Source organism: Belliella pelovolcani, assembly GCF_900156785.1.
GTDB classification, from domain to species: Bacteria; Bacteroidota; Bacteroidia; order Cytophagales; family Cyclobacteriaceae; genus Belliella; species Belliella pelovolcani.
Window position 1 is genome coordinate 173,015 of sequence record NZ_FTOP01000005.1, and the last position, 86,807, is coordinate 259,821.

General features: G+C 40.2%; 76 protein-coding genes. 42 read left to right on the plus strand and 34 right to left on the minus strand.

Annotation, left to right across the window (positions count from 1 at the left end):
• Positions 1–297 precede the first annotated feature (297 nt).
• From BW935_RS07795 to BW935_RS07805, 3 genes are all read right to left on the minus strand, one after another.
• Entirely contained in the window at positions 298–1,707 is a 1,410-nt protein-coding gene (locus tag BW935_RS07795; RefSeq protein ID WP_076500260.1) for an aminopeptidase P N-terminal domain-containing protein, read from the minus strand.
• A gap of 67 nt (positions 1,708–1,774) precedes the next feature.
• Positions 1,775–3,520, minus strand: a complete 1,746-nt coding sequence (locus BW935_RS07800) for a M56 family metallopeptidase (protein WP_076500263.1) — start codon at positions 3,518–3,520, stop codon at positions 1,775–1,777.
• Positions 3,517–3,888, minus strand: a complete 372-nt coding sequence (locus BW935_RS07805) for a BlaI/MecI/CopY family transcriptional regulator (protein ID WP_076500266.1) — start codon at positions 3,886–3,888, stop codon at positions 3,517–3,519. Before BW935_RS07805 ends, BW935_RS07800 begins: the two co-directional genes overlap by 4 nt.
• 241 nt (positions 3,889–4,129) lie before the next feature.
• Here BW935_RS07805 and pafA point away from each other — a divergent pair, with 241 nt between their 5' ends.
• On the plus strand, positions 4,130–5,719 hold the full coding sequence (gene pafA, locus BW935_RS07810) for an alkaline phosphatase PafA (protein WP_245802666.1): 1,590 nt from the start codon (positions 4,130–4,132) through the stop codon (positions 5,717–5,719).
• Between the two features lie 508 nt (positions 5,720–6,227).
• On the opposite strand, the gene BW935_RS07815 is transcribed toward pafA, so the two are convergent.
• Together BW935_RS07815 and BW935_RS07820 are read right to left on the minus strand one after the other, a co-directional pair.
• A complete protein-coding gene (locus BW935_RS07815; protein ID WP_076500271.1) occupies positions 6,228–7,391 on the minus strand; it encodes a homogentisate 1,2-dioxygenase in 1,164 nt (387 codons plus the stop codon).
• A 237-nt stretch (positions 7,392–7,628) separates the two neighbouring features.
• Entirely contained in the window at positions 7,629–7,856 is a 228-nt protein-coding gene (locus tag BW935_RS07820) for a CsbD family protein (protein ID WP_076500273.1), read from the minus strand.
• Between the two features lie 157 nt (positions 7,857–8,013).
• On the opposite strand from BW935_RS07820, the gene recQ reads away from it, so the two are divergent.
• Positions 8,014–10,146 carry a DNA helicase RecQ gene (gene recQ, locus BW935_RS07825; RefSeq protein ID WP_076500275.1) on the plus strand — a complete coding sequence of 711 codons (2,133 nt, stop codon included), beginning with the start codon at positions 8,014–8,016 and terminating at the stop codon, positions 10,144–10,146.
• 458 nt (positions 10,147–10,604) lie between these two features.
• Positions 10,605–11,462 carry a geranylgeranylglycerol-phosphate geranylgeranyltransferase gene (locus BW935_RS07830; RefSeq protein WP_076500276.1) on the plus strand — a complete coding sequence of 286 codons (858 nt, stop codon included), beginning with the start codon at positions 10,605–10,607 and terminating at the stop codon, positions 11,460–11,462.
• 137 nt (positions 11,463–11,599) lie between these two features.
• Here the strand turns inward: BW935_RS07830 and BW935_RS07835 are convergent, their stop codons facing one another.
• The gene (locus BW935_RS07835; protein ID WP_076500278.1) at positions 11,600–11,779 is read right to left on the minus strand and encodes a hypothetical protein; all 180 of its coding nucleotides are present in this window, start codon (positions 11,777–11,779) and stop codon (positions 11,600–11,602) included.
• 256 nt (positions 11,780–12,035) lie between these two features.
• A complete protein-coding gene (locus BW935_RS07840; RefSeq protein WP_076500280.1) occupies positions 12,036–12,812 on the minus strand; it encodes a prohibitin family protein in 777 nt (258 codons plus the stop codon).
• 131 nt (positions 12,813–12,943) lie between these two features.
• On the opposite strand from BW935_RS07840, the gene purN reads away from it, so the two are divergent.
• The 7 genes from purN to BW935_RS07875 all read left to right on the plus strand — a co-directional run bounded on the left by purN (position 12,944) and on the right by BW935_RS07875 (position 21,277).
• Positions 12,944–13,501, plus strand: coding sequence for a phosphoribosylglycinamide formyltransferase (purN, locus tag BW935_RS07845; RefSeq protein ID WP_076500282.1), 558 nt, complete (start codon positions 12,944–12,946; stop codon positions 13,499–13,501).
• A 113-nt stretch (positions 13,502–13,614) separates the two neighbouring features.
• The gene (gene purH, locus BW935_RS07850; RefSeq protein ID WP_076500284.1) at positions 13,615–15,141 is read left to right on the plus strand and encodes a bifunctional phosphoribosylaminoimidazolecarboxamide formyltransferase/IMP cyclohydrolase; all 1,527 of its coding nucleotides are present in this window, start codon (positions 13,615–13,617) and stop codon (positions 15,139–15,141) included.
• A 292-nt stretch (positions 15,142–15,433) separates the two neighbouring features.
• On the plus strand, positions 15,434–16,930 hold the full coding sequence (gene cysS, locus BW935_RS07855) for a cysteine--tRNA ligase (protein WP_076500286.1): 1,497 nt from the start codon (positions 15,434–15,436) through the stop codon (positions 16,928–16,930).
• Positions 16,920–17,897, plus strand: a complete 978-nt coding sequence (locus BW935_RS07860; protein ID WP_076500288.1) for a M28 family peptidase — start codon at positions 16,920–16,922, stop codon at positions 17,895–17,897. The genes cysS and BW935_RS07860 overlap by 11 nt, the downstream gene beginning before the upstream one ends.
• Before the next feature lie 18 nt (positions 17,898–17,915).
• Positions 17,916–18,941, plus strand: a complete 1,026-nt coding sequence (locus tag BW935_RS07865; RefSeq protein WP_076500300.1) for a LacI family DNA-binding transcriptional regulator — start codon at positions 17,916–17,918, stop codon at positions 18,939–18,941.
• A 117-nt stretch (positions 18,942–19,058) separates the two neighbouring features.
• Entirely contained in the window at positions 19,059–20,132 is a 1,074-nt protein-coding gene (locus BW935_RS07870; RefSeq protein ID WP_076500302.1) for an aldose epimerase family protein, read from the plus strand.
• 2 nt (positions 20,133–20,134) lie between these two features.
• Positions 20,135–21,277 (plus strand): galactokinase, encoded by a 1,143-nt coding sequence (locus tag BW935_RS07875; protein WP_076500304.1) that lies wholly within the window; start codon positions 20,135–20,137, stop codon positions 21,275–21,277.
• Positions 21,278–21,284: 7 nt separating this feature from the next.
• Here BW935_RS07875 and BW935_RS07880 read toward each other — a convergent pair whose 3' ends face one another.
• From BW935_RS07880 to BW935_RS07930, 11 genes are all read right to left on the minus strand, one after another.
• Positions 21,285–21,869 carry a porin family protein gene (locus BW935_RS07880; protein WP_076500306.1) on the minus strand — a complete coding sequence of 195 codons (585 nt, stop codon included), beginning with the start codon at positions 21,867–21,869 and terminating at the stop codon, positions 21,285–21,287.
• A 93-nt stretch (positions 21,870–21,962) separates the two neighbouring features.
• Positions 21,963–22,334: a response regulator gene (locus tag BW935_RS07885; protein ID WP_076500309.1), complete on the minus strand. Its 372-nt coding sequence runs from the start codon at positions 22,332–22,334 to the stop codon at positions 21,963–21,965.
• Between the two features lie 133 nt (positions 22,335–22,467).
• Positions 22,468–23,868, minus strand: coding sequence for a sodium-dependent transporter (locus tag BW935_RS07890; RefSeq protein WP_076500312.1), 1,401 nt, complete (start codon positions 23,866–23,868; stop codon positions 22,468–22,470).
• Positions 23,869–23,907: 39 nt separating this feature from the next.
• Complete coding sequence (locus BW935_RS07895) at positions 23,908–24,837, minus strand: SDR family oxidoreductase (RefSeq protein WP_076500314.1); 930 nt, start codon at positions 24,835–24,837, stop codon at positions 23,908–23,910.
• Positions 24,830–25,660, minus strand: a complete 831-nt coding sequence (locus BW935_RS07900) for a peptidylprolyl isomerase (RefSeq protein ID WP_076500316.1) — start codon at positions 25,658–25,660, stop codon at positions 24,830–24,832. The genes BW935_RS07895 and BW935_RS07900 overlap by 8 nt, the downstream gene beginning before the upstream one ends.
• Positions 25,657–26,592 (minus strand): hydroxymethylbilane synthase, encoded by a 936-nt coding sequence (hemC, locus tag BW935_RS07905; protein WP_076500318.1) that lies wholly within the window; start codon positions 26,590–26,592, stop codon positions 25,657–25,659. Before hemC ends, BW935_RS07900 begins: the two co-directional genes overlap by 4 nt.
• On the minus strand, positions 26,592–27,500 hold the full coding sequence (gene rimK, locus BW935_RS07910; protein ID WP_076500320.1) for a 30S ribosomal protein S6--L-glutamate ligase: 909 nt from the start codon (positions 27,498–27,500) through the stop codon (positions 26,592–26,594). The genes hemC and rimK overlap by 1 nt, the downstream gene beginning before the upstream one ends.
• Positions 27,497–27,931 (minus strand): ATP-dependent zinc protease family protein, encoded by a 435-nt coding sequence (locus BW935_RS07915; RefSeq protein WP_076500322.1) that lies wholly within the window; start codon positions 27,929–27,931, stop codon positions 27,497–27,499. Before BW935_RS07915 ends, rimK begins: the two co-directional genes overlap by 4 nt.
• Positions 27,932–27,933: 2 nt before the next feature.
• Positions 27,934–29,070, minus strand: a complete 1,137-nt coding sequence (locus tag BW935_RS07920; RefSeq protein WP_076500324.1) for a DNA polymerase III subunit — start codon at positions 29,068–29,070, stop codon at positions 27,934–27,936.
• 9 nt (positions 29,071–29,079) lie between these two features.
• Positions 29,080–30,279 carry a GlmU family protein gene (locus tag BW935_RS07925; protein WP_076500326.1) on the minus strand — a complete coding sequence of 400 codons (1,200 nt, stop codon included), beginning with the start codon at positions 30,277–30,279 and terminating at the stop codon, positions 29,080–29,082.
• Positions 30,280–30,353: 74 nt separating this feature from the next.
• On the minus strand, positions 30,354–30,599 hold the full coding sequence (locus BW935_RS07930) for a type B 50S ribosomal protein L31 (RefSeq protein ID WP_076500327.1): 246 nt from the start codon (positions 30,597–30,599) through the stop codon (positions 30,354–30,356).
• A 213-nt stretch (positions 30,600–30,812) separates the two neighbouring features.
• On the opposite strand from BW935_RS07930, the gene BW935_RS07935 reads away from it, so the two are divergent.
• The 4 genes from BW935_RS07935 (at position 30,813) to BW935_RS07950 (ending at position 36,416) form a co-directional block, all read left to right on the plus strand.
• A complete protein-coding gene (locus BW935_RS07935; RefSeq protein WP_076500329.1) occupies positions 30,813–32,498 on the plus strand; it encodes a hypothetical protein in 1,686 nt (561 codons plus the stop codon).
• Positions 32,499–32,556: 58 nt separating this feature from the next.
• Positions 32,557–34,389, plus strand: a complete 1,833-nt coding sequence (locus BW935_RS07940) for an ABC transporter ATP-binding protein (protein ID WP_076500331.1) — start codon at positions 32,557–32,559, stop codon at positions 34,387–34,389.
• Between the two features lie 35 nt (positions 34,390–34,424).
• Entirely contained in the window at positions 34,425–34,796 is a 372-nt protein-coding gene (locus tag BW935_RS07945; protein WP_076500333.1) for a hypothetical protein, read from the plus strand.
• A gap of 81 nt (positions 34,797–34,877) precedes the next feature.
• Positions 34,878–36,416: a YifB family Mg chelatase-like AAA ATPase gene (locus BW935_RS07950; RefSeq protein ID WP_076500335.1), complete on the plus strand. Its 1,539-nt coding sequence runs from the start codon at positions 34,878–34,880 to the stop codon at positions 36,414–36,416.
• A gap of 207 nt (positions 36,417–36,623) precedes the next feature.
• Here the strand turns inward: BW935_RS07950 and BW935_RS07955 are convergent, their stop codons facing one another.
• Both BW935_RS07955 and BW935_RS07960 read right to left on the minus strand, forming a co-directional pair.
• Positions 36,624–37,727 (minus strand): trans-sulfuration enzyme family protein, encoded by a 1,104-nt coding sequence (locus tag BW935_RS07955; protein ID WP_076500336.1) that lies wholly within the window; start codon positions 37,725–37,727, stop codon positions 36,624–36,626.
• 132 nt (positions 37,728–37,859) lie between these two features.
• Positions 37,860–38,339, minus strand: a complete 480-nt coding sequence (locus tag BW935_RS07960; protein ID WP_076500338.1) for a DUF4293 domain-containing protein — start codon at positions 38,337–38,339, stop codon at positions 37,860–37,862.
• Between the two features lie 103 nt (positions 38,340–38,442).
• Here BW935_RS07960 and truA point away from each other — a divergent pair, with 103 nt between their 5' ends.
• The 7 genes from truA (at position 38,443) to BW935_RS07995 (ending at position 45,099) form a co-directional block, all read left to right on the plus strand.
• Positions 38,443–39,201, plus strand: a complete 759-nt coding sequence (gene truA, locus BW935_RS07965) for a tRNA pseudouridine(38-40) synthase TruA (RefSeq protein WP_076500339.1) — start codon at positions 38,443–38,445, stop codon at positions 39,199–39,201.
• 13 nt (positions 39,202–39,214) lie between these two features.
• A complete protein-coding gene (locus tag BW935_RS07970) occupies positions 39,215–40,987 on the plus strand; it encodes an ABC transporter ATP-binding protein (RefSeq protein WP_076500341.1) in 1,773 nt (590 codons plus the stop codon).
• A 147-nt stretch (positions 40,988–41,134) separates the two neighbouring features.
• Positions 41,135–41,722, plus strand: a complete 588-nt coding sequence (locus BW935_RS07975) for a hypothetical protein (protein WP_076500343.1) — start codon at positions 41,135–41,137, stop codon at positions 41,720–41,722.
• Position 41,723: 1 nt separating this feature from the next.
• Positions 41,724–42,236: a hypothetical protein gene (locus BW935_RS07980; RefSeq protein WP_076500345.1), complete on the plus strand. Its 513-nt coding sequence runs from the start codon at positions 41,724–41,726 to the stop codon at positions 42,234–42,236.
• 120 nt (positions 42,237–42,356) lie between these two features.
• Positions 42,357–42,887: a hypothetical protein gene (locus BW935_RS07985; RefSeq protein ID WP_076500347.1), complete on the plus strand. Its 531-nt coding sequence runs from the start codon at positions 42,357–42,359 to the stop codon at positions 42,885–42,887.
• 98 nt (positions 42,888–42,985) lie between these two features.
• Positions 42,986–44,011, plus strand: a complete 1,026-nt coding sequence (gene hemE, locus BW935_RS07990) for a uroporphyrinogen decarboxylase (protein ID WP_076500349.1) — start codon at positions 42,986–42,988, stop codon at positions 44,009–44,011.
• Between the two features lie 329 nt (positions 44,012–44,340).
• Positions 44,341–45,099 carry a DUF6733 family protein gene (locus BW935_RS07995; RefSeq protein ID WP_076500351.1) on the plus strand — a complete coding sequence of 253 codons (759 nt, stop codon included), beginning with the start codon at positions 44,341–44,343 and terminating at the stop codon, positions 45,097–45,099.
• Between the two features lie 201 nt (positions 45,100–45,300).
• Here the strand turns inward: BW935_RS07995 and BW935_RS08000 are convergent, their stop codons facing one another.
• A complete protein-coding gene (locus BW935_RS08000; RefSeq protein WP_076500353.1) occupies positions 45,301–46,098 on the minus strand; it encodes an MOSC domain-containing protein in 798 nt (265 codons plus the stop codon).
• 23 nt (positions 46,099–46,121) lie between these two features.
• Positions 46,122–46,355, minus strand: a complete 234-nt coding sequence (locus tag BW935_RS08005) for a hypothetical protein (RefSeq protein ID WP_076500354.1) — start codon at positions 46,353–46,355, stop codon at positions 46,122–46,124.
• Positions 46,356–47,130: 775 nt separating this feature from the next.
• Between BW935_RS08005 and dnaK the strand changes: the two genes are divergently transcribed.
• Both dnaK and BW935_RS08020 read left to right on the plus strand, forming a co-directional pair.
• Positions 47,131–49,047 (plus strand): molecular chaperone DnaK, encoded by a 1,917-nt coding sequence (dnaK, locus tag BW935_RS08015; RefSeq protein ID WP_076500356.1) that lies wholly within the window; start codon positions 47,131–47,133, stop codon positions 49,045–49,047.
• Positions 49,048–49,419: 372 nt separating this feature from the next.
• Positions 49,420–49,794, plus strand: a complete 375-nt coding sequence (locus BW935_RS08020) for a co-chaperone GroES (protein ID WP_076500358.1) — start codon at positions 49,420–49,422, stop codon at positions 49,792–49,794.
• Between the two features lie 130 nt (positions 49,795–49,924).
• Here BW935_RS08020 and hemB read toward each other — a convergent pair whose 3' ends face one another.
• The 5 genes from hemB to rocD all read right to left on the minus strand — a co-directional run bounded on the left by hemB (position 49,925) and on the right by rocD (position 55,355).
• A complete protein-coding gene (hemB, locus tag BW935_RS08025) occupies positions 49,925–50,896 on the minus strand; it encodes a porphobilinogen synthase (RefSeq protein WP_076500360.1) in 972 nt (323 codons plus the stop codon).
• A gap of 29 nt (positions 50,897–50,925) precedes the next feature.
• Complete coding sequence (locus BW935_RS08030) at positions 50,926–51,432, minus strand: TlpA family protein disulfide reductase (protein WP_076500362.1); 507 nt, start codon at positions 51,430–51,432, stop codon at positions 50,926–50,928.
• Positions 51,433–51,538: 106 nt separating this feature from the next.
• On the minus strand, positions 51,539–52,744 hold the full coding sequence (locus BW935_RS08035) for a porin (protein WP_076500364.1): 1,206 nt from the start codon (positions 52,742–52,744) through the stop codon (positions 51,539–51,541).
• A gap of 392 nt (positions 52,745–53,136) precedes the next feature.
• Positions 53,137–53,787 (minus strand): HAD family hydrolase, encoded by a 651-nt coding sequence (locus tag BW935_RS08040; protein ID WP_076500366.1) that lies wholly within the window; start codon positions 53,785–53,787, stop codon positions 53,137–53,139.
• 293 nt (positions 53,788–54,080) lie between these two features.
• The gene (gene rocD, locus BW935_RS08045; protein WP_076500463.1) at positions 54,081–55,355 is read right to left on the minus strand and encodes an ornithine--oxo-acid transaminase; all 1,275 of its coding nucleotides are present in this window, start codon (positions 55,353–55,355) and stop codon (positions 54,081–54,083) included.
• Between the two features lie 241 nt (positions 55,356–55,596).
• On the opposite strand from rocD, the gene BW935_RS08050 reads away from it, so the two are divergent.
• From BW935_RS08050 to ftsY, 6 genes are all read left to right on the plus strand, one after another.
• On the plus strand, positions 55,597–55,857 hold the full coding sequence (locus tag BW935_RS08050; RefSeq protein WP_084565868.1) for a hypothetical protein: 261 nt from the start codon (positions 55,597–55,599) through the stop codon (positions 55,855–55,857).
• A 356-nt stretch (positions 55,858–56,213) separates the two neighbouring features.
• The gene (locus BW935_RS18335; RefSeq protein ID WP_245802663.1) at positions 56,214–56,348 is read left to right on the plus strand and encodes a C1orf53 family protein; all 135 of its coding nucleotides are present in this window, start codon (positions 56,214–56,216) and stop codon (positions 56,346–56,348) included.
• 366 nt (positions 56,349–56,714) lie between these two features.
• Positions 56,715–56,957, plus strand: coding sequence for a 50S ribosomal protein L28 (gene rpmB / locus BW935_RS08055; RefSeq protein WP_076500370.1), 243 nt, complete (start codon positions 56,715–56,717; stop codon positions 56,955–56,957).
• A gap of 32 nt (positions 56,958–56,989) precedes the next feature.
• Entirely contained in the window at positions 56,990–57,172 is a 183-nt protein-coding gene (gene rpmG / locus BW935_RS08060) for a 50S ribosomal protein L33 (RefSeq protein ID WP_076500372.1), read from the plus strand.
• A 44-nt stretch (positions 57,173–57,216) separates the two neighbouring features.
• Positions 57,217–57,369, plus strand: coding sequence for a DUF4295 domain-containing protein (locus BW935_RS08065; RefSeq protein ID WP_014770900.1), 153 nt, complete (start codon positions 57,217–57,219; stop codon positions 57,367–57,369).
• A 93-nt stretch (positions 57,370–57,462) separates the two neighbouring features.
• Positions 57,463–58,419 carry a signal recognition particle-docking protein FtsY gene (gene ftsY, locus BW935_RS08070; RefSeq protein WP_076500374.1) on the plus strand — a complete coding sequence of 319 codons (957 nt, stop codon included), beginning with the start codon at positions 57,463–57,465 and terminating at the stop codon, positions 58,417–58,419.
• Positions 58,420–58,521: 102 nt separating this feature from the next.
• Here ftsY and BW935_RS08075 read toward each other — a convergent pair whose 3' ends face one another.
• Together BW935_RS08075 and BW935_RS08080 are read right to left on the minus strand one after the other, a co-directional pair.
• Positions 58,522–59,754, minus strand: a complete 1,233-nt coding sequence (locus BW935_RS08075; protein ID WP_076500376.1) for a M48 family metallopeptidase — start codon at positions 59,752–59,754, stop codon at positions 58,522–58,524.
• Positions 59,755–59,766: 12 nt separating this feature from the next.
• Complete coding sequence (locus BW935_RS08080) at positions 59,767–60,819, minus strand: PorP/SprF family type IX secretion system membrane protein (RefSeq protein WP_076500378.1); 1,053 nt, start codon at positions 60,817–60,819, stop codon at positions 59,767–59,769.
• Between the two features lie 83 nt (positions 60,820–60,902).
• Here BW935_RS08080 and BW935_RS08085 point away from each other — a divergent pair, with 83 nt between their 5' ends.
• Positions 60,903–66,443, plus strand: coding sequence for a T9SS type B sorting domain-containing protein (locus tag BW935_RS08085; protein WP_076500389.1), 5,541 nt, complete (start codon positions 60,903–60,905; stop codon positions 66,441–66,443).
• A 7-nt stretch (positions 66,444–66,450) separates the two neighbouring features.
• The gene (gene yaaA, locus BW935_RS08090; protein ID WP_076500391.1) at positions 66,451–67,194 is read left to right on the plus strand and encodes a peroxide stress protein YaaA; all 744 of its coding nucleotides are present in this window, start codon (positions 66,451–66,453) and stop codon (positions 67,192–67,194) included.
• A 201-nt stretch (positions 67,195–67,395) separates the two neighbouring features.
• On the opposite strand, the gene BW935_RS08095 is transcribed toward yaaA, so the two are convergent.
• Positions 67,396–70,167 carry a VPS10 domain-containing protein gene (locus tag BW935_RS08095; protein ID WP_076500393.1) on the minus strand — a complete coding sequence of 924 codons (2,772 nt, stop codon included), beginning with the start codon at positions 70,165–70,167 and terminating at the stop codon, positions 67,396–67,398.
• A gap of 198 nt (positions 70,168–70,365) precedes the next feature.
• Here BW935_RS08095 and BW935_RS08100 point away from each other — a divergent pair, with 198 nt between their 5' ends.
• From BW935_RS08100 to cysM, 4 genes are read left to right on the plus strand one after another with little or no spacing between them, the layout of a single operon-like run.
• Positions 70,366–70,653 (plus strand): FtsB family cell division protein, encoded by a 288-nt coding sequence (locus BW935_RS08100; RefSeq protein WP_076500395.1) that lies wholly within the window; start codon positions 70,366–70,368, stop codon positions 70,651–70,653.
• Complete coding sequence (locus BW935_RS08105) at positions 70,634–71,203, plus strand: hypothetical protein (RefSeq protein ID WP_394333608.1); 570 nt, start codon at positions 70,634–70,636, stop codon at positions 71,201–71,203. Before BW935_RS08100 ends, BW935_RS08105 begins: the two co-directional genes overlap by 20 nt.
• 20 nt (positions 71,204–71,223) lie before the next feature.
• Positions 71,224–72,060: a serine O-acetyltransferase gene (locus BW935_RS08110; protein ID WP_076500399.1), complete on the plus strand. Its 837-nt coding sequence runs from the start codon at positions 71,224–71,226 to the stop codon at positions 72,058–72,060.
• A 32-nt stretch (positions 72,061–72,092) separates the two neighbouring features.
• Positions 72,093–72,971 (plus strand): cysteine synthase CysM, encoded by an 879-nt coding sequence (gene cysM, locus BW935_RS08115; RefSeq protein ID WP_076500401.1) that lies wholly within the window; start codon positions 72,093–72,095, stop codon positions 72,969–72,971.
• A 51-nt stretch (positions 72,972–73,022) separates the two neighbouring features.
• Here the strand turns inward: cysM and BW935_RS08120 are convergent, their stop codons facing one another.
• From BW935_RS08120 to BW935_RS08135, 4 genes are all read right to left on the minus strand, one after another.
• On the minus strand, positions 73,023–73,733 hold the full coding sequence (locus BW935_RS08120; protein WP_076500403.1) for a DUF4397 domain-containing protein: 711 nt from the start codon (positions 73,731–73,733) through the stop codon (positions 73,023–73,025).
• Positions 73,734–73,872: 139 nt separating this feature from the next.
• The gene (locus BW935_RS08125) at positions 73,873–75,237 is read right to left on the minus strand and encodes a Gfo/Idh/MocA family protein (RefSeq protein ID WP_076500465.1); all 1,365 of its coding nucleotides are present in this window, start codon (positions 75,235–75,237) and stop codon (positions 73,873–73,875) included.
• Between the two features lie 141 nt (positions 75,238–75,378).
• Complete coding sequence (locus tag BW935_RS08130) at positions 75,379–76,452, minus strand: Ldh family oxidoreductase (RefSeq protein ID WP_076500405.1); 1,074 nt, start codon at positions 76,450–76,452, stop codon at positions 75,379–75,381.
• A 25-nt stretch (positions 76,453–76,477) separates the two neighbouring features.
• Complete coding sequence (locus BW935_RS08135; protein WP_076500407.1) at positions 76,478–77,437, minus strand: Ppx/GppA phosphatase family protein; 960 nt, start codon at positions 77,435–77,437, stop codon at positions 76,478–76,480.
• A 211-nt stretch (positions 77,438–77,648) separates the two neighbouring features.
• Here BW935_RS08135 and BW935_RS08140 point away from each other — a divergent pair, with 211 nt between their 5' ends.
• From BW935_RS08140 to BW935_RS08170, 7 genes are all read left to right on the plus strand, one after another.
• Positions 77,649–79,232, plus strand: coding sequence for an acyl-CoA carboxylase subunit beta (locus tag BW935_RS08140; RefSeq protein ID WP_076500409.1), 1,584 nt, complete (start codon positions 77,649–77,651; stop codon positions 79,230–79,232).
• A gap of 231 nt (positions 79,233–79,463) precedes the next feature.
• Complete coding sequence (locus BW935_RS08145; RefSeq protein WP_076500411.1) at positions 79,464–79,835, plus strand: four helix bundle protein; 372 nt, start codon at positions 79,464–79,466, stop codon at positions 79,833–79,835.
• A gap of 219 nt (positions 79,836–80,054) precedes the next feature.
• Entirely contained in the window at positions 80,055–81,122 is a 1,068-nt protein-coding gene (locus tag BW935_RS08150; protein WP_076500413.1) for a M42 family metallopeptidase, read from the plus strand.
• Between the two features lie 192 nt (positions 81,123–81,314).
• Complete coding sequence (locus tag BW935_RS08155) at positions 81,315–82,094, plus strand: ABC transporter substrate-binding protein (protein WP_076500415.1); 780 nt, start codon at positions 81,315–81,317, stop codon at positions 82,092–82,094.
• A 386-nt stretch (positions 82,095–82,480) separates the two neighbouring features.
• Positions 82,481–83,812, plus strand: coding sequence for a M16 family metallopeptidase (locus BW935_RS08160; RefSeq protein ID WP_076500417.1), 1,332 nt, complete (start codon positions 82,481–82,483; stop codon positions 83,810–83,812).
• A gap of 23 nt (positions 83,813–83,835) precedes the next feature.
• Complete coding sequence (locus BW935_RS08165) at positions 83,836–85,875, plus strand: M16 family metallopeptidase (RefSeq protein ID WP_076500419.1); 2,040 nt, start codon at positions 83,836–83,838, stop codon at positions 85,873–85,875.
• 48 nt (positions 85,876–85,923) lie between these two features.
• A complete protein-coding gene (locus tag BW935_RS08170) occupies positions 85,924–86,658 on the plus strand; it encodes a peptidase, M16 family protein (RefSeq protein WP_245802664.1) in 735 nt (244 codons plus the stop codon).
• Positions 86,659–86,807: the final 149 nt, after the last annotated feature.

Sequence of the window (86,807 nt, forward strand, 5' to 3'; positions counted from 1 at the left end):
GCCGTGGCGGAGCCCCGTATGAAATGCGGGGAATAAAGATAGTAGGTGTAAATACAACAACCCCGAAGGGGTTGAACTTCTTAATTTCAAAAAGAAAAGTATTAACTATTATTAGGTGACAAGGATGAAGGAGGGTGATTGAGCTTTTTGAATATCATTAATATTAGATTAAAAAAACCGCTGAATGATTAAGATTCAGCGGTTTTTGTTTTTATGCAGGGTAGCAACTAGCACTTGACTCAGATGGAAGATTTTATCCAAACTAAATCTGGGTAATCTGCGAAATCTGTGAGCTATTTACTCCATTGACTTCATTAGCTTCTGCAAAATCCCTTCTTCTTGCATGACCTTCTCAATATCAGCTACGCTGCGAGGAACAAATTCACTTAAGTTTTCATGGCCATTCTCGGTGATCAGGATATTGTCTTCGATTCGAATACCTATTCCCCACCATTTCGGATCGCAATCGGAGCCTTCGGGGATGTAGATGCCTGGCTCAATTGTGAATACCATGCCAGGTTCTAGTGGGCCATAGCCACCACGGTCATGCACATCTAGCCCCAAATGATGACTTACTCCATGCGGGAGATATCTGTGGTTTTGTCCTTTTTTGATAATGCCTAGGTCAGCAAGTCCTGCATCGATGATTTCCTTTGATATCTGACCTAAAGTCCTGAAATCAGCACCGGGCTTGCTGGCTTTGGTGGATTCTTCTAGTGCCTTGAGGACGATTTCATATATGGCTTTTTCTTCAGGAGAGAATTTGCCTTTTACTGGGACTGTTCGGGTGATATCACCGGAGTAGCCTCTGTACTCTGCCCCAATGTCCATCAGGATTACACCTTCTTGCAAGTCTCTTACGCTATTGTACACATAATGGAGGATAGTAGAATTATTGCCAGCTCCAGCGATGGAACCATAGCCAACGTATTCTGCTCCCATGGCTTTGTGTACAAATTCATGCACACCTTGGATAGCTCTTTCGGAAACTCCCGGTTTGATGGATTTAAAGGATTCGATGTGGCCATGGCCTGAAATGGCTACTGCTTTCCTTAAGATTTCAATTTCTTCGGCAGTTTTGATGCCGCGCATTTGATTCATGATTTGACTCAAAATCTGGTCTGCAGGTCTAGCAGGGCTTGGGTTTACTGCTTTGAAAGCATCCACCATTGCCCTGAGCGTGGCATTGTGTCTACCACCTTCTATCTCAGGTAGATTGAAAGAAAGTGTCTGTGAAAACTTGTCAAAATCTACCGCTGGTTTTTTCAAAAAGTCTGTATTCAAATAGGTGTGTTTGATTTTGAGTTTGTCTTTTACACCTTCGATACCCAAGCGCTCTCCGTCCCATTGCTCTCTACTGGGATCTCTTGGTTGTACAAAGATCATTTCAGAAACCATTTCCCCAGCGATATTTTGAGGGGTTTTGAAAATAATCAAAGCAGCATTTGGCTCTCTGAAACCTGTCAAGTAATAGAAGTCAGAATTGGGTCTGTATTCAAATTCAGTGTCGTTTGACCTGTTCTTGACAGGATTGTTGAAAAATACTGCTACAGCATTTTCAGGCATCTTTTCGCGAAGCAAGTCTCTTCGACCTTGATGGAATTCAGGGCTCAGTCCATCATCAAACCAAGATTGTGCGAAGCTTGGTATAGAGAAAGCCAGAGAAATCAGGATGCAAAATGATAAATAAAGCGTATTTCGTTTCATTTTTTGGTTTTTAGCTATAATGGAAATGAAATATACGCTTGATTTATCAAAAAGAGGAAGCCACTGGTCAAAAATTGAGTTTAGGCTCCGAATTCTTGAAAATATTCACACTTATTTTTTCTTCATTTCTAGTTAATGTAGTAGGTACAAAAGGACCTTCTATATGATGAGGGCCAGACTTGTACTCTTTTTTTTCATGAAGTAAAAGTCCTTGTAAGATTAGTTCACTGAATAATTCTGTTTCATTCGGGAAATGTTTTACTTCTTTTGAGTTAACTGAAAATGAGGCTTTTCTCATAAAATAAAAGATATTCAAATTGTCTCCAGATGGATAATCCGCTTGTATGGTATTTAATTCTTTTTTCACCTCAATATATTTTTTCTGGTAATAATCGTGTGTGGTAAGTTTTACGAGGTACTCTGGCTTTTTCAATAATCCTTTAGATTCGATCTCTATGACTTGATAGAGAGCAAAGTCCTCTTTTGAATAGTTTCCTATCTCAGAGCCGATTTCAACATCATCAATTTCATAATCTATTTTTTTGCTTTCTTGCCAATAGTCCCAAACTTCTGCTTTGATGGATTTCTTAGTGATAGGTCTACTATAGTGAAAGGTAACATTAATTTTATCCGATGCCTGATATAGTTCCATAAGCTTTGGAAATGTTTCGGGACTTAGAAATGGAAATTCACTGACATTTTCTCTTTCTTCCTCACTCATTTGATCATAAGCTGATTTCAAGTTTTGAATATCTAGGTTTTTCAATTCCAGTACATAAGGGTCATTATATTTCAAAGCCTCTTTTATTGTGCGCTCGTATTTTTCAGAAGAGGGGTCAAACGTCAGCATATGGGACATTTGAAAACTTGGCACTGAAGAGGTAAAGCAAAGAAGCACAATCATGCTCAAGGCAGCAGTGCAGGATCTGAGAAAAATGGATTTTACTTTATCTGTTTTGATAGTCATCATTTTCAATCTGTTTTTGGTGATGGAATAATTGATATAACTGCTCAAACTGAATGCAGTTGACTGCTGGGCTATTTTGGAGAGCAGAAGCAATTGATAGGAATTTTCATTGTTTAATTGATCATTCACTGCTTTGTCAGCAAGGTATTCATGATTCAGTTGTATGACCTTTTTGTAAAGCCAAATGGCAGGATTAAACCAAAAGACGATTTTTAGCGCCTCAACAAACAGTATATCAAGACTGTGTTTTTGTTTGATATGAGCCATTTCATGGATATAGATTTCCTTTTCCAAAGTCTTTTCTTGAAAAGTCTTTTTAGGAACAAAGAAATAGTTTAAAAAGACAAAGGGAAGTGTATCCTTTTCTAGTAAAACATAATTTAAGCCTTTTTCTTTGATGTGTTCATTGGATTGGATAAGCCGTGATAAGCTTAAGATTTTGATCAGAAAAATTAAGAAGAAAATGGAGGCGCCTGTGAAATAGCTAAGCTTTAAAATGCTTGTTAAGCTGAAATAGGATTTTTTATTAAGTTGAGTGGGGGCGCTTTGCTTGGTTGTATTTGGCGCGGCTTTATCGAGGGTTAATGATTCGGTTTTGGCTGAGACTATGGCTTCATCCAAAAGGCCCTGTTCTGATTGAAATATTTTCTCGAGGTTCTTATTGATATCTGGAAGCTTGAGGATATTTATTGGCAGTATGATAATTGATGCAGTCAAAGAGAAAACAAGACTCAACAATAAATAAAACCTATTGAACTGGAAAGTATTAATCTTGGCAAGGAACAGCTGGTATATCATTAGGAAAAGCGTCATCAATACCGCTGCTTTGATGAGGTAGAGCATCATGATTTCTTGGATTTAATTTGTTCATCAATGATTGATTTGAGCGACTCCAATTGTTTCTCCGAAAGATTAGTTTCTGTGGTAAAAAACGATGCAAATTGCGATGGGGAGTCATTGAAAAAGTTTTTTATTAACAAGTTTAATTTGGAGCCAAAATAATCTGATTTGGCAATCAAAGGATAATATTCCCTAGAATTGCCAAACACTTTGAATGCGATAGCTTGTTTTTCTTGCAACCTTTTGAGCAGGGTGGCAATGGTCGTATTGGCCGGCTTCGGTTCATCATAAGCTTCTAAAATATCCTTCATAAATACTTTTTCTTTTTGCCAGATGATATTCATAAGCTGTTCTTCTGCATTTGATAGGTTCATATTCTGTATGTGTAGAGGTTATTCTACAAATATAGAAGCATTATTTGAATATCAAAAGATTAGGTGATTATATTATTTAGTTTAAGACTTTTATTAATACCAATAATCCAGTATTTCCTTTATTTAATAAAATGGTGACTTTGACTTCATATTGAATCCTTATCTTTGCATCTGGAATAATCAAAATCAAATCATCATGTTAAAAAATTTGCTCGTAGCGATCCTAAGTTTTCTGTTTTTAATGCCTGTACAGGCTCAAGTATCCTCCAAAGAGAATAAGCCAAAGCTGGTTGTAGGTATTGTAGTGGATCAGATGCGTCAGGAGTATTTTTATAAATTCCAAGAAAGGTACACTGAGGGAGGATTTAAGCGCTTGATGAATGATGGTTTCATGATGACCAATGGTCATTATAATTATATTCCTACTTACACTGGCCCAGGGCATGCGTCTGTTTATACAGGAGCAACTCCAGCGACACATGGCATCATCGCAAACAATTGGTATGTGAGGAGTTTGGGGAGAAGTATCTATTGTGCGGAGGACAGCACTGTGACTGCGGTAGGCGGTACAGCAGGTAATGGCAAGATCTCCCCTAGAAACATGTACTCCACTACCATTACAGATGAGCTCAGATTTGCCACCAATAAAAGATCCAAGGTAGTGGGTATTGCAATCAAGGATAGAGGTGCTTCGCTTCCAGCGGGACATTTGGGCGATGCTTATTGGTTTGATAGTAAGGTTGGGGAGTTTATGACATCGAGTTATTATTATGAAGAACTCCCAGCTTGGGTCAAGGCTTTCAATGCTAAAAAATTGGCGGAGAAGTATCTTTCAGGTACATGGGAGCCACTTTTCCCAATAGAGACGTATGTGCAAAGTATTGCAGATGACAATGATTTTGAAGGGCCTTTTATAGGAAAGGATAATACGGCTTTTCCTTATGACCTGAAGGCATTGATGGAAAATAATGGGGAGTATGGCCTGATTTCTACTACTCCATTTGGCAACACGCTCACATTAGACATGGCTTATGCGGCCATTGAGGGAGAACAGTTGGGCAAAAGAGGGGAGACAGACTTCCTGGCCGTGAGTTTTTCATCTCCAGATTACATTGGTCATAGATTTGGCCCTACAGCAGTAGAGTTGGAAGATAACTACCTCAGGTTGGATAGAGAGTTGGAGGCTTTTTTTAAGTATTTAGATGAGGAATATGGAATTGGTGAATATTTGGTGTTTTTGACAGCAGACCATGCGGTGGCAGATATTGTGGATTATATGAAATCTGAGCAAGTACCTGCTGGAAATTTCAACAACAGATTTATCCTGACGCAGATGCGAGGTTTTACTTCACAGAAGTTTGGAGAGGGCAATTGGATCTCCAGCTTTTCCAACGAGCAAGTATTTATCAACCATGAATTGGCCAAGGAGAAAGGAGTAAGTGTAGAAGTGATCCAAAGAGCATTGGCTGACTTCTTACTTGGTTTTGAAGGAATCAAGGAAGTGTATACCGCTACAGATATGAGGATTCATGAATACACCCAAGGCAAAAAGTCACTTCTCCAGATGGGCTACAATCATAAGGCTTCCGGAGACTTGCTTTTGATCTTGGAACCAGCTTGGTTGAGCAGTTCCTACAAAGGAACCACCCATGGTACAGGCTACACATATGATACCCACGTGCCGATTGTGTTTATGGGCTGGAATATCAAGCCAGGCAAAAGTTCAAGATATGCGACCGTCACAGATATCGCGCCTACACTTTCCATCATGCTCGGCACTCGACTTCCAAATGGCGCCACAGGTCAGCCGATAGGGGAGATTTTGGATTAAGAGGTTAGTTATTTGTTGATTGAGTTAATTGGGGGATAAGAGAGAGAAGAGTTTATGATTGGCTATTGTGGTAAATGAGAAGAGCGTAAGAATCAAGAGAAAAGAGTCAAGAACAAAGTGAAGAAAATAATCAGAAACCGTTTTTCCTTAGGGATGAGCGGTTTTTTGTTGGAGATGATTTTTGCAATTGTAATGCGATACCATTAGGCTTTATAGCTTGTATGGGATCTTTAGGGAATACTTGAAGTATTACACTAGTCTTAAGTCTTTTAGTACTCATATTTTTACTAGATTAAGTATGGATTTGACATGTATCTGATATGGATTAGATACGGAGTTGATGTTTGTTTATTATCAATAATAACCAGTCCAACCTGTTTTATTCGATCTAATTAGATACTCTCCTAAAATTCAAGATAATTCGAACAACTTATCTAATCCTTTCAAATACCCATAAAAAATTGAGCCGATTAAAAGAATTAATCGGCTCAAATGCATTGTTGAAATTTTACTCTGTCCAGCTCATTGGGTAATTTGGATCGACGAATTCTAGACCTTGGGTGGTGACAAACATGGGTTTAAAGGTATCTAGCATGACGGCTAATTCTTCAGTAGCTTTTGCTCCGATTGATTTTTCGACGGTGCCCGGATGTGGCCCATGTGGTAATCCTCCCATGTGAAGTGTAAATGAACCTCTATCGATTCCTTTTCTACTCATAAATTCACCTTCTGCATAATACAAGATCTCGTCAGAGTCTATATTGCTATGATTGTATGGGGCTGGAATGGCCAATGGATGGTAGTCAAACAACCTAGGAACAAAAGAACAAATCACAAATCCCCAAGCTTGGAAGGTCTGATGTACTGGCGGTGGCTGATGAATCCTTCCCGTAATCGGTTCGAAGTCATGTATCGAAAGGGCATAAGGATAAAGGTATCCATCCCATCCTACGATGTCCAATGGGCTGTGGCCATAAGTATAGGGATGCAACATGCCCTGTTTTTTGATCTGAACGAGGTATTCTCCCTTCTCACTCTCCGTATACATTTCGTGGGGAGGGCGGATATCTCGCTCGCAATATGGAGAATGCTCTAGCAGCTGTCCCACTTCATTTCTGTATCTTTTGACAGTCTCGATCGGGCCTTTGGACTCTATGACCAAGAGTCTTATTGGGCCTTCTTCTTTGAATTCAAATCTATAAATAGTAGTTCTCGGAATCACAATGTAGTCTCCCTGCCTCACTTCCAGTTTTCCAAATTGGGAATACATCACACCTTCTCCATCGTGGATGTAAAGCAACTCATCTCCATCAGCATTTTTGAAAAAGTAATCCATCTTTCTTTGTTCTGGAGAGCAAATGCCCATCATGACATCATTGTTCATCATCAGCATTTTTCTGGCGCTCAGATAGTCTTTGCCAGTAGTGCTTACACCTGCTGTCTTGAGATGGGTTTGGTTGAGCCCATGTTCTTTGGCGATTTTCCAGTCATAAGGAGTGGGTTTGCCGATCTTCTGAACATTATTGGGATTGTGGATATGGTATAAATTGGAGTAGATGCCTGAAAAACCCTTCGAGCTGACCAATTCTTCTTTGTAGAGGCTACCGTCTGGCTGCCTGAATTGTGTGTGCCTTTTTGGAGGGATATTTCCAAGTCTATGATAATATGCCATTTTTTCTTGGGTTTATATTTGTATCCAAATTTAAGGAAATATGCTTAGGAGAGGTTATGGTGTTGGTTGAAATTTTGATTTGGGGGTGTAGTTATAAGGTCGTGAAGGTTGAAAAGTTTTAAAGTTGTTGGACACAGAGGCTTTTTTGATTTTCGATTTGATTTTCCTTTGTTGCTTTGTGAATTGAAATTGATGCATCAGTCGGAAAAAAATAGGCCCAGTTTTACTGGGCTTATTTTATTGTTTTATCTGATCCTTTTCGGATTCTTCTTCTTTTTCTTTGCCAAAGAGCATTTTGGTTAGTTCTTCTTTGGCTGCACCAGTTTTTTGCTGGATTTTACCGAGTAATTGATCTTCTTGCCCTTCTGCATAAGCCAAATCATCATCGGTCAATTCCCCATATCTTTCCTTCAATTTACCTTTCAACTCATTCCAGTTTCCTTTGATTTTCAATTCTAAAGACATAACAATTTATTGGTTTTAGTTTAAAATATATTTCGGCTTAATAGGAGCAAGGACCATTCCAAAGACCCGGTAGTTAGAATTTAATTGCTTAAAAAGTCGATTAACTGTGTTTGGGGAGCATCATTTATTAAATTTGTTTTCATTTTTATCATAAGTCATGAACAATACCACTTTCATCAACCCTTCTGAGGTTTTAACGCAGTTTTTCGGCTACTCAGCCTTTAGGGGCAATCAGCAGGCTATCATTGACTCGGTACTCAATAAGAAAGATACCATCGTCTTGATGCCAACAGGTGGAGGAAAATCTGTATGTTATCAGGTGCCTGCGATGATGTACGAGGGCTTGACTTTGGTGATTTCTCCATTGATTTCCCTGATGAAGGATCAAGTGGATGCCTTGAATGCGAATGGTATTCCTGCTGCATTTCTCAATTCATCCCAAAGTCAGAGTGAACAGCGATTTATTTCTTCCCAAATTGAATCGGGGAAAATCAAGCTATTATACATTGCCCCTGAGCGCTTGTATAGAGGGGATTATCCTTTGATCGATTTTTTGAAGACGGTGAACTTATCCTTAGTTGCCATCGATGAAGCCCACTGCGTTTCCCAGTGGGGTCATGATTTCCGGCCTGAGTATTTGAAAATTGGCGAATTGAGAAAATCATTTCCTCAGATACCCTTTATCGCCTTGACAGCTACAGCAGACAAGTTGACGAGAAAGGATATCGCTGATAAATTGGGTTTGAAATCGTATCAGTGGTTTATTTCATCTTTTGATAGGAGTAATATTACTTATCGGGTTACCGCGAAGCGAGATGCGATGGGCAAATTACTGGAGTTTCTTGATTTTCATAAGAAAGACTCAGGAGTGATCTATTGTCTTTCTAGGAAAAATGTAGAGGAAACTGCTGCCGAATTGCAAGCAAGAGGTTTGTCTGCATTGCCTTATCATGCTGGATTGCCCAGGGAAGAGCGGGAGAAAAATCAAGAGCTTTTTATCAAAGATGAAGTCAAGATCATGGTGGCTACCATAGCTTTTGGAATGGGGATAGATAAGTCCAATGTTCGCTTTGTGGTTCACATGAATATGCCTCAGAATATCGAAGGCTATTACCAAGAGACTGGCAGGGCAGGTCGTGATGGATTGCCCAGTGATGCATTGTTGTTTTATTCGGCACAGGATGCCATCACATTGGGAAGAATGCTCGATCAAGCCGAAAATCAGCAGTTTGTCGATGTGATGCAAGACAAGTTGGAGAAAATGAAAGCTTTCTGTCAGACCAGAGTCTGTAGAAGGAAGTATTTGCTCAACTATTTTGGGGAAAACCATTCCGGGGATTGTGGCAATTGTGATATTTGCTTCCAGAAAGGCAAGCGTCAGGATATGACGATTCCAGCGCAGATGTTGCTCTCGGCTATTGTGAGACTCAAAGAGAATTATGGTATTGGCCATGTACTATTGGTACTCCGTGGCTCAAAGTCTAGTAAGCTGACTGAAGAGCATCAGGCACTCAGTGTATATGGGATAGGCAAGGATAGACCAGAGGCGTTTTGGAAAAACCTTTGCGATAAATTGATTCAAGAAGGATACTTGGCTGAGGCTGGTACACAGTTTCCTACGCTCAAGTTGACAGAATTTGCTTGGCAAAAGCTCAAATCCAAAGAGAAGATTCTGCTACCTATGGAAGAGTCTCTATCCGAGGTGTCCAATAAGCCACAAGCACATCATGAAGGCTTGCTGGATGAGTTGAAAGCCTTGCGGTTTGCCATAGCACAGAAGAGCGGAGTGCCTCCTTACGTGGTTTTTGCAGATAATGCCCTGCTAGAAATGGCTACCTATCTTCCAATGGACGAGCCATCATTCTTGACCATATCAGGGGTGGGTCATGTCAAGGCGCAGAGTTATGGAGATGACTTTATGAAGGTCATCAAAGCATATACTGCTGAGCATAAGTTGACACCTCAGAGAAAAATTCAAACCAGCAGGGTCAAGCCAGCGAGGAGTTCGGCCTCGGAATCCATTACACTGAAACTGTTCAAGGAAGGAAGAAACATCTTTCAAATCGCCAATGAAAGAGGGATGACCCCTCAGACCGTGGAGGAGCACTTGGTCAATATGGTGAAGAAAAAGCAAGTAGAGGCAGAAGCATTTTTGTCCAAGGATGATGTCCTTAATATACGACTGGCCTATAGGCGCCAAGATTCACATTTTCTCAAGCCTCTGAAAGAACATTTTGGTGAGCGATACTCTTATTTCCAATTGAAGGTAGCCTTGGCAGAGGAGAGGTAGGGGGATTATAATATTGAAAAATTTAAGAGTGGAAGATTAGTAATTGCAAAGCTCAAGATTTTAGATTTTTATTTGAGATGGAATTATAGCATTCTTCCGAAGTACCCTTAAGCTTACGGTTTATTAGAGCTGTTTCTTTTTCTGAAAGCTTATGATTCAAAGCCAAAATCTATAATTCTACGATGCTACCTAAAGTAATCTAAAGTCTAAATTCTATGTCTCGTCCTGAAAATACTTGACACTTTTCCTATTGATTAAAGAAGTTCAACCCACTTCGGGGTTGTTGTCTCCTGTATCATCATTAATCCCCGGGTTGCGACCCGGGGCTATTTAAAGTTTAACCCCATTGGGGTTAATGCATTTAAATTCTACAATCTGAAATCTGAAATCTAAAATCACCTTCCTTCTTCCAATGCCAAATTCTTGTCTTATTTTTACGTTGTAATCCAACCACATACATGGCGCAATCATTTTCTTTTTGGAGTTTGTTCAAAATCAGCCGTCCGGCTAATTTGATCATTGTTGCTTTTGCGCAACTCATGACCGCGTATTTTTTGGTAGAGACAAGTAGGCAGGGTTTGCCTGTGCTTCAGGATATCAATTTATATTTATTGGTTTTGTCTACGGTGATCATTACCGCCTCTGGCTATATGATCAATGATTACTATGATGTAAAAATTGATTATATCAATAAGCCAAATGAAGTGATTATCGGAAAGGGTATGAAGCGACGGATGGTGATTTTTTTTCACACGGTATTGAATTTCACTGGTATTGGGATTGCTTGGTATGTAAGTCCTCGGGTAGGAGTGATTACTTTTGTTTCGGCTTTCCTACTTTGGCTTTATAGCAATCAGCTGAAGCGTTTGCCATTTATAGGCAATTTTGTGGTGGCATTATTGACAGGTGTAGCGATTTGGATTGTGGGGTATTACTATCAGCAATCAGAATTGCTTGTGTTGACCTATGCGATTTTTGCTTTTTTTATCAACTTGATTCGTGAGATTATCAAGGATATAGAAGATAGGCAAGGAGATAGGAAGCATGGTTGTAAGACATTACCTATTGTGCTTGGGTTTCGGAATACCAAAAGGGTGATTTTTGTGATCGCTGTAGCTTTTGTTTGTGCTATTCTTACGGTCACTTTCAAGATCAACAATGCTTCCCTATTCTATTATTTTGGAGGGCTAAGTTTCTTATTCTTTTTGTTTATGTATAAGATTTACATTGCTGATCGCAAGGAGCACTTTACACAGTTGAGTATTTTGTCAAAGCTGCTGATGCTGACGGGGATTATCAGCATGGGGCTTTTATAGTACGCTTTTTCAGTTGATGGAACGATGTTAGAACGCGGATGACGCGGATTGGGCGGATGGTCGCGGATGTTTTGGGGTAAAAGGAAGGAGATTAATTAGCTAAGTGCTTACATTTTTGACTTTGTTAGGATAGTTGATTAAAACCATTTTTCAATTTCCTTGTCTAAATCATTTTCAGAAATGACATTTTCATTTTTTGAGTCATCAATCCCTGCTTCAATTTTTTGGATGATTATTAATTGACCGACTAGGTCATCTAAAGTAAATTCTTCTGGAAGGTTCTCTAGTTGTTTTTTTACCTGAGTTTTAGTGAGCATGATGAGTTTTTTTGTTTCAATTTACAACTATTTTAAAAAGAAAGGGACTCTCACTCTTTTTAATTTTATTGATAAGTAGTGCTGAATTGAGATTAATTGGTTTGTTGCAATAAAACGCTGAAGCTGTCCCAAGCATCGGAATTACGTGGATGGAACACGGATGACGCGTATTTGGCGGATGGTCGCGGATAGAGATTGATTTTAAATCTGTGGCTATCCGTCAGACCTGCGACATCCGCGTTCTATCAGAAATGTCCTAATCCTTTTGAGAATTGATCAGATAAGGGGTCTTTCCATCTGTGATGATAATTTTGGTATTGGGTGAGTTGGCTAGTTCACGGAAAGCCTCTATACTTCTGAGTTCGATGATTTCTCTCACTAGTCCTTCGGCCAAGATCATCTGGGCGTTACGTGTTCCTTCTGCTTCTATGCGTCTTCTTTCAGCCTCCTGTCTTTCCCTGTCTAATACATATTGCATTTGTTGTGCCTCTTGCTCAGCTTGTAGCTTTCGCTCAATGGCACGACTCAATTCCAGCGGGAGTTGGATGCTTTTCATCAGTACCCTTTCGATCACAAAACCTCTTTCTAGTAGAGATTCGTCCATACGTTCTTTGATTTCATTTTCGATCTTACTTCGCATACCAGAGTGCATGTCTTTGGCCATGTATTGGGCGGTGACATCTGCTGCGGCAGATCGGAATACATTCATGATCAACACTCGCTCGTAGTTTTCTCCTATGTCTTCGAGGATGAATGGTACTTTATTTTTCTGTATGTTATAAAGAATGGAAATTTCAGATTCGATGGTCAATCCCTCTTTGCTCGGGAGATTGAGTTTGACTTCTTGATTGACTGTTTGAATAGGAACTTTTATTACCCTTGTTGTAAATGGGTTGAAGCCAACTAGACCTGCATCGGCGATATTTTCGTTGAGTTTACCAAATTTTCGTTTGACACCTACTTCACCTTGGCGAACGACGGTACAAGAGCTGATTAGAATCGCTAGAATGGATAAAAACAGAATATTTCTCATATATTTTTGGATTAGTTTCAGCTAACTTAACGAGAGAATACTTACCTAAGGTTGTCTATTCAAGGGCTTATCATTGAAATTCTTTTTAATAAATCAGTATTTTTGGATTCTCAAATAAACAGCCCCCTCAATTGAAGAATATAGCCATACTTGCATCAGGAAGCGGTAGCAATGCCGAGAAAATCATGGAGTACTTCAAAGGATCTGCCAAAGCCCGAGTGGTCTTGGTAGCCTCAAACAAAACGGATGCTTTTGTACTACGAAGAGCCAGCAAGTTTGGTGTTCCTACTTTTACTTTTTCTAAATCTGACTTGACAGCAGGAGTTTTGACTGAAAAACTTAAAGTGCTGCATGTCGATTTGGTAGTGCTTGCTGGATTTTTGTTGAAGATTCCAGACAATTTGATCCAAGCTTTTCCCGAGCGGATTGTAAATATTCATCCTGCTTTGCTTCCTAAATATGGGGGTAAGGGGATGTATGGCATGCATGTGCATCAGGCCGTGAAAGATGCGGGAGATCAAGAAACTGGCATCACCATCCACTTAGTCAACGAGAATTATGACGAGGGCAAGATTATTTTTCAAGCCGCAGTAGCAGTAGCTTCGACGGATAGTCCTGAAGCAATTGCGCAAAAAGTCCATTCACTAGAGCATAAATACTTCCCAAATGTGATAGAAAGCCTGCTTTAATCCCTTGGTTTTCCTACCTTTGCAACTTGAAAAATTATTCACCAAAATATAGCCACAGAAAGACAGCTAGTTCCTTGGTGTATTAGCTTCTCTCGTGGCAGTCACAAAAAAACATGGCTACCAAAAAAATCCAATCAGCTTTAATTTCAGTCTTTTACAAGGACAATCTCGAATCGATCATTGCTCAGCTCAAAGCGCAAGGCGTAACAATCTACTCTACAGGTGGAACCCAACAGTTTATTGAAGAGCAAGGAGCCGCAGTTGTTCCCGTGGAGGAATTGACTGGTTATCCTTCTATCTTTGGAGGGAGAGTAAAGACTTTACATCCAAAAATTTTTGGTGGAATTCTTCATAGAAGAGACCATGAAGGGGATATTTCACAAGCTAGAGAATTTGATATCCCTGCGATTGATTTAGTGATTGTTGATTTGTATCCATTTGAAGAGACTGTGGCATCTGGCGCTTCAGAGGCTGATGTGATTGAGAAAATTGATATTGGGGGCATTTCCTTGATCAGGGCAGCAGCCAAGAACTTCAAGGATGTAGTGATCATCGCATCCAAGGATCAATATGGAGAGTTGGAGGAGAGGTTGAAATCACAAGATGGCGCGACTACCCTGGAAGATAGAAGATATTTTGCTGCACAGGCCTTCCAAGTATCTTCCAATTATGATACCCATATTTTCAATTACTTCAATCAGACAGCAAATATCCCAGCATTGAAGGTGTCTGAAAACAAAGCCAAGGCCTTGAGGTATGGTGAAAACCCTCATCAGGCGGCTCATTTCTACGGAGATCTTGAGGCGCTTTTTGATCAATTGAATGGGAAAGAGCTTTCGTACAATAATTTGGTGGATGTAGATGCAGCAGTAGCCCTAATTGCTGAATTCAAAGGAGAGACAGCATTTGCGATCTTGAAGCATACCAATGCTTGTGGAGTAGCGATCGCTTCAAGTGTAAAGGAGGCATACCAAAAGGCCTTTGAAGCAGATACGACTTCTGCATTTGGAGGTGTATTGGTCACCAATCAAAACGTAGATTTGGCTGCTGCTGAGGAGATGAACAGTCTGTTCTTTGAAGTATTGATAGCGCCATCTTTTGATGCCGATGCGCTAGATTTATTGAAGGGAAAGAAAAACAGGATCCTCTTGAAGCAAAAAATGGATCTTCCTGGTACCAAGCAGATCAAAACTTTGCTCAATGGCATCATTGAGCAAGACAAGGATTTGCAAACCGAATCAAAAGCGGACTTTAAGGTAGCCACCAAAGTTGCACCTTCTGAGATGGAAATGGATGCTTTGGTTTTTGCAGCCAAGGTGTGCAAGCATACCAAATCTAATACGATCATATTGAGTAATAGCAATCAATTGTTTGCTTCGGGTGTGGGACAGACTTCAAGGGTTGATGCTTTGAGACAAGCGATAGAAAAAGCAAAGTCTTTTGGTTTTGACTTAAAAGGAGCTGTAATGGCTTCGGATGCGTTTTTCCCTTTTCCTGACTGTGTAGAGATTGCTTCAAAAGAGGGCATTACCGCGGTGGTTCAGCCTGGAGGATCTATCAAGGATCAAGATTCTATAGACTTCTGTGATGCAAATGGGATGAGTATGGTGATGACAGGTGTGAGGCACTTCAAGCATTGATTGAGTAGAAATGAAATGTAAAAAAAGAGGCCTGACAAATTGATGTACAGGCCTCTTTTTTGCTCAAATTCTTATACTTTAGGCTTGCTACGCACATTTATTACAAAAGTGAACTTGATAATATTACGAAAGATGAAATAACTAATTTACTTATTGAGTTATGCTTAAAATAAATCTACATTATTGCGCCTTAATTTTTTCACTTCATAAATTCTAAAAGCTAATTTGCAAACTTATCCTTTACTTTGTGATGTTAAGTGCTTAAATCTGCACAATGACTAATATTTAAACTATGGCACATCATTCTAAATTGAAAATATATAATACCCTTTCCAGACAGAAAGAAATTTTTGAACCGATCAATGCGCCCTTTGTAGGGATGTATGTATGTGGTCCTACTGTGTATGGAGATGCACATTTGGGTCATGGAAGGCCTGCGATTACATTTGATACAGTTTATCGCTACTTGAGTCACTTAGGTTATAAAGTACGATATGTCAGGAATATCACTGATGTGGGGCACTTGCAAGGTGACGCAGATGAAGGGGAAGACAAAATCGCCAAAAAAGCCAAGCTTGAGCAGCTTGAGCCCATGGAAGTAGCTCAGCAATACACGGATACTTACCACAGAGATATGCAGGCCTTGAATACCATCAAGCCGAGCATCGAGCCAAGAGCTACGGGACATATTCCAGAGCAGATAGCATTAGTGCAGGGGATTCTGGAAGAAGGTTTGGCTTACGAAGTCAATGGTTCAGTTTATTTTGATGTGTTGAAATACAACGAGACTCAGCAGTATGGGAAACTATCGGGCAGGGTATTAGAAGAGTTAGTGTCTGGGAGCAGAGAATTAGACGGACAGTCTGAGAAAAGGAATGCCGTAGATTTTGCACTTTGGAAAAATGCTGCTCCAGAGCATCTGATGAAGTGGGAATCTCCTTGGGGTATGGGCTTTCCTGGATGGCACCTTGAATGTACCGCGATGAGTTCTAAGTACCTTGGAAAGCATTTTGATATTCACGGTGGAGGGATGGACTTGATGTTTCCTCACCATGAATGTGAAATTGCCCAAGGAAATGCTTGCAACCATCAGGATCCAGCCAAATACTGGATGCACAACAATATGATCACGATCAATGGCCAGAAGATGGGGAAGTCGCTGGGTAATTTCATAACACTTCAGGAGTTATTCACAGGGAAGCACAGCTTGTTAGAGCAGGCTTACAGTCCGATGACCATCAGGTATTTTATCCTGACAGCACATTACAGATCCACTTTGGACTTCTCCAATGATGCCTTGAAAGCTGCTCAGAAGGGCTACAAGAAAATCATCAATGGACTCAAGATTGCCAAAAAACTAGAATTTGTATCAGATGTGACTGAAGTACTTGATGAAAAGCAAATTCAACAGGTGGAGCAGATCATTACCAATGCATACCGAGCTATGGATGATGATTTCAATACGGCACAAGCGATAGGGCATTTATTCAACCTCTTGAAAAAAATAAACTCAATTTATACGGGACAACTCAAAGCTGCTCAGTTTGGTCAAGAAGTGTTTGAAAAGATGATCGAGACCTTTGTTACTTTCGTGGAGGAAATCCTAGGCTTGGAAGAAGAGAAACCAGATCACCAGGAAGGACTTTTGGATGTATTGTTGAAGCTTTATGCTGAAGCAAAGTTGGCGCGAGATTACAATAAAGTGGATGAGATTAGGAATTCACTCAAAGGACTAGGAATAATTGTCAAGGATATGAAAGACAAAATTGATTGGGCTTATGAAGAATAAATTATTGATCATAGTTTTTTTGATCTGCGCTGCCGCATCTTGTGACTCTGGGAATTCCTCTGAGCAAGTAACTGATATTACTTATAAGTCTGTGCCTGAATTCAATGCGGACTCTGCTTATGCATTTATCCAGCAGCAAGTTGATTTTGGTCCTCGTGTTCCGATGACGGAGGGTCATAGCTTGACTAGAGATTGGATTATTGACAAGTTTGAGGAGTTTGGTTTGACTGTGCAGAGACAGGATTTTCAAGCGAAGACCTACGACGGCTTGACTTGGGATCTGACTAACATCATAGCCTCCTACAAGCCAGAAGCAAAGAAAAGAATTATGATTTCTGCGCATTGGGATACGAGGAGAATAGCTGACAAGGATACTGAGCGCATAGACGAGCCAATAGATGGGGCTAATGACGGAGGCTCTGGTGTAGGGGTAGCTTTAGAATTGGCTAGAATTATTGCTACTTCTGAATTGAAGCCTGATGTAGGTGTGGATTTTATTCTTTTCGATGGAGAAGATGATGGTGAACCAGAGACTGCATACAGTAGAAATAATACTCAAGTTTGGTGGTGTCATGGATCACAGTACTGGTCCAAAAACCCACACGAAAAAGGCTATAATGCTTATTTTGGTATTTTGTTGGATATGGTGGGAGCCAAAGGAGCCAGATTTTACCGAGAGGGATATTCGATGTATTATGCCAAAAACATTGTCAATAAGGTATGGAACTATGGGATTGAGTTGGGCTTTTCTGATCATTTTATTTTGAAAGATGCTGGAGAAATCACAGATGATCACTACTTTGTGAATAGAGATGCAAAGATTCCTATGATTGACATCATTGAATTTTCACCTCAGACAGGTTTTGGGCGCTATCATCATACCCATGATGATAATATGGATATCATTGACCCACGTACATTGAAGGCTGTGGGACAGACAGTACTTTTCACAATTTATCAAGAATAGAGCACTAACAACAAGTTTATGAAAAGAGGCCATCAAGTGACCATGAAGGAGATTGCAAAGAAGCTGGGATTGTCAGTTTCTACAGTTTCCCGTGCTTTGAAAGATTCACCAGAGCTACATCCTGAGACCAAGCTCAAAGTGGTAGAAATGGCCAAAAGCATGAACTATCAACCCAATCTATTGGCTCAGTCCCTGCGGATCAGTAGAAGTAAAGTGCTTGGAGTGATTGTACCGGAGTTGACTTCACATTTTTTCTCTAGCAATATCTCAGGCATTCAAGACACAGCTTACAAGCGTGGGTATAATGTCATGATTTGTCAATCAAACGAGTCTTATGTACAGGAAATTTCCAACATCAAAATCTTGGTTGCCTCACAGGTGGATGGTCTTTTGATTTCATTGAGCAGGGAGACAAAAAATTACCAGCATTTACAAGACCTATATGATAGAGGTATTCCTTTTATCATGTTTGATCGTGTGACTGAAGAAATCCCTGTTTCTAGAGTCACTGTAGATGATGCCAATGGAGCCTATCAAGTGACCAAGCATTTATTGGAGCAAGGTTGTAAGAAAGTAGCCTTCATTTCAGGTCCTCAAGATCTATATATTAGCAAAAAAAGAAAAGAAGGTTATCTCAAAGCTTTGGTGGAGTTTGGGATAACTGAGGCGGAGAGTAGGGTTTACATATCCGATCTCAAGGAAGAGACAAATAAACAAATAGCCAAGCAAATATTAGAAGAAGCCGATAGAGCAGATGCCATATTTGCTATGATTGATCCATTGGCCATAGACGTGATGCTGGTGCTCAAGGAGCATGGGGTCAGAATTCCAGAAGATATCGCATTGGCTGGTTTTACTAATAATCCGACGTCTTCCGTCGTAGAGCCCTCGCTGACCACGGTTGTACAACCGGGCTATGAAATGGGTAAAATAGCAGCCAACCATCTTTTAGATCAGTTGGATGAAATTGCCTCTGATGATCCTCAATCCTTCATTTTGGATACCACTTTGATCGCAAGGAATTCAACTCTTAAGAAGAAGTAGAAATCAATTGCTAGGGCAAATCGACTGAAAATCAAACTTTTTCCCTCTTATCTTTACAATTAATGGGTTATTTGGCTTTCAAGTTTTATTTTTAGCGCTCAAACCTATACCATTTGTATGATTTCAGAATGCCAGATGCATATTGCTTCTTTTGGTCAGACACCAGAGGGACAAGTGATTCAGATTTTTACTTTAGAAATACCAGGAGTGATTAAAGCCTCAATCATGACCCTAGGGGCAACTTTGACTGAACTGCATGTTCCGGACAGGTTTGGAAAGATGGAAGATGTAGTATTGGGCTTTGATTCACTTGAGGGTTATTTACAAGATGCCTATCAGCAAGAATACTGCTACTTGGGAGCTACCATTGGAAGAGTAGCTGGTCGGACTAATGGCAATCGATTTGAAATCGAAGGCAGACTTTATCAGCTACCAGAAAATCAAGGAGACGTTCATCTTCATGGGGGAGTGTCAGGATGGGACAGGAAGCTTTGGGTTGGGAAACCATTTCAATCGGAAAATGAAATTGGAGTTGATTTTTCTCTATTTAGTCCAAATGGCGAAGAGGGGTATCCTGGCAATATCCATGTCTCTGTGAGATATGCGGTCAATTTGGAAGGAGAGTTAAAAATCAGTTATGAAGCCACTACTGATCATGCTACCATCATCAATCCTACCAATCATAGTTATTTCAATCTCAGTGGAGATCACAGTGAGACCATTTTCGACCATGAATTGACTATCCCGGCTGAGCATTATTTGCCCATTGATGGTAGTTGCTTTCCTTTGGAAGAGCTAAAAAATGTAAGTGGTAGCCCTTTTGATTTCAGAAAATCAAGAAAAATAGGAGTTGCACTAGCAGAAAATCATCCACAGTTGAAAAATGGAAATGGTATTGACCACGCCTTTAAGCTCAATACAAGTAATCCTGAAATAATATTGTATCATCCCAAGTCTGGGAGAAGAATGACTTGTATAACCACAGCACCAGCAGTTCAAGTATATACTTCTAATCACTTTAAAGGGACTTACCCAGGGAAATCCAATTCATACTACAAGCAGCATGCAGCAATTTGCCTAGAAACTCAAGGATTCCCTAATGCAGCGAATCGTCCTGATTTCCCAACAATCAGATTGAATCCTAATGAAACTTTTGAATCACAAACCATTTTCAAGTTTACCATACAATAGTCATGTACCAAGAGATTAAAAATATATTTCAAGCCCATTTTGCTCAAGAACCCCTTCTTGTATATTCTCCAGGTAGAATCAATCTAATAGGGGAGCATACTGATTATAATGGAGGATTTGTACTTCCGGCTGCTATTGATAAGAAGATGGTTGTCGCTATAGCAGAAAATGGATTAAAAACCTGTAGGCTATACTCAGTAGATTTCAAGGAAGAGTTTGCTTTTGAAATTGATTCATTTTCTCCCAAGCCAAGTCATTGGGCTACTTATATCATGGGTGTAGTAGCCCAATTGCAGGAGGCAGGCTATCCTGTGAGGGGTTTTGATATGGTTTTTGGTGGAGATATACCTGTAGGAGCCGGCTTATCATCTTCTGCGGCTTTAGAGTGTGCGGTTGGTTATGGCTTGTCCGCACTTTTTGACTTTGAAATACCTAGAATTTCATTGGTTCATTATGCACAAAAAGCCGAGCATACCTTTGCTGGTGTTCAATGTGGGATCATGGATCAGTTTGCCTCTGTCATGGGTAAGAAGGATTATGCTATCAGGTTGGATTGTAGGACGTTGAAGTTTGAGTATTTCCCGATTGATCTTGGAGACTATCAATTGATGCTAATCGATACGAAGGTGAAGCATAGTCTTTCGGAAAGTGCCTACAACACCCGTAGAGAAGAATGCGAGGCAGGAGTAAAAGCCGCCCAAAAGATCGATTCAGCCGTGAGAGATTTAAGAGATGTTTCTTTAGAGCTTTTAGAGCGCTTAGAAGTAAGTGATGTCGTCAAAACCAGATGTAAGTACGTGATCGAAGAAAATCAACGGGTATTAGATGCTTGCGAGGCACTTTCTAAAGGAGATCTAGAAACTTTTGGAAAAAGTGTATTTGCATCCCATCAAGGGTTGAGTCAAGAATATGAAGTGAGTTGTAAGGAACTTGATTTTTTGGTGGACTATGCCAAAAATGAATCGGAGATTTTAGGAGCAAGGATGATGGGCGGGGGATTTGGTGGATGTACCATCAATATTGTCAATAAGGCTCATGTAGATAGAATCAAAAAAGAGGTAAGACAACAGTACCAAGCCTTATTCGGTAGAAATCCTGAATTCTATTTGGTTTCACCAGAGGAAGGGTCTGGAAGAATAGGGTAGGAGAAGGTTAGAATAATCTAAACCCTGCAGAGAGGACCAATTGAGTTTGCCTTTGATCTGTCTGGAATCCTGCGACGCTACCAGCTATTCTATTGAGAGAGCTTTCGTACTTGGCATCTAAGATTAGATTGCCAAGATCTAGGCCAATACCTGCTTGATAACCTATCGTTGAGTTTCTATATTCTATGTTTTGGGTTGCAGCAATAGGGTTTTCTCCAAAAGACTGATCTAGCAAAATGCTTGCGATTGGACCTGCTTGTACTCTGAAAAACTTAGCCAATTTAAAGCCAACCATCATCGGGATGTCCAGTCTGTTGAAATTTGTTTCTATGGTTGCGTTGTTGTTTTCGTCCACAATAAAACCTCCTGTATTGGTATAAAGAAATTCTGGTTGCACGAAAATAGATGCTCCACCCATTCGGACAAATGCTCCAATGTGGTAGCCCATTTTGTCCTCGCCTGATGCAAAACCATCACCGTTGACTTTGATATTGGCTTGAGATACGCCAAATTTTGGTCCAATAGAAAAATCTTGTGCCTTCAAGGTGGAAATCATCAGGAAAGAGAAAAGCAGAAGCAGGATATTTTTCATTTCAATTTGGGTTTGGGTGTGTGAATTAACAAAAACCTCAAGTTATCTCAAAGTTTCCAAGATACTAACGAAAGAAAAAGCCTCAATTGTTTTTCAATTGAGGCTTTTGTTTACAAATCTATGGGCTATATCATATAATTCATAGAAATCCATTGGCTTTGGCAATAGTCTGTCAAATGCTACAGTGCTTATTCCTCGAAAATAATCAATGTCGCCAGCTGTAAAACCTATGATTGGGATCCTAGAGGTTTTATCATTCAGTTTGATTTCAGCGAGCAATTGAATTCCGTCCATTTCAGGCATCATGATATCAGTAATCACGATATTGAAATCACTCTCATCATTGAGTAGTTGCATGGCTTCACAGCCATTTTGAGCAGTTTTGACGGTATTATTTTCTTTCTCGAAAAGCTTCTGAAGTATCAGTCTATTGATAGCATCATCATCTACTACAAGAACTTTCATATGTTAGGTCAGGGTGAACGCTACCAATATCAGAAAAAATAATTTAAAAAACATAAAAGTATATATAAAAATAAAAAAAAGGTTTTCGGTCTGATGACCAAAAACCTTTTTTAAAGATTTAAAACCTTAATTATCAACCTCCTGCTTCTGGTTCTCCGAAGACACCAAATAGATTGAGTAATACCAGCCCGATAACCAATGGACACACAAATCTGATGAAGAATATCCAAACCTGTCCTGGGCTAATTCCGAATAAGATTTTCTTTTTGAATGTAGGAGCACCTAATGCGATCTCATCAACAAGTTTGCTGCTCTTGAAACCCCATCCTGAAAATAATGCAAACAAAAGACAAAGCACCGTCACAGACAAAGTACCAAAAGTCCAATCCATGATATCGAACCAGCCAGTTTTCTGAATCGATCCAATTTTCATGGTAACTTTACTAAATACACTTTCTTCGATAGAACTTAGGATTGCAGGGATAGAGACAACCATGGCTGTGATTCCAACTCCCCAGGCTGCTTTCTTTCTCGAGATTTTCTTTTCATCAATCAAATAGCCTACTGGTACTTCTAGCATGGAAATAGTAGAAGTCAAAGCCGCTACCATCAAAAGCAAGAAGAAAGAAGCACCTATGATTGATCCACCTGGAATTTGATCGAATACTTGAGGGAGAATTTTAAATACCAATGAAGGTCCTTCATCTGGCTTCAACCCTAAAGCAAAAACTGCTGGGAAAATCATCAGACCACCCAAAAGTGCTACAAAGCTATCCAATGCACCAATCCAAAGACCACTTGTTACTAAGTTTGAACTCTTTGGAAGATAAGAACCATAAGTCACCATTAGACCCCAGCCTACACTCATTGAGAAAAATGCTTGACCTAAGGCGGCTAATATTACCCCTCCATTAATTTTAGAGAAATCAGGGTTCAAGTAGTAATTGATACCCTCTGAAGCACCTGGTAAAGTTACACTTCGTCCTGCTATCAAAATGATCAGGATGAATAACACAGGCATCAACAGCTTGGAAGCTTTTTCAATACCCCCAGATACACCTCCTAAGATCACCAAGATAGTGATGACCATAAATAAGAAAGTGAGCGGAACTATATACTTTGGAGTCTCTATGAATACATCAAAATCAACTGGGATATTGATCAGTTCTGTGATGATATAGCCAACCGTCCATCCTGCAATCACAGAATAGTAAGTCAAAACCATGAAACAGATGACAACACTCATGATCCCAGGGATCATCCAGAATTTATTGTCAGAAGCTTTTTTCATCGCTCCGATTGGGTTTTTACCAGTCAATCTACCGATGGCGAGCTCGTTGAAGAGCAAAGGTATACCGATGAGCAATACACATAATATGTAGACGAACACGAAGGCTCCACCTCCATTTTCACCAGTGATATATGGGAATCTCCAAATGTTACCTAATCCGACTGCAGACCCAGCAGCAGCCATGATAAACCCTAGGCTAGAGCCCCATTGCCCCCTGCCTTCAGTTTCCGTATTTAATGCCATGCTTTATTGATTGAATTTTGTTGATTGATTATTGAAATGTTAAGAATCGGCTAATTTAAGTTGTTTTGACAAAATACCAATTCCATCCATAAAACTTTTGGGCCTGTAGTCAAGCTCTTGAAAAGCCTTATTGATGATAAATCCTGTCCTCATGGGTCGTTGAGCAATTTGCTTGAAATGTTGAGAGTCGGTTTCGCTGATCAAGCTTTTATCCAAGTCAAAGTATTCCGCTGTTGCTATGGCCATATCATATGGTGTCAGCAGGTCTTTGCCTGATATGTTAAACTTCCCTACAGCATTTTTTTTGATTATTTGAAGGCAGCCTTTTGCTAAATCCTCTGCCAGTGTTGGAGTGCGAACCTGGTCGTTTACAACTTGTATTTTCTTTCCTTGCTCTAGGGATTCCTTGACCCAAAGGATAATGTTAGACCGGCTCATGTCATTGGCGACACCATACACTAAAACTGTTCTGACGATAGCAGATTTAATATTTGATCTCTCAATGATTCTTTCTGCTTCTAGCTTTGTCCACCCATAGAAATTCACAGGATTAGGAGCTGCTTCTTCATCATAAGGGCCAGCTTCTCCGTCAAATATAAAATCAGTAGAAAGGTGAATCATGTGCGTGTGGTGCTTTTCACATGCCGAAACTAGATGGTGTACGGCATTGATATTGAGATCCTTGCAGGCCTCAAGTTCTTGTTCGCATTGATCTACATTGGTCATTGCAGCAGTATGGATCAAGTAATCAGGCTGAAATTGGTCAAAAACGTTCTGAACCTGTTGTGGATCTCGGATATCCATACTGATCCAGTTTTCTACTTGCCAGTCTTCAGGAAATCTACTGTCTCCCAGTCCAGATGGCAGCAATTCATATTCGCCTTCCTGAAGAATCAACTGAACCAATTTTTGACCGAGTAGCCCGTTGGCACCAGTAATAAGTATTTTTGCTTTGTGCAGCTTATTCATAGCTGTAGCCAAAGTCCTTCGTTATTTTCTTTTTAGGGAGTTGGTTGACTGTTACCTTCATATAGACAGTCTCGATGGGCTTATCCTGTGGGCTGGTTTTTTCCTTTGCGATTTCTTCCATGACTTCAAGCCCCTTGATCACTTGACCGAATACGGTGTACTCATTGTCCAAATGTGGTGTGCCACCGATAGTCGTATATGCTTCCACTTGTTGTGGAGTCATTTTTTTACCCAGACTTGTGCTGTAAAAATCCTCAAGCTTTTCTTTATGATCAAGCATCAGTTTGTTCATGGCATCAAACTCCCTATTTTCATACAGGTTTGTATAGGTTTCCCTCAACTCAGCATTGCTTTCTAATCTCAGGTACTGGTTAAACTTCTCACTCAACTGGCGCATGTCTGTGGTCAATTCCAATTTGTCATACACTTTACCCTGCACGATATAAAACTGAGAACCACTAGATGCGCGCTCCGGGTTTACATTATTGCCCATTCTGGCAGCAGCGATCATCCCTTTAGCGTGAATCAAGTCTGGCTTGATTTCAGCAGGTACAGTGTACCATTCCTCTCTTGGGAGTTTTTCTTTGGCAAATACGTCACCACCTTGAATCATAAAGTTTTCGATCACGCGATGAAATTCCGTTGAGTCGAAACGTCCTTTTTCAGCTAGTTCAATAAAATTCTTTTTGTGCTTTGGTGTCTCGTCAAATAGGATGGCATACATGTCTCCATGTCGCGTTTCGATTTTTACCAGGTAGTCTTTTTCAACAGCACAACCGAAAGCTAGGAAGGCTAATAAGATGATGAATATGTTCGTTTTCATTTGTTTAGGGCGGATTTTATTTCTTTTAATATTTTGTCACCTCCAGCCGAAAGGACCTGGTCTGCAAGGATTTTACCTAGATTTTCAGCTTCATTGTTGCTGCCAGATACTTCTTTGATGATTCTTTCAGAGCCATCTAAGCTTACAATACCACCTTTGAGCTTAACTCTTTCTCCATCATATTCGGCCAATGCAAAAACTGGTATGCTACAACCCCCCTCTAAAACCCTGAGATAGGCACGCTCGGCTAATAATCTGTAGCCAGTTTCTTCATGGTGAGTTGCCTCTATGATTTTCGCTTTCAGATCTTGGTCCATATTGGTAGATGCTTCGATGGCAACAGAACCTTGACCTACGGCAGGTGTGAATTCATCCAGAGAAAGTTCATGCATGATCATGTCATCATAGCCCATTCTGTGTGCACCTGCATAAGCTAACAAGAGCGCATCACATATACCTGATTCCATTTTAGCGATCCTCGTTTGTAAATTTCCTCGGACTTCTGCAGTTTTGATATGGGGATAATAATATTTTAAAGTGGCTACTCTCCTTGTGGAGGAAGTGCCTAATACTAGCTGCTGATTTGGATTTTTATAGTCTAAGTCCTTCTTGTGACTTAAAATGATGTCATTTACTTTTTCTCGCTCAGTAAATGCAATCAACTCAAATCCCTCTGGTAAAGAGGACTGCATGTCTTTGGCGCTGTGAACTGCAATATCAATACTTCCTTTGGCTAGTTGTTCTTCCAGTTCCTCCGTAAACACACCTTTACTGCCGATTTTAGCAATAGACACATCCAATATTTTATCACCCTTAGTTTCAATGATTACAATTTCTGAAGGGATTCCTTTTGCTTTGAGTAAGTCTGCTACATGGTAGGCCTGCCATAGGGCTAATTTGCTCCCACGGGTACCTATTTTGACTGTATGCATTATTCTTTGATTTTTCGTTTAGTTCCTTTTTTATTGACAGACTCTTCGATGAACTTGATGATTTCGCCAGCGATATCTATTCCCGTAGCTTTCTCTATACCTTCTAGTCCAGGTGAGCTATTGACTTCTAAGATGAGTGGTCCTCTTGCTGATTGGAGCATGTCTACTCCTGCAATATCAAGTCCTAATGCTTTTGCAGCACCTAGGGCTGCTTGTTTTTCAGCACGAGAAAGTTTGATGACTGTGGCTTTTCCACCTCTGTGGAGATTGGACCTGAACTCACCTTCTGCACCTTGCCTTTTCATCGCTCCTACTACTTTACCATTGACGATAAATGCCCTGATGTCTGCCCCCTTTGCTTCTTTGATAAATTCTTGGACAATAATTCTTGCTTTGAGTCCATGAAAAGCCTCGATTACCGATTGTCCCGCCTTTTTGGTTTCAGCAAGAACGACACCTAGTCCTTGTGTTCCTTCCAATAATTTGATGATCAATGGAGCTCCACCTACATGTTCAATAAGGGTTTTTTCACCTCCTTTGGAAAAATTCGTAAATGCTGTTTTGGGCATACCTAGTCCAGCTTTGGAAAGAATTTGCAAGGATCTGAGTTTGTCTCTACTCCTGACAATCGCCTGAGATTCTACGGCTGAAAACGTCCCCATCAACTCAAACTGCCTTACTACGGCAGTGCCATAAAAAGTAACAGAAGCGCCAATTCTCGGGATAATCGCATCTACACCAATGACTTTTTCTCCCTTGTAAATGATGGAGGGACCCTCTTGCTCGATGATGATATCACATAAGGAGTGGTCAATGATCACTGCTTCATGCCCCGCTGCTATGATCGCTTCGTGAAGTCTCTTGGTAGAGTAAAGGTGTGAATTTCTGGAAAGGATAGCGATTTTCATTTTTTTGATTTTAGGGACAAGTTTACTTCGGCGACATCTACTAAAAATTTACCTTGAATCATCTTCCTTCCGATCAAGATAGCATTTCTCATTTTTGACCTGTCAGTCAAAGTGAATTCAGCGTCAAATTCTTCTTCAAACATAATAACTTTTGTACTCACTTTGTATCTCACCTCCGCTTGCCCAAAGGAATTCTTCACCTTTTTCTGTGTATAGTTTGAGGTAGCTATGATTTTATCTTTGTACTTTTTATTATCTGGACTCAATACTCTATAGAAAAGCGTCATCACTCCGTCTACCTCTCGCTCTTCGGTGTAGGTACAATGAATGGAACTGGTATATGCACCAGTATCTACTTTGGCAGTGACCATTTTGAGCCCCCATTCAGGTAGGGTGATTCTCTCTCTTCTTCCGATTACTTTTTTTTCCATATTTAGGCGGTTTTTCTTCTCAGAATTCTAGCAAGCTGAAAGGAAAGGTCTGTGAATAGAATCTTGGCACTGGCATTTCTTTCTAGGTGGTAATGAGCCCCATTGATCTGACTATACATGTCGGAGATTTTATCTTCATCCAACACATGAATTCCTAGTTTTTCAATGAAATCTCTTTCTTCAGCTCCACTACGCATGAGTGTGTCAAGTTGGGATTTACTCAGCATCACTTCTCTGAGTACATTGAGCCCAGTCAGGAGAAATGACTTCTGTCCTTCTTTGTCTTTTTTTGCAAAGTCTTCCGACCTACTCAATAGTGCTCCAATTTTCAATGAAAAACAGTCTCTGTACCAATCTCGGATTTGTAGCGTATTTTCATCCTGAACCTGATCTATCATGCGGTAAGCCTCTCGCATATTCCCGTCTGCAAGCGGTGCAATTTGTTCTGCAGCTTCTTTGGAACACATTCCTTCTTCCACCAAGTGATTTTTTATCTCTTCGTCAGCGAAAGCACGAACCATTACCTTTTGAGTTCTAGAAAGAATGGTAGTCAGCAATTGCTCTGGTTGAGAAGTTAATAGCAGGAAAAGGGTTTTTTCAGGCGGTTCTTCCAAAACCTTGAGCAGGGAGTTGGCCGCGGAGCTATTCATGTATTCTACGCCCCATATCATCATGATTTTATAGCCTCCTTCAAAAGACTTGAGAGATATAGTCCGCATGATATTCCTTGCAGCTCCTTTGGAGATATTGAGCTGTTTTTTATCTATTTCATTGAAATATATCCAGTCTGAAATATTCCCGTAGGGTTGATTGATGGCAAAGCTTCTAAAGGAAGCGATGAAGTCTACTTTTTTCTTTTTGTCATCATCATCCACACCCTCGCCAGGTGCCGGCACGGCGAAATTCATATCTGGGTGCACCAGCTTAGCCATTTTTTGACAAGAAGGACAGATTCCACATGCGTCGGTATCTCCTGGGTTTTCACAATGAAGATAAGTGGATAGCGCCAGCGCCATTTTTAAATTGGCAGAGCCCTCAGGACCATGAAAAAGCAAGGCGTGAGCAAGATGATTGTTCTTGACCGCGTTGATAATTTTGATTTTGACTTCTTCGAGTCCGGGGATAGATGAAAATAGCATAGCTTCAGCTTAAACTGTTTTGTCCCAAATACGGTAATGCTTGGTCAATTCAAAAACTTTTTGGATAATTTCTTTTTCAGTTTCATCATATGCCAGCCCTCTTCTTTTCATCACTGCGATAGCTACTTCCTCAAATTTTCTAACTTGAAAAGTTGTAAACCCAGAAGCACCACCCCAGGAAAAGGAAGGGATAAAATTACGAGGATAGCCATCTCCAAAAATATTTGCGCCAACACCTACCACGGTGCCAGTGTTGAACATGGTATTGATGCCAGATTTGGAGTGGTCTCCCATCATCAAGCCACAAAATTGTAGTCCAGTATTTGAGAAACCGCCTTTGATATAATCCCAAACTTTCACTGGAGCATAGTTATTTTTAAGGTTCGATGTATTGGTGTCCGCTCCTAAGTTGCACCATTCTCCTAATACAGAATTGCCCATGAATCCTTCATGACCCTTGTTGCTATATCCGAAAATCACCGAATTTGAAACTTCACCCCCAACTTTGGAGTGTGGGCCGATGGTCGTATCGCCACGCATTTTAGCACCCATGTTTACAGTAGAACCCTCACAAAGTGCAAACGGTCCTCTGATTAAAGCGCCTTCTTGGATTTCTGCATTTTTACCAATATAAATTGGTCCATTTTCAGCATTGAGTACAGCTGCCTTTATTCTCGCTCCCTCTTCTATGAATATATTCTCAGGCGCGTACATGATGGTATGAGGATCCTCAATTCTCTCAGAAAAACGTCCAGAGGTGATTAATTCAAAGTCCTTTTTGATTTCAGTGGCATTAAACTCGAAAATATTCCATGTTTTCTGGATCAAAGTAAATGATGCTGTGAACTGTACCGCTTCCTTTTCTTTTGCCTGATCAGTTGTGAAAGCCCCAGGCTGCTCGGTAAAGCAAGCTAATAGGATATTTTCTGACCATAGTGCTTGATTTGGATTGAGTTTTGAGATTGCTTCCCATAGTGCGGGGTCTGGGCATAGCGAACCATTGATCATCAGAGCACTGGTATTTTGGAAGGTGAATTTTTGACTGAGATAGTCTTGAGTGAGGTAGCCAGGAATGAGTTTGCTATAGATTTCCCACTTTTGGGAAATCTTCAAGATCCCAATTCTGATGTCAGCTACTGGTCTGGTAAAAGTAAAAGGTAATAAAGAGCCTCTGATAGCAGAGTCGTCAAATAAAATCAAATTGTCCATGTCACAAAAATAAAAAAGTCTCTCGGAATATAGCTTCCGAGAGACTTTTAAAAATGCTTTGATGAAGACTTCGCTTACTTCTTAGCGTATCTTCTGTTGAATTTCTCAACTCTACCAGCGGTATCCAACAACATTTTCTTACCAGTGTAGAACGGGTGTGAGTTGGAGCTTACTTCGATTTTGTAAACTGGATATTCTTGTCCGTCTTCCCAAGTGATAGTTTCACTTGTTTCAATAGTAGACTTAGTCAAGAATTTATATTCGCTGGAGGTGTCATAGAATACAACATCTCTGTAGTTTGGATGAATATCTTTTTTCATTTTATTGTTATTTATCTTGAATCCCTTTTTTCAAATGAGGCACAAAGTTATTCTTTTTTAAAAATTCTTCCAAATCAATTTGTTGAATTTCTTGAATTCTTTCCACCTTTCTTTCAAAACATCAGCTGATTGTGTATCTAAATTGAAATGGTAGCCCTTTTTATTTCTCTACTTTTTAATAGATTTACGAAACTACTGCCAAAATTCTAACCAATGAAAAAATTTTTACTCCTCGCTACTATTTCATTCCTGATTTTTGAGTATGCCTGGTCGCAAGGTGCTTATGTGCCATTTAATAGAGATTACTATCATTTAATAGAAAGATACGAGATTCTTGGTGGGGATATGAATCCAGTATTTCATACGGGATTTAAACCCTTCAGAAGAGATCAGTTGGGGACTTATCTGAGTCAATATCAATCTGATTCGATAGCTTTGGTACAATCTGCAGCAGACAGGTTTAACATTGAATATTTGTCAAATGACAATTGGGAGTTTATGCCTGAAGATACGCAAGACTCGAAGCGGACATTTCTCGGAAAATTATATAGGAAGCCATCAGATTTTTTTCATTACAGAGACGAGTTATTTGATATTCATGTGAATCCTGTACTTTATTTATCAGGAGGAATAGAGCAAGGTGAAGATAATTTCAGGTTTAGAAACTCTAGAGGTTTGGAGTTGAGGGGATCTATAGATAGGAAGATTGGTTTTTATACTTACTTGACTACTACGCAGACGGTTTTCCCTTCTTGGATAAGAAATTACACAGAAGCTAATGGGGCAGTTCCAGGTGAGGGCTTTTGGAAAGATTATGGTGTAGATGGATATGGGTATTTTTCTGCGATGGGCCATATTAGTTTTGATATCAGTAAGAGTATTCAAGCTCAGTTTGGGCATGACAGGAATTTTGTGGGAGAGGGCTATCGATCCATGATCTTGTCTGATTTCTCCAATCCTTATGTTTTTTTTAAGTTGAATACCAAGATTTGGAGATTCAATTTTACCAATCTTTTCTCTCAGATGACTGCTGATGTAATTTACAATGGACGAAGACCTACGGATGGGCACTATCCTCAGAAATGGTTCTCACATCATAGATTAGGGATAAATTTGGGGAAGAAACTTAATATAGGTGTATTTGAATCTGTCATGGCCAATCAGTTTGATTGGAATTACATGAATCCTGTGATTTTTTATCGCTGGGTAGAGCATCAACTGGGCACTCCAGACAAAGTCATGTTGGGTTTTGATGGGAAGTGGAATTTCACCAGAGGGATGCAACTCTATGGGCAGTTTGCATTGGACGAATTTGTTTTCAATGAGTTTTTTGGCATAGATGGGAAAAACTCTAGCCGAAATAAACACGCGATTCAAGCTGGATATAAATATGTCAATGCATTCAAAATCAGTAATCTAGACCTTCAATTAGAGTTCAACCAAGCAAGGCCATACACGTATCAGGAAAAGTTTGAATATCAGGCTTTCAATAATTATAGAACTCCGCTAGCCCATCCCCTCGGGGCAAACTTCAGGGAAGTAATAGGGATATTGAGGTATCAGCCGATTCCTAGGCTTCAAGTCAATGCAACTGGATTTTATCAGTTTTTTGGAGCAGACCCAAGTGCAGACGTGAACTTTGGCGGAGATTTGCTCAAAAATAGACTCGTGACCAACACCGGATTGGGTCTTTTTGGGCATAGGATTGGGCAAGGGGTTGAGAATAGAGTTGTAATGGGCAACCTGAACTTGAGCTACATGCTTAAGCAGAATCTTTTCATTGATTTGAGTCAGAGTTACAGAAGGCGGACTGCCCAAGATTTGGATAGCCCAGAGACGAATCTTTTTACTCAGGTTTCGCTGCGTATGAATATGATCAGGCAGGAATTCAACTATTGATCTGCTTGGGTGGGCATAAAAATAACTAACTTGCGCCTTCAATATTTACAAGTATTCCATGCATACCTATTTTAGGATTCTCTCTTATGCCAAGCCTTTTAGGAGATTTATCCCTATTTATATCATTTACACACTTTTGGCGATCATTTTCGGATTGCTGAATTTCACTTTGCTTAAGCCTCTTTTTGATGTGATTTTTGAGCAGGCTGGACCTGTTCAGGATTTTTCATCATTGACCAAGCCTGAGTTTGCTTTGACTATAGATTACTTCCTGAGCCTTTTTAACTATTATTTCCTGCAGGTAGCTGATACCTATGGGAAATTTGGGACCTTGGTATATGTCTGCATCATTATCGTGATTTCAGTTTTTTTAGCCAATCTCTTTACCTACTTATCCGGGGTAGTTTTGGCAAAGGTCAGGGCTGAGGTGATTAAGAAAATGCGTATGGATATTTTCGGTCATGTGACCGATATGCATATCGGTTATTTTTCTAATGAGCGCAAAGGTGACCTAATGTCTAAGATGACCAATGATATTCAGGAAGTAGAAAATAGCATAGTTCAATCGCTCAGGGTTGTGTTTAGAGAGCCTGCTACGATCATTCTATATTTTGCAGTTTTATTTTTCATGTCCGTTAAGCTGACCATTTTCACCATTTTGGTGATACCGATCTCAGGGGCAATCATCGGTGGAATTACAAAGAGGTTGAAGAAAAAGGCGGTGGAGAGCCAAGAATCTCTAGGGAGAATTGTCAATATCCTGGACGAAACTATAGGGGGGATGCGGGTGATCAAGGCATTTGGTGCAAAGAAGTATATCAATGCAAAATTTGATCAAGAGACAGATTATTATTCCAATGTGAATTTTTCTATGGCTAAGAAAAATGAATTGGCTTCTCCGATTTCTCAATTTATGGGGGTTTCTGTGGTTGCTGGTATCTTAGTTTATGGTGGAAGTTTAGTATTGACAAACAACTCTGATTTGAGTGCCAGTGATTTCATTACTTATATTATCATTTTTACTCAAGTATTGAATCCAGCCAAGGAAATTTCCCGTGCGGCGAGTGTAATTCAGCGTGGTTTGGCTTCGGCAGAGCGGATATTCAAGGTAGTGGATACTCCAAGTGATATTCAAAATATAAATGAACCCATCCACGTTTCACAATTCGAAAATGGCATTGCTTTTCAAGATGTGTCTTTTGGCTATGAAAAGGAAATGGTATTGAAGGGTATAAATTTCAAGTTGGAAAAAGGGAAGACCATAGCACTTGTGGGGCAGTCGGGAGGTGGTAAGTCCACTATTGCAGATTTAGTGCCTAGGTTTTATGATCCTTCGGAAGGCAAAATTTTATTAGATGGAATTGATATCAAGTCCATAGAGTTGGGAAGTTTGAGGAATTTCATGGGAATCGTAACGCAGGAATCGATTTTATTCAATGATACTGTTTACAACAACATCGCTTTTGGCATGGAAGATGTTTCTGAGGATAAGGTCGTAGAAGCAGCCAAGATCGCTAATGCGCATGAATTTATCGTTCAGTTGGAGCAAGGTTATCAAACCTCGATAGGGGAACGTGGTTCCAAATTGTCTGGAGGGCAGCGACAGCGGCTGAGCATTGCTAGGGCAGTTTTGAAAAACCCTCCCATATTGATCTTGGACGAAGCTACTTCGGCTTTGGACTCAGAGTCTGAATTGCTGGTGCAGGAAGCCTTGACCAAGCTGATGACGAACCGAACGACATTGGTCATCGCACATAGATTGAGTACCATTCAGCATGCAGACCAAATTTTGGTCATTCAAAAAGGTGAAATCGTACAGCGTGGAACGCATCAAGAGTTGATGGATCAGGAAGGGATCTACAAGAAACTTTCCACAATGCAGTCTGTTTAGTATATTTAGATGCTTAACCCATAATTATAGAGATAATGAAAAAATTTAATAGTATCATGCAGCTCTTGGTAGCGCTGTTTTTTGCAGTCAGTTTGGTGTTCTTCATGACATTTGAGGGAGTGAAAAATCTGTTTGGAGTTGCAGAGCTTCACTCAGGAACTGTTGTTTCTTTTCTTCTTGTTGGGCTTCTACTTTTTCTGGGAGCTTGGGGCACTAGTGCAATCGTCAAGAGAAATTATGAAAGTGATTTGGCTAAAAAGGAATTGGAGAAAAAAGAGTTGAAAGCTAAATTATATGATTTAGAGCAAGGAGTGAAGTTGAAAAACATGGATCAAAGAATTGATTCTAGAGATAAAGACGAAGAAAAAGAAAGTTCAGTCATCAGACCTAGGCAGAATTTTAAGTAAAGCTTTATCATTTCATCTTGAATATGATTATATTAGGAAATCTTTTAGGTTTCCTTTTTTATTGGTTTTCAAAGAAATATCATGGTAGCAAAAACTTTTGGAAGTGCTGTTTCCGGTGTAGATGCCAAGCTCATTACCATAGAGGTCAATGTAGGGCAAGGTACGAGTTTCTTTATGGTAGGTCTGCCTGACAGTGCAGTCAAAGAAAGTCAACAGCGTGTAGAGTCCGCTTTAAAATACTTTGGTTATCGTATGCCTCGACAAAAAGTTGTGGTCAACTTGGCACCAGCTGATATTCGTAAAGAGGGATCTGCTTACGATTTGCCCATAGCAATGGGAATCCTCAAAGCTTCTGAGCAAGTGCTTTTCACAGACCTAGAGGAGTATGTCATCATGGGAGAATTGTCTCTTGATGGGCAGCTTCGACCAGTCAAAGGTGTTTTGCCGATAGCCATTGAAGCGCGCAAAAAGGGATTCAAAGGGTTTATTCTACCGCTTGAAAATGCAGCAGAGGCTTCTATTGTAAACAACTTAGATATCATAGGGGTATCCACAGTCGATGAAGCCATTCGTTTTCTGGAAGGGGAGTTGGCTATAGAACCGACTGTTACCGATACCAGAGATATTTTTTATAATTCTTTGGAGCATTATGAGTTTGATTTTGCGGATGTTCAGGGACAGGAGAATATTAAGCGGGCCATGGAAATAGCCGCTGCTGGAGGCCATAATGTCATCATGATAGGCCCACCGGGTGCTGGGAAGACAATGTTGGCAAAGCGCCTACCTTCCATTTTACCACCGCTTTCTTTGCAAGAAGCTTTAGAGACTACCAAAATTCATTCGGTGGCAGGGAAACTTGGGAAAAATGCCTCGCTTATCGCACAGAGACCATTTAGATCCCCACATCATACAATTTCGGATGTAGCACTTGTTGGCGGAGGAGGTAACCCCCAACCAGGAGAGATTTCATTGTCACACCATGGAGTTCTATTTTTGGATGAGTTACCGGAGTTCAAAAGAACTGTACTTGAAGTAATGCGCCAGCCTTTGGAGGAGCGGAAAGTGACGATCTCTAGGGCAAAAGTTTCTGTGGACTACCCAGCCAACTTTATGCTGATCGCCAGCATGAATCCATGTCCATGTGGCTATTACAATCATCCAGAGAAGGAGTGTGTTTGTGGACCTGGTGTGGTGCAGCGCTATTTGAATAAAATCTCAGGACCTCTTTTGGATAGGATTGATCTGCATGTGGAGGTCACTCCAGTGAAATTTGACGAGATGACTTCAACTAGGAAAGCAGAGTCTAGCGGCTCTATTCGAGAAAGGGTGATATTAGGTAGGGAGCAGCAGGTCAATCGATTCAAAGAATACCCCGAAATTTATTGCAATGCAATGATGCCTTCCCATATGGTCAAAGAAGTCTGTCAAATTAATGAAGCTGGGAAGGCACTATTGAAAACAGCAATGGAAAGGTTGGGCCTATCAGCAAGGGCTTATGATAGAATACTCAAAGTAGCGCGAACCATTGCTGATCTTGCGGCAAGTGATACGATCAAAGTAGAACACCTAGCTGAAGCAATTCAATATAGGAGTTTGGATAGAGAGGGCTGGGCTGGCTAATAACAAGTGGATACTTCTTCTTTGAGAAAACACTGATGATAATTAGCTGAAAGCATAAAAAATATTAATGAATGTTTTGTTATCTCAAGAATACTGCCCATTTTTATTCCAAGAACAAATCAGGAGAAAGTTGTTTTCATCACCCAAATGTTAAGATATATCCCTGATCTTGACCTTTTCATTTAAATGGCTGCCTTCGGTAGCCATTTATTGTTTTAGCGCCTGATCCAAATCTTCTAAAAGATCATCTAAGTGCTCCAAACCTACGGAGACCCTGATTAAGTTTTGAGGTGTTTTGGAATCAGGTCCTTCTGAAGCCGCCCTTCTTTCGATAAGGCTTTCTACTCCTCCTAGACTTGTCGCATTGGTGAAGTATTGTAATTTGGAAATGACTGTATCAGCTTCATTTGCTCCACCTTTCACTAGAAAAGAAAGCATTCCACCAAACCCTGTCATTTGAGTAGCGGCGATAGTATGACCAGGATGATCCAAGAGTCCTGGGTAGTAGACTTTTTCTACTTGAGGATGATTTTGTAAAAATGTGGCAATTATTCCTGCATGTTCAGCATGTCCTTTCATACGATAAGGTAGGGTTTTGATACTTCTGCTCAGCATGTAGCAGTCAAATGGCGATGGTACAGCCCCACCTGTAGTCTGAACGAGCTTGATTTTATCCCAGAGTTCGTTTTCTTCTTTTGTAATCAAGGCACCTCCCAAAATATCACTATGCCCTCCGAGATATTTTGTGGTGCTATGCATGACTATTGAAGCCCCTAGTAGCAATGGATTCTGAAATACGGGTGTAGCAAAGGTGTTGTCGCATACTACTGGGATTTGCTTTTCTTGAGCAATGGTACAAATGGCTCTGATATCAGAGATTTTGAGTAAAGGATTGGAAGGTGTTTCTACCCAGATCAATGCCGTTTTTGTGTTGATGGCTTTTGCGACATTTTCAGATTGGGTCATATCCACAAAATCTACTTCTAAGATCCCTTTGAAAACAGTGGTTAGAAGGTGCCGCAATCCATGGTACATGTCATCAGGTGCAACCAAATGTGAGCTTGGTGGCAAGGCTTGAAATACGCTCATCCCTGCCGCATTACCAGAAGAAAAAGCTGCTGCCGCTTGCCCATGTTCTAATTTGGCCAAGACATTTTCCAGTGCAATTCGATTCGGATTGGCAGCTCTAGAGTAGATCACTGAATCTTCATGATGCTCAAAAGTAGTCGCCAAGGTGATGGGCTGAACTGCCGGTCTATAAGAATCCGTAATTTGAGTACCTGCATGGATGGCAATGGTTTCAAGTTTCATGGTTAGTGATGTTTCTATTGATGTAAAATTAAAGGTAGCTGAAATATAGAACTCACTCAAAGAAAAAAGCCGAAAAGAATGAATCAATTCTTTTCGGCTTTGGATGGTGGTTCATTTGTTTTTTTCTCTGGATTATCTGATTCGGTCTACCGATCTTACTAGCATTTCGTCTTTTCTAATGAACCTATTGGCTAACAAATTCATGATCATTCCTCCAAAAATCGCCCAAAATCCTAGTACAAATGCACCATTCACATCTGGATTGATCTCAGCATTGGCCTGATGGCTGGTGTAGATGATCAGCGCTAGGGTTACTACCATTACCAGTGAGTTGATCATATTGAGAAACATCTGCTTGGTTCTATTTTTATACTGGGTGAGGCTAAATGACGCTAAGCCCGCTGCAATAATGGCTAAAATACCCAAGTAAATATTGCCTTCAGATTTGATGACTTCTTGCGAAGCATTATCTGTAGTGGTCAAGCTCCAAGCGTTTAAGGTAACCATTTGGGTTTGTTCTGGGTTAACTTGTTGCCAAATTGGAAAGCTGATGACTATAATCATTGAGACGGCCACCAAAAAGAGAAATACGGTTTGAATTCTTTGTATCATGTCTTGATTAGAAATTTTGACAAAGAAACAGGGTAATTTGATGAATCGCAAGGAATAGGGTTTTTGGCGTTTAAATTTACCGTGGAATAGTATCTTTGCAATCGTGAGTAAGACTAGCTACAGATATTTCCTTGAACTTGCCTATAAAGGCACACACTATCATGGTTGGCAATCCCAAAAAAATGCAAAATCTGTCCAAGAGACACTTGAACAAGCGCTAGCTATGATATTGAGAGTGAGTGTTCCAGTCACAGGCTCGGGTAGAACAGATACAGGCGTGCACGCATCTCAACAATTTGTTCATTTTGATGTTGAGGAGGTGCTTGATAGTGTAGTTTTTCTAAAAAAACTAAATGCAGTACTTCCCAAAGATATTTCTGCATATCAACTGAGGCTCGTCAAAAGAGATGCGCATGTACGATTTGATGCCATATGGCGCAGTTATATCTATAAAATCACCTATCGTAAAAATCCATTTGAGCAGGAACTTTTATGGCATTACTTTAGACCTTTGGATTTGGAGAAAATGAATGAAGCGGCAGCATTACTGATAGCTCATGAAGACTTCGAATGCTTCAGTAAGGTAAAGACAGAAGTGAATCATTTTGGCTGTAAAATAAAAGCAGCCTATTGGGAACAAAAGGGACATGAATTGCACTTTCATATAACTGCAAACAGGTTTCTACGAGGTATGGTCAGGGCAATTGTTGGTACATTGGTAGATGTAGGGGAAGGTAAGTTGAGTACTGAGCAATTTCAGGAGATTTTGGAAAGTAGGGATAGGAGTCAAGCTGGATCATCTGCTCCCGCATCAGGACTTTTCCTCTGTGAGGTAACTTACCCTGAAGATATCTTCATTTAAATTTTAAGAGATTTTGAGTTTGGAAAAGGAAAATGTAAAAAGTGGTGATATCATAGACACCACCGTGCTGAAAAAACTGTATCAGTTTGTCAAGCCATATCAGGGTAAATTCTACCTGTTGATTTTCCTTACTTTAGCACTAGCTATTCTTGCGCCAACAAGGCCTTATTTCATCCAAGTTGCCATCGATGATTATGTGGCACTAGGAGAAAGGCCTGGATTGGTTCAGATTATTTATTTGTTGGTGGGGTTGATGGTTTTGCAAGCTTTTGTACAGTTTGCCCATACTTACCTCTCGGGCTGGATAGGTCAGGTCATTATCAAGGATATCAGAATCAGGCTATATAGGCATCTCTTGAAGATGCGCTTGAAGTTTTTTGACAATACACCTATTGGAAGATTGGTTACAAGAAATGTGTCTGATATCGAGACTTTGGCTGATGTTTTTAGCGAAGGTCTGGCCGCTATTATAGGTGACTTATTGCAGTTGGTGACGATTCTGGCAGTGATGTTTTACATTGATTGGAAACTTACTTTGGTGAGTCTGTGTACACTGCCGCTTTTGATTATTTCAACTTATATATTCAAGGAGAAAATCAAAGTTGCTTTTAATGATGTCAGAAATGCGGTATCTAATCTCAATTCATTCCTACAAGAGCACATCACAGGGATGAATATCGTGCAGATCTTTAATCGTGAAAAGAGAGAATACGAAAAATTCAAGGAGATCAACAGAGACCATCGAAAAGCTCACATCAAGTCAGTACTCTACTACTCTATTTATTTCCCAGTTGCAGAGATTATCCAAGCGATTGGGATAGGTTTAGTCGTGTGGTACGGTGCGACTGGCGTGTTTGATTTGGATATCAAAGTTGGGGTTTTGATTTCCTTCATCATGTATTTGCAACTTTTCTTTAGGCCAATACGCATGATCGCTGATAGATACAATACCCTTCAGATGGGAGTGGTAAGTTCAAGTAGGATTTTTAAGTTATTGGAAAGTGACGAGCAGATTCCAAATGAAGGGACTTTCAAGCCAGAGAAAATCAAAGGGAATATCCATTTAGAAAATGTATGGTTTGCATACAATGATGAAGAATATGTGCTGAGGGATATCAATTTTGAGGTCAAGCATGGGGAGACAGTTGCTTTGGTAGGTGCTACAGGAGCGGGCAAGTCATCCATTATCAATTTGATCAGTCGATTTTATGAAATTAACAAGGGAGCAATCAAGATAGATGGTACAGATATCAAGGAATTTGAACTGAGTACCCTGCGTAAGCATATAGGAGTTGTGTTGCAAGATGTGTTTTTGTTTTCGGATACGATCTATTACAATATCACATTGGGTAATCCTAATATCAGCAGAGAAGAAGTCATGCAAGCGGCCAAGTTGGTGGGGGCAAAGAAATTTATCGAAAAGCTACCAGGAGGCTTGGATTACGATGTCAAAGAGCGTGGCGCGACACTCTCTGTAGGGCAGCGACAGCTTATCTCTTTTGTGAGAGCTATTGTGTATAATCCAGAGATTATTATTTTGGATGAGGCGACCTCTTCTGTGGATACAGAAACAGAAGAATTGATTCAAAAGGCCATTGAAAAAATGATGAAAGGACGTACTTCTATCGTGATTGCACACAGGCTATCTACAATCCAAAAGGCTGATAAGATCATTGTATTGCATCAAGGGGAAATCAAAGAAATGGGTACGCATGAGTCTCTTTTGGCACTTGGTGGTTATTATACCAACTTGCACAAGATGCAGATGAAATCCATGGCGATCTAAGGCAAATTGGCTGGATTTCGTAAGGTTATTTCAAAGCATTTTTGGAACAAGTGTTTTAAAAAGTTCGATATAATTCAAAATTTTAGGTAACTGGACTTATTTTTGCGCCGTTGGAAGCTAATAAACTAAACCAAAAAGAAGATAATTGTGAAGAGAATTTTGATTGCGATGATTTGCATGCTGCCATTTTTTGCGCATGCACAGGAAGATGGTGTGGGCTTGAGGTTAGGAGAGCCACTATCGATTACTTACAAAAAGTTTTTGGATGGCAATATTGCCATCGAGGGGATGTTTGGTAGGGCAGGTGTGAATAGTGCTCAATACTACCAGAGGGCATTTGACAATAATAGACCTACGCCCAATGCTTTTTATGCAGGGCACAGCACAGGGAGCTCGTTTTCATTTAACCTAAGAGGTGCATATCATGAAGATATCACAGATGATCTGAATATTGATCAAGGATACTTTCTAGCATATGCAGGTGCAGGGGTACAATTGAGATCAACAAGGGTAGATTATTCTTACACAGATCCAGCGTCTTCGCCTCCTGGGGTTTTCTTCAGAGAGTCGAGAAGAAATATTGATTTAGGCCCAGAGATTTTTGGAGGAGGAGAGTATTACTTTGACGATCTTCCGATCAGTATATTTGCGGAGATAGGGTTGTTTATGGAGCTATTGGATAGATTTGGGCATCTCAAGCTACAGGGTGGTATTGGTGTGAGGTATTTGTTTTAGGATGAAAAAGTGGCTAATTATTTCCTTGATTCTACTGGTACTAGTTGGGGCTGGTCTGTTTCAATTTCATAGGTTAGGTGGCTTCAATGAAGTTGAGATAGCATTAAAATCTGTGGATGGTTTGGCACTCCAAGGGATTTCCTTTCGGGGAACTCCCCAAGATGATGCTATTGCTAGGGTGTTTCAGAAAATGGAACAAATAGCTTTGGGTGCAGATTTGCCCTTACATACCATATATTATGTAGAGCCGGCAGGCAAGCTGGATACCATGGAGGTTTTTGTAGGTGTCCAGACCCAGGTTCCAATGGAAGACTTTGAGCAATTGAGCTTTGATGCCGATCAGGCTGTAGTGGCAACCATCAAAGCGCATCGCTTAGTGATGCCCAGTCCCAATAAAGTGAAGAAGAAGATCAATCAGTTTGCAAAAGGTCAAGGATTGGCTGTTCCATATCTTTATATTGATAAAATCATTGGTCCTGAGGAAGTTCAAGTTTTGGGATTGATTCGGAAATAAGATTTTTCTGTTTGTTGATTTTATTGGTATAATTTTGGTGAATGGCTATTTGAGCAAATGAAAATAACTGAATATTTGTTTTTACGTTAGGAAATATTAATCACTATAAACTATATCCATATGAAAAATTTATTCAAGGCAGTAATGATGCTAGGCATCTTCGCCTTCTTCGCTTGTGAAGGCCCTCCAGGCCCTCCAGGTATTCCAGGACAAGACGGGATCGTCATTGTCGGAGAAGTATTTGAGATTGGGAATGTGAATTTTACGTCAGCAAATAATTTTCAATCAGACTATTACGAGTTTACAGTACCGATTGAGCCAGGTGATAAGTTGCTAGCTTATATTTTATGGGATGTAGTTGATGACACTGATGTGTGGAGGGCGCTTCCGCAAACTAATTTTGAGTTTCCACAATTTGGGATCTTTATGTACAATTATGATTTTACGAGGTTTGATTTCAGTTTCTTTATGGATGGGAATTTTGATCTGAGTGCACTTCCTTCGGAGTTTACTCGAAATCAAGTTTTCAGAGTAGTGGTGTTTCCTGCTGATTTGGCAAATGCAAGAATGGATTTCTCTGATTTCAATAATGTAATGGAATATATGGGCAAGACAGAAAAGGATATCGTCCAACTTCAGCCCAGACAATAATAACCAAAAGCCTCCTCGTGAGGCTTTTTTCTTTTTAGTCTATTTTGAATTTTTTCCCGTATATCACAAAATAAAATTTCCTATCTTATCTTTGCCCCATGCAATTGAAAAACGACTTATTGATAAGAGCTGCTAAAGGTGAGGCAGTAGAGCGAACCCCAGTTTGGTTGATGCGTCAAGCAGGTAGAATCCTTCCTGAATACAGAGCAGTGAGAGAGAGTGTCAGTGGCTTTATTGAATTAGCCCAAACTCCTGAGCTTGCTGCAGAAGTGACGATTCAGCCTGTAGATATTTTAGGGGTAGATGCTGCGATTATTTTTTCTGACATTCTAGTGATTCCAGAAGCTATGGGTTTGCCATACGAAATGGTAGAAAAGCGAGGTCCATGGTTCCCAAATACTGTGCAGTCTGCTGGAGATTTAAAAAAGTTGCGTGTGGCTGACGGCGTAGATGACCTGAGTTATGTGATAGAGGCTATCAAAATCACTAAGAAGGCTTTGAATGGAAGGGTGCCTTTGATCGGTTTTGCTGGAGCGCCTTGGACGATCTTTGCCTACATGATAGAAGGTTCGGGTAGTAAGACTTTTTCAAAAGCTAGAGCCATGCTGTATACAGAGCCGACTTTATCTCATCAGTTGCTACAGATGATTACTGATAGTACGATCAATTATCTGAAAGCCCAAATAGCAGCAGGTGTCAATTTGATTCAGCTGTTTGACAGCTGGGCGGGGATATTGCCTCCTGATCATTATGATGAATTTTCTCTTCGCTATATCGCACAGATCTGTGATGCTATCAACGAGGTGCCGAAGACGGTTTTTGCCAAAGGAGCATTTTTCGCTAGAGAGGCGATGGGTCAGTTGAATTGTGAAACTATTGGTTTGGATTGGAATATGGGTATCGCTGAATCCAGAAAAATGATTGGTGATCATAAGACGCTTCAGGGCAACTTAGATCCCGCGGCGCTTTATGGCTCGGATGAAGAAGTAAGGACTGCTACCATTCGCATGATGGATCAGTTCAAAGGAGGTAGGCATATTGCTAACCTTGGGCATGGCGTCTATCCTGATATCGATCCAGCAAAAGTGAAGGTGTTTATTGAGACCGTTAAGCAATACAAGTGAAATATATTTTAGCCAATCAGGATTGCTTAGAGTAGGAATGAAATCCTAATAGTAGCGTAATTATAAATCATTAGCCTCAGGTTTATCTGAGGCTAATTTTTTTTCTTAAAATTTTCCCGGAGTTAAGCGTCGTCGCAATTATTAACTGATTTTTTTGAAAATAATGTAAAACGCAATCGATTTGGTTGTTTTTTTAATTGAAAAAATGCTTTTATGTTGTATTTTATTTAATTACAGTTAAATTTAGAACCTGTTAAGACTAAAATAATGTTGAAAGGCATTTATAAGGGTCTATTTCAAACCTGTTTCTAACAAAACCTATTAAACAAATGAAAAACAGATTTACAAAAACGGTAACAAAAGGATTTTCTTTGATCGCGCTTTGTGTAGCTTTATTGGCTACACCTGCCTATGCTCAAGAGGAAAGTAGATTTAGCATGGATGTCACCTTGAATTCAGACATCTTTTTTGGCTTCTATCCATTTTTTGCGGGGTCTTATAGCCTTAGCCAAAATACTGCCTTTACTTTTTATGGGATTTTATGGTCAGGTGGTGCAGCTGGCGGAAGCTGGGGTAATTGGACTGAGTTTGGTGTAGGGATGAACTTCGATGTAGCTGATGGGATCAACATCAATCCTCAAATCGGTATTTTGAGTGGGAGCCTGACTTCTGGGTTAGGGACACCTGTATTGGGTGAGGGGATTGTTCCAAACCTGACTATAGGTCTAGATAAAGTCAAAACAGAAGGTGAGTTCTATGCTGGATATTATGCTGGGTTCAATCACGGAAACCCTTCGACAAATAACTATCTGCATTACTGGTTAAACGGAGGTTATAAATTTTCTCCCTTTTTCTCTGCCGGGCTACATTTGGAACAGTTGAGATACACTGGCGGGAGTAATGCACCAGAAGATCCTGCTTTTGATTTTTACTTGGCTTTGGGTCCATACGTTCAATTTGCAGATCCTAATGGAGGTGCTTTTGCTAGATTTACTTCAGGAGCTGACTTAAGAAGTGACGCGCAGTTGGAAAAAAGTGGTTATAGACAACCTTCTTTTTTCAAATTGACTGTTGGCTATAGCTTCTAAAAATTGATGAATAGAATAAAAGGGCTGTCATTTTTGATGGCTCTTTTGTTTTTTTACTTCTAAAATTTGCGATCTGCTTAATTAGCTTTCTTTTTGGTTTATTCGAATCTTTTGTTTGAACTATCTTTGGATGCTTTGTGATTCATGTTGCGCTTTGTAAGCTAAAAAATATTTCAGGGCTACTTCCCTGAGATTTGAGTTTTATTTTTCTCCAACGACCAGATCACCGATCTTGATTGAATTCCCTGTTAGTACTAACATGTTCTGACCAAACATGACATTGTTATCTACTGTTCTGTAGCTAGCAAGGGTCTTAAGTGGCTCTTTATTTTTTTGTGCGGTATCTTGATCTACTGTAGTCATGACGCATCTTGCGCATGGTTTGGTGATTTTAAAAGTAGCTTCTCCAATTTTTACTTTTTTCCACTCGTCCTCGATGAAGGCAGTTCCTCCGCTAAAAACCAAATTTGGTCTAAAACGATCCATGGGGACAGGTTTTTCTAGTCGTGCATTGAGATTGTTGAGCGATTCTTGCCCAATGATCAGGTATGGCATTCCATCGGCATAACTTACGGATTCACCATTGACTGCATACTTGGCTTTTAGTTTTCTTTGTGTACTTGCTGGCATTTTGACTAGTTTACAAGGCATCGCCATAAATTCTGAAAACCATTCATTGACAGCTTCTGAGACCACTTGGCCTTCTACAGTATCTTCCCAGATAGTCACTGGCGTTACTTTTTCAGTCTCAGGCTTCATCGGGATCTCGATATGCAAGTCAGGATTATTCTTGTGGGTGACAAGTAATGCGTCCTTTTTGAGCTGTACTTGTAGTAAGGCCATCTGAGGATGCGTTCGCTGGGATAGGAACATGCCTGACCTGTCCACCAGCATCCACCTTCTGTCATGCTGCAGGCCTCTTTCTTCTAGTTTTGCAGTGTTTAGCTGGATACCGCTGAGGGATTTGATGGGGTAGATGTAGATGTCTTGTAGGATCATGGCGAGAATTTTATGTCGCCAAGTTACAATCTTTTGAACTTATCTGGGATTTCGGGATTGAAGAATTTGGTGATGATATGGTGGAATTGATTTTCTTGTTCCATTTTCAAAAAGCTGATTGGATTGCTTATTCTGTCAAAAAGTGATTTTTCTGTAGGTTCGTATGAAAATAGTGCAGCTGTCAGCATACAGATCAAAAAAGCCAAGCCCCACTTGAGCCTTTCACTTCGCTGTATTTGCTTTTGCCTGCTGTTCATACCACTAAGATACGGATTTAGGTAAAATGGTTGCATCGAAGAGAATTAAAATTGGTTAATTATGTATATCTCCAATTAGGTCAGCAACCGATTTATAGTATATATTGGAAAGTCGTTTAGATAGGGCGTGCTGAAAAACGCCAATTGGAGAATAAATTCTTTAAGTTTTGAAGAATATCCCGTTTAACAAGTGTTTTCTTTTTAAGCAAGTGCAAGTTTATTCAATGATATTGCTTGATTTGCGTGCTCTTGAAAATTTCAAAACTCGAAATTTTCAGGCTAGTCTCAGGCATACCATCTTCTTCATTGGGCTCAATCGAAGTATAAGCATACATCTTCATTCGCCCGCTTTGAATCTGGCATGCCTGAGACTTTTTCAGCAAGCCCTAGATAAGACTACAAGTTGAATTTAAACTTTTCCAAAGTTGGGTTAAAAGTAAATACAAACATTGTTTACAAATCTGAACTTTGGAAAAGTTATTCTAAACTAAACGACATTGAATCATATTATGATACTTTAATTGGCTGTCTCCGAAAAATATTGATATATACTTTCCTAGCGTATAGTCACATTCACTTTTTGTCTTGAAAGGAGAATAATTTTGTCATGTATGGATTTTGGTTTAGGCTTGACATGTCAGGAATCCAATTGAATTCTGTCACGCTAGTCTGACAATCTGACGTGATTCGGGCTTGAGTTATGCTTGGCACAAGCCTTGTCTATTGGGATTATGTAATTTCAAAAAACGTAATCAATTAAGAAAATAACTATATCATGGGAAAAATCATAGGTATTGACTTGGGTACGACCAACTCCTGTGTTGCTGTAATGGAAGGTAACGAGCCGGTGGTGATCCAAAACTCAGAAGGTAGAAGAACAACTCCTTCTATAGTAGCATTCTTGGACAATGGAAATGGAGAGAGAAAAGTAGGGGATCCTGCCAAGCGTCAGGCCATCACTAACCCTGCCAATACCATTTCTTCTGTTAAGAGATTTATGGGTAAGAAGTTCTCTGAAGTTTCTGAGGAGAAAAAACATGCTTCTTACAAAGTAGAACAAGGTCCTAATGACACTGTAGCTGTAAAAATCGGTGACAGATCATATACTCCACAAGAACTTTCTGCAATGATCCTTCAGAAAATGAAGAGCACTGCAGAGGATTTCTTGGGTCAGGAAGTGACTGAAGCGGTTATCACTGTGCCAGCTTACTTCAATGATGCAGAGCGTCAGGCTACCAAAGAAGCTGGACAGATTGCAGGTCTTGAAGTAAAAAGAATTATCAACGAGCCTACGGCAGCAGCTTTGGCTTATGGTATGGATAAGAAAAACCAAGATATGAAGATCGCAGTGTATGACCTTGGTGGTGGTACATTTGATGTGTCTATCTTAGAGTTGGGTGATGGCGTATTCGAAGTGAAATCTACCAATGGTGATGTCCACCTCGGTGGTGATGACTTTGACCAAGTGATCATCAACTGGCTTGCCGACGAGTTCAAGTCAGAAGAACAAATCGATCTTAGACAAGACCCGATGGCACTTCAAAGATTGAAAGAAGCTGCTGAAAAAGCTAAAATCGAATTATCAAGCTCTTCTTCAACAGAAATCAACTTGCCATACATCACTGCAACACAGTCTGGTCCTAAGCACTTGGTGAGGACCTTGAGCAGGGCAAAATTTGAGCAGCTTTCAGAGGATTTGGTAAGAAGGTCTATGGAGCCTTGTAAAAAAGCACTTCAGGATGCGGGACTTTCTGCCTCTGATATCGATGAAGTTATCTTGGTAGGTGGTTCTACAAGGATTCCTAAGATTCAAGAGGAAGTGGAGAAGTTCTTCGGCAAGAAGCCATCCAAAGGCGTAAACCCAGATGAAGTAGTGGCAATCGGTGCAGCGATCCAAGGTGGTGTTTTGACTGGTGAGGTGAAAGATGTACTTCTTTTGGATGTGACGCCTCTTTCATTGGGTATAGAGACCATGGGCGGTGTGTTTACCAAATTGATCGAAGCTAACACAACCATTCCTTCCAAGAAGTCTGAGGTGTTCTCTACCGCTGCTGACAATCAGCCGGCTGTTGATATCCATGTATTGCAAGGAGAAAGACCTTTGGCTAAGGATAATAGAACGATTGGTAGATTCCAATTGACAGATATTCCACCAGCTCCAAGAGGCGTTCCTCAGATCGAAGTGACATTTGACATCGATGCCAATGGTATCTTGAATGTGTCAGCAAAAGATAAAGGAACTGGTAAAGAGCAAAAAATCAAGATCGAAGCTTCTTCAGGTTTGTCTCAAGACGATATCGAAAGAATGAAGAGAGAAGCAGAAGCAAATGCTGCTACTGACAAAGCTGAGAAAGAAAAAATCGAGAAACTCAACGGCGCTGATAGCTTGATCTTCCAGACAGAGAAGCAATTGAAGGAATATGGTGAGAAGTTGTCAGAAGGCAATAAATCCAATATCTCTGCAGCTCTGGAAACCTTGAAAACTGCACATCAGTCTCAAGACTTGGCAGGAATCGATGCTGCTATGGAAGGTTTGAACAAGGCTTGGGAAGCTGCTTCTCAAGAAATCTACAATGCTACGCAAGGTGCAGGAGCTCAAGCAGGCCCTGATGCTAGCGCTGGTGGATCTGCCGAAGCTGGGGACGGTGTGTCAGATGTAGATTACGAAGAAGTATCTGAAGATAAAAAGTAATTCAGAACTAAACCAACAAAAAACGGCATCTGTAGCGAGACTATGGATGCCGTTTTTTTGAGAGTCAAGATGCAAGATATTTAGGTCGAGAAATCTTGGAGGCTAGAGACTGATATTTGCTGGCGCGATATATATGGATATATGTCTTGAGGCGATATATTAGAGGCATGTGAATAAGAGAATTATTCTTAAAAAAGGGCAAGTAATTTCAGGACAGGATAAGGAATCCAACGTTACGTGAATCCGTTGCGCCAGTAGCGTGAAAAAAAACAAATTCAACCCTTCCATTTCATCCTTCATCCCTCCTATTTCATCCTTTTCGACGCTCTTGTTTCTTTTTTCTAAATAAGCGGATCGTTAACAACACTACCAATGCAACTAACTGCTGACAATAAATTAAAAAAGATCATCATCGTCGGTGACCGAGTATTGATCAAATTGAGGAAGGCTGACGAAAAGACTTCTTCGGGTCTATATCTGCCACCTGGGGTACAAGAAAAAGAAAAGGTACAGCAAGGCTATATCATCAAAACTGGCCCTGGTTACCCTATTCCTTCCCCTGTAGAGGATGATGAACCATGGAGAGACAGAGATGAAAGTATCAAATATATTCCTCTTCAAGCCAAAGAAGGTGACTTGGCTATCTTCTTGGTCAATGGGAGCTACGAGGTGATCTATGAAGGTGAAAAATACTTCATCGTCCCGCAACATTCAATCTTGATGTTGGAGAGGGAAGAGGAATTGTGAAAATTACAATAAGAGAAATGATTTTCTGCAAAGACAACAGATAAATTCGATGAATTGATATACAGGTAAAAAAGCTTGTGATGTTAAATCAAAAAAGCCATTTGACTCTGTTGATGTCAAATGGCTTTTTTTACTTTTTCTCAAGCAATGCATATTCCTTTGCGAAGTAGCTCAAGATTACATTGGCCCCGGCTCGTTTGATGCTGAGGAGGGACTCTAGCATGGCTCTTTCTCCGTCTAGCCATCCTCTTTCTGCAGAGGCTTTGATCATGGCATATTCTCCGCTGACATTGTACGCTGCGATGGGCAGATTCGAATTGTCTTTCAATAAGCGGATGACATCCAAGTAGGCCAAAGCTGGCTTGACCATCAAGAAGTCAGCGCCTTCTTCAGTGTCCAAATCGGCCTCAATCAGAGCTTCGTGGTAGTTGGCGGAATCCATTTGGTATGTTTTCTTATCGCCAGATTTCGGTGCAGAATCCAATGCATCACGGAAAGGGCCATAGAAAGCCGATGCGTACTTAGCTGTATAAGACATGATGGATACATTTGTGTAGCCATTTTCATCTAGTACATTTCTGATGTATCCGACTCTTCCGTCCATCATGTCAGATGGGCCAAGGATGTCAGCTCCAGCTTGTGCTTGTGCTAGTGACATTTTTCCTAAGATCTCTAAGGTTTCGTCGTTGAGGATTTGTCCATTTTCGACCAAGCCATCATGGCCATCTGAACTATAAGGATCCATAGCCACATCAGTCATCACCACGATCTCAGGAAAAGTAGTCTTGATTTTATGGATGGCTTTGAGGTAAAAGGTCTCAGGGTTGTAGCTTTCTGTAGCATACTTGTCTTTTTTGCTTTCAGGGTATGCAGGGAAAATGTCAAAAGCCATGATCCCCAAATTGACACAGTCTTCGATCTCTTTCAGCATGAGGTCCAAAGAGTATCTGTAGATGCCTGGCATGGAAGCTACTTCTACCTTTTGATTGACACCATCGATCAAAAACATGGGAAATATGAAATCTTTGACAGAAAGTCTGGTTTCTTCCACCATGTTTCTGATGGCTTGAGACTTTCTATTCCTTCTAGGTCTTCTTTGCATAACTGAACTTGTTTCCTGCAAAGTTAACACTATTCGGCGGAAGCCTGTTTGTCCAAGAAGGTCTTAATTTTTTGAATATTTGCTGGTGAAGCACCAATGAAGACCTCTTCTACTTCTCCGTCTTTGTTGATTAAGATGTGTAGTGGAATGGCAGTACCCCCTCTTTGCTTGTCTAGTGCTTTGAGTAAACTGATACTACGAGCATCTCCAAAACTTAATTCATAATCAAATTTAAAATCTGGTCTCTTTTTGAGGAAGGATTTGTAGGTGCTCATTGGTTCGTTGGAAAAAGCCAAGAATCTCACATTCTTGTTACTGTATTCTTGAACCAGCTCATTCATCTCAGGTATTTCTCTGATGCATGGGCCACACCAAGTTGCCCAAATATTGATCACCGCAGCTTCGCCTTGTGCCAATTCGGAAATGTCAGCATTCTTTTTTAATGCATTGTTGAATTCAGCTTTGAAATTGTTGTTGTCGTTTGCTCCAGTGTTGATCAGAAGCAGACAGGTCAAAATTGTTAAAATGATTTTCATAGTAGTGAATTTTATAGATCACTAAATATATAATTTTAGTTTGAAAAATAAAAAAAGCAGGAAACATAGTTGCCTGCTCTTGATCGTATATAGACTAAACTTTATTTTAGAAGTTGATTTGTGCTTGGAGTCTGAGTAGAGATCCTTTTTGTCTGTTTTCAGGATTGAGGGAATTTTCAAATGTCCTGTCAGAGATGGTGTACATGGCTACCAATTCAAAATTTCTGTGGGGCTGCCATTCTACACCTATTTCCAATTCTTTTACGCGATGCTTGGTAGCATCTAATTCGTGTTTTTTGCCTCCTTTGTAGTAGTGATATCTGGTAAAAGGGATGAAGATATCATTGCCTTTTTTCAAGAAGTAGGAAGCCAATACATAACCTCCTTCAAGTGGTGCATCTTGCACAGAATTAGTCTCTGGATCATACTCTGGGCCTCTACCCCAATTGAATTCAGCTTGGATACCAAATGGCTGTGGATAGAGGATAAAGCTTGGCCCGTACCTGAACTCCTCAAATTCTGTCTGATCAAAATCCGTTTGAGGATTGCGGTTTATGACAAATTTGCCTGTGTAACCTTGGAAGGAAGTCTCGATGATCTGTCCAGATTCTAACTCAAAAGGGTATGTGACTCTTGATACTATATGGAGGCTATTGTTTTTGTCAGGTTGATTGGCTGTCTGTCCATTATATAGACCAAGTCCGAACACTCCATAATCTCCCGAGCCTTTCAGACCAGAAGAGACCAATTCGCTGAAACGTCTCCTGATTTTGGTTGGTGCGTAATAGAACATCACACCAATGTCCCTTTCGTTTGCTACCGCTGAATTGAGTCCATCATGTCTATCAAGTGGGATTCTATTTTGACTGGATTGAAGGTTTTCAAAGCCAAAAGGGACTTTGCTTTGTCCGATTCTAAGTCTGAATTCTTGCTTTTGATCTAAGCCTAGGTCGAAGTATGCATCCCTGATTTGAGCGAAGTTTCCACCTCCAGACGCAAAATCAGGTTGGATGTAGAAATAGACTTTTTCGTGAATTTGACCATAGAAGATCATCCTAATTCGTCTGAAGAAAAAGCCACCATTCTCTCCCCAAGAGCGATCACACTGCTCGCATTGCAGGTCAGGGTTGGTTTCAAATAGTCTATTGTACCTCAGCTGAGCATAACCACGCAGCTGAATGGTTTCATACCAGGGTTTCCTGAGTATTTGTTTGACTTCCTCTGTTGCTACAGAGTCTCTATCGATGTTCCTTGCAAAAACATCCACAGAGCAGATCATCATAGAGATGATCAGAGCGATTTTGATTCGCATGCTAGGAAGATTTTTAAATAAGAAGTATTGTACAGCGTGACAAAGGTGAGAAGCCAATATTTCTTTATGATGATGTAGAAATTAAGTATTTGTTATCCTCTCGATGCTTTATAAACATGATGTAGGGGTTTTAAAAATGTATGAATGTGAAAAATGTGTCAATAGGATGTAAATAGCGGTATTTGGTGTGTTAAGGGAATGTTAAGTCAATGGAACGCAGATGACGCTGATTGGGTGGATTTACGCAGATGAATTTTTGATCTGTGATCATCTGCTAGATCTGTGTCATCAGTGTGCTATTTTAATGGAACGCGGATGATTCGGATACTCTCTGATTGGTTTTTTATCTGTGACTATCAGTTGCATCTGCGTCATCCGCGTTCTATTTCAAGTTAAAATAAAGCTAAGACGGTTTGCAATTTTAGGTTTTGGTAGTCTGTGATATACAAATTACATGGCGGGAGCTCTTCTTTGGTATGTGAGGACAATACGCCGACTACTTTCATGCCAGCATTCAGAGCTGCTGATACTCCAGAGAAGGAGTCTTCAAATACAAGGCAGTTGTCTGGTGAGACATTGAGGTTGTTGGCAGATTTGAGATAGACTTCTGGATCAGGCTTGTGCTTGCTTACATGCTCACTGGCTAGTACGGATTCCATTTTGTCTAATAATGATAGCTTTCCAGCAATCAATTCAAGGTTGGCCATGGGTGCCGAAGTAGCCACTCCTGTAAGGAGTTTGTTGGATTTTAATTGATCTAGAAACTCCAAGTAGCCAGTGATTGGATTGACTTGATCTTCATAGATTTCTCTGAATAGGCTTTCTTTTTCATCCTCTAGCTGAAGCAATTCTTCGCCTGCTATTTTTCTGCCAAAAAAATGACTCATGATATATGAATTACTCTTGCCATACATGTGGTCTGCAAATTCTGCTTCTGTTGGGTACATATTTCTTCTGGCAAAAAATGACTTAAAGGCTTGTGAGTGAAAAGGATTGGTATGGCAGATGACTCCGTCCATATCGAAAATAATTGCTTTGTTCATGGTTAAATAGGCTCTTTGAATTGGTAAAGCTAACAAAAAAAGAAAAGAAGACTTAATATTACAGAAAGCTATAGTTATGCCATAATATGTATATTTAAATATTGTTCAGTAATTATGGAAATCCCTCCAAGGTCTCAAATATCTTGGAGGGATCTTTTTCAGAAATATTCACATTCCAATCTTAGAAAATATCTAAGAATAACTTGTCCGCAGCGACGGATCCAATATCCCTAAATAGCTGTTGCCAATATTTCAACTTTATTTCAATCGTATTTCTACGATATTTCGAGTTATCACCTGTCAAACTCCTTCACCACCTTCTCTATAATATCACAGCACTCATGCAATTGCTCTTCGGTCATCACCAAAGGTGGGGCAAAGCGAATAATATTACCATGGGTTGGTTTGGCTAATAGCCCATTGTCTTTCAAGGCTACACACATGTCCCAAGCTGTAGCGCTGTCTTCGGAGTCATTGACAACTACTGCATTGAGTAAGCCTTTTCCTCTTACCAGCTTCAAGATGCTGTATTGATCTACGAGCACTTGCATTCTCTCTCGGAAGATTTTTCCAAGTTTACGTGCATTCACTGCTAGCTTTTCGTCTCTCACTACTTCTAAGGCAGTCATGGCAACTTTAGCACCTAGAGGGTTTCCACCAAAAGTAGAACCATGTTGCCCTGGTTTGATGACATTCATGATGTCATTGTTTGCAAGAACGGCTGACACGGGGTAGAATCCACCAGAAATAGCTTTTCCCAAGATCAACATGTCAGGTTGCGTGTAGCTAGCTTGCTTTTCACAATGTGCTTCGCAGTTACAGTTGCCACATACAGCTAACAGTGAACCTGTTCTTGCGATACCCGTTTGGATTTCATCAGCGATGAACAGGACATTTTTGGCTTTGCAGGCTTCAGAAGCTTTTCGGATAAAATCCTCAGCTGGTGTATATACACCTGCTTCGCCTTGAATCGGTTCTACGAGGAAGGCGACTACGTTTTTATCTTCCAATGCTTTTTCCAAAGCTGGGATGTCATCATAAGGTATTTTGACAAATCCGGGGGTGTATGGGCCAAAGTTTTTTCTAGCATTTTCATCATTAGAAAATGAAATAACGGTGGTCGTTCTGCCATGAAAGTTGTTTTCAGCGACAATGATTACAGCCTCATTCTCGGCAACTCCTTTTTTCTCATATCCCCATTTTCTTGCGATTTTGAGGGCAGTTTCCACGCCTTCTGCGCCAGTATTCATAGGAAGCACTTTGTCAAATCCAAAGTATTCCGTGATGTATTTTTCAAAAGGACCAAGTACATCATTGAAAAATGCACGAGAAGTTAAAGTCAATGTTCCAGCCTGCTCGATCAGGGCATCTTTGATCCTAGGGTGGCAATGACCTTGATTGACTGCTGAATAAGCGGAAAGAAAATCGTAATACTTTTTGCCTTCTACATCCCATAGAAACACGCCTTCTCCCTTGCTCAATACTACCGGTAGTGGGTGGTAATTGTGCGCTCCATACTTGTCTTCCAGCTCGATAGCTTGTTTACTTGAGTTTATTGTTTCCATCATAAAATTATTTTTCTTGTCAATTCGACCTTCCTGAGAAGATTTTTCCAAATCCACACTACAGGTGTAAAGGTAATATTTTGTTTTCAAAGTAAAATTCTAAAGGGGATTTTTGAAAGGGGGGTGGAGGAGTTGATTATGTATTCGGAAAATTGAACAAAAAATCGGTGCTGGTAATGGCACAATTTCTAAGGCAGTAGGGAAGGATAAGGATATTCAAACCAAGTGGATAGAACTTTTTGTGATGCATTTTCCTGAGGTCAATCCTGTTTGGTTATTAACTGGAGAAGGTGAAATGCTTATAATGAAAACCGAAAATGATGTAATCGATCCTATATTCAAAGAAAGCGATCCTGTTTATGGTCATTTGAGTAAGGAGCAACATTTGGAGATTGTGAATTCTTTAAAGCAAGTAATTTCAGCTCTTGAGGGGCAGTTAGAGCAAAAGGAAAGGATTATTCAACTGAAAGATAGGATTATAAAAGATTTGGAGGCGAAAAGCTAAGTTGTCAATTCTGTTTTATTATAAATCTTAAAGGTTTATTTTGAATAACAGAATTCGGACTTTTTATTATATGTGTATCCGCAATTAGACAACTAACTAATTCAAATTAGATCTTGGATCAGCTCGATACTAATTGATATTGGATCCGCCGTAGCGGACAAGTTATTCATTGATATTTGCTTGAAATAATAGGTTCATTCCAGTTTTTAGGTTCTACTGGCAAGAAAGCGGATAATCATGTTTTATTTTTTATTCCACTTAAACTTCAAAAATCTCTTAGGTTTATCTAAGCCTGATAGGATCAAAAAAATCCATTAAATTTGGACATGAATTCCAAAAAGAAACCCTCCGCCCCGATGAAGTTGATACCAGGAGATTATTACCTCAATGAAAATGGGTTGATGGTCTTTACTGCGCAGTATCACTTAAGGAGAGGATATTGCTGTGGGAATGGCTGCAGGCATTGTCCGTATGGAAGCGCGAAGCCTTAGTGAGGGATTGATGATTTTGAAATTTCAAGATTGAGGAAACATATTGTTTAATTGGTTAACTGGTTGGGGGGATGAGAGAGGTTTTCCGTACTGGGTTGAGGAGAAGTTTAATCGATATTTGCATAACGGGCTAGGGGGTAAGGATTGAGCGTAGTGGGAAGTGATTGTAATCCGAGGTATTGTCTATTCTTTTCAAACTTTGCTACTTGGAGTGCTTTGCGAGAATTAGAGGGCCTTCTAAACCTCACATCCACATTTTTAAAACTTTACGGAATTATTTTGAAGTTCGCTTTTGGTAATTCATTAAAAACTCCGATATTTGCAGACTCAATTAGAAAAACGCAATAAATATTACGATCATATATCATGGCAAAAGTTTGTGACATCACCGGTAAAAGACCTCGAGTAGGTAATAATGTATCGCATGCGAACAACAAGACCAAGCGTAGATTCTACCCTAACTTGCACAAGAAGTCTTTCTACGTGCCTGAGGAAGATGCTTGGATCACTTTGAAAGTTTGTTCGAAGGCATTGAGAACCATCAATAAGAATGGTATCTCTTCTGTTTTGAAAAAAGCTCAGAACGAAGGTTACATTATCATTAAATAATTAGATTGACTCTCTATAAATAGTTCAAGGAAATGGCTAAGAAAGGTAACAGAGTACAAGTGATTTTGGAATGCACGGAGCATAAAGCTTCTGGCCAACCAGGTACTTCAAGATATATCACTACCAAAAACCGTAAGAACACTACTGAGAGATTGGAATTGAAAAAATTCAATCCTATCTTGAAAAAAGTGACGGTTCACAAAGAAATTAAATAATCAAGGACTGTTTGCCGCAAGGTAAATTTTAAAACCTCAAAGATATGGCTAAGAAAGTAGTAGCAACGCTAAAGAAAGAAGGTGGTGTAACTTACGCTAAGGTGATCAAGGCTGTAAAGTCTGAAAAAACTGGTGCTTACACCTTCAGAGAAGAGATGGTCCCTACCACTATGGTTCAGGATACATTGAAAAAATAATTGCCATTTGCATCGTAATGCAAATATAAAGTCCCTCTGAGTTCGACTCAGGAGGGACTTTTTCATTATATTCGGGCTCAAATTGTATAAACTATGGGAATTTTCGGGTTCTTTTCGAAAGAAAAAAAAGAAAGTCTAGATCAAGGACTTCAAAAATCCAGTGAAAATATTTTTTCTAAACTCAGCAAGGCGGTAGTTGGTAAGTCCAAGGTGGACGAGGAGATCCTCGATGAGCTGGAAGAAATTTTGATAACCTCTGATGTAGGTGTAGATACTACCATCAAAATCATCAGAAGAATAGAGGAGCGAGTAGCAAAAGATAAATACCTCAATACAGATGAGCTGGATAAGATTCTTAGGGAAGAAGTCGTAGGCCTGCTCGAAGAAAATAAAAGCGCAGATCAGGGTGATTTTGATCTACCTGCTGACAAAAAGCCCTATGTCATCATGGTAGTAGGCGTCAATGGTGTAGGCAAAACGACGACCATTGGCAAGCTTGCCCATCAATTCAAACAAGCTGGTAAATCTGTGGTGCTGGGAGCAGCTGATACTTTTCGGGCAGCGGCTGTAGATCAATTGATCCTTTGGGGGGAACGTGTAGATGTACCTGTGGTTTCGCATGGGATGAATACGGATCCTGCTTCAGTGGCTTTTGATACTGTCAAAAAGGCCGTTGAGATGAACGCCGACGTAGTTATTGTAGATACTGCGGGTCGATTGCATACCAAGGTCAACTTGATGAATGAATTGACCAAAATCAAAAGGGTGATGCAGAAATTCATTGAGGATGCTCCTCATGAAATCCTGTTAGTACTTGATGGTTCTACAGGGCAAAATGCATTTATGCAAGCCAAGGAATTTACCAAGGCGACGGATATCTCCGCATTAGCGATTACCAAACTCGATGGGACTGCCAAAGGTGGCGTAGTGATTGGGATTTCTGATCAATTTAGAATTCCTGTAAAGTACATTGGCGTAGGTGAAAAAATGACCGATTTACAAGTCTTCAATCGTAAGGAATTTGTGGATTCCTTATTTAAGAAGAAGTAATTGGGGTTTGGTTATTAGTTATCGGTTAATGGTTATTAGTTACTGGTAATAGGGTATATACTTTTGGAGTATGTAGAATCCCCCAGAAATGTGGGGATTTTTTTATGCCTCTAGTTTTTTCAGCCTTTCTAGTAGGGGAGGGTGAGAATAATTGACAAAGACATACCAAGGGTGTGGGTTGATATTGCTGAGGCTGTTGATCGAAAGAGTCTTGAGCGCTTCGGCTAGCGGCTTGCCGTCGTATGTTTCTTTGGCATAGGCATCTGCTTCGAATTCATTCTTTCTGCTCACCATGTTCATAAATATGCCAATGATCATGGAAATGGGAGAGAATAGCATGGTGAAGCCAATGATATTCAAGTGGATGGCCATTTGGCTGCCTCCAAGTGCCAGACTCATGGCCTCACTATGGATAAACTGCGCTAGAATAAAAAGTAAAATACCAATCTGCAAGATCCCTGATATCATCCCTGAGATGATATGTTTCTTTTTGTAATGACCAATTTCGTGGGCAAGTACTGCTACCAATTCATCGGGGGTATGTTGCTCTATCAGGGTGTCATAAAGTACAACCTTTTTTCTTTTTCCAAAACCTGAGAAAAAAGCATTGGCTTTGGAGCTTCTTTTGCTTCCATCGATTACAAACAGATTCTCCAAAGGGAAATTTACTTGCTTGGTGTAATGAATGATTTTATCTCTCAGCTCACCATCTTCTAAAGGGGTTAGTTTGTTGAAAAGTGGCAGGATTAGGGAAGTGTAGAAAAGGTTTACAAATACCATAAATGCAGCAGCAATCAACCAAAATTGCCACCAGAAATCTTTACCTATCTGATGTACTAGCCAAAGCAATACAGCCAATAGCCCCCCACCAACGATGATGGATAAGACATAGCCTTTGATCTTATCAGAAAAGTAGGTGGCTTTGGTTGATTTATTGAATCCAAATTTTTCTTCAATGACGAAGGTTTGATAATAGTCAAAGGGTAGCGATAAAAAATCCGAACCGATAAAGATAATGCCAAAGTATGCGAGAGAAAGGAGCAGCGGATGGCTGATCCACTGACTCAACCACTGATCTACCCAGCCAAATACCCCAAAATATATCAGACCAATAGTGATCAAGAAACTGATCGATCCAGTAAGCAAACCAAATTTGTAATAAGCTCTTTGGTACCGATGGCTTTCATGTAATTTTTTTTCATCTACATACTGATCCAAGGTTTGAGGAATGGACGGAACAGGCCTTGAGCTATTGAGGAAGCTTAGTGTTTTTTCAAAAAGGAAACCAAAAGTCACTACCCCCATCAAGAGGTATTTGATTTGTATTGCGTCCATAAGTTTTTCTTCTTAGAATTTAGGGCAAGGGAGCACGGTATCTCTGCTTCTAGGCTTTCCTTGATTTCTCGAGGGGAAAGTGTAAGATACGCTAACTTCGTGCGCTCCTCCAGACTGAATGCCTAGGTTGGAGACCGTGTAGTCAAAGCTATACCCCATGTTTAACCCAGATAGCAAATTGAAACCCACCATCATTACAACTGCGTCGCGATTGCTTTGTTGCTCCACGGGCTTGTAAGGTAAACCTCTATACCAAACCCCAAAAATAATAGGTTCCATGAAAAGATAAGCTCCCACGTCAAGTTGCTCAAATGGCCCCTGTCTCTTGTAATTGATCGTAGGTACAAAATACCTTTGCTTGTACATGTGAGTGAAGTCATTTCTGTAGCCACCATTTCCTAAAGGGATTTTGACTCCAGTGTGTAGGGATAGTTTCATAGGTAGTCTACTGACACTCTCTTCATCTAGGAAAGATTGGTTGGGTTGGTTGACGTGATGGGTAGATGCTCCAAACCAAAACCGATCCGTAAAAAATAAGCCGCCAAAAGAAAGGGATAGTAAGTTGACAGGATCACCTATACCTGGCAGATCATTACCAGGTTGTGTTGGTCCGAAAGGATCGGCTGGATTGATTTGATTGGCAAAGATGAGATTTTCGAAAAAACCGATATCTCTGCGGATATAACTCGCCTGAAAGCCTGGTCTGAAGTACGCATTTTGGCCTAACCTCAATTCATAAGAATACAAACCTGAAATGGTTGTGGACCTGAGTTGTGCAGCGCCTTCGACATCATTCATTACAAGAAAACCAACACCACTATTATAATCATCCAGATAGGTATCGTAATATGCGGAAAAAGTCGTAAACTGTGCATTGAGTCCTGGCCATTGGTTCCTATAGTTGGCACCAATTCTTGTCGCTTGTTCTGCACCAGTAAAAGCAGGGTTGAGGTATAAGGGTGCTGCGTAATATTGACTATATTGCGGGTCTTGTGCGCTGCTTTCTAGGGTGGAAACTAGAAATAAAGGGACAAAAAAAAGACAATATAGATAAGACCTGATCAATTGTTTATTCGTTAATTAAGATGTTCAATGTAGATGCTAAACGATTCAAAACTTTCGTTGTTTTAGTTAGCAGGACGTAAATTATGAAAACAGCTTTTAAATCTATTCAATTTTCTCTGATTTTTGCAGTAATCTGCTCATTATCCTGCATTTTAAATTCAAATAAAAGTTTTTCACAAGGGTTTAATAACAACGAGTGGGTTTTTGGCTATTGTGACTCAGGTACTGAAAACAATTACCTCTCCTTTGGAAAGGGTGGGGAGCCTATAATTAGAACCCTTCCTGGATCTATTGTTGTTGGGGAAAATAACAACGCAGTGGCCATTGATCCCATCACAGGGCAAAAACTTTTTTATACAAATGGTGAGTTGGTTTACAATTATGATGATAATATCATACAAGGTGCTCCAAACGGTATTGGAGGAAATATTGATGGGAGGCAGCAGGTAGCTATTGGGGTCTTGGATTATGATCCTGAAGGGAACAAGTTGTATTACACCTTTCATATCACACCAGGTGGGCAGCTTCAATATTCTGTGGTAGATATGAATGCACCTGGAGGAGCGACAGGGAATCAACCTCCACTGGGTCAGGTAACTGTACTCAACCAAAATATTGGTCCTGCTACTGGTGCTATCGCAGTGGTAAAGTCAGCACAATCACCTTCTTACTTGATCAGCTTCAATGGAGGCAACTTAATCTCCAGAAGAATTGAAGCCACACAAGGTGATTTTACGGAGACTGATGATGTAGGTATACCTTTTACACCAAAGGCGATAATTTTTAATGAAGCAACAGGACAATTGATGCTTATTCCTGAAAACCCTAATGAGGACATCGTATTGGTAGATTTTGATACCGCAACAGGAAGTTTTGGTACAGTCAATACCATTTCGCAATCTGGGGGAGCTGAATCAATAGAAGGAGCAGCCTTCAGCCCTGATAGTGATTATATCTACTTTTCTAGAGGCAATGAATTGTTCCGAGTTCCTGCGGATGATTTAGATGCAGACCCTGAATTGATTCCTTTGGAAAATGATGTATTCCGAATTTATGATATCAAAGTCGGCCCTGATGGAAGATTGTATTATATCTATGAAGAAGTAGCAGGTGGTCCTCAATTGATCGGAAGGGTAGATAATCCTGACGAGGAAGATCTGGAGGAACTGGAGATAGATGAAGATCCATTTGATGGGGTGGATTTTTGTGGTAGGATTTTCCCTCAGTTTGCCCCAAATGCTGATATTGAAGCGGAAGTAGATTTTACATGGGAGCCAGAAGAACCGTGTAGTAATAATCCTGTACAGTTGACAAGTGTCATCACACCTGAAAATTACAGGCCGGTAAGTTTTGAATGGTCCTTCTCGCCGCCCTTGACTGACGAAGATGGTGAGCCTATAGAAATGGATTTCAATCAGGAGCACCTCTTGATTCCTGAGGAGGCGACGGGAGATCAAAGTATCACAGCTACGCTTGTGGTAACTTTTGCTGATGGAACTAGGGAGGAAGTTACCAAAGAAATTGAACTGGCTCAAAATGATTTGGAGGCAAACTTCACTCCTCAAGATACCACACTCTGTGCGCCTAATTGTATAGACTTGATGCCATTGTTAGAAGTACAAGCAGGCGGAGGACAAGGTGGTGAAACTCCTGGAGGAATTGGCGGAGGTCAAGGAGGTAATTACGAGTACTTTTGGTCCAATAAGCGAGATGAAGGATGGGGGCCAGAAGCTCCAAATGAAGTTTGTAGACCAGGACTTTACTGGGTTTTGGTCAGGGAAGTGGGTTCTTCATGCTATGCGTATGCGAGTATCAGGATTCGAATTTGGGATCTACCAGATCAAAATAATAACATTTGGTACTTCGGGAATCAAGCAGGCTTAGATTTCAATCCTGATCCCGATGACCCTGATGGGCCTACGCCAAGACCCGTTACCCACCCGAATACAATACCTGCGGGAACTACCACGATTTCAGATGAAACTGGCCAGGTGCTTTTCTACACAGATGGCTCGACGGTTTGGGATTTGAATGGGAACGTCATGGCAAATGGAGAAAATATTGGAGGAAGCAATCTATCTTCCGAAAGTGTGATCGCTGTACCAGTTCCCAATGTGGAGACCATGTTTTACCTATTTACAACTGAGCGGGCCGCTGATGGGAGCAATCAAGTGAAGTTTTCGGTAGTAGATATCATTGCAGAGAATCCTACAGGAGTAGGAAATGTAGTCACCAAGGATAATCTTTTGTTTAGTCCTTCCACAGAGCAATCTGCTGCTTTGGCCTCGGGTGATACGACTTGGGTACTTTTCCATGAATTGGGGAATAATACTTTTAGAGCTTATCCGATAACGCAATTTGGTATCGGTCCACCTGTATTTTCCTCAGTAGGTTCCGTTCATGGATTCAACACAGGAGTGGGAAGTATGAAGTTCAGTCCAGATGGATCTAAAGTAGCTGTCACTATTCAGGATGGAGCATGTAGTCGTGTCGAGATTTTTGATTTCGATCAGCAGACAGGTAGGTTAACTGAATATGCCAATTTGGATTTGGGTTGTAATAATGATGATGTTTACGGGTTGGAATTTTCCAATGATAGTAACAGGTTATTTGTGACATACACTGGAAATGGGGGCAAAGTAGAAGAGTTTCTTATAGGTAGTCCAACTTCGTCAGATGATGATGTGGACCTGAGTTGTGCGACATGTTTGAATAATGCATCAAGTAGAGCAGCACGGGAGCAGTGTATATTGGATTCGCGTACGCAATTGGATATAGATGGGCCCATTGGTGCAATTCAGGTAGGTCCAGATGGGCAGATTTATGTAGCGAGACCTGGTCAAGCTGCCTTAGGCACCATCAATGCGGGTCAAAATTGTACACCAAGTACTGCTGTTACAGAGGGGATGTTTTTGGCTCCAGGTACTAGCTCCAATCTTGGTTTGCCATCTTTTGTGCAGCAATCAGGAAGTAGTATTCCTGAGCCGCAGATCGTAGGACCCGAGAGGTTATGTTTAGACCCAGAAGTTGGAGCTGAAGGGTTGTTTGAAGGTGGTGGAGAGCCCGATATTGATAGTTATTTTTGGACTATAGTGCATGAAGATGGGGAAGAAATCTTGTCTGAATTCGGTGGGCCTGGAGAAGATTTTCAGAATTTAACCCATTTCTTTACCAGAGAAGGTGTACACACGGTGACCTTGCGTGTGGACAGGTGTGGAGAGGTAGATTACTATGAAGAATCATTGGAAGTGCTGGTTGTCGCTCCCCCTACGCTTACGCTGGAAGATGATGTGACACTTTGTAGTGGGCAGCCTGTTACTTTGACTGCAATAGAAGGTTATGATCCAGCTGAAGGTTTGTATGATTTTGAATGGAGAAATGCAGCAGGATTTCAGTTTGGCGATGAAAATTCAAACTCCATCGTTGTAGACGAGGAAAGTATCTACACAGTGACTGTTTCTTATAGAATGCCAGAAGGTAGTGATGAGTTCTTCGATACTTGTCCTGCTACGAAATCGGTTTTTGTAGGGCCTGCATTCGAGTTTGAACTTACCCAAACTGCTGAGGAGGTGTGTTATGACGAGACTTTGGTAGTATTCGCTCCAGATACACCTGTGGCAGGAGAATGGTTTTATCAGCGAGCTGGCGATCCGAATAGGGTGCAGTTTCCTGTTGGGTTAGCCTTTGAGCTTGAAGTAGAGCCAGCTTTAGATCTTCCAGGTCCAGGTCTGTACGAAATTATTTTTGTGACAGAAGACCCTATAGTAGAAGGGTGTCTGGTGGAGAAAGTCTTGGAGCTAGAAGTTTTTCCTCTTCCTAATTTCGAAATAGTAATTTTAACCAATGCCGAAGATTGCAATAGTCCTGAGGGTAGCTTTGAAATAGAAGCATTGATAGCCATGTCGGTCTTGGAAATAATGGAAACTGGGGATGTGTTCCAAAATGTGTCTGCTGGGGATTTCTTTACTTTGACAGATTTGGAACCAGGTAATTATACAGTGAGAGGTCAGACTGATTTTGGCTGTGAATTTACCAGAACCGCCACGATTCAAAATGTGAATCCACCCCAAGGATTTGAAAACATAACCTTGGACAGTACCGACGAAAGCTGCGGAGTCAACGAGATCATTCCTGGAAGCATTACTATTGAGCTTAGTGCTGCTGTTCAGGGTACTTATACCATTATGCGTCAAGGAGATGGGCAAGAGCTTACCGGGGCACTAGATGGGCAGACTACTGTCATTGAGATAGGTCATGGTGACTATGCGGTGCAAGTGGAAGATGCCAATGGATGTGCCATACCTGTAGGTGATGTGACTGTAGCACGGAGATTTTTGGCGGATTTCAATGTACCGTCTAATATAGTGGCCTGCGAAAGCTTTGAGCTAGAAATATCGACACAGCAAAATTTGGTATTTACAGTTACTGACCCCAATGGGGATTTAATCAATGCTGACGCAGACGGCATTTATTTACTCAATATTTCTGGTGTATACACCGTATTTGGAGAAGATCCTGACGGTGTTGCTTGTCCGAGAGAGAGGACTATTAATCTTACTATCAATGACCCGATCCAATATGAACTCTCAGCCCCTCAAGTAGACTGTGTGGACGGCGTGTCTTATGAGGCGATTATTTTAGATGGAACAGATCCAGCTTCTGTATTTTTCTTTTGGAGAAATGAATCCAGCCAGGTGGTTGGACGATCACAGCGGTTTTTCCCATCTGCACCTAGGCAGTATACACTAGATGTTCAGCCAAGGGTAGGCTCTAACTGTCCGACTCCTCCGATACCATTTGAGGTGGAGGAATTTGCTGCAGCTGTGGATTTTGAATTGGAAGTTCAACCATTCTGTGTGGGTGAACCGAGTACATTTGTGAATTTGCTGATTGATGCTGATGACATGGATGCTGTGGGACAGATCAGATGGTTTTTTGTTCAAGGGGGAAATAGAACACCACTTCCTGCCAATGATGACGCTACCATGATTTCAGTGGATCAGGCTAATCAAGGGACTTATCAAGTTGAAGTTTACAATAATTTCGGATGCTTGGTAGGAAGGGATCAGATTCAGGTAATTCAGTCCACCTTGGTGGCACCAGTCTTACAGGCTACTTACACCATCTGTGCATTGGAAAATATCGTATTTCAACTTGATCCCGGTCAATACGATAATTATGAATGGTATCTGGAAGGCGAAGACGAGCCTATATCCACAGACCCAATCTTCACACCTCAGCAGGAAGGTAATTACAGATTAGTGGTATTCGATGATTTGGGTTGTGTGGAGGAGATCACTTTTGAGGTGGTGGAGGATTGTGAGCTAAGAGTGCGGTTCCCCAATGCCATGCGTCCAAGTGATGCCTCCAAGCAATTCTTGATTTATACCAATGACTTTATTGATGAGCTATCGGTATATATTTACAATCGATGGGGTGAATTGATTTTCTATTGTGAGCAGAGTAATCTCCCTGGGGATGCAGTAGGTGGGTATTGCCCTTGGGATGGTACAGTAAATGGCCAAAAGGTGCCAATTGGAACATATCCGGTCGTTGTGAGGTTTAGAAGTAACAACCAAAATATTACAAGAGTCCTTCGGGAGTCTATATTAGTTATAGAATAATAGAATTATGATTACTTTAATATCACCTGCAAAAACACTTGATTTGAGTAGCACAGATATTTCTGTGTACACTACGCCTGAGTTTCAAAAAGAGACATTTGAGCTAGTATCCATCATGAAGAAAAAAACTTCTGATGAGATCAGGCAGCTGATGGGTGTAAGTGAGAATATTGCCACTCTCAATGAAAAAAGGTATAAGGAGTTCAAAAAATCATTTGATCCAGACAATGCTAAGCAAGCCCTCTTAGCTTTCAAAGGAGATGTGTATACCAAAATCGATGTGGATAATTACACAGATGCTGAGTTTGACTTTGCGCAAAAGCATCTCAGAATTCTTTCTGGTCTTTATGGATTGTTGAAGCCATTGGATTTGATCCAGCCATATAGATTGGAAATGGGGATCAAATTAGAAAACAAAAAAGGAAAAAACTTATATGAATTTTGGGGCTCAAGAATAGCCAAGGCAATCAATGAAGTGGCAGCTGGCGAGCCAATTGTGAACCTAGCTTCTCAAGAATATTTCAAAGCGGTGGATCAAAAGGCCTTGAAATCCGAAATCGTTACGCCTGTTTTTCAAGAGTATAAAAATGGCAAATATCAGGTTATTGGATTGTTTGCGAAGCAAGCTAGAGGTATGATGACTGATTTTATTATCAAAAACCGCATCAATGATCCCGAGCAACTCAAAACTTTCAATGAAGCGGGCTATGAACTTTACGGTGATGGTTCAGAGTGGAGATTTGTGAGATAGCTTTCGAGTATCTGGCTTTGATACTTGGGATTTTCCTCATTTAAGTTAGACTTGATAGATATTAATTGATATTTGATCCGCCGTAGCGGACAAATTATTGATAGATATTTTATTTGCCATTAAACTTAGAAAGTAAAATAGCTAGTCAAGTTGCGCATATTAAAACCAAAAAGGGGATCGATTTTCGATCCCCTTTTTGGTTTATTTGATTTCAAATTCTTTGGTACTTGTCTGCCCATTTTTGCTGAGCTCGATGCTAAACTTGCCTCTAGAAGGATTGCCAGATTCAGGTCTCAAATCCCAGCTTACTTGGTTGAATCCTTTTGGGAAGTTTTCCGTCCAGCTTTTCACTGCTTCTCCCTTACTGTTTTTGATGGTTACCTGAACTTCTCCAGAGTTTGAGGTGTAGAACATGGCGTCCATGCTAGGTGCACCTCTTCTTTGGAATAGTTGTGTATCAGGAGCATTGAGTATGCTGATCTCTGCTCCTTTATTTTTCATCATTTCATAGATAGGGTTGAGATCCATGATGAATACGCTTCTTCCATGCGATCCAATGACAAGGTCATTTTCTTTCTTTTGAATCACCATGTCGTATATGGATACATTCGGGATATTTCCTTGAATCAATTCATAGTTCTTTCCTCCGTCCATAGTGATATAAAGTCCATGATCTGATCCTATGTAAAGTAAGTCAGGATGTAAGTGATCTTCTCGGATGACGTTCATCGCCTCAGTAGGTAGGTTGCCAGCAATCGGCGTCCAGGTAGTGCCATAATTAGTGCTCTTATACACATGAGGTGTAAATTCATCATTTCTATAGCCTGTCAAGGTTACGTAAACTAGACCTTCTACATGCTGAGAAGGAGTGATGCTACTTATCCATCTATTTTGAGGTAAACCTTTGCTGATGTCTATCCAAGCTTTACCGTGATTTCGAGTATTCCAAATATTACCATCATCAGATCCGGCGTACAGCGTTCCAAATTCTAATGGTGACTCTTCTACCACAGTGAGTGTGGCAAAAGGAACATTCCCTTCTCTAGGTCCTTTGGTCAGATCAGGAGAAATGGTCTCCCAAGTATCGCCTCTATCCAAACTTCTATAGACATATTGAGAACCCATGTAGAAAATATCCTGATTATGCTTACTCAAGGTAGCAGGCGTTCTCCAATTCCATCTGTTTGGCTTGTTGCCGATATCATGACCTGGAGTTACATATTTTCTTTCTCCAGTCGTGGTGTTGATTCGGTAGTAATTTCCAAACTGTGAACCGGTATACACGATGTCGTTGGATCGGGTATCAACAGCCACGACCATACCGTCACCGCCAAATAGTGAATTCCATCTTTCGGATGGTCTGTTGGTAGATTTGCCATACCAAACGCCATTATCTTGCATACCTCCATAGACATTGTATGGCGTTGCTTCATCTACCATGATGGAATAAAACTGTGAAATGGTCAATTGATCGTTGAGGTGAGTCCATCTTTCACCATTGCCGTAACTAACATAAAGCCCTCCATCTGTACCTAATAGGATGTGCTTGGAATCTTTTGGGTTGATCCACATAGATTGATGATCAGAGTGGACATTACCAACAGAGTCTGTATTAGCGAAGGTCTTTCCTCCATCTCTGGAAACCATCAGAGGTACTCCCAAAATAAATAGCTCGTCTGGATTGGATGTGCTGGTTCTCACTTCTCCAAAGTAATAGCCGTAACTATTATATACTCGGTCTAGACCTGGCTCGTTCACCTTTTTCCAAGATTTTCCAGCGTCATCAGATCTATATACCTCGGCACCTACTACAGTAGAATTGATGATGTCGGCATTGGCATCTCTACCATCGCTGTTATAATTAGCAATGTCAATAGGAGTGATTTTTTTTCTTTCGATTAGTTTTTTCACTGATGCTGCATCATACTTTGAGGCAAATCTATTACTTCTAAGAAATCTGTTCAGTTTATCATCTTCGATCTGAAGGACAGCTTCTGCAGTCATGCTTTTGAAGCTATCCGTGGTTAGATTGTCACCTTGGTTGCCAGCACCTCTTCTTTCACGAGGCTCTGATTTTTGATAATCATGTAGCGCATAGACAGTAGTAGGGCTACTCAGGCTGAAGTCAAAACCTATTCTTCCTACAAACTCGTCTTGCGGGAATCCTTCCATAGCTTTGGTCCAAGTATCACCACCATCTTCAGATCTCCAGATAGCGGAACCTTTGCCATTGCCTATGAAGTCGTATGCCATTCTCAATCTTTCCCAAGTGGCAGCTAGGAGCACATTTGGATTTCCTGGCTGCACTTTGATATCTATCACACCAGTGTTGTTATCCACAAAAAGCGTTCTTTTCCAAGTTTTACCTCCATCTATTGTCTTATAAAGACCTCTTTCATCATTTTTGGAATACAAGGAGCCCATTGCACCAACCCATACAATGTCAGGATTGGTAGGATGTATTTGAATCTGTCCGATATGTTGGGAGTGAGGGAACCCTACAAACTCCCATGTCTTGCCGGCATCGGTAGACTTGTATACACCATTGCCAGCATAAGTAGATCTACTGGAGTTGTTCTCACCTGTACCTACCCAAATGATGTTATCATTAGAAGGTGCAATTGCCATATCCCCCATACCCAAGGTGCCTTGATGGTCAAAAATAGGTGTGAAAGATTGGCCATTGTCTTCGGTTTTCCAGACTCCACCAGAGGCAGCGGCGATATAGTAAGTTTTATAATCACTACTTACTTCTATGTCAGTCACTCTTCCAGACATATTGGTAGGGCCAATATTTCTTATTGGATAGTTTTTGAAGGAGGAGTTTTGAAACATTTCTTGATGTTTTGCAAAGGCCTCCTGCATTTCTTTGGAGCTTGTAGGCTTGATTTGCTGTGCCTGGGAACTGAGGATTCCTGCTTCTAGCAAGAACACAGCAGCAAGCATGCTGATTTGTCGTAAAGGTTTATACATAGTTCTGTTTGAATTTCTCTTCACAATATATAAAAAGCGTGGACGAACAAAGCGAAGAAAATCATAAATCCATTCATTTAGTGATGATTGGAAAAAATTTCGTTTGGAGGAAATGAAAATTAGCAAAGTTTTGCATGCTTCAGTTTTTTTCAATGCCATTCAATTTTCTATCTTTGTTTCATACCAAGCGATGTGGACATGAGCAAGTACCTCAAATACACCAAGAATTTCTATTTTGTTTTCACAGTTCTTTTTGTCCTTTGGATGATTTTTATTGATTCTAATGATATTCTGACGCAGTTTAAGTTGAGCTCCAAAGTAAGAGAACTAGAGAATCAAAAGGAGTTTCTATTAGAAAGGAAGGATAAGATCAAGCAGGATAGAGAAGAGCTGATGAGCAATTCTGAACTTCTTGAGAAGTTTGCCCGTGAAAGATATCTGATGAAGAAGAAAACAGAAGATCTATATGTCATTGTCCAAGATTAAAGTATTATTTTTTTCTATTGTATTATCAGTATTCGCTTTCGTAATCACTGACCAAGCAGTAGCTCAGCGCTACATTGATCCTGAGGAGAACCCGCCACTGAGAGACAGGCTTTATTATGGGGGTAATTTTGCGATGCAGTTTGGTACCATTACATTCATAGATGTCTCGCCCTTGGTAGGAGCTATGATCACGGATAAATTCTCTGGAGGTCTTGGAGCTACTTACCAGTATTTTGATGATAGAAGATTTGTCAATGTGGGCACTGGGAATAGGAGTCTGTATGGCGGAAGAACTTTTTTGAGATATAATGTATTCCCGAATATTTTCGCTTATACTGAGTATGAAATGCTGAATTTCGACCTATTCAATAGAAATACCAATGAGTATAATCGAGAGTGGATACCTGGTTTTTTTGTTGGAGCAGGCTATTTTGCTCCATTCGGGAATAGGGGAGGTGCTAATTTTACTTTTTTATATAACCTGATGCATGATAATCTTCGATCACCTTATAATGAACCTTATGTGATTCGAGTGGGTTTTGTTTTTTGATTTGAAACACCACCAATGATATGGATCAGCTAGTAGATAAAATATTTAAATCACACCAAGATTGTCCTGAGTGCCCATCCCCAAAATTAGTACAAACTTTTTTTGACTCTCTATTAGGCTTGCTCTTCCCAGAATATGCCCTAGATATCATAAGGGAGAGGAAAGAAGTGGAAAGCAACCTTGTAGCATTACAAGATCAATTTGCCAAAATCCTGAATAAGAACAAGCACCTACATCAAGGAGATGGAGAATTGTTGAGTAAACAGTTTTTTGCTAAGCTATCAGAAGTTTTCGATTTGATTCATCAAGATGTGGATGCCATGTTTGCGGGAGATCCAGCTTCTAAATCGAGGGCGGAGATTCTCAGGTGCTATCCAGGTTTCTATGCGATAGCAGCTTACAGGATTTCGCACGAAATGTATTTGATGGGAATTAGGATGATCCCTAGAATCATCACAGAGTATGCACATAGCAAGACAGGGATAGATATTCACCCTGGAGCAAGTATTGGACATCATTTTTGTATAGACCATGGTACAGGCTTGGTGATCGGAGAGACGACAGTAATCGGGAATCATGTAAAGTTGTATCAAGGTGTGACTTTGGGTGCATTGAGTGTACACAAAGAAGATGCTGATACCAAACGTCACCCCACTATAGAAGATGAAGTAGTGATCTACGCTGGAGCTACGATTTTGGGTGGTAATACGGTGATTGGAAAGGGCTCTGTCATCGGTGGTAATGTATGGTTGACTAAAAGTGTGCCTGCTCATTCAAAGATCTATTACAAAGCCAAGATGTATGATGCAGGAAAAGATCAAACAGATCTTTATGTCTTCAAAAATGATCAGGACTAAGAATAGTTGCTGTAGAAAATCAACCCTTTATTATGAAATTATTTGAATTGATAGGCAATACACCATTGGTAGAATTGGATCATATTCCTGAAAATCCCAAAGTCAAAATATTTTGTAAGCTGGAAGGCCAAAATCCTGCTGGGAGTGTCAAGGATAGGGCTGCTTACAATATGATAAAATGCGCCTTAGAAAGAGGAGACATCAAAAAGGGCGATAAATTGGTAGAAGCAACAAGTGGTAATACAGGGATAGCGCTTGCGATGGTAGCAAATTTACTTGGAGTGAATATGACGCTCGTCATGCCAGATAACTCTACCAAAGAAAGGGTGCTATCTATGGAGGCTTATGGTGCCAAGGTCATCCTGACTCCAGCGGAGAAAACAATAGAGTACTCTAGAGATTTAGCTGATAAAATGGCAGCTGAGGATGGTTATTTTATTCTCAATCAATTTGCCAATCCAGACAATTACATGGCACATTACCATACTACGGGGCCTGAAATTTGGAATGACACAAGCGGTCAGGTGACTCACTTTGTCTCTGCAATGGGGACTACTGGGACGATTATGGGCGTGTCTAAGTTTCTCAAAGAAAAAAATCAGGCAATTCAGATCGTGGGTACGCAACCAACAGATGGCTCAAGTATTCCAGGAATTAGAAGATGGTCTCCAGCGTTTTTGCCAAAAATCTATGATGAATCTCGAGTAGATAGGATCATAGACGTGAGTGAAGAAGCTGCGACAATGATGACAAGGAGGATGGCTAAGGAAGAAGGGATACTAGCAGGGATGAGTAGTGGTGGTGCGCTGACAGCTGCGCTAGAAATTGCACGAGAAATCCAAGAAGGAGTCATTGTCTGCATTACCTGTGATCGGGGAGATCGCTATTTAAGTTCAGATTTGTTTGGTTAATGTCCTGAATGATATAAAAACAAAAATCCCGAGCCTTGGCTCGGGATTTTTTTATTGGTAGTTGATGAAGTTGGTTACTAATTGCAGGTTGAGCTTTTTGTTTACATCAGTTTCTTCTCCTAGAAGCCCTCTTAGGATGATGGTGTAAACTCGATTTCCTCGTAATTCAACGTTGTTTGCAGTCACTAATGTTTCGCCAGAATCCTTGGACACCACTTGAATGTTGTAACTTTTGGCATCTACAGCTTCAAAATCTGAATAGGTTTTAAAATCTGAATTGTCAACATAAGGGGAGTCACTCGGCTCCAAGAAAACTTCCACTAGGCCTGCATCTGGGGAGAGGTGTACAAACCTGATTTGAGCCTGAGTTTGATTAAAAGCACCCCAAGAGTCTTCCAGAAGTATAGCGTCCAAATCATCTGGAAGCCCTGTCAGAAACATGGAGTAGACTTTATTTTCTTCTATGGTAAAAGTTTTCTCTAGCAAGGAGGTCACGGAATTGTAAGGTGAAAATTTGAAAGTCCTTTCTCCTAAATAATACCTCAGATAAGGCAAAGTTTCTGTAAACCTAAATGGGTTGTTGGTGACGCGATTGCTATTGGCAAAAACATCAAGAGATGCCGTCTCTGGAGCTCCATGATAGATGGAAATGTTCGCATGAGGTTCTAATGGTACACCTTCATTATTGTCGAGACAGCTACTGAGACTTATTCCAAAGATGAAAGGAATAAGGAGCATTTTGATTTTGTGTGTAATCTTCATAGTAGTAAAATAGTTGGTTTAGTTTCACTTCTTCCTTTAAGACGAAGCAGCTCACCAAAATGCTACAATGAATATCAAAAAAAATAGCTCAAATTATGTATATGCATCGAGGATAGAAATCCTAATGCACACTTGAGGGTTAGACTTTGTCTGGCTCTGGATGAATCCAAGGAGATCGATAAGGTCTTCGTAGTTTTTCATTGGCCTCACTATCAGTAAGGAAAGATCTAGTAGCAGGGTCATAAGTCAAAGACCTCCCAAGTTCCATGGATAGGTTAGCCAGAATACAGCAAGCCGTAGAGATATGGCTTTCATAAATATTGGCATTAGGATGCCTATTTTCATTTATAGCCTGAAGTAGATTTTGAAAATGGCGCCTTGTAGCAGGAACCGCATGAAGCTCGATGTCCTTTTCGTTCAGATCTTCTGGAAATTGATCTTTTTCGTAGACTGCTTCCCAATGTATGGGTTTTCCCTCACCATAAGGAACAAAATCAGCTTGGAAAGGACTCCCAGCCAAGTAACCATTTTCTCCAAAAATTTTAAAGGCCCAAGGATATGCTGGATCAACAGGATTTCCCCAAGTTCGATGCTGCCACACTATGTTGAATTCAGGATATTCAAAAGTTGCAGTTTGGGTATCCGCTATATTGGATTTTTCATTTTTTTGGACAAAAATACCGCCCTTGGCTGAAACCTGAGTTGGCCATCCTAGGTCTAGCATCCACCTGACCGCGTCTAGCATGTGGATACACATGTCACCTGTGATGCCATTGCCGTATTCCATGAAAGCTCTCCACCACCTTTTGTGAGGAAGCCCATCATAAGGTCTCCATGGTGCAGGGCCTGTCCATAAGTCATAATCCAAAAAATCAGGTATAGGTTTTTCTTGTGGATTTCCTTTGGCGCGCATGTGGTAATAGCAACAGATTTCTACATGTCCTATTTTGCCTAACTTTCCCGTATCAATGATTTGATTTTTTGCTTCAATCAGGTGTGGGGTGCTTCTTCTTTGTAAGCCTACTTGTACGATTTTTTGGTATTTTTCAGCAGCAGCTACCACAGCCTCCCCTTCTATGATATCTACAGAAATGGGTTTTTGTAAATACACATGCGAACCAGCTTTCAATGCTGCAATTGTCTGTAAGGCATGCCAATGGTCTGGTGTACCAATGATGGTGATGTCTAGTTGGTTGTTCTCTAACAAGATCCTGTAGTCCTTGTATAGTTTCGGTTTACTGCCTGGAAGTCTAGTATCCAAGATGCTTTTTGCCTCTTGCAGCTGTCGTTCATCTACATCACAGAGGGCTACAACTTCTACCTTTGCAATTTGAATCAATCTCCAAAGATCCATTTTTCCGTACCAGCCGCAGCCAATCAGGGCCACTTTCAACGGTTGCTTATTTTGAATATGTCCAAAACTTGGCAGTCCTAATCCCACCAATGCCAATGCAGCAGCGGATCTCTTGATAAAAGATCTTCTTCCTTGATTTTGGTTTTCCATCATGTTAAAAATAATAAGGTTTGAGCACTTTAATATACAAAAGAATTGATGGTGCTGAGTTTCAAACCTTATTTAAGGGTAATTTAAACTGTTAAAGTCCTTCTTAAGTAATCTTCCAATTATCTACAATCTGTAATTCAATTACAATTCCACCCCAAACTTAAGTCCCAAAGCTCTCAAATCATCTTCAACAGGATTGATCAAAGGGATGCCGGTGGAGATTCTTTCTGATTCCAGTTCGCGCTCAGGATCTCCTGGTATCAATACTTTATCATGCCCCTCAATTGGTTTAGCAGCTCGGAATCTAGAGATCCAATTGTCCATGTGAGATTTGAATTCATCGGCAGGCCTAAATGCGTCCACACGCATGGCACCCAAAAAGTGACCCAAACCTTCTCCAACTGGATTGGGGTCAGGCTCTAAAAATGCTACAAAAGGAGGAACCCAAGGGCCATAATTTGCTCCAGATAGTACGGCAGAGAAAATGTCAACTACAGATCCGAGAATGTAGCCTTTGTGCGAACCGTGCTCGCGGTCTCCACCAAGGGGTAGTAAAGCACCACCTTTTTTGACTCCATTGGCATCAGTGGTCTGTATACCGTCTGCATCCTGAACCCAGCCAAGTGGAGCATCTTGGTTTTTTCTTTGAAGGATTTCGAGTTTTCCATTGGCAGCGGTGGTGGTTGCCATATCGGCTACAAATGGAGGTTGTTTATCAGCAGGGATTGCTACTGAAATTGGGTTGGTGCCCAGCATTCTTTCTTTGGAAAATGTTGGGCTGACTAGTGGGCTGGCATTGGTCAGAGATAGACCAATCATATCATATTCCAATGCCATCATGGCATGGTATCCTGCTATGCCATAGTGATTGGAGTTTTTGACTGAGACCCAGCCGGTACCAGCATTTTTGGCTTTTTCTATCGCCACTTGCATGGCAAAGGGAGCTACTACAAGCCCTAGACCACCATCGCCATCTACTACAGCGGTACTTTGTGTTTCATATGTGACTTTGACTTGTGGTTTGGCGTTGATTCTACCTTTTTCCCAAAGCCTCACATACCCCGATAATCTAGCTACTCCATGCGAATCTACTCCTCTGAGATCAGCCGAAAGCAACACTTCAGTTGCTAATTTGGCATCCGCTTCTGGACAGCCAATTTTCAATAATATGTTGTATGTGAATTCGTGAAGTTCCTGGTAGCTGAATGTATTCATACTCAAAATATTTCCTAGAATCTAATTATTCAATTTCTGATGCGGCAATCAAGATGCTATTGCTGAGTAATTGGGATATCGCACCTTCTTTGAGTGCATAACTAGAGCAGATTAATGAGTCAACGGGGACAAAATTTAAAATATACTTGATCAGGCAGGAGGCCACAACGATCATGTCTACACGCATAGGGATCATGCCTGGGATTTTCAATCGCTCTGCTTTATTGAGGGTGAGTAGTTGCTCAGCCAAAGTTTCAAATCCATCTCTCGGCAAGATAAAAGATTGTTCAGCTTTCCCTTTTTGTCTATGTATCGTTTCGTAATACATGTCACTCAAAGTATCAAAAGTACCTGAAGCACCCACTAGTTTGGTAGGCTGGTATGTTTTGATGGCTGATATCAGTTCTGATAGTTTGTTTTCTAAGTGTAGGTTCAGGTTGGTGATTTCCTCACTGATAATTGGGTCATGGTAGTGAAATAAATCCAATAGTCGCTGTCCGCCGATTTCGAAACTTTGCTTCCAAAATGCTTTTTGGTTGTTGCCGATAATGAACTCCACGGAACCTCCGCCTATATCCATCATCAGGTGCGTTTCTTCATCTAGTGAACCGCTAAACTTGATCCCTTCATAGATCAAGTGTGCCTCTTGGACTCCATCAATCACGTGTACCGTGATGTTAAATCTATTTTTGATTTCTGCTACAAAATCTTGCCCATTGTCAGCGTTTCGGACAGCACTGGTCGCAAATGCAAAAATTTCAGTAATGCTTTCTCCATCGATCAGGTTTTTGAAATGACCTAAAGTATGGAATGCTCTTTTCTTTGCATCCTCTGTGATGAGGTTGCGATTGATGCCTCCTTGTCCGATTTTGACGGCAATTTTTTCTTTGTAAAGTGTTGTAAAGTTATCTGCACTCAACTCAACCAATAGCAAATGAAATGTATTGGTACCCATGTCAATGATAGCAGCTTTTCTAAGTATCATAAGCGCCCAATTAAAGTTGTGCGAATATAGAAGTTTTATTTAAAAAGGAATCAGCAGCCGAAGGTTATTCCAGGTTATCAAATAATTAATTGTTGCAATAGGTAGTTGGAAAGTCTTCACAGGTGGAAAATAAGCAAGCAATTTCATGAAAAATTTTTGCGCTCTGCCAGCGCGCTGTATATTTGAAAGAACCAAATTAACTTTAGACAATATGGATAGCCAGACCAAAGGAGTATATACCTTGCCTACTAACAAGGACAAAATTGATTTATTGAAGAAAAAGAATGAAGAAGCCTTACTGGGTGGTGGGGAAGTGAGGATAGCAGGACAGCATAAGAAAGGAAAGCTGACTGCTAGGGAGCGGATTCATTTGCTAATGGATGAAGGTACTTTTCAAGAGATAGATAAGTTTGTCATGCATAGGGCCAAGGATTTTGGTTTGGATAAGGAGCATTATCTTGGAGATGGTGTTGTGACTGGTTATGGTGAAATCAACGGTCGTTTGACCTATGTCTATTCACAGGACTTTACTGTTTTTGGAGGCTCGCTTTCTGAGACCCATGCAGAAAAAATCTGCAAAATCATGGATATGGCCATGAAAAATGGAGCGCCTGTAATCGGTTTGAATGATTCGGGAGGAGCTAGAATTCAAGAAGGGGTGGTGTCATTGGGAGGATATGCTGATATTTTTTATAGGAATACGCTTGCTTCAGGTGTGATTCCCCAGCTATCTGCGATCATGGGTCCATGTGCTGGTGGAGCGGTGTACTCTCCAGCGATTACCGACTTCATTCTCATGGTGGAAAATACCTCTTATATGTTTGTGACTGGCCCTAATGTTGTCAAGACAGTTACGCAGGAAACTGTCACTGCCGAAGAGCTCGGTGGTGCAAGTACTCACAGTACCAAGTCAGGCGTAACTCATTTTGCTTGTGCCAACGAACTAGAGTGTATCAATCACATTAAAAAGCTACTTAGCTATATCCCTCAAAACTGTGAGGATGAGGCGCCAGTATATCCATATGAATTCAAAGAGGATGAGTCAAGAGTAGTTCTGAATGACATCATTCCAGACAATGCCAATCACCCTTATGACATCAGAGAAGTTGTCCATGGGATTGTAGATGAGGAGTCATTTTTGGAAGTACACAAGGATTATGCGGATAATATTGTAGTGGGCTTTGCTCGCTTGGCAGGAAGAAGTATAGGGATCGTAGGCAATCAACCGCAGTCCATGGCAGGTGTTTTGGATAACAATGCCTCTATCAAAGCAGCCCGATTTGTAAGATTCTGTGATTCTTTTAACGTCCCATTGTTGGTTTTGGTAGATGTTCCAGGCTTTTTACCAGGCACTGATCAGGAGTGGAATGGTATCATTACCAATGGAGCGAAGTTACTTTATGCATTTTCTGAGGCGACAGTTCCAAGAATTACAGTAATCACGAGAAAAGCTTACGGCGGTGCTTATGATGTAATGAATTCTAAGCATATCGGTGCTGACTTGAACTTTGCTTGGCCTACTGCTGAGATTGCTGTGATGGGAGCCAAAGGTGCTGCAGAGATTATTTTCAAAAGAGAAATCGCTGAAGCAGCAAATCCAGAAGAAAAGCTTCAAGAAAAGATTGATGATTATACAGCCAAATTTGCCAACCCATATCGTGCAGCTCATAGAGGTTTTATAGACGAAGTCATCATTCCATCAGAAACCAGAGAGAAATTAATCCGAGGCTTCAAAATGCTAGAAAATAAGGTAGACAAGCTGCCAAGGAAAAAACATGGGAATATACCGTTGTAGTCGATTGGTTACTGGGAGATTAGTAAAACAGTAGATTAGTTGAGGTGGTCATTAAATAAAAGTTGTGTATATTCATACTAGGCTGTTAGTGCCAAGTAATTTTGTGACTAGTTGACTTCTTTGAACTGGTTTATTCATTGGGGGCCTAAGTGATTTATTCAAAGCATTAAAGTTTGGATCTTGATAAAAAACTCGATTTTATAATCAAAAGATCATTAAATTCTAAAACCCATGGGATTTCAGACTTTCGAAGATTTAGAAGTGTGGAAGAAGAGTAGAGATTTGCGGATATTTGTAAAAAAGCTAACTCTAAAATTCCCAAATGAAGAAAAGTATGTGTTGGGAAATCAAGTTTTGAGATCTTCAAGGTCTATTGGTAATAATATTGCTGAGGGTTATGGTAGATATTTTAATCAAGAAAATATACAATTTTGCCGGATTGCTCGAGGTTCCTTAGAGGAAACACTTGATCATTTGATCATCGCCTTTGATGAAGGCTATATCTCTACACAAGATCTTACTGATTTTAGAAGTCTCCACAATGATTGCTTAAAGTTGTTGAATGGCTATATAAGCTACTTGAAAAAAGCTAAAAGTGGATAATCATCATACAAACAAATCCTTTTGAATAAAATGAACTTTGTATTACAATTGGTTTAAATTAAGTTTTCTGTCGTAAACAAAATTTCCCTGTAATCCATAATTTCGTTGAGTCCCTAATTTTAAAAATAAGAATTTAATATGTTACTCCAATTATATAACAATTCTATATTTCAGTAACTATTAACTTAATTAACCTAATCATCTAGTAACTAAAACAGCATGTCAAAATCAGATAAATTTCTATACAAATATCTCAATACAGCTAGTCCCACGGGTTTTGAGGCTTCGGGTCAGCAGGTTTGGTTGGATTATATCAAGCCTTTTGTAGATACACATTTCACTGACAATTATGGAACAGCCGTAGGGGTAATCAATCCAAAAGCTGAGTTTAAGGTGGTTATCGAAGCCCATGCGGATGAGATCAGCTGGTTTGTGAACTACATCACGCCAGAAGGGTACATTTATGTCAGACGAAATGGTGGTTCTGATCATATGATCGCGCCATCAATGCGGGTGAATATTCATACAGATGAAAAAATCATTCCTGGGGTGTTTGGTTGGCCAGCTATACATGTCCGCAAAGATGGAAAGGAAGAAGCACCCACTTTGGATAATATATTCATCGATGTCGGTGCACGTAGCAAAGAGGAAGTAGAGCAAATGGGTATTTATGTGGGCTGTGTGATCACCTTCCAAGATGAATTAACAGAGCTGAACGGCAAATTTTTCAGTGGTCGAGCATTAGACAATAGAATTGGAGGATACATGATTGCAGAAGTAGCGAGATTACTTCATGAGTCGAAGGTAAAGTTGCCTTTTGGTTTATATGTAGTCAATGCTGTACAAGAGGAAATTGGATTGAGAGGGGCAGAAATGATCGCTGCTAGAATCAAACCAAATGTCGCTATTATCACCGATGTATGCCATGATACTACCGCTCCGATGTACAACAAAATCAGCTCAGGAGATCAGGTTGCAGGTAAAGGTCCGGTAGTAACTTATGGCGCATCAGTTCATAAAAAACTACTTGACCTGATTATAGCATCAGCTAAAAAAAGAGAAATTCCTTTCCAAAGATCTACTGCATCAAGAACCACTGGCACAGATACCGACGCTTTTGCATATTCTAATGATGGGGTACCTTCTGCTTTGATTTCGCTTCCTTTGAAATATATGCATACGACTGTAGAGACTGCGAGTAAAGATGATATCAATCAAGTCATTCAACTGATCAAAGGATTTCTAGAAGACTTCGATCCTAGCTTTGATTTCAGGTATGTTGTTTAGTAATTAGTGAGATTAGTTGATTGAGTTATCAAGTTATCAGTTGAATAGTGATTGGGTTATCGGTAAATTAAGTTAACTAGTCTCCCAGTCAACTAATCTCTCTATCAACCAACTCTTATTCCCTAATCCCTTAATCAACCAATCCCAAACCTTTAAACCTTCCAACTTTGTAACCTTCTAACTCTGATCAAAATGCCCACCTACACCGATCAACTCAATAGAAAAGTGGAAATTCCTGAGGCTCCGCAGAGAATCATTTCTTTAATTCCATCACAAACTGAGTTGCTTGCGGATTTTGGTTTGGTGGATCGGATTGTGGGGGTTACTAAGTTTTGTATTCACCCTCAAGGTTTGAAAAAGGAAAAGCAAATTATAGGGGGAACCAAAAACTTTCATTTTGACAAAATCGATGCATTGCAGCCTGATTTGATTATTGGCAATAAGGAAGAAAACTATCAGGAGGGAATAGAGAAGTTGGCAGAAAAGTATCCAGTATGGATAAGTGATATTTACACTCTGAAGGATTCGCTCGAGATGATGGCGATGCTCGCAGAGATTACAGGAGTTCAGGATCTTGCGCAAGATTTGATTTCAGAGATTTCTACTAGTTTACAGCAGCCTTTGCCCAAACTTGGTACTGCGATTTATTTGATTTGGAATAATCCTATCATGTGTGCAGGACAGGATAATTTTATCAATGTAATGCTCAATGTAGCTGGTTTTGAGAACCTAATTCAAGAAAGTAGGTATCCAGAGTTAAGTATTTCTACCATTGCATCACTTCATCCTGATTTTTTACTTTTGAGCTCTGAACCATTTCCTTTCAAAGTTCAGCACCTAAAGATTTTCGAAGCGCATCTACCCAAAACCAAAGTAATGATTGTGGATGGAGAACTTTTTTCTTGGTATGGGAGTAGACTAAAGAAATCAATGGATTACTTCAATGAACTTCATAAGAGGATTAACAAATAAATCTAATCAGAAAATAATACTTTCTGTAGTACTGTTAGTTGCGTTTCTTCTTTTTGGCTCTTGCGGTAGATCGGTGAAGCAGATCATACAATCATTTCAAAAGCGCTAAAAAAGGATCTTCAAAAGTTCTTCGAGATCTTATATACCTTGCATTGAAATATGACCGAAATCGAACATTTTTCAAAACTATTGTGTACATAATCGAACATTTTTAGTGTGTGTGATTCTAAAAAATAATTTTTAATCATGCTAAAAACCTGATGAATGGCTGTTATTTGTGATTTTTTTTATTTTAAGTTGTTTTATTTTGTATTTTCTTAACTATCTTTCACCGCTTAAGTTAAATGCACGATACTTGATATTAATAATCCATAAATCTAAATCATATGATCAGAAAACTTACCTTATCGCTTTTATTGAGTGCCTGTTTGGCACTTTCAGTATTAGCCCAAAATAAAATAGAGTTTAGGGAATTTAAGCTAGACAATGGGCTACATGTAATTTTACATCAAGATAATACTACTCCTATTGTGGCTACTACGGTACTTTACCATGTAGGCTCCAAAAATGAAAATCCAGAGAGAACAGGGTTTGCGCATTTTTTTGAGCATTTGATGTTTGAAGGATCAGAGAATATTCCAAGAGGGAAATTTTTTGAAATTGTAGAATCTGCAGGCGGTACCCTGAATGCTGGGACAAGTCAGGATTATACGGTCTACTACGAGATCCTTCCTTCAAATCAGCTCGAATTGGCCCTTTATCTTGAATCAGAAAGAATGCTGCATGCTAAAGTAGACCAAACCGGCGTGGATACTCAGCGAGAGGTCATCAAGCAAGAGATGAAGCAAGTGATGGATGAGCAGCCTTATGGTTCATTTCAAAGAGAAATGCCAGTGAGACTTTACCCTAATCACCCTTACAACTGGCCGATTATCGGATCTGCTGAGCATTTGGACAATGCCAAATTAGAGGAGTTTATGGATTTTTATGCGATGTATTATGTGCCAAATAATGCTACCCTTTCCATAGCTGGAGATATTGATTATGAAGAAACTGAGCGAATGATCAGAAAATATTTTTCGGAAATCCCCGCTGGGGAAAAGGCTCCTTACAGACCAAATATTGAAATTGAAAAGCTAAAAGCACAAAAGGTCGATGTTGTGTATGACAATATTCAGCTTCCTGCAATTTTTCAAGGTTACTTGATGCCAAAGAAAAATCATCCAGATACCTATGCCTTGAACCTATTGAGTACTTATTTGCTTTCAGGCAAAAGCTCATTGATGTATAAAGAGTTGGTGGATAAGCAACAGAAAGCGCTTCAAGCAGTAGCTTTTCCAAATGACCTAGAAGATGGAGGGATGTTTTTGGTGTTGGCTATTGCCAATATGGGAGTTGATATAGATGAACTGAATGTTGCAATAGATGAAGTTTTGTCTACTGTAAAGCAAAATGGAATAGATGAAAAGGATCTACAAAAATTGATCAATATTAAAGAAACACAATTGGTCAATGGTTTTGGATCTGTGGCTAATATAGCACAGTCCTTAGCTCAAGGGCATGTTTTCTATGGAAGCGCTGATTATGTCAATTCACAATTAGATAAGTTTAGAAAGGTAACAGCTGAAGATATCAAAAGGGTAGCTAACCAGTACCTGAACAAAGACAGCAGAGTGGTACTGAAGTATCTTCCGAAACCAACAGATGCTACTGAGTAAAACTTGTTAAATGTAAAATCAATATGAAAAGACTATATATATTATTCGTATTTTCTCTGCTAGCAACGGTTTCTTTTGCGCAGCTAGATAGAACAAAAATGCCAGTCGCTGGCCCTGCTCCAGAAATCAGGTTTGGTGATGCAGAGTCCTTTACTCTGGAGAATGGTTTAAAAGTATTTGTGATTCAAAATAAAAAGTTACCAAGAGTTACCTATTCTTTAATTTTAGATAGAGACCCTATTTTAGAAGGTGAGAAATCTGGAATGCTAAGTTTTGTAGGGCAAATGATGACTGCAGGAACTAAGAATAGAACAAAAGATAAATTTAACGAAGAGATAGATTTCCTTGGAGCAAGTATTTCAGCATCTTCCACTTCTATTTCAGCATCTACTTTGACAAAGCATCAGGAAAAAGTATTAGAGTTGATGGCCGATGTACTTTATAATCCTGTTTTTCCTGAAGAAGAGTTACAGAAATTGAAAGTGCAGGCAAAGTCAGGGTTGGCATCGGCAAAGTCTGATCCTTCTACGATATCTTCTATTTTGACAAGTAAGTTGGTTTACGGAACTGATCATCCATATGGTGAAAACGAAACGGAGGAAACAGTAGATAACGTGACAGTTGAAGATATTAAAAACTACTACGATACTTTCTTTAGGCCAAATATCGCATATTTGGCTATTGTAGGAGATGTCACTTTGGATCAAGCTAAAAGTTTGGTCAACAGGCATTTTGCACAATGGCAGCAAGCAGAAGTCCCTAAGTTCAAATATCCAATGCCTCAGCCTCCAGCTAAGAATGTGGTGGCGTTAGTAGACAGACCATCAGCACAACAGTCTGTAGTTAATATTACTTATCCAATTCAAAATCATCTTCCTAGTCCAGATTACTTGGCCAGCCAAGTAGCAGGCTATATTCTCGGTGGAGGCGGATCCTCTAGGATGTTCATGAACTTGAGAGAAGACAAAGGCTATACTTATGGAGCTTATGCAAGAATTGGATCCAATAACCTTGTGGCCAGCTTCTCAGCAAATGCAAGCGTAAGAGGAACCGCTACAGATTCTGCCGTGAATGAAATGATTTACGAAATCAGGAACATGCGAGATAAAGGCATCACTCAGGCAGAATTAGATGCTGCTAAGGCAAATCTTAGCGGTTCTTTTGGTAGATCTCTTGAAAGTCCAGCTACAATTGCAAATTTTGCCATCAATATTGAACGGTATAATCTTCCAAAGGATTACTATGCAACTTATCTCCAAAGATTAGGTGCATTGACTGTAGAAGACGTCAATGCTGCGGCTAAGAAATTCCTCAAGCCTGACAACATGTATATTACAGTAGTAGGAAATGGATCGATTCAAGAAAGTCTACTTGTGTTTGGAGAAGTTCAGCGATTTACCACTTCAGGTGATCCAGAAAAACTGATAGCAATGGATGAAGGTATGACTGCAGAGGATGTGCTTTCAAGGTTTTTTGAAGCTATTGGAGGAGAGGAGGCTCTAAGAAATATCAAAACTGCTAAGGTGGAAAGTGTTGCGGAAGTTCAAGGAATGACGTTAGGTATGAATTTTTACTATGATGAGAATATTGGTGCATACTCTACCAAAGTGATTGTAGGTGGAGGAGTCATGTCTAATACAGTAATGAGAGATGGAAAAATGTCAGTTGCTGTTCAGGGACAATCTCAAGCTTTACCAGAGGAACAGTACGAAGCTGCCAAACTAACCATGTTCATATTTCCTGAGTTACATTTTGAAAGTTTAGGTTATGGAATGGTGCTAGATGGTGTCAAGGATGTGGATGGGCAGAATGCATATAAAGTTACTGTGATGAATGAATCTGGAATTTCAACCGATTATTATTACAGTGTCGAATCAGGCTTGAGAATCAAAACTGATGGACAAGCTTCTGGTGAGATTGCCTATGGAAAATACAAAGAAGTGAATGGGGTGAAGTACCCTATGCAAATGATTATCAATAGCCCAATGATACCAGTACCCCTTACTTCAGAGGTTAAGAAAGTAGAGTTCAATAAGGCATTAGATAAAAATGCATTTAACTGATAATCAGTGATCAATAAATATTTTATTTCTAATTTTAATTTTCAAAAAATGAAAAAGCCAATCTTTTTATTAGCCGCTGCACTCCTTATTGGTAGTGGAGCCAAGGCTGAACCTTTCAACGAAAAAGAGATCGTACAGCCAAGTGTCATAATGCTTGCTGAGTTAGATCCTGATGAAGTTATTGCTAAGTACATTCAAGCGGTGGGTGGCATGGATAAAATTTCAAAAGTAAAATCGGCATATGTATTGACGGAAGCAGACTTTCAAGGCACCATGATTGAAACTACAGTTAAGAGTGATTCTGAAAATGGGCGCTTAAAACAAGAAACGAAGGTGATGGGGCAAGTTCAGCAAAGGATGATTCTAAAAGACGGTAAAGGTTTTGCTGAAATGGGCGGACAAAAGCAAGAGCTTCCAGATGAGATGTTTGAACTTTCCAAGTCTCAAATGTATGTGTTTCCTGAGCCTCACTATAAAGCGCTTGGGCTATCAATGGAGCTTAGAGGTACAGAAAAAGTAGAGGGTGAAGAGGCAAATGTTTTGATCTTGACGCTTTCAAATGGAATGAAGACAGTAGAGTATTATTCTGTAAGCTCTGGCTTGAAATTGAAGTCAAGCTCTGATGCTGCTGGTGACATCATCTATTCGGATTACAAAGATGTCGAGGGTGTATTATACCCTCATACGATCACGGTAGTAAGTCCAATGTTGCCTTTTCCACTAGAGTCAAAAATAAAGTCTATTGAGTTTAACAAAGTTTTCTCAGACGCAGATTTTAATTAATAAAAAAGGAGGCTTACGAGCCTCCTTTTTTATTTTATCCAATCAAGTCTCCACTCCTGACTTCGACACTGGGACACCCAAAATCAAAAATCGAACATTTTTGCCAGTTTTTGCTGACCCTCGTTCAAAAACAGGGTTTTTCTCAGCTT

Bases quoted from the DNA above. Each gene is read 5' to 3' on its own strand.
- BW935_RS07795 (WP_076500260.1), bottom strand. From the start codon at position 1,707: ATGAAACGAAATACGCTTTATTTATCATTTTGCATCCTGATTTCTCTG.
- BW935_RS07800 (WP_076500263.1), bottom strand. From the start codon at position 3,520: ATGATGCTCTACCTCATCAAAGCAGCGGTATTGATGACGCTTTTCCTA.
- BW935_RS07805 (WP_076500266.1), bottom strand. From the start codon at position 3,888: ATGAACCTATCAAATGCAGAAGAACAGCTTATGAATATCATCTGGCAA.
- pafA (WP_245802666.1), top strand. From the start codon at position 4,130: ATGCCTGTACAGGCTCAAGTATCCTCCAAAGAGAATAAGCCAAAGCTG.
- BW935_RS07815 (WP_076500271.1), bottom strand. From the start codon at position 7,391: ATGGCATATTATCATAGACTTGGAAATATCCCTCCAAAAAGGCACACA.
- BW935_RS07820 (WP_076500273.1), bottom strand. From the start codon at position 7,856: ATGTCTTTAGAATTGAAAATCAAAGGAAACTGGAATGAGTTGAAAGGT.
- recQ (WP_076500275.1), top strand. From the start codon at position 8,014: ATGAACAATACCACTTTCATCAACCCTTCTGAGGTTTTAACGCAGTTT.
- BW935_RS07830 (WP_076500276.1), top strand. From the start codon at position 10,605: ATGGCGCAATCATTTTCTTTTTGGAGTTTGTTCAAAATCAGCCGTCCG.
- BW935_RS07835 (WP_076500278.1), bottom strand. From the start codon at position 11,779: ATGCTCACTAAAACTCAGGTAAAAAAACAACTAGAGAACCTTCCAGAA.
- BW935_RS07840 (WP_076500280.1), bottom strand. From the start codon at position 12,812: ATGAGAAATATTCTGTTTTTATCCATTCTAGCGATTCTAATCAGCTCT.
- purH (WP_076500284.1), top strand. From the start codon at position 13,615: ATGGCTACCAAAAAAATCCAATCAGCTTTAATTTCAGTCTTTTACAAG.
- cysS (WP_076500286.1), top strand. From the start codon at position 15,434: ATGGCACATCATTCTAAATTGAAAATATATAATACCCTTTCCAGACAG.
- BW935_RS07860 (WP_076500288.1), top strand. From the start codon at position 16,920: ATGAAGAATAAATTATTGATCATAGTTTTTTTGATCTGCGCTGCCGCA.
- BW935_RS07865 (WP_076500300.1), top strand. From the start codon at position 17,916: ATGAAAAGAGGCCATCAAGTGACCATGAAGGAGATTGCAAAGAAGCTG.
- BW935_RS07870 (WP_076500302.1), top strand. From the start codon at position 19,059: ATGATTTCAGAATGCCAGATGCATATTGCTTCTTTTGGTCAGACACCA.
- BW935_RS07875 (WP_076500304.1), top strand. From the start codon at position 20,135: ATGTACCAAGAGATTAAAAATATATTTCAAGCCCATTTTGCTCAAGAA.
- BW935_RS07880 (WP_076500306.1), bottom strand. From the start codon at position 21,869: ATGAAAAATATCCTGCTTCTGCTTTTCTCTTTCCTGATGATTTCCACC.
- BW935_RS07885 (WP_076500309.1), bottom strand. From the start codon at position 22,334: ATGAAAGTTCTTGTAGTAGATGATGATGCTATCAATAGACTGATACTT.
- BW935_RS07890 (WP_076500312.1), bottom strand. From the start codon at position 23,868: ATGGCATTAAATACGGAAACTGAAGGCAGGGGGCAATGGGGCTCTAGC.
- BW935_RS07895 (WP_076500314.1), bottom strand. From the start codon at position 24,837: ATGAATAAGCTGCACAAAGCAAAAATACTTATTACTGGTGCCAACGGG.
- BW935_RS07900 (WP_076500316.1), bottom strand. From the start codon at position 25,660: ATGAAAACGAACATATTCATCATCTTATTAGCCTTCCTAGCTTTCGGT.
- hemC (WP_076500318.1), bottom strand. From the start codon at position 26,592: ATGCATACAGTCAAAATAGGTACCCGTGGGAGCAAATTAGCCCTATGG.
- rimK (WP_076500320.1), bottom strand. From the start codon at position 27,500: ATGAAAATCGCTATCCTTTCCAGAAATTCACACCTTTACTCTACCAAG.
- BW935_RS07915 (WP_076500322.1), bottom strand. From the start codon at position 27,931: ATGGAAAAAAAAGTAATCGGAAGAAGAGAGAGAATCACCCTACCTGAA.
- BW935_RS07920 (WP_076500324.1), bottom strand. From the start codon at position 29,070: ATGCTATTTTCATCTATCCCCGGACTCGAAGAAGTCAAAATCAAAATT.
- BW935_RS07925 (WP_076500326.1), bottom strand. From the start codon at position 30,279: ATGGACAATTTGATTTTATTTGACGACTCTGCTATCAGAGGCTCTTTA.
- BW935_RS07930 (WP_076500327.1), bottom strand. From the start codon at position 30,599: ATGAAAAAAGATATTCATCCAAACTACAGAGATGTTGTATTCTATGAC.
- BW935_RS07935 (WP_076500329.1), top strand. From the start codon at position 30,813: ATGAAAAAATTTTTACTCCTCGCTACTATTTCATTCCTGATTTTTGAG.
- BW935_RS07940 (WP_076500331.1), top strand. From the start codon at position 32,557: ATGCATACCTATTTTAGGATTCTCTCTTATGCCAAGCCTTTTAGGAGA.
- BW935_RS07945 (WP_076500333.1), top strand. From the start codon at position 34,425: ATGAAAAAATTTAATAGTATCATGCAGCTCTTGGTAGCGCTGTTTTTT.
- BW935_RS07950 (WP_076500335.1), top strand. From the start codon at position 34,878: ATGGTAGCAAAAACTTTTGGAAGTGCTGTTTCCGGTGTAGATGCCAAG.
- BW935_RS07955 (WP_076500336.1), bottom strand. From the start codon at position 37,727: ATGAAACTTGAAACCATTGCCATCCATGCAGGTACTCAAATTACGGAT.
- BW935_RS07960 (WP_076500338.1), bottom strand. From the start codon at position 38,339: ATGATACAAAGAATTCAAACCGTATTTCTCTTTTTGGTGGCCGTCTCA.
- BW935_RS07980 (WP_076500345.1), top strand. From the start codon at position 41,724: ATGAAAAAGTGGCTAATTATTTCCTTGATTCTACTGGTACTAGTTGGG.
- BW935_RS07985 (WP_076500347.1), top strand. From the start codon at position 42,357: ATGAAAAATTTATTCAAGGCAGTAATGATGCTAGGCATCTTCGCCTTC.
- hemE (WP_076500349.1), top strand. From the start codon at position 42,986: ATGCAATTGAAAAACGACTTATTGATAAGAGCTGCTAAAGGTGAGGCA.
- BW935_RS07995 (WP_076500351.1), top strand. From the start codon at position 44,341: ATGAAAAACAGATTTACAAAAACGGTAACAAAAGGATTTTCTTTGATC.
- BW935_RS08000 (WP_076500353.1), bottom strand. From the start codon at position 46,098: ATGATCCTACAAGACATCTACATCTACCCCATCAAATCCCTCAGCGGT.
- BW935_RS08005 (WP_076500354.1), bottom strand. From the start codon at position 46,355: ATGAACAGCAGGCAAAAGCAAATACAGCGAAGTGAAAGGCTCAAGTGG.
- dnaK (WP_076500356.1), top strand. From the start codon at position 47,131: ATGGGAAAAATCATAGGTATTGACTTGGGTACGACCAACTCCTGTGTT.
- BW935_RS08020 (WP_076500358.1), top strand. From the start codon at position 49,420: ATGCAACTAACTGCTGACAATAAATTAAAAAAGATCATCATCGTCGGT.
- hemB (WP_076500360.1), bottom strand. From the start codon at position 50,896: ATGCAAAGAAGACCTAGAAGGAATAGAAAGTCTCAAGCCATCAGAAAC.
- BW935_RS08030 (WP_076500362.1), bottom strand. From the start codon at position 51,432: ATGAAAATCATTTTAACAATTTTGACCTGTCTGCTTCTGATCAACACT.
- BW935_RS08035 (WP_076500364.1), bottom strand. From the start codon at position 52,744: ATGCGAATCAAAATCGCTCTGATCATCTCTATGATGATCTGCTCTGTG.
- BW935_RS08040 (WP_076500366.1), bottom strand. From the start codon at position 53,787: ATGAACAAAGCAATTATTTTCGATATGGACGGAGTCATCTGCCATACC.
- rocD (WP_076500463.1), bottom strand. From the start codon at position 55,355: ATGATGGAAACAATAAACTCAAGTAAACAAGCTATCGAGCTGGAAGAC.
- BW935_RS08050 (WP_084565868.1), top strand. From the start codon at position 55,597: ATGCATTTTCCTGAGGTCAATCCTGTTTGGTTATTAACTGGAGAAGGT.
- BW935_RS18335 (WP_245802663.1), top strand. From the start codon at position 56,214: ATGAAGTTGATACCAGGAGATTATTACCTCAATGAAAATGGGTTGATG.
- rpmB (WP_076500370.1), top strand. From the start codon at position 56,715: ATGGCAAAAGTTTGTGACATCACCGGTAAAAGACCTCGAGTAGGTAAT.
- rpmG (WP_076500372.1), top strand. From the start codon at position 56,990: ATGGCTAAGAAAGGTAACAGAGTACAAGTGATTTTGGAATGCACGGAG.
- BW935_RS08065 (WP_014770900.1), top strand. From the start codon at position 57,217: ATGGCTAAGAAAGTAGTAGCAACGCTAAAGAAAGAAGGTGGTGTAACT.
- ftsY (WP_076500374.1), top strand. From the start codon at position 57,463: ATGGGAATTTTCGGGTTCTTTTCGAAAGAAAAAAAAGAAAGTCTAGAT.
- BW935_RS08075 (WP_076500376.1), bottom strand. From the start codon at position 59,754: ATGGACGCAATACAAATCAAATACCTCTTGATGGGGGTAGTGACTTTT.
- BW935_RS08085 (WP_076500389.1), top strand. From the start codon at position 60,903: ATGAAAACAGCTTTTAAATCTATTCAATTTTCTCTGATTTTTGCAGTA.
- yaaA (WP_076500391.1), top strand. From the start codon at position 66,451: ATGATTACTTTAATATCACCTGCAAAAACACTTGATTTGAGTAGCACA.
- BW935_RS08095 (WP_076500393.1), bottom strand. From the start codon at position 70,167: ATGTATAAACCTTTACGACAAATCAGCATGCTTGCTGCTGTGTTCTTG.
- BW935_RS08100 (WP_076500395.1), top strand. From the start codon at position 70,366: ATGAGCAAGTACCTCAAATACACCAAGAATTTCTATTTTGTTTTCACA.
- BW935_RS08105 (WP_394333608.1), top strand. From the start codon at position 70,634: ATGTCATTGTCCAAGATTAAAGTATTATTTTTTTCTATTGTATTATCA.
- BW935_RS08110 (WP_076500399.1), top strand. From the start codon at position 71,224: ATGGATCAGCTAGTAGATAAAATATTTAAATCACACCAAGATTGTCCT.
- cysM (WP_076500401.1), top strand. From the start codon at position 72,093: ATGAAATTATTTGAATTGATAGGCAATACACCATTGGTAGAATTGGAT.
- BW935_RS08120 (WP_076500403.1), bottom strand. From the start codon at position 73,733: ATGAAGATTACACACAAAATCAAAATGCTCCTTATTCCTTTCATCTTT.
- BW935_RS08125 (WP_076500465.1), bottom strand. From the start codon at position 75,237: ATGGAAAACCAAAATCAAGGAAGAAGATCTTTTATCAAGAGATCCGCT.
- BW935_RS08130 (WP_076500405.1), bottom strand. From the start codon at position 76,452: ATGAATACATTCAGCTACCAGGAACTTCACGAATTCACATACAACATA.
- BW935_RS08135 (WP_076500407.1), bottom strand. From the start codon at position 77,437: ATGATACTTAGAAAAGCTGCTATCATTGACATGGGTACCAATACATTT.
- BW935_RS08140 (WP_076500409.1), top strand. From the start codon at position 77,649: ATGGATAGCCAGACCAAAGGAGTATATACCTTGCCTACTAACAAGGAC.
- BW935_RS08145 (WP_076500411.1), top strand. From the start codon at position 79,464: ATGGGATTTCAGACTTTCGAAGATTTAGAAGTGTGGAAGAAGAGTAGA.
- BW935_RS08150 (WP_076500413.1), top strand. From the start codon at position 80,055: ATGTCAAAATCAGATAAATTTCTATACAAATATCTCAATACAGCTAGT.
- BW935_RS08155 (WP_076500415.1), top strand. From the start codon at position 81,315: ATGCCCACCTACACCGATCAACTCAATAGAAAAGTGGAAATTCCTGAG.
- BW935_RS08160 (WP_076500417.1), top strand. From the start codon at position 82,481: ATGATCAGAAAACTTACCTTATCGCTTTTATTGAGTGCCTGTTTGGCA.
- BW935_RS08165 (WP_076500419.1), top strand. From the start codon at position 83,836: ATGAAAAGACTATATATATTATTCGTATTTTCTCTGCTAGCAACGGTT.
- BW935_RS08170 (WP_245802664.1), top strand. From the start codon at position 85,924: ATGAAAAAGCCAATCTTTTTATTAGCCGCTGCACTCCTTATTGGTAGT.